Origin of the sequence: Enterococcus raffinosus, from assembly GCF_018917525.1 — a bacterium.
GTDB lineage: Bacteria > Bacillota > Bacilli > Lactobacillales > Enterococcaceae > Enterococcus_A > Enterococcus_A raffinosus_A.
In genome coordinates this window covers 1-82,489 of record NZ_JAHLOS010000017.1, presented here as the reverse complement: position 1 = coordinate 82,489, position 82,489 = coordinate 1, and the positions used below count along the sequence as shown (strand labels likewise).

Here is an 82,489-nt window from a genome sequence, read left to right as displayed (position 1 = left end):
ATATTGGGTTTCATCTCTCTAGTTTAATAGGAAAAAGACCAGATGAAAAGCGGTCAAAAGATTGATGTATCAATCCTTTGACCGCTTAAAATGTTATACTTCCTTTAATGTTAAAAAAAGGAATCTCAACTATTCCTTTGAGATTCCTCGCTAATAAGCAGATGTCCACCTATAATTCTCGATTTTGAACAAATAGATTCATCGGATCATATTTTTCTTTTACTTCTTTTATTTTCTTTCCTGTTGCTCCTGGCCAAACTCGCGTATTCTCTGCCTGTCTCGTGTCGCTTGAATAAGCACCGTACACACCTTGCCCAAATTCTTGGATTGGTTGAAATAATGGGATTGCTTCATCGCTATATTCCTTATTAACAAAATAGACAATCATTATCTCGGCCTCTCTAAAGGGCCACGCATTAAAATCAGCAGTTTTTTCATTAACTGCACCACCAAGCGCTCGTAATTCTACACCATAAACAAATGACGGCTCCAACAGTTTTTCTATTTCTGCCGCAATCTCTTGCGGGATATGTGTCACTAATGTATTTTTCCCAAATGCCGGATTTTTTCCTTCAATGCGAGCATGCTCGTCAGGAAAGAAATCAGAGTAGTTCATCAAAATTTCAGTCGTTGTTGAAACCTCAGCCAGTTGAAGGGCTTGTTCCAGTACACTCTTCGCCTCACTGGTTTCCTCTCCATACCAAAAATTTCTCGTTTGCACCGTGATTTTTTGATCAGGCCCCTTATTTAAAAATAACGTGCTTGTTAATTTATTTGAAGCAGTTTTGAACCAATGATGCCAGCCTTGAATAAAACTAAACAGATCGCTGACTGCATAATTGATTGTTTGTACGATCATAGGGTTGGAAATTTTTGAATCCTTTGCTATCGTCTTGTCTGCCTGGAAAAGAAATTCGGTCACTACGCCAAACTGCCCGCCACCTCCTCGTATTGCCCAAAAAAGCTCTGGCTCATGTGCTTCGTCAATCACCCGTCGTTTTCCATCTGCGGTGATGATCGTTGCACCGATCACTTTATCAATGGTGAGTCCAAAGGAACGTAAAATAGTCCCCATACCACCCGATACGGCTAAGCCGCCAACGCCGGTGTCACCATGATCCCCACTAGAAATGACTAATTGATCAGAATGCAGTTTGACTGCCACATCTCCCCAGAGGGCACCCGCCTGAACTTTGACGATTCCTTGTTCTTTATCAATCACACTTATCTGATTCATCCGCGAAAGATCCAAGATGATGCCACGATCGTTTACTGAAGTTGCGGATAAGCCATGTCCACCACTTCTAACTGAAAATGGAAATTCCTGATCCTGCTTGATGCTTGCGGTATAGTTGATCGTGTCTATCACCTGTTCTTCTGTCTCGGCTAAAATGACAATTTTTGGCTGACCTATTTTAAAATCATTTGAGCGAACGCTGTCATAACGAGGGTCTTCTGGAAACACTGCGACTTTCTTCAAAGATTGCGGCAATTCTTTCTCCATACTTAAAATCCTCCATTTCGCTAAAATTGTTAGTAGACAAAGTCTCTCACGTCACATTTAATTAGTAAAAAGATATACTCCTAACTTGAGAAAGCGCTATTATTTCTTAACAATTTGATGGCTGGCTAAACAAAAAAGAACCATTTCACTGGTTCTTTTACAAGTAATTTAGTTAGCACCATTTTCTGGATAAAACAGATGCTGCATTCGCTGCAATACCAACTCGTCACCAACAAAAAACAGCGTATCACCAGCACAAATTTTCGCATACGGTCCAGGGGATAATAACAACTCATCCTTTTGTTGGATCGCAATAATCGTAGCACCAGTCTCGTGCCAAATATTTAGGTCATTGACCGTACTATCCAAATGGATTGCCTGATCGGTCAACGTCAATTCATAAGGAACGAAAGGGGCAACATTATGAACCCGTTTAGTCTGAGCTAACAGCTGATTCAAGAGCTGGCTCACATGCTCTAATTCTTTTTTCTGTTTTTCAACACTATCCTGAAGCTCATTTTTGATTTCTTGAACTGATTGAACATCTTGATATTTTTCAAAATAGACTTTGGCTTTTTCCCGTGATAGGACATATGCGCCGCTGCCATGCCGCACTTCCATAATTCCAAGATCCACCAATACATTAATCGCCTTGCGCGCCGTCTCAGGAGAAACATTAAAATTACTTGCTAGCGTTGATCGTGCGTGAATTTTTTCTCCCACCTGGTACCGCTGGTCAGCGATCCGTTCAGCGATCTCTACTGCCACTTGCTGATAGCGCGGCAGTAAGACCCGCTTCTTGTTTTCCCCATCCATTTCGATCCCTCATTTTTCTGCAGAATTCTGTTCAAGCATAGCATATTTTTTTAGGAAAAGCTGTAATCATCACAAAGTAGCGAAAATGAGGTTGTTAGTGCTTTCGTTTTTAGAATTTGTTCATAGAGGCTTTTTTTGAGAGGCTATCTTTCGCAAAAATTTTAAAAATAAGCTAAGCTGTGTCAGATTATTTTTGATTTAGGAGTGATTTTTTGCATTTTATTATGGGTATTATTGGGTTGGTTCTTGTTTTAGCATTGAGCTTCGTGATTAGCAGTGATCGGAAAAAGATTCGTTATTCTCCGATTGTGATCATGCTGATCCTGCAATTTTTACTAGGTTTTATTTTATTGCGAACAACTGCAGGAACAACGATTGTTAGTAGTTTAGCCGGTGTGTTTGATGCACTGCTGCAGTTTGCTGGCTCTGGGGTTGATTTTGTTTTTGGCGGAATCGCCAACAAAGGCAGCTTCCCTTTCTTCCTAAATGTCTTGATGCCGATCGTCTTCATTTCTGCGATCATCGGGATTTTGCGATACGTGAAGATTTTGCCGCTGTTTATGAGAGGAATCGGTTTAGCTCTTAGCAAAATCAATGGCATGGGTAAACTGGAATCCTACAACGGAATTGCTTCAGCGATTTTAGGTCAGTCAGAAGTCTTTATTTCCATTAAAAAGGAACTGCCTTCTTTGTCTGAACAGCGTTTGACGTCCATGAGTATCTCAGCGATGTCTACGGTTTCGATGTCGATCGTTGGCTCCTACATGGCCTTGATCCAGCCGCGTTATGTAATCACTGCGCTTGTATTGAATTTATTCGGCGGCTTCATCATCGCATCGATCATTAACCCCTATCAATTGGCAGATGACGAATTGGTGATTGAAGAGGATAAGGAGCAAACCTTCTTTCAAATGTTGGGAGAATATATCTTGGACGGATTCCATGTAGCAATCACTGTGGCAGCGATGTTGATCGGCTTTGTGGCGTTGATCGCAATGATCAATTTTATTTTCTCTAAGCTCACAGGTTTAACCTTCCAAGAAATTTTAGGCTATGTCTTCGCTCCATTAGCGTTCATTACTGGAATTCCTTGGAATGAAGCAGTCGATGCAGGAAGCTTGATGGCTACGAAACTGGTGACAAATGAGTTTGTTGCCATGACAGAATTAGCCAAAGGCAGCTGGGACTTCTCCCCTCGCACAACCGCGATCATCTCTGTTTTCTTAGTTTCCTTCGCCAACTTCTCATCCATTGGAATCATTTCCGGGGCCATGAAGGGCTTGAATGAAGAAAAAGGCAATTTAGTTGCTAAACATGGGTTGAAAATCTTGCTAAGCGCCAGTCTGGTCAGCTTCTTGAGCGCCATTATTACAGGTTTGATCTTTTAACTAAAACAACCGTCAAGCTCCAGTATAAATGGGTCCTGACGGTTGTTTTTCAATTTGGGCAAAGCTCCATAAAATCTCGAAACGTGGTTTGCTTCGCCAGTTTTTTCACCTGAGAAGCATCGCTCAACATCTGTACGAGTTCTTCAAACAGCTGTTCAAAGGAATTATCCCGTTCCTCCTTAAGCGCCAACAGCAAAACCAGCTTAACCTTCTTTTCCTTCCACTGCACTGGTTTTGCCAATGAGCAGATCGCTACCGCATTTTTCTTCGCTTCACGTTTGATAGCATGGGGCAGCGCGTAAAAATCGCCAAACGCCGTACTAGATAGTGCCTCGCGCTTTAAGACCTTTTCCACATAATCCTTCTCGCAGTAATCTTTTTGGTATAATTCCTGACAAAGAAATTGAATCACTTCTTCTCTATTGGCAAACTCTTTTTGCGGGAAAAATAACTCTTCCTTGAGAAATGTCGCTAAAACAGAGGGCGTTTGATTTTCTGCGATCAAGATCTGCTGGATTTTTTCCAAATCAGCCTCTGTCAAAAAGGCTTCATAACGATAGATCGGAATGGTTGTTTTCAGCTCCAAAGGCTCCGTTGTTAAAATCATCGATTTGTCTTCAGTTATTTCACTTGTCACAGCAAAAATCGATTCGGCAACAGACAACTCGATATCGAAGTCTTGGATCTTATTCAACTGATTCCTTACGACTCGTTGATTTCCTACGCCATAAGGTGAGACTAGTAAAATTCGCTTTTTCTTATGGGCACGAATATTTTCCAAAGCTGAAAGAAAATGCAAGGAAAGATAGGCCACTTCGTCTTCTGGAAATTGAATGTCTAGCTTCTCTTGAAGAAATCCCGACGCATACACACTTACGTTATACACGAAAGGAAACTTGCTTTTGATTTCATCCAATAATGGATTCACTAAATATTGCTGATGGGCAGAACGCTTGTATAAAGCCGAAACATGCGTCAATAGGTAGTCATTGATTTTCTCGTCTTGAGTAAAATCAATCAAAAAAATCGAATCAATACTGGCCAGTAAGCTTTCAATAACCGTTTTTAACTCCTTGTCGGCTAAATCCTCGTCAGAAACAATCGAACCAGAATAGAGACGATAAATATAGGCATATTCTTTTTCCGGGATCTCAACATCAAAGCTCTCTTCTAAGCGTTTGACCATCGCCAGCGTCAACTGCCAGCTCTGGTTCTTTTCCAATACGCTCTGAGAAGCATTCAAATAGCTTTTTTTGCTCACTCGCTCTAACAATACCGCGAGATGCAAAATAAATGAAATCGTCGAAAAATCATTGATGGCAAAGCCCTCTTCTTGATGAACTTGAACAACCGTTTTAGATAATTTCGCTAAATCAATTTCCTCAAAGTAATCCGAATAATTGTCTAAACTTAACTTGTTCGTCTCGATTTCCTGATTTAAAAATAACGTAAAAATCCGACGTTTAGCAGCTTCATCGCCTTCGATAAATAATTGATTTTGCTTTCGCTTAATCAAAAGCCGCTGATCATTTTTAGCGATCAAAGCATTCAATTCTTTGACCATTCGATCAAGGGTGGATTCACTGATAAAAAACTCATCTGCTAATTCGTAAAAGTCACAAGCCTTTTGATCCAACAATCGTGCCAGCAATTCAAAAGAAATATTAGCGGGTTGTTTTTCCAGTTTTACTTGTTGAAACAAGGTATTCTCAGGATTTAAAAAAAAACCTGCTCCCGCCTTTGAAAGAACAAGCGGCAGCTCCGAAAGTTGGTTTAGTTGTTGAATATCATTCCGTATCGTCTTCGAAGAAACACCCAGCTCTTTTGACAACTGTCCCGCAGTAGAAGGTTGTTGATTTAGGGACAATTTCTCTAGAATTTTTTCTTGCCTGTGAGAAATATTCACTAGGGATCCCTCCTGTAAAATAAGTGGCTTTTGCTTTATTAATTACCCCAATAAAAGCATAGAAGACTCAACCCTCTACGCTTTATTATAACATCATGCTGATTCTGACTCGCTCTCTTTTTCTAGTTGAACGAGATTTTTCTCGTAGACTTTCAGGAATGGATAGTACATGATCCCATCAAGAACAATTAAAATCAAAACTAGAACAACTGCTCGCCAATCCATCGTAGATAAAAATGCCCCAATCGGTGACGGCATTTGCCAAGAAAAGACGGCGAAGGTTTTTCCAACGATTCCCCAGGACATACATAGATAGGTGACAACCGCATTAAAAACCGAAGTAAAGATGAACGGGAAGAAGAAAATCGGGTTTAGCATTAACGGCGTCCCAAAAATCATTGGTTCAGAAATCCCAAAGAAGGAAGGAATCAAACCGATTTTCCCAACCGTGCTCAACTGCTTAGACTTCGAACGCATCATTAAAAAGGCTAAGGCTAACACAGAACCTGAACCGCCGATAATGACGAAATAAGTCCAAAAAGGTGTCGTGAAAATATTGCTTAGATCAGCACCCGCCATTTTTTCCGCCGCATTAATCGATAGATTGCCATCGCGGATCGGTCCTAAAATTCCGGCCAAGGCCGCATCGTGAATACCAAAGAACCAGAACAAATGAATCAAAAAGACACTGATGATGGTAAACGGTAAGCTGTCGGCAGCCTTGAAGCTCGGCGCCATAATATTATACAAGAATTGAACGGCTGTCGTATCAAAGGCATGGAAAATGATGAAGATCACTGAAAAGAACGTCATTAGAATCAACCCAGGAACTAAGGCAGCAAACGTCTCTGAAAGGGACGCAGGAACACTATCCGGCATCTTGATCCGTCCTATATTTCTTTTGCGCATCCAGTGATAACCTTCTACTGTAACGATCGCCACAAACAGTGACAGCAAGATTCCTCGGCCATCCAAAAAGCTGATTTCAACTTCTTTGCCGTCCCAGCCCATTTTCAATGGCGTCAATACTAGCATTAGGAAACCAACTAGAGCAAACATCATTGGTCGCAAAACATCTTCTTTATAGTGGCGACACAAGAAATACGTCACTCCTACGCAGATAAACAACGCCATGGCACTCAAGGTCACACCGCTGATCCAGTTCAAAACCAAGCCGTTTTTCTCAGCAAAGCTTGCCCAAGCCAGCAGAAACCCATTTTTCGTATCTTCAGTCACTGGCGGTGCATTCAAAATAATCGGAATCGATCCAAACAAGGTGATCGGCAGCATAGACATAAAGGCATCTCGGGTAGCCTTTAAGTGGCGTTGCTGACTCAATTTATTTGCTAATGGTGAGATGTATTTATCCATCGTATCGCTAAATGTACTAAATCCCATGACTACTTATCCTCCAATCAATTTCTTGATATCCTCATACACGCCTTTGCCATCCATGATTCCGTATTTCATTGGTGAGATCGCCTCAACCGGTACATCAACCGCTGCTTCAATCTGAGGCTTTAAGAAGCGAATTTGCGGACCGATCAATACAAGATCCACCCCCTCTAGAAAATCTTGATATTCCGATTCACTATAGGCACTGACTTCTAAAGTATGATCTGACGCTGCTTCAATTTTTTTCGCTAACATCCCGGTTGACATTCCCGCGTTACAAACCAACATGATTTTTTTCATTTTCTCGTCTCTCCTTATTCAGATTAATGGATTTATTTTCCTTCAGAAAATAAGTCTGATTTTCATGCCGTATACCATCCAACTATGTTGTTCCATGCTTTTTGTTGATTTTGATGCTATTTTTTATCACTAGCTAAACAGACTGGGAAAAGTTGGACTGGCATCCTTTTTCAGATTAATGGATTTATTTTCCTTTTAGAAAATAAATCTGATTTTCATGCCGTATACCATCCAACTATGTTGTTCCATGCTTTTTGTTGATTTTGATGCTATTTTTTTATCACTAGCTAAACAGACTGGGAAAAGTTGGACTGGCATCCTTTTTCAAATTGCAGTATTCTATTCAAACGCTCTTCTTTGGATTTTCTCACCATTGCTTTCAATGATGTCCTTGAACCAATAATAGGAAGCTTTTGGTTTTCTGATTTGTTCCTTTTCAAAATCAACTGCAACTAAGCCATAGCGTTTCTCTACACCATTTTTCCATGAGTATAAGTCAAACGACGCCCACGCATAGTAGCCGCGAATATCCACGCCTTGATCCATCGCATTCATAATAGCGTTAATGTGATCATTCATAAATGAAATTCGATAATCATCGTTTACTTGATCGACGGTCACATCTTCTCTGACACCAACTCCATTTTCAGTCACATAGATCGGCAAGTGATAGCGATCCCATGCTTCAAGCAAGCCATCCTGTAAGCCTTTTGGATAGATTTCAGTATCCCATGCAGTAAATTCACTGTTAGGGTCCTTCACCTGTTCAAACCAACCTTTAATAACAACTTTACTCTCACCTTTTTTCCCGGAATGATTGAACACCAACTGTGTTTCGCCTCCGGTATATGGTTTCACTAATGTGCGTGCATAATAGTTTAATCCGATAAAATCGACGGTATTTTCTTTGATGATTCTCAGTTCTTCGGTTTTCATGAAGCTGATATCATAATCTTCCGCCAGCTTAGCTACTAGATCAATCGGGAACTCACCTAGAGCAGCCGTATCTAAAATCCAGTTATTGCAATAATTATCCGCATAGCGCATCGCGACCCTTGTTTCGATCGTATCATCGACCCCATTAACTGGTGTATAGCTATGAACGATTCCGATTTGCCCTTGATAATTTCCTTCTCTGAACGCTCGTACACCTAAGGCACTAGCTAGCATGACATTGTATGCTCCGACCATTGTTTTCTGGACATCCTGAAGTCCCGGAGGATAGTTGCCGATAAAGTAGCCATTTGCGATAAACCATTTCGGTTCATTAAAGGTTGTCCAGTTGCGTACCTTATCTCCAAAATGCTCGAAGCAAACCTGTGCAAGATGCTCAAAAGCGTAAGCCACTTTATTATTCAGCCAGCCGCCTTCTTCTTCCCAATATTGAGGAAGATCCCAATGATAGATCGTCACGAATGGTTCGATATCGTATTTATGACAAGCATCTAATAATCGTTGATAGAAGGCGATTCCCTTTTCGTTGATTTCGCCTTCTTTATTTTTAATGATACGCGGCCACGAAAGTGAAAAGCGATACGAATTCTGTCCGCCTTCCTTCATCATCCGAATATCCTCTTCAAAACGATGGTAATGGTCACTGGCAACATCGCCATTTTCCAGATCGTTCTCATGTAAATAGCGATCCCACATTGATTCGACCTTTCCATCTACATCCCATGCACCCTCGCATTGATAAGAAGCTGTCGCGCCGCCCCATAAAAAGTTTTTATCCATTAATAGTCTCCTTCCACTTATATAGCTCACCAAATTCACCGATCATATCCACTGCGATGTCTGTTGATGTCAAATGCCCTTCTGCATGCACCAGCAGCAAATCAACCTCATCCATCCGCTCTTCAGCAGAAAGCCTACGAAGCATCTCCGCATGCGCCTTATGAGCCATTCGAATTTCAGTTTTAGCTGATTGATATTTTTCTTCAAAGGTCTGAAAATCTCCTTGTTTAACTGCCTGCAGCGCTTCGTATGAATCACTTTTTGCATTGCCGGCATGTAAAATGATGGCCATCGAATCCATTTCTGTTCCCATTTGTGCTTCTTCCAAGTAAACTCCCTCCTCGTTTTCTATAATCCAACTATAAAGCGTTTTCTAAACGAGTTAAATTTTTTATTTTCCACATTGAAGTGGAAATTCTCTTCAAAATCCGTACTAGTATAATTTCCAATAAAAAAAGAGCCGCACAGCTGTGCGACTACTTTTAAATGGTTTTTATTACATTTAACTTGATAAAATACCCTGCGGCAGATTCGACGACTTGTTCTATTTTATGATGCGGAACAAATGTTGGTTCAGCTACTTCTAATAGCGTGACTTCTTTCCCAAATCCGGGAACACCTACGACTAAATTCTCCGTCTCTAAATGTAGCTGCATCACATGCTGAAGCTGCTCAGATAGCTCTAGCAATGCCCTTTTTTCCTTGTTTTGGCACCAAGACTGTTGTTGCAAAAGTCGTAATCCACTTCGTAAAATCGTATTTTGGACCGTCTTTTGGTGAATCACTTCTTTCCACATGTCTAATTTCCTAAGCAGCCTTCGCTTCCACCGTAACCGTTACTCTAACGCCTAAAGCACGTCCGGCTTCGATGAGCTGTTCTGCGACTTCATTTGGACAGTCTACGTAAAAGACAAAAGCAGAATAATCCTTTGAGAATTTATCTAAAAATCATTTTCCTTCTTCTACCAACGATCGTCCAGTCAAACTTTCATAAAAAATAACTTGCTTGTTTCGTAAGAAGGTCTGGGGCAATTGCTTCTCGACTCCAACAACTGCTACTTTCTCCCCCTGATAGTGACGTTTGATGTGTGTCCATATTTGTTGCGCTGGTTTCGCTTTCTTTTCAAGAATAAACAATTCATTAACTTCCTTTCAGTTTTAATTCATTGCTTGCAGGAAATAGCCCTGCTGCTAGTCGATCATGCAAGACCATCACCTCCCATTCTTGCTAAAAAATAACAAACCATATTGTATCTATCATACCAGCTTCTACTTTTAAAGCAAGTCAAAAAAAGACCTTCAAGCGTTTAAACTTGAAAGCCTTGTGTATTAGCGTTGTTCTTCTTCTAAAACTTCGTATTCGTACGGTGATCCTTCATAGAAAAATTGCGTTGAAACTGTTGCATCTTCATCCATTGCGATCAATTCTTTTCGGAAGGGAAATCGGACTGCTTGCCCGTTAGCCGTTTTTTCACCAGGTAAAATGTAATAAAGCCGGTCGTCCGGTGTTGGCTTGTTCAATTGTTCCATTACCTCATCGACTACTTGTTGCTGGTCAATCGTTGCTGTCTTAGCAACTTTTTGATAATCCTCTAAGAATGCTGCTTGTCCTTCAAAATATGTGAGTTCCATTTTCTTCATCCTTTCAATTTAACTTTAACATCTCTAGCTGCTTTGCTAAAGTTACACGCTTACTCTGCTAAATCTAATTGACCGGCTTCTGTTTGATAGACCGGCCAACTTCCTGCAAGCTCGACGCGAATCAGCTTGAGTTCTGGTTGCTTTTGAATTGCTGCGATCACTGAATCAATCAATTTTGCTTGATTCGTCAAATGCTCCTGTGGTGTTAATAGCCGATCCTGATCCAAAGCATCCGAATACTCCCGATTTACTTCCACAATCTCATGAAAAGCCGCTTTGAATGAACGTTCGACCTTGCGCGCGAATTTCGCCTCATTCTCCGTTGTATAAGCCACTTGAGCTTTTTCTGCTAAAAAAGTCGCATAAATCAGCGGAACAGTCGATACAGGTTTGACCGGCGAAACATAATAGAATTCTTTTTCTAAAAGATCTAACGAGACTGTCAGCTTCATATTCTTCCTTCTTTCTGCTGCACGTATCTTTTACGAATGGATTAAGAAAATCGTGCTTTCTTCCACTTTTGATTATAGCATTCGCATAAGAATTTCTTATTTTATTTATCTCGTGAGATATTTTTAAACCCAGATTTAGCAAAAAAATAGGCTGTAAGCTAAAATTTCATAGCTTGCAACCTACTTTTTACACCATTTGAAAATGTTTTTTAAATCATTACCGTCATCGCAGCAGCAGCCAAGATCAGTATCAATCCAATGATCGTAATGGTCATTTCTTTTTTGGTTTTCTTTTGACCTAAGAACCAGATACCCGTCAACGTTGCTAAAACAACAGATGTCTGAGACAAGATGAACCCTGTTGCTAACCCATTCATATTCGGTTGTGCAGAGATCAAATAGGTCAATGCGGCAAAGGCGAAAAAGAAACCGGAAAAAATGTGCTTATAGGATACTGCTTCTGTAAGTGCTGATTTTTCTTTATCCTTCATACTTAACATCACTGAATAGACAAGCGCGACTAAAAGCATACCAATCGCTTGCGGTAGGAATGCATGCATCCCATCAATATTTGTTGCTTGCGGAGCAGCAGAATAAGCCCAGTAGCCGATCTCACCGACAGCTAATAAGAGAACTGCTTTCTTTAGGACATTGGCTTTTTCCTGTGTTTTTTCTTCTGTCCAAACCGTCATCCATGCACCTAAGATAATCAGGATCAAAGCAAAACCGCCTAATAATTTGGCGTTCATTCCTGGCCAATCGCCTAATGCGAAGACACCCCATAATGATGCTCCTAAGAGTTGAAAGGCCGTTGTGATCGGCATCGCCCGTGAAGAGCCGATCAGTGTAAAGGACTGAAAGGTAATGATTTGAGCAATCGCCCAACCAACACCTGAAAGGATCGAAAAGACTAGATCCATTCCAGTTGGAAAGCTTATTCCGTTAACTAATGCAAAAACGAAGGCAAAAATCAACGTTCCTAAAGTTGAACCCAATATTTGATTCACTGGACGGCCGCCGATTTTTGATGCGATGGTTGGGTAAAGCCCCCAACCAAGCAACGGTCCTAGTCCGATTAAGATTGCTGTTGTATTCATGGTTATTCCTCCTTGTGACAATTTTTAAAATACGACGCCGCTCTCCAATAGGATATTCGCATAAGGAGTCATTTCCCCAGTTCGAATAAACGCATGGCTATCATGCAGCGCTGCCTTCATCTCGCTATGAGGAATAAATGTCACAGGGGTTTCAGGTAAACGTTCTTGAATTTTTTTCAACATGTCAGGATTTTCCGTTTTGATTTCCTCGGCTAAATAAATACGTTGAACTTCCAATTCTTCCAGTACATTGTTCAAGACATCCATAAAGCTTGGAATGCCGTTATCGACTGCTAAATCGATTTTTTCAGTTGTCATGGGAACCGGCATACCCGCATCGCCAATACTTAATTGATCAAAGTGACCCATTTGTGCGATCACACGTGAAATATCTGAGTTGATAACTTTACTTTTTTTCATGCTAAAGATCCTTTCATTACTTTAATTCATTTTTGTAGGGAATCGATGGTTGTGCACCGAAGCGTTGAACGGTTAGCGAAGAAGCTTGATTGCCGTATTCGATCGCTTGCTCCAAGTTGCTGAAATCCTTCTTTAAAACACTGCTCATCGCGCCAATGAAGGTATCGCCGGCCGCCGTCGTATCCACTGCATTGACTTTGAATGCAGGTACGATGCCGCTGCGATCTTGCACATCATAAAGGGCGCCTTTGCTACCGATAGTAATGATCACTGCTTCAATTCCTAGCTGATGCAAATGATCGGCTGCGGCTTTTAGGCTGGCTTCATCCGTCACTTTGATTCCCGTTAAAATTTCAGTTTCCGTTTCATTTGGGATAATCATGTCGGTAACCTTCAATAATTCCTCAGGAACATTTTCTAAAGCTGGAGCCGGATTTAGAATCGTTTTTACCCCAGCCTCCCGAGCAATCGTAAAGGCTCCGATCGTGCTTTCTAAAGTGCTTTCAAATTGTGCAACAACGAAATCACTGGCTTTGATTAGATCAGCATGCGCCTGAACTTGTTCTGGTGTGAAAGCATTATTGGCACCTGAATGGATCATGATGCTGTTTTCACCCTGGTCATCCACAATGATGTAGGCTTGCCCGGTTGCTTGCTTTTCCAAGGTTTGTACGCCAGCTAATTCGATACCCTCTTCTGATAAAAGCTCCCGCATCATTTCGCCAGCTTCATCGTTGCCGATTGCTCCGATAAAATTCGTTACTGCTTCGGAACGTTTTGCTGCAACGGCTTGATTAGCGCCCTTACCTCCGCCAGCAGAAAAAATTTCCTTCGTATGCATCGTTTCACCAGGCTTTGGCATTTGTTTTACACGAATCGTGCGGTCAAGATTGATACTCCCAATAACTGTAATCGTATTCATTTTATTCACTCCACTTCTTATTTGTTAGACTCATTCATTTGTTTTGAAATTAAAACGTTTTATTAAAACGTTTTAATTCGACACCAAAAATATAGCACAGCTTGAAAGCTATTTCAAGTGTGCTGCTGAAAAACGTTCAATTAGTTGAACCGGTAAGGTCTTTTCTTCCCAATGCTTCTCAGGCTTTTCGATTCTTTCCAGTAACAATTCTGCCGTTGTTTGACCTAATTCATAGATTGGCTGCGCGATTGTCGTCAGCTGCGGCGTCACATATTCGCACATATCGATATTATCGTATCCGATGACACTGTAATCTTCTGGAATTTTTTTCCCCAGATCAGCCAGACCTAAATAAAGACCAAAAGCCAATTCATCATTGATCGCAAAAATTGCAGTTGCTTCTGTCTTGATGATTTCTTTGGCCGCTTGGCGTCCGCCATTTTTTGACAACTCGCCATGGATCAGGATAGTATCCGGATAAATTTCGCGAAAGCCTGTCAACCGCGTTTGGATGTTTTCTGTTGCACCTTCCGGCAAGACAACCGCTACTCTTCGATGACCTAACTGACTTAGATGTTCACCCGCGAGTTTGCCGCCATAAAAGTCATCGGTTAGGACCGCATCACTAAAGCCCTCCGCTTTCTTTTGATCCAAAACGATATAAGGCAGGTTCTTTTTCCGCAGGGAATCATTGATGGCCTGATTGGATATTGCTGAACTGGCGATGATATAGCCATCGACTCCGCGGCGGCTCAGCTCTTCCAGATAATCCGTTTCTTTTTTTGTATCCAAATCCGCATTACACAACATGGTCACGAAATTCTCACGATATAAAACACCTTCGATGCCTCGCACCAAGGTGCTAAAAAAAGGGTTGGTGATATCAGGAACCAAAACCCCGATTGTTTTGCTTTTTTTCATGATCATGCGGCGGGCAAAATAATCTGGTTCATAATTCAGTGCTGTCTTAGCTGCCTGTACTTTTTCGACCGTTTTAGGACTGAATTTTTGATCGTTGCCATTTAAAATCTGGGAAACCGTTGCGATTGAGACACCAGATTGCTTAGCAACGTCTTTAATCGTAATTTTTTTATTTTTCATTTGATTTCTCCTCGCTCATAGTAAGGTAATGATTTTTTATAAAAATCACTTTTTTCGCTCCGTATATCATTCTGCTAAACTGCTCGGGCTTAATAGCATTAATAATTCAGGTATATCGCTCGTGCGTTATTAGCTGGGAAAAGCAGAACTGACATCCTCGTAGTAAGGTGATTATTTTTACATAAATCACTTTTAGGTTTGCTTTGTATATCAGCCTGCTCTAAACTCTGCTACATTTTCTCATGAATGCATAGCCCTGTAAATACGACAGTTTGTGAACTTGCTATGAGCCGGAAATTTTTTTATACTGCTTATGATGCATTTGTAGGAGGAAAAAATGAATAAAATCACAAAAATCATTTTAGTAATTGTTCTGATCTTAGGAATCGGGCTGATCGCGGCGGGAAATTATTTCTATTCGTATGCTGTTGTTCCAGCAGAAAAAGATTTCCTAGCTGAGGGTTCAGATAAAAAGTCGGCGGAATTGATTGCCGCTGAAGACTGGTTTAACAATAAAAATAATCGCACAGACTGGAAGCTGACTTCAACGGATGGGCTGAAACTGTCTGCTTATTATCTACCGGCTGAAAAAGAGCAGCACAAAACAGTCATCATTGCCCACGGCTATATGGGACAAGCTTCCGATATGCCGCAATATGCCAAAATTTATCATGACCTCGGCTACAACGTATTGATGCCGGATGCTCGCGGTCACGGCAGAAGCGAAGGCGATTATATCGGCTTTGGCTGGGCGGAACGAAAGGACTATCTGCAATGGATCAATCGCATCGTCAAGCAAGACCCTCAATCTGAAATTGTCCTGCACGGCGTCAGTATGGGGGCTGCCACTGTTATGATGACTAGCGGAGAAAAGCTGCCAGACAATGTCAAAGCTTTCGTGGAGGATTGCGGTTATAGCTCTGCTAATGGAGAATTGAGCTATCAGTTGAAGCAAATGTTCAATTTGCCAGCATTCCCATTGATTCCAGTAACGAGTTTAGTGACGAAAGTTCGCGCAGGCTACTTCTTCGGCGAGGCAGATACTATCAAGCAGTTGAACAAGAATAAGCGCCCAATGCTGTTCATTCACGGAGATAAGGATGATTTTGTTCCTTATTCGATGCTGGATGAAGTCTATAATGCAACTAAAGGTCCAAAGGAAAAATATGTCGTTCATGGCGCTAAACATGCAGAAGCTCTAAGCAGTGATCCTGCCATGTATCAGCAAAAGGTCACGGCATTTCTGCAAAAATACGTGCACTAAAATACCGCAAAAAAGAGGTTCTACGCTCGAAAAAATCGAGTTTAGAACCTCTTTTTTCTCCAATCTGAAGTGAGACACTCAAGGCGTCTCGTTTTTTGCTCGCTCTAGTAAGTATTCAGCCAAGCTGTCCGTCACCGTAATATGGGTAAAAATCTTTGTTTTCGTCCCGACGTACAGCACTTCCCTTTTACTTTTCTCATAACAGGCAACAGCGACATTCGAAATTTTCCGTACATCCTCAACACCTAATCCAATAACATTTTCATTGATCTCGCAAGTAACTTCCTGACCATTCTGATCAATGAATTTTGAATTGACATCTCCGATTACCGCTAATTTCTCTAACTCGTCGATGTCCTGCTGATCGACGTAACCGATCTCCGTCATCGTATTATTTTTAGAAAACGGACTGGCGATTCCAACTAGTGCAAAGTCAACATTTTTCCCGGCTTCTAGCACATCGCGGATGCCGTCATTTTCAATCAAACTCTTTTTGATAAAAGCATTGTCCACCAGTGCCGGTGCGTAAAGATATTTACATTTCGCTCGAAGCTTTTTCGCTAGATCATAGGCCAATTGATTGGAATGAACATCCACCATCTCTGACCCTAGTCCGCCGATTAATGGAATAATCGTGGTATCTGCTTGATTCTCATAAGGGTACTCATCAACGATTCCCCGCAGCATTTTTCCCCAAGAAAGACCGATCGTTTGGGCTTTCGTGATCTCCTTTTGAAAAGCCGTAATTGCTGTTTGAACCAGCAGGCGCTCGATCTCGTCTTTTCGCAAGCTGCTGGTATCTAAGACTGCGGCTTTTTTCAACCCGAATGTTTCCTCTAAAGCCAGCTCCAGTTCGATGGAATAGGCGCTCTCGCTTTTAATAAAAATATCAACGATACCTTCATTCTTTGCATCATTCAAATATTTTGAAACCAGTGAACGTGAGATACCCAAATATTTAGCGATCTCTGACTGCTTCAAATTCTTTTTGTAATACATCGTAGCCACTTTTACGATGTCCCGATTGTGCTTTATAGCCATTTTGATCCCACCCTCTGAACAACTTTGATCCCATCCACTATACGGTTGATCCTACTCCCCTGCAAGTACCAGAATCATGAAACATATCGCTCCATTTATACGTACAAACTGTAAAAAAGCCGAGGATGTCCCTTGTTCGGCACATCCTCGACCTTTTTTAACTAAATAATTTCGATCACGCCGCCGACTTCAAAGCTTGGGAAAGTCCCTGGGCTGACAATAATTGCCCCGGGTAGAATTTCTCCAATTGCGTTACGAAAATAAATCGAAATATGTCCTAATTCTTCAAAATTTGCATTTGCTTGCGAACCTACCTCTTCGATCGTAAACTCTTGATCACCAAATTTGATTTTCCCACCGACCTTTAGGGCATCTTTAGGGCGATCCTCAAATTCATGAATCACACAAATATCTCTTAATTCTGCCGTTGCAGAAGGACCAAACAAAATAACTAAGCGTTCTTCCTCAAATGCTGGCACCATACTGCCAATTTCAATAATTTTGGTTTTTACCATCAATCCATTCGCTCCATTCAAACAAGTTTTTAATACATTCCGAAACTAGCCAACCATGCCAATATTACCGCAGTAAAACCAGTCAACATCCGACCGTATAAAATCGCTGGCACTCCGATTGCAACCGTTTCCGGTTTTGCCTCTCCTAATGATAACCCTACCGGAATAAAGTCACAACCTACATGTGCATTAATTGCGAACAATGCCGGCAATGCATACTGTACAGGAATCGAACCATTGGCGATTTGTGTACCAATCAATACTCCGATAACTTGTGAAATTACCGCTCCTGGTCCTAAGATCGGCGACAGGATCGGAATACTACAGATTAATGCTAGAGCAATCATCCCTGGTAATGAACCTGCTAATGGTGAAAGGACTTTAGCCAACCAGTCACCAACACCCGTGTAGTTGATGATCCCAACAATCATACTAATAAATGCCATGAAAGGAATAATATTTTTCAGCAGCATATCTAACGCGTCGCGACCAGATTGGTAGAAGGTACTCATCACTCCGCCGATAACACGGGAGAAACGAACTAAGAAGCTGTCCTTTTTCGCTTGTTCTTCTTTATGCTCTTCTTTGATTTTTGAATATCTTTCTCTGAACTCTTCTTCAGACTCACGACCTTCGTCTTGTTTTGTCACAATTTTTTCTGTCACGGCTGCTGATTCTGCATCCTGTGCATGAGCGTGATTAATCGCTGCCATTTGTTTTTCTTCTAAATTCGCCTCTTCTAAGATAGTTACATCTTCTGGACGGACCCCTGAAACAAAAATATCTTCCGTGATATGTTTAGATAATGGACCCGAAGGAGAAGACGGTAAAACATCCACTGTCGGAATGCGCTTCATCGGATATACACCGATTCGAGCCGTGCCGCCACAGTCAATTACGGCACATAGAGTTTCATCTTCTGGAATTTGATTCTTAAAGCCATCACAAGCCTCACAACCGGTTAAATCAGCAATTTGCTGCGCCACCGGATGAATACCGCCACCTGTAACAGAAACAACTTTATTTTTTTGCTCCGATGGAACTAATGTCAGACCAACTCCCCAACCTTTACTTCTAGGTTTTACAAATACTGTTTTGTACATTACGATTCCTCCTTTACGCAGTCGCTTTCTTCGCTTCTCTAGCCATCATGAATTTCGTTAGTCTCTCTGTTACAATTCCACGAATCAGGATAACTACAATCCCAACTAGGAAGTAACGCACAGCTAAACTTGATTGACTGAACCCAGCCTTCGTTACACCATTGGCAATTCCTAAGTAAACAAAAAGTTCTCCGGCATTCGCATACGGGAACAACCCAGTAACAGGATGGACAAAAGAAACGGCCGCATCGTAGAACGCTGGTTTTTCTTCTTCTTTAACGAATTTACCAAAGGTATATGCCATCGGATTCGTTAGCATTAAAACCGCCAAAATCGGCATCAAAGAGTAACGTAGAATCATGTACTTCGAACAATAGCGGATCGCTCTATCTACACGTTCTTCACCAATAAATGCAATAACGGAATAAGTAAATGTTAAAAGTACAATCAATAGTGGGACGATCCCAGTCATGTAGCCCATGAACTGTTCACCGCCGGCTTCAAACATACCAATAAAGTTTTTCCCTGCCCATTCGATATATTTCATTATAAAATCCTCCTCTTTTTAGGTAACCGCTTCCAATTTCCGTGTGTAAATCTGCGATAATGCTTTTTCCGTTTGGGATGCGCCTTTTTCTTTTGCGACATTACTGTAATTAACCAATTGCGTTCCTTTATACGATTGGTCCTCTTTAAAGCGAGCAAATATCGTTAATCCTTTACAGACATAACATTGAATAACTCTGCCGTCTGCATCCACGACTACCGCGACGATCGCACGTAAAAGTCTTCCCTTTACCACCTCGGTATAAAACTCATATTCCGTGCCTGCCTGTTCTGTCGTGATCTTCTTAATAAACCGCTGATAATATTTCACCTGAACAATGCTTAACAGGCTTTGACTAAGCATCAAAACGATCAAAACAATTACTAAGCCACTCATAAGCTACATCCTCTCCAAAAGCAGACAAGGGTATCCCTCATCTGCTTTAAATTTGCCTTAATCACCAAACGTTGAATCTTGAAGTTTCCGTAAACGATAAACCGTAGTTGATTCATCAATCTCAATATCATCATAGGTTAAGAACGTTCCATCTTTAATGTCGCGCTTCGCAACAGAAGAGCCGCCAACTAAACCGATTGGTACATTGTTGTTTTTCACCAGATCCGCATGAGTTTCTAACACACCGCGTACGCAATAACCACCAATGCCATCGATTTTTTCACCCGCTTTGATATCTTTCTTCGCTACCGCAACAGTTTCTGAAATTGGAGCACCTAATGGTACGATTGCATGATCGTGATTCAAGACTGCTTTTGCAATCGTGATCGGTGTTTCTAAACTAGCTAGATGATATGGACGATACAAGATATGATGGTCACGATCACCCTTCTTCATCAAATAGCTTAACTCATGACGCGCCCCGTCATTTTGTCCTTTAACAATTACGAACACGCCTGGTGCTAATCCGTCAACATATTCAACGACGCCATATTTATCTAAGATACCGCCATTTTCCTTCAAGTCTAAATCCTTAATAACTGAATCTACATCTCCGCTGATCCCGTGCATTCCTACTTTGTCAGGAATAAAGCCAATTGCATTCGACAATAGGTTCATTTCAGCCATGGTCTTCGTACCATCTTGGAAGGCAGCCAACATGTGACTGGACATTTGTTTAGAATCCGCTTCTGCTTGCGCAGTATCTGGGTTTGCACCAACCTTCAACTTGTTGTTCTTGCCTTTACCAGCAACTAAGACTTCCATCCCCATGCTTTTTGCAAATTCAAATAATTCTGTCGTTGCAGCAGGTTCATCCCCATCAGAGCCTGTGTAAACTAAGTCTGCCGCATCATAAATTTTCTTCATCAATGGTCCAATTGTGATATCCACTTCCACATTCAGTAAAACGATGTGTTTTTTCGCTAATAACGTTTCCAGCGAAATTTGGGCACCAACTTCTGGGACACCTGTCGCATCAACAATAACTTCTACCTTGTCTGAATGAATGATTTCTTTAAAATCTGAGCTGACTAAGATATCCACTTTTTTCTCTGCACTTGCATTATAAGCATCCGCTGCTCGTTGCGCGGCATCCTTATTGATATCACTGATACCGGTCACTGCCATCCCTGGAATCGTTGAAATCTGAGCAATCATCCCAAAACCCATTTGACCTGCACCAATTACCCCAACTTTGATCGGTGCGCCATTTCTTTCTCTTTCCAAAAGCTTCCCATAAAGTGTCATTGTTACCCCTCCATACTTTTTTGACATATGACAACACATTTGACATATGCCTTAAATCACTTTTAGTATAACATCGACAAAAGGTATGTCAACGCTTTCTTTTCACAAACTATCATTTTCCATCAATTGGAACATATGTTACAAAAGTAGAAACTACCGTAAAAAACGTGATATACCAACATCAAAGAGATATCCTCTATTAGGTTGAAACAATTCAAAGAATATAAAAGTCACAAATGCACATTCTTAAAATAACTACAAATCAAATAGTGGGAAAACGTTAATTTAGAAACATAATAGATAAGGACATACTCATGAAGGTTTGTTCACAATCTAATCAAAAGATAAGTTCTACAAACCGGCAAGTCATTCAGCCATTTAAAAAAATTAGACCAATTAAAAATTCTCACAGACTATTTTAATTGTGAACGAGCGAACAACGAAATTTTTATATAACTCATTCTCATTTATTACTGCGAAAAACAAAAACCGCTACTCTGACTCGTGTCAAAGTAGCGGTTGCTTATTGTTGTCCATAGGTTTCAAACTTCTCTAGAACTTCTTTCATTTGTTCCTGATTTAGTAGTTTTGGTGTACCAATGCATCGCGCCCGGTAATCGAGCTTAGCAAGAAACTCAATATCCTTCGCCACACCAAAGGCGCTGGATAAGTCTGGACCAATGGTTAAAACGCCATGGTTGCCTAACAAGATCCCGTTGTCTTCATGAATAAAGTTGAAGGCTTCTTCAGCTAATTCCCGAGTACCAAACGTTTTATATTCGCAGCACCGAATTTTCTCACCGACAGAACCAATGATGTAATGCAACGGTTCAATTTCCTGCTGCAGACAGGCAAATGTCGTCGCGTATTCTGAATGAGTATGAACAACTGAGCGAACGTCTGGACGATTCGCATAAAAAATACTATGAAGATCATATTCGCTTGAAGGTTTACGATTGCCTTCCAACACATTACCATGAAGATCCATTAGTACAATGTCTTCCGGTACTGTTTCAAAATAAGGAATGCCGCTTGGGCTAATCAGCATCGCTTCTTCTTCAGGTAGATAAATGCTGATGTTGCCGCCAGTACCCGTCGTTAATTTTTCAGTAATAAGCTTCTTGCCATAGTCAACGATCAGCTCACGCTCTTTTAAATGCTTCATCTTCTTCTCCCAGCTCCTGTTGATGCTTCTATTTTCATCACGTAATCATTCAATCAATAAAAATTATTCTCCGGTTGCTCTTTGATATAGCGTTTCAAATCATAAGGTGAAAAAATTCCACGATCTGTCACGACTGCTCCAATTAATTCTGGCGGTGTGATATCAAAGGATGGATAAATGGCCTTAACCCCGGATAAAGTATGTTTGATCCCATTCAACTCCATCACTTGTTCAGGATCACGCATCTCGATTTTGATGCTTTCATGGCTTGTTTTATCTGTATCCGGAATGCCTGTAACAAAGTAAGGAATGCCAAATCGTTGTGCCAAAATCGCGATTTGATACGTACCAACTTTATTGGCGATATAGCCATCTTGAGCGATCGTATCCGCCGCCGAAGTGAATAGATCGATTTTTTCATGCGCCATTAAATAAGCGATCATATTATCAGAAACAACGGTTGTGTCAAAGCCCATTTCAGCACAGCAGCTGGCTGTCAGCCGCGCACCTTGTAAGTACGGACGCGTCTCTGCGCAATAGAAGCGCAGTGTTTTGTCTTGTTCGATCGCTTCTCGCAGCAACATGCCTATAATCGTTTCACCGAAGCATTGGGTCAAAACAGTCCCGTTATCCGGAATTTTTTCAATCAAGTATTTGGCTACCTGATCCATTGTATAATAACGGCGATTTAAGGAATCGATCGTATTTTGTTTGATCGCTTCGGTCGGATCTTCCCCTTTGTCCAATGCTTGCACAGCTACTTCTACACATTTTTCTGTGATTAATGTCATGCGATTTGCCGTTGTCGGACGAGCGTTAGCAATCGTGTGGGAGGCTTTTTTGAGATAAGCGACCTGATCTTCTAGTGCGAAATCGCGGCTCTCTTCCGCCGCTAATGCCATACCCATACCTGCCGCAGTATAAGGTCCGGCGCTTTGTGTAACCATGTCCGTGATTGCCTGCGCTACGGCTTGATGCGTTTCACACTCCACAAATTCGATCCGCGTCGGATAAATTCGCCGATCCAAAATACGGACTTTTCCGTTTTCATACCACGCGACATTCTCATATTGCAGTAATGTCGGCATCGTATAATCTTGTCTTTCCAAATTATTCACCTGCTTCTATTGAAGGAATCCTGTTCTAAAACCTTTTAGTGCTGAATGTGCCGCTAAATTTACAGCAGTTCCTCATCTTTCTTAATTCTGCATACTAGGAAAAGTCGAATTAACAGCTTCGTCAATTCCAGCAATCAGCTGACTGCCGCTGATAACATGTTGCCGATTAATAATTAATTGAATGCCTATTTTTAATAAAATCCGTTCAGCCGTGACCTTTTTATCAGAAGGAATCAAGGATAATTCCTTCACCTTTGAATCTCCTACCACACGACGAATGATCTCGGTTCCAGCATAACCGATCGCGTCTTCCATGATTTTTTGCAGCATCGTCTCTTTAAAGGCGTGATTACGATACAACGGAAAAGTCACCGCTTCATCGTAAACTGTCGCTAATTTTGCCTGGACCTGATCGTAAACAGCGGCAATCGTTTCCTTGCACCACTGGTGAAATTCTTGGTCGCTCGTCGAATCAAACAAATTTTTGATCATGGGAAAATAAAGATGGGCCAAAACATTGCCGATATCATAGCCTGCTGGACCATAAAAGGCAAACTCTGGATCGATCACCTTTAATCCTGTTTGATTAATAAAAATCGAGCCCGTATGCAGATCGCCATGCAGCAATGATTGGGCATTATTCATAAAATTATGGCGCAGCAATGCCACCTCTACTTGAAGTGGTTCATTTTCATAGAGGTTTTCTCTGATAAAATCTTCATTACCCGCAGTCACGATATTCCGGTGTTTATAATCATCATACGGCTCAGTAAACACCAGGTCTTCACTGATATCGCACATTTCAGGATTGATAAAGTCTTTGACGCGCTGCTTCTTCACGTCACGATCCAAGACCAAATCACTCGTTAAAAGCAGCGTACGTGCTAAATATTCCGCGATTTCTTCGCTAAAATCAGAAAAACTCTGCTTGTCAATCAATTCATAGCGCATGTTTCGATAGTCAGAAACATCCTCCATCGTCAAAGCATACATCTTTTGATCATAATAATAAACCTCTGGTACAAACTGCGGTGCCAACTCATTTTGCAGCCGCAAAATCTCCGCTTCGATCCGATTTCGTTCAATGTCTAATGGTCGACCAGAAGAACGTAACAAAACATCTGCTTGCTTGATGATCAGGCTTTCCTGTGTCGCCTGATTCACCACACGAAAAACATAGTTGATATTTCCATCACCAATCTCCGTTACTTCAATTGGTGTCTCTGAAGGGAAAGCGCCCAATCTTTCCACAACATATTGTTTGATTGCTTCCGTATCCATTAAAAAATGTTTTTGATACGCATCTGATTCCTTTGGTGTAAGCTTCATATTATCGCCTCATTCATTAAATTTCCCAGATAACTCCATGTAATTGTGTGTTTTTCTACCCTGCAAAGGCAAGAAAAACTGACAGCTAGCTCATTGCTGGTATATTCATTTTTCAAGAAGCGTGAAAAATGGTTTTATTTTCGTACGCATATCATTTTTCTAACCTGCTAAAGCAGGAAGAAAAACTGACAAAAACACTCATCTAAAAGTTTACATTTAAAATTGTTAAATGCAACTCTTAGATGAGTGTAAATTCACGCTTTTACTAATATTCGATTCATTTCTACTTGCAATAATTGTGGCGAACGGTCTATCGCGTCGATGGTGTCGCCTGCAATATGTGAAGTAATGACTACGTTGTCCAATGCTAGCAAGGGCTCATCAGAAGCGATTGGTTCTTCCCATAATACATCAAGACCCGCGCCCGCGATCTGCTTTTTGGTTAAACAGTCTAGTAAATCTGCTCGATTAATAATATCCGGTCGCGCGGTATTAATCAAATAGGCACTGGGCTTCATCAAACGCAATAACGAGTGATTAATCAGATTCTGCGTTTCTGGTACTACTCTCAAATGTAGAGATACTACATCTGAATCACTAAAAATCTCCTTTAAGCTTTTTAATTTGATTTGATAGCCTTCTTGATCTAGGATGGCTTGATCGATAAACGCATCATAAGCACTGACCTCCAACCCTAGAGCAGTCAGACGTTTAGCAACGATTTTTCCAATATGTCCTAATCCGACTAGCCCGACTTTTAGATTGGAAAAGGAGGTTTTGTATGCATCGTTGGAAAAATTCTGCGGCCAATTTCCCTGCTTTACTTGAATGGCAGAAGCGGCGATATTGCGAACAGTCGCATACATCAAACCAATCGTAAAATCCGCTACTGGTTCCGCATTACGAATGACATTGATTACTGAAAGACCGGGTATCTCCTTCACTGCTTCCAAATCAATATGCTCCAGTCCACCTCGACAGGTACCGATCATCTTTAGCTTTTTTGCTTGAGCCAATAACTTTCGTGAAACAGGCGCCAAATGTACGAGCAAATACTCGGCTTCCCTTACCGCTGCCAAAATCTCAGCAGGCCATTCAAAATCATTCGGTCCATCATGCTCCAGAATTTTGATAACTTCGCGAAATTCTGATCGCGTTTTTTCAGACTGCCATTCGAAACTTTGAATACTAATGGGCTCCTCAAGTAGCAACCCTTTTGCGGCATTCGCCAAATTTGCAGCCGAAACGAACGGATCACCGATCACAACTACCTTAGTCACCCTGCAAACCTTCTTCCAATAAAATCCCTGTTTTCGGTTTCACGTGAAACTTTTCTGCTAAATCCAAAAGCTGCTGGTCTGTGATCTGCTGCTTAATTTCTTGTTTGGCTGAGCAAATCTGCAGATAGATTTTAGCTGCCTTTTCTGCCGTTTCCACTAGACCGAAAGCATCGTCCATCGTTTGACCAGTGCCCATGATTCCATGATGCGGCCAAATCACAATTCTAGAATTCTGCATTTTTTCAGCTGAGGCTGCTCCGAGTTGACTCGTCCCTGCAACCATCCACGGGAGAACCGACACCCCATCTGGAAAAACGACTATACATTCTGTGATCATTTGCCATAGCGTCTTAGTGAATTTCTTTTCGTCTAGGTCGTGAATAAACGTCATCGCTGATATGGCTGTCGCATGAGTATGCAAAATAACCCGATGCTCTGGATCTTGTGCAAGACGAACTTCATGACATTGAAGATGCGACGCCAGCTCACTCGTTGGTAAATCGCCACCCTCTAGTCCCCACAGCAGTTCATACCTGTCGCCTTCTGCATTTATTCGAATAATCGCTAAACTATCAGCGGGATTCTTTTGAATATTTTTGAAATATTTACCTGAACCTGATACAAGAAATAGCTCACCTGCTAAGCTTTTTACAGTAAAATCTAGTGGGATCGTTCTTTTAACCTGATCACTATCGAAATAGTATTGAACCTCTTCTTGCGGTAAGCGATAGCTGATATTCCCGCCATTCCGTTCGGCCCAACCATACGCCCATAGTTGACTGGTTGCTTCACACATTTCTTTGATAAAAGGAGCTTGATTGATCTCATGAAGTTTCACTTTATCATCCCCTGTTAACTATAGATTAGAGGAGGATCGTAATTAGTCGTGCCACGATCATAAAGGCCACACCTAACGCCCCATGAATCAGATACGTTTTGCTCTTAACAACATCGCCATTCGCTCCAATCACGAGTTTTTTGGCGCCATCAAAAAAGATTTTGATAAAAAAGGCCAATCCAATCAAAACAAACAAATCGCTAATCATCGTAATCCTCCTCCCTAATTAATAACTACTTTTGCCCATAATAAGCATTTGCTCCATGCTTACGTAAATAATGCTTGTCCAACACCCTTTGCGGCAGCTCTTCCGCAAAAGAATTTAATTGCCGCGTCAGCAGGTTCATTTTACAAACCTCTTCCAAGACTACCGCATTCATCACGGCACTATGCGCATCCTTGCCCCATGTAAACGGCCCGTGACCATGAAGCAGTACCCCTGGTACCTCTAAGGGTTTGAGTTCACGCTGTTTGAAGGTCTCCACAATGACACAGCCCGTTTCGTGTTCATAGCCTTCATCGATTTCATATTGACTCAAAAATCGTGCACAGGGAACCGAGCCATAAAAGGTATCCGCATGGGTCGTCCCCATTGCCGGAACATCCAATCCCGACTGCGCCCAAGCAGCTGCCCACGTTGAATGAGTGTGAACGATCCCGCCGATTTCCGGAAATTCCTTATACAAGACTGCGTGAGTCGGTGTGTCGGAGGATGGATTCAAGCGCCCTTCGATCACATTATTTTCTAAATCGACAACGACCATATCCTCCGCCGTCATCTCTTCATAGCTGACACCACTAGGCTTGATCACAAAATACTTTGTTTCAGAATCATAGGCGCTGACATTGCCCCATGTGTATTTAATTAATCCCTGTTTAGGTAAGTCTAAATTCGCTTGAAATACTTCTTCTTTTAATTGTTCTAACATTCATTCGGCCCTCTCTTACTCTGGATTGACAGCAACAACGATTTTGTTATAGGCAAGCTCGCGCTTAAACATCTTTGGCAGCACTTCTGGCAGATCGGTTAAGGTGATTTCATTACTCACCATTTCCTTGAACTTGATTCGGCGTTTAGACATTTCTTCTAACGTCGCCTCCCACGCCCGACCGGGATAAGGAGCTGTATAGGAATTCCATGAACCCGTGATCGTCAGCTCTGCCCGCATGATGCGTTCCGCTTCTTGTTCAGACAATGGCAAATCTTGATGTGAGATTCCGACAAGTACGACTGTTCCATGTTTTCGAGTGATCAGTAACGCCTGCTTTTGCGTAAATTTACTTCCAGCTGTTTCAATTACGACATGGACGCCTAAACCTGTTTCTGCCTTGATCGCTGCTTCTAAATCCTGCTCTTTGCTGTTAATGGTCACATCCGCTCCAAGTTCTTTTGCCAAGGCTAGCTTTTCGTCAAAAATATCGACAGCGATCACTTTTTTCGCACCAAATATTTTTGCGATTTGGATGGCAAATTGACCAATTGGTCCGCAGCCAAGCACCGCTACAGTGTCGCCAACCTTCATATTCGAACGCTGCATCGCATGCCAGCTGATCGTCGCCGGCTCTACCCCAGCCGCTGACAATAAATCCAAATCCTCCGGCATCACGACACAATGCTCTTCTGGAACTTTCACGTATTCTGCAAAGGCGCCATTACTGCCGGTACCGATTATGTTATAATTATCACTGAGTCCATAAGATCCTTCTTTCGTGTATTCGGAATTAGGATCTGGAATCAGCGGTGCAACAGCGATCTTGTCTCCGACTTGAACTTTAGTGACCTGTGATCCTACCCGATCTACAGTTCCACTAAATTCATGTCCTAAAATGAGCGGATACATTCTTGCACCATCTTCTAAGTTTGCGCGGGGCACATCTGAGCCACAGATCCCCGCGTAAGCGACTTTAACTAATACTTCATCTTCACCAATATCGGGAACATCCACCTCTTGAACTTCCAACACACCAGGTTTTATCAGCACACTTGCTTTCATCTTTTTTGTCATGATCTTTTCATCCTTCTCTATTAAGCTACCTTTGTTTTGCCTTCAGGGATTTCACCGCTATTTTTCGCCGCAGCGCGTTCAACATAGCCATAAAAAGCTTCTTTATTTTTACGGAATAAGAAGTAGACAACAAAGTACGCGACGATCGTTAAGCCGATCAACAATGGATTCTGGCTTAAAAATGCTAAGAAGATCAACCCAAAAATCGGTTTCCCTAAAATATTGAAGCTGGTTACCATCAACGCACCGGCTGGTAAAGTAACGCCGACTGTTTGGGCAATCTCGGTAAACATTGGTGCAGTATAAGAACACATATATAGCCCTAAGCTGAACCAGATCACACCATTTAACAATGTCTTCGCAATATTTCCATTCGATAAGCAGACCAGCGCTTGAACCATGTATGGAATCGCTAACAAGTCAACGACCGGCAATGTTTGGTTACCCGGTAAGATCATTGCGATAAAGACCATGATCGGGATCAACAAAATCCCTGAGATCAATGTTGCTGGTTCACCATAACCAGTCGCGTCATTTACACCCAAGTACCATTCACGACCTTCGTTGTTGCCGCGAACATTTTTACTAGCTGCCTGTGAGATCGGATTGAAGGCTTGTGAGAAGATTCCCGCTACTTTCGGGAAGATCGCCATGACCGCACTGGTTGCGATCGCTACTTCGGTGATTTGTCCCCATGCAGATAATTCCGCTAAATTACTGATATTTCCCAAAATCCCTAAAAACAGACCTAAGAATAAGCCCAATGAGATTGGTTCGCCCAAGAAGCCTAATTTTTTCTGCAGCCCTTGAGGATTCAATCGAACCTTATGCAGACCAAGCATATTCCAAATCGGGTCCATCAGTAGTGCAAAGATTCCTGGCTCGATATTGTGCATCGCGATGATCGTACAATTTGGATAATGATAATAGCTGGACCATCTTCTGGCTAACATTTCTGACAACAATAGACTGTACATGTTCAACAAGCACATTAAGACAACGGCTAAAATCATATTTTTCGTAGCCAAATACACCATCGAGCCCCAAACCATGTAGGAATAGTTATTCCACAAATCAGAAGGCTGGAACACATTCGTCCATTTGACTAAGAAAAGGACCGTTTGTAAAACTAAGGCAATCACTAAATAAATCATGCCCGCTTCTGTCGAATAGGCAACTAACGCCGTCGCCTGCCAACCCACATCGAATGCCGGCAGATTGATCCCTGTTTGATCGACCATCTGTTGCACAACCTTAGAAATAATCGGAGTGTAGGAATTCAAAATCAAGGTAAAACCCATTAATCCTACACCGGCATATAATCCAGATAAAAATGCCTTTTGAGTCTTCACTTTTAATACTTTGGCAACCACAAAAATCATTACCGGAACAAAAACCGCCGACCCAAACGTATCAAAAACACTCTTTAAAGTATCTAACATCTCACTACTCCTTTTTCGTTTTAATGTATTTATTTTTCTTTCTGAAAAATAAGTCTGATTCTCAAGCCGTATACTATTCCTCTAATGCGCTGAAGCGCAAAGGGAACTAGCATCCTTTATATTGTTTTCCAGCTTTACCAATAATTTCAGTAAAGCTTTGTTATTCCTATTCTTTCGCAAGAAACCAAATACAACCTTTTCTTAAAAGCTTACTTTTCTAATGCCAGCAAGACACCATCTACTTCTTCCAAAAATTCATCTTCGCCAAAACCGGTTAAAAAGCCAATCGCATTCACCACTGGAATCCCATAATCCCCATCAGGTAGCGGACTCGTATAGGTAATAAAGTCAAACTTGCCTGTTTTCGCTAACGACAATGCCTCGTTGGGATTCGCCTCTGTCGTATCAACGATATAGCCCTTTTCCTCTAATGTTTCTCTTAATTTTTCCGCCACCATTGATGATGTCACTGTTCCTGATCCACAAACTGATAATACATTGTATCTTTTCATTACTGCTTCCTCCTTTTCGCCTTATGCGATTTCTAACTCCATTTTTGCCACAATGTTATACATTTCTTCTACAGACGATGCTCGCTCTAAACGCTTTAACGTTTGGACATCTTGGAAAAGCCCCATCAATTTGCTGAGCATCTTCACCTGTCCATCCGGGTCCTCTACCGCCATTAAGATGACCAATGATACACAGACTTTTTCTTCCGGATTGATCATCGAACAAACCTCGATAGGTTCCGCCAAGGTTGCGATGGCTAAAGCTGACTGGTACACATGCTCACGATCCGTATGGGGAATAGCAATCCCGTAGTCTCCCATCTGCAATCCTGTTGGGAACCCCTTCTCTCTTTCCAATACTGCGGGAACATAGGTTGGTTTGACATATCCCAGCTCCTCCATTCTTTTCCCCAAGAATGTAATCATCTCTTCATAATCCTGCGGCTTCATTTTGCTAAAAAGCAACTCTCGTTTGATCACTCGATCCCTCCTATTCATTCTTTTTTGCTTCTTGCTTACTCAAAAGATAGCACGGAACCGCTTTCTTTTATATTTGTTTTGAAATCATTTTTTACTGAACCTATTCCGGAATATTTGTATGACTTGCTGAAAACATTGATTTCACAAGCGTTTAATCTTCCTTATCTTCACAAGCTAGCTCAATTTTTAGGTACTCATTTTTCCAAAAATTGGAAAAATAATTTTATCTTCGTACGCATATCATCACGCTAAACAGCTTGACCAATATACCTGTTAAATATTTATTATTACGTCTCCTGCTTTTACAAACTGCGAAAAGCGTGACTGACAAAAAAGGCCCACTCAACCTGCGAGTGGGCGGACATCATATTTTTTTGAAATCACTGATGATGGATAAAATCGCTGCTTTATCCTCTGCCTGATCTAGTCGGGCGATGGCTTTTTGATCACTGGCAATTTTCAGCAGCTGCATCATAGGTTGGATGTGCAATTTTTTATCGACGGCTGAGATGACTACGACATAACGATACGTTTGATCATTACTGGTAAATCCTTGTTTAACCTTTGCAAAGCACATTCCTAAGCTGCGTGTTCCGTTTTCTGGTACGGTATGAGGAATAACGATTTGATTGCCTAACAGAATACTAGGAGTGACTTCTGGAAATTGCTGTTCCAAATGCGTTAAATAGCTCGGCTCCACAATCTCACGATCAATCAGGTTCTGGGTCGACCTTCTTAAAATATCAAGCCACTCCAACTCCTCTTCCAAAATCAGGATACTCTCCTCTGTGATCACATCGATCAGATTCAATTTCGTTTCGTTAGTCAAAATCTCCTGATCCTGAATTTGAAAAATCGAATTATAAGAGATCGTCAATTCTTTTCTAATCTTGTTTTCCGTTTCCGCATTCATTGGGAGATGCTTTTTGATGATCGATAAAATATTATCCGGCTGCAGCTTATAGCTATCGATTTTGTAAATCAGCTGGATCACTTCATTAACAATCAACGTTTTATTCATGGTGGACAGATCATTTCCGACAACGATCACAGGCAGGTTGGTCGTCAATGGATTCGTTGAAAAAATCAATTGAACATCCAGCACCGCTTCCTTTTCATAAAATTCACGGATAGAAAAGGAATTGACAAAATGAATCATCGGAAACCAGTTATCCAACGTATTTTCCAGCAGCTTTGAACTAATGATTCCATTCGGACAGACCACCGCGGCTTTCACGATCGTATTGTCCAGATTGATCGGCTTTTCTTTTTGCATATAGGCGCCGATAAACATCGTGATCAAATAGATCTCGTCATTCGGAAGTCGCTCTTCAAAGAAATCTTCTAGCGGGGCGATCGAGGATTTCACGATAAAAAATAGCGGGTCTAATTGATTTTTGACAATATCAGTAAGTGTATAATCCGAGGTTAGTCCATAACGAATACGATAATAAGCTGGGGTTAAATGGAGTACCAGATTTTCGATTAATTGTGCTTTATCATTCAGCTGAATGATCGTATTTTTTTCTAGTACGGTAATAAAGGTTTCAATATGCTTTCGCAGCGCCTCTTTGTTCAGAGAAAAAGTATTGCTCAAATCAGTAATTTTTAAAGAAAGGATATAAAGACACAGATAGAGATGCTCTGTATAGGATTTTGGCAGCATTCGCTGTCCGGCAAGTACTTTAACGATTGCCGCATACTCATTGGTATCCATTATTTCCTTGGCCAGTAATCCAAAACGCTGCTCCATGGTATGCTCATTTTTTACCCTGCGATTCAGCAGAACCAGAAAATATGGTGCCGTTTGTATACGATTATCCGTATACTGAACATGTAATTCCTCTTCAACCAGCCGCAGCATTTCTCGTTGGGCATCAATCTCCGCTGATTGAATGAGCAAATATTTATCAAAAATAAGTCGATTGTAAATGGAATCCATGACCTGATCTGTCACAACTAAGATCAACCCGCGAATCACTTCCTCATCCCCGCGAAAATAATACCCATTTTTTCTAGAGTAATCGATCGTCAGCTTATATTTTTGTATCTGCTGCTTCAATTTCTTGATATCCGACACAATCGTATTCTTACTGACTTCAAGGCTCTCCGAAAAATGATAGAGAGAAAGATAATCAGCCGAGAAGATCAATAATAAAATAACTAACAGTCGATGATCCTCATCTAGGAAGCTGTTTTCGTCAGCCTTTAGTTTGCTTTCACTGTTCATGATTCCGGAGAAAGCATCGACCACCTTTGTATCCACAACAAAACTACCATTACGCGATCGAATGATTTTACGATAGTTGTGCTCTTGCAAATAATCATTGATCTTCTTTATCGCATAATCCAGTTGATTACGGGTTAAGTCATACTTTTCCATGATCTCTTTAGATGAAATCTTCACAGTTGATGCGACCGCCTGTAAAATCTGGACACTCCGATTATCTAGATCCATTCGATTCCCTCCTGCTTGTATTTTTTTCCTTTAGTCTAGCTCGAACAGGAGAGATAGTAAACGTTTTCTTTTTCGAACAGACAATAAAATAACGCTTTTACATATAAAAAGCTGTACCATAATTCTGGCACAGCTTTTTTGATTCCATTAAAATTCGCCTGGATTCGACTCGATCATCACCTTGATCTCATTACCTTCCATCACCTTATCGAAGGCTTCGCGCCATTCTGTCAACGGGTATTTTTTTGTGATCATCTCGTCGATATTGATTGCACCTTTCGCTAATAAATGGATCGCAATCGGCCAATCGTATGGATTTTGTGAGCGGCTGCCGATGTATTCGATCTCGCGTTGGATGATTGATTCTGTGTCTAAACCCACCATTTTATTGGCGAACAAGCCGACTTGGACAAATTGTCCTTGTTTGCGGATCAATGGCAGACTGGCATTAACAGCGGGAACTGCTCCTGAGGCATCATACACCTTATCCACGCCATAGCCATCCGTGATCTCATTGACGACTTTCGCTAGATCTTCCTTCATCGTATCAACGATAACATCTGCACCAAGTTTCTTTGCTAGTGCTAAACGATGAGCATCTTTTGTGATCCCCGTCATAATGACGAAGGCTCCGATTTCCTTGGCAATCTGCAAGAGATACAGTCCGATTGGTCCAGGGCCCATGATAATGATCGTATCTTTTAATTCCAAGTGACTCTTTTGATACATCGCGTGTACACAGCACGCTAATGGTTCGCTCATCGCTGCACCTTCGTAGCTTAAATGATCCGGCAACAAATGAATACTTTCTTCTCGTGCCAATACATAGTTCGCCATGGAACCATTTTGCTGCGTGCCGATTCCTTTTCGATGGGGACACAAATTATACTGCTTTTCCTTACAATAATCGCATTCGCCGCAGACATAAAAGGTCGTCTCACTGGTTACCCGATCGCCCACTTTGACTTTTGTTACATTGGCTCCGACTTCAACCACCTGCCCAGAAAATTCATGCCCTAGGACGACGGGGGTGGTGGGATTTTTGTATTCACCTTTAAACGTATGGATGTCTGATCCGCAAATACCTGTATAAGCCACTTTAATCAAGACCTTGTCATCTGTTGCTTCTGGTACAGGTAAATCGATAAATGCCATTTGGTCATAACCGGGTGCTTGTTTGGAAACACCCTTCATTGTTTTACTCATTTATATAAGCCTCCTACATCACTGTTGCTACTAATTCTGAGAGTTTCAAGAAGATCCATTTTAAAAAGTTTCCGCCGGTATCCAGATTGGTGATCTCTGCCGCACCTTCAGGAAATTTCACGATTCCTTGCGCCATTTCGGTAATGACTGGCGCAAAGTTCGTTGCCATCAATAGCGCTGCCGCCATTACAACTGTCAGTGAAATCACTGAGTGTAAAATGTTCCCTTTACGACTAGGAACTACTAAGGCTGCGAAGAATGGGATTGTCGCTAAGTCACCAAACGGCAGTACACGATTTCCTGGTAAAATGACCGCTAAGAACAAGGTGATAGGTACCATCAAAAGACCGGTAGACAAAGCAGCCGGTGAGCCTGTCGCTAACGCTGCGTCCATTCCTAGATAAATTTCGCGGTCGCCATAACGGCTTTGCAGTAATTTTTGCGCACCCTCTTGAATCGGGATCAGCCCTTCCATCAGAATTTTTACCATCCGCGGCATCAAGAACATCACACCACCCATGTTCATTCCAATTTGCAGAATACCGATGAAATCATAGCCTCCTAATAGACCAAGGAACATCCCGATGATGATCCCCATGATCATTGGTTCGCCAAAAATACCAAAACGTTTTTGGATCGTTTCAGGTTTAACATCTAATTTATTGATACCAGGAATCTTATCGACTAACCAGCCAACCGGCAGTGCCAAAACCGCATAGCCTTGCGCTGATCCCGTTGTGATACTAATTCCCTCTAAACCATAGTATTCTTGAACTTTCGGCGCAGTCTTATCAGCGATAATTTGAATAATGATCGTAAATAAAATTCCGCACAGGATGCCAAAGAAAAAACTTTTTGTTACAATGTAACCAGTTGCTGCCACAGAACTAACATGCCAGTAGTTCCAGATGTCAATGTTCAGTGTTTTCGTTCGATTTAATGCCAGCATAATTAAATTCACGATCAAGATCACTGGAATCATCACAGCCGCGATTGGTTGCGCCCAAGTCCCGGCTGAGACTGCTGGCCAGCCCGCATCAATGATCGTCAAATTCAACCCGAACCGTTCGACCATCGCTTGTGCTGCTGGACCAACGTTTGTAGTTAATACCGTAATCACCAAGTTGATCCCGATCATTCCGATCCCTACAGTTATTCCTGAAATAATTGCTTTTTTTACTGGAACTCTAAAAATAATTCCAACAATGAAAATAATGATCGGCAGCATGACGCTCGGGCCCGCACCTAAAATACTCTGTACTACATCCATTAAGCCATCCATTCACTTATTCCTCCTAATTTGTTTTGATCTTATTTCTCAACACATATATCATTCCGCGAAACTTCTAAAGCCAAATAATCTGTGAATCGCGGAACGGATATACATGAATGATCTGTTATTGGATTCCTTTTGCCGCCTCAATGATTTGATTTTCAACTTTTTCTGTTCCGATCCCTGTTAAAAAGGCCATAGCTGAAATCGCAGGAATTTTGTATTGAGTTGGAAGCATCGTCGTAGAGATCAGCATGTCCGCTTCATCCTGTTTTCCAGCCGCTTCCGCAATCTTAATTTGGGTGATTTCCACTGGCAGATTATTTCTGGCAAATAAATCCTCGACCTTTTTCATAACGACCGTTGATGTTGCGATTCCTGCTCCACATGCTACTAATACACGAATTGTTTTCATAATGATTTTCTCCTTTTAATGTTTTTTGACTACTTGCCCTGTCCTATCTGCAAAAGATAGAACGCGCTTCTTTTTTTATAGCTGATTTTTTTTAATGGTCATCACTAACTCATTTTCAGTAGTGGCTAACAATAGTTCTGATAAAACCGAATCATTTTGTAAAAGCCCCATCAACGATTGCAGCATTTCTAACTGCGCATGAGGCTGATTCAACCCTAAAACAAAGACGATCTGTGCTTTGACCTGCTGAGTATTATCTTCCATACTGTAAAAAGTCACAGGCTCCTGCATTGTAATCACTGCAACAAATTCCTCTCGTACACATTCAGCATCTGTATGCGGGATCGCCGCACCAAAGCTCATTAATTGAATCCCCGTTGGAAATTCCTTTTCCCGCTTCATGATCCGTTCGAAAAAGTCCTCTCGTACCCAGCCAAGATCGAATGCTTTCTGATATACCTGTTCAAATAGTTCCTCCTGTGACGTAAAGTTCTCTTGCGCGAAAACTAATGGTTCTTTCACATAGGAACTTAGTGTCGTTTCTGCCATCAATTTGCCCTCCAATATTCCTCGTTGAAACGCATCAACGCTTCTTGAATCTCATCCTTCGTTTTTGCTTTTTCTAATTGTGTTAATTCCTCTGCACCCGCCAAACTCATCATTTCAAAAATCAGATCCAAGTGCTCCTCTTTATCGTTGGAGCCTAATAATATAACTGTATGAATTCTTCTGCCGTCCTCAGATAGAATGCCTTTTTTCACCAGGCCTAGACTGATTCCAACACCGATTGCTCCCGCTTCTGTCACTGTATGGGGCAAAGCGATCTTATGTCGTAAAACGGTATAAGCTGGTAGATTAGGCATCTCTTTCTTCAAAGCCTTGATGTACTCTGGCGTGATTACCTGCTGACGTTCAAGTGGTCGCGCTAACGCCTCTAAAACCTCTGACCAACTGATCGCATCTTCAAAAATTTGAATCGTTTCACCTTTCAAAAGATCAATTAAATGCGGTCGTTTTCTTTCAAGAATCTTGGATTCTTTCGGAGCGAACAATCCTAACAGCTCCTCATAGAGACTTGTTTCATCCACGACCTCCGCATGTTTTTTAACTACTGCCAAAATTTTTTCTGGCGTTACAATCCCTGTCTGAATAATCGCCGTTGATCGTAAAACACGTTCTCTTAATTGCCGTTTTTCTTGTTCAGATAAAAAATTATTCACGACAAAGACTTTCTTTTCGGTTTTCAGCGGAACCGCCGAAAAAATGAAATCCACATCAACCTCTGTTCGGTAAAATTCCCGTGCCGACATCGACCTCACAAAATCAATTTCCGGAAGCAGGTTTTTTAAGGTGTTCTCCAATAAAACAGCAATTGAGATCCCGTTAGGACAAACAATAATCGCTCGCTTGCGGTTTTCCGGGTGAATAATTTCCGTGCTCTCAACGATGTGGCTGCCGATAAACAACGAAATAAAAAATAATTCGGCATCAGGAACTGGTTGTTCAAAGTACGTTTCCAATGGACCACTAGCTTCCTTAACTAAGTAAAATAGTGAAAACAAATTGGCATCCTTATTCTCTTGATAGAAACGCGTCTGCAGATTCAAATGGTATTTGATTCGATAATAGGCTGGCCGCATATGGACGAGCAACCGCTCTAATAACTTTTCCTTTTCCTCAAGGTTGACACCTGCGATACGTTCAAAATTCGCAATGACCTTCTCAAGCGCCTCTTTCATCTTATTGATCGCTTTGACCGACAAGATATCGCCTCGCGAGAGATTCGTTGTCAATAGCAGCATTGTTACATACACACGTTCGTTCTCACTTAAACCATCCACGTCCCAAATGACTCGATCCGCAGCGAGATACTCCTTCGTGTCGGCAAGCTCGCGATAATTGACCTTAAAACTATAAGAAATCAATTTACCCTTTTGCGCTCGGCGAATTATCAAAATGATTAATAGCGGCAACGTTTTTAATCGTTCGTCGGTAAATTGAACGTCCAATTCTTCTTCTACCAGCTCCACCCGTTTGCGAAACACTTCGATTTGTTCAGGATCGATATTGGCGAATTGAATAATCACGTTGATACCGTTGTACATGGCCGCGAGATTATTCAATAAATCAGACAGAAGGTTTCGTTTATTCCACTCATCGCCTTGGATGAAATACCCCTTTTGCCTGGTATACTTCAAAGCCAGTTCATGTTTCTGAAGCGCGTGATCCACTTCCTTTAAGTCCCTCAGCACCGTATTTCGACTGACTTTTAGATCCTCAATGAAATGATTCAAGGATAAATACTCTTCTTTGCTTAGCAACATCAATTCAATTATGTCCGCCCGTTCTTTACCGGAGAACACATAGCTTTCTGTCGATTCTCCGAATTGCTCATCACCACCCTTATAATTTGAAAGAATCTCATTTGCGATCAGAAAGTGGCCATTTTTTGTTCGTTTGATCTCACTCAACTTCTCATCTACTAAAGAATCATTAATCTTTTTCAACGCATAATTCAATTGTCCCCGCGTCAAATCAAATTTCTCACATAACGCTTTACTAGTGATTTGCGGATTGTTGACTAATTCAACAAAAATCTGATTCGTTCGTTCTTCTAAATTCATTCTCATCCCTCTTTACATCTTCAATTTAGACGAAAAACGCTTACATTTCCATCTTCTTTGTTCCCAAATAGTTCGGTGTTCTTTATGCAGCTTGGTACTCACAAATGCCTTTTTTCACAAAAAAAAATGAGCAAAAACCAGAAATCCCCAATTAAAGGGGTACGATCGTTCCAGCGTTCCTGTTTTTTGCTACATATTATGCAGCTTGGTACTCTTATTCATCTTTCATTTTAACAAGAGTCTCATTAGTTGTCTGTTTTTTATGTAAGTTAGCTTTTGCAAATAAAACGAAAGATGGACTCTAATTTATACAAAAAAGGACTGAAATGAATACGTTCACTTAAGTCCTTTCGTTAATTGGTTATTTAAAACTCGTTTTTGATCCGCTTAAAAAGGGTACTGACCGTTTCCTGATTTCGTCGTTACCCATTGAACTCGCGTAAATTCCTCCAAGACCCACTCACCATTAAAGCGTCCGATCCCCGAATTTTTCTCTCCGCCAAAGGGGGCATTCGGTTGGTCATCGACAGTCAGACCATTAATATGACACATTCCGGCTTCGATTCTATTTGCCAGAGCACGCCCTTTGTCTAAATCTTTGGTAAATAAGGCGCTCGACAAACCATATTCTGTATCATTCGCTGCATTGATCGCCGCTTCCGTATCCTTCACCTTCAGAATCGGCAGCACGGGTCCAAAGATTTCTTGATGGAAAATTTCTAAAGCAGGGTCTTCGGAGACTAAAACAACTGGCTCAACGACTTGTCCTTTGATAGAACCCTCCACTAAGAAAGTGGCTCCTGCTTCTTTCGCCTGCTGAATGATCTCTTGAATTTGATCCGTCTGTTTTTGATTGATGATTGGCCCAACGACCGTCTTTTCATCAGATGGATCACCGGAAACCAACTCTTTTACTCGTTCCACTACTTTATGAACAAATTCATCAAATACAGCCTCCACCACGATTGCTCGATTTGCTGCCATGCAGATTTGTCCGGAATGCATGAACTTGCTGACGATCAAAGCGTGTGCGGCTTCTTCAATGTCTGCATCATCAAGTACGATAAATGGGGAATTTCCCCCTAATTCTAATGCCACCTGTTTGATCTTTTTGCCGCTCATTGCTTGACTCGCGATATTTTTCCCTACTGGAGTGGAGCCAGTAAAGGAAATGAACCCTGGTATTGGATGAGCAACAAAATAATCTCCGATCTCACTGCCGCTGCCGACAGTGACATTAACTAAGCCTTTAGGAACGCCTGCTTCTTCGAATATCCTTGCAGGTAAAAGACCTCCAGTCACTGGACTATCACTGGCTGGTTTAATCACAACGCCATTTCCTGCAGCAATGGCAGGAGCTAAAGAGCGCATCGTCAAATGAAAGGGGAAATTCCACGGGCTGATAATGCCAATTACTCCTACAGGTCTGTGGGTCACAAAACTTTCTTCTTCAACTGTGTTCGTTGGTAAAAGCTTCCCCTCTGTTCGCATCGGAAAGCTGGCTGCTTCTTCAGTAATCCCTTTTGCCAGATTAACTTCGAGTCCCGCCTTTATTTGGGTGGCTCCCCCTTCTTTGATCAGCCATTCAACGATCTCTGCTTGCTTTTCTTCCATTAGCAAGGCTGCCTTTTTCACAACCTCACTTCGCTCTTGAGGTGTTTTAGCCATCCATTCTTTTTGGGCTCTTTGAGCTGCTTGATAGGCTTCATCGACATCTTCTGTATTCGCACCTTGAATCTTCAAGAGCGTTTCTTGCGTATAAGGGTTTTTATCCTCATTCACATGCTCTGAGTCATTGCCTAATTTCCATTCTCCGCCAATAAATTGTTTTTCGAACTGTTTTACCATATTCTCCACCTCTCCTATCCTTCCATATTAGAATACGCTTTCAGTAAAAAGCAAAAATCCGGCTCAAAAAGATAAGCCTCTGAATCTATCTGCCTTTTTAAAGGCTATCTTTCCTTTATTCAATAAAAATAGGAGTTGCGACAAAAATCTTGTCACAGCTCCTGTTTTCGAACAAATGTTATTTCAGAAGTAGCTTCTTCGGAAATAAACCGAAAATTCTTGAAGCTGACCACTTCTGTCACAACCGCTTTACTCAACGGCTATCCTTATCTCATAAGGTTCAAGTTTAAACAGTTGTACCAAAATACGATTTACCTGTTCAAATAATTCGTTGTTATCGTCGAATCGTTGTTTTGTCTGGATTCGCTGATTCCCTGTCTGATAACTAATTTGATCGCCAAAATAGTTTGGTTTGATTACCTCATTTGCTTTTTGCAAAACAATCTCCTCTTCGCCGATCCCTACAGAAATGGCCTTCTCTTTCCACCCGTTCTTTTGAGCAATCGTTTGAACAAGGGATGGGACATCAAAATGATCTAGTACAGCGGATCGATGATCTTCAAAATGAATGGTGAAGGTCTCCGTATTTTGCAGTCCGCAAGCATTACAACCACCCTCGATTAGAAATGCTTTACTGGATATCGCTGCTTTAGGCATGCGATTCCCTCACTTTCTGGTAGATTTTCGTTAGTGAATCCGCATCTAAATCAGCAAAAGACGAAACTACCATATCCGCGAATGCCAAATCTTGCTTTGGAAATACCGGATTGGCAAAGCCAACACAAACCATTCCCGCATTGTGAACAGCTCCCGTACCATTTTTTGTATCTTCAATACCTAAGCAATTTTCAGGCATTACACCTATCCGCTCTGCCGCAGCCAAATAAACGTCTGGGGCCGGCTTCGAATTCTCCACCTCTTCAGTACTAACGACTTCTGAAAAATATTCAGACAAGCCAATTTCTGCTAGATTCACTTTGATTTCTGCTAATGACGACGAGGATGCTACTGCCAGTTTCAAGCCTGACTGAGACAATCCTTTAACAAACTCCTGAACATGAGGAATTACTCTAATGCCGTCTCGCTTGATCATTGCCTGCCGCAAAGCTGTCATTTGCTGAACATAATCCGAAACGGATAAGGGCAATGAAAATTCCTGCTTCATTTTTTCCCACATATAGTCACTAGTCGTACCCATGAATTGAAAATGATAACTGTCTTCTACCTCATGGCCAGCTTCTCTTAAAATCTGTGATTTACTTTGAAAATACGTATACTCTGAATCGACTAAGACCCCATCCATATCAAAAATAATCGCTTCTAACATTGGTCCCCTCCATTAAAACGTTTGTTTAAACTCTACCATAGTTAAATGACTGAGTGTAGCTATTATAGGAAAAAGGCCAGCTAAATTGAGATTACCTAAACTTTCATTTACTCTTGCTTCAGTCAAAAAATTAATATTTAGTCTTAAACACAATTTTTTTCAAAAAAAAATGTAACAATCAACGAAAATTTAATAACGCTGTAGATTTAAAAGTATTAAACAAATCTCTTTAATGCTCCTATGGTAAATCCTATTTTTCGTTAAGTTATTTAAAACTCGATTATTTCAATTGACTATCTATCAAAAAAACACCAAAAACCTTATTATTCAAAAGGTTAATTTTTTTTAATAGAAAAAGGTATTTGCAAAACCTATTTACTTTTCCGTTATCTAATATTATCATTTTTGTGAAAAGTATTACTTGATAATGAATAAAAATAGACAATTGGAGGATGACATTGATGGATACAGTGAAGCTTGGACAAAGGCAGATTTTTGGTATGAAGAATACAAATCTTATGAAACGGGTAGCGAAGTATTTTGAACAAACCAAGAATGCCGCGCAAGTCGTTGAGTATTTGGTTGCGATTCTTTTGCGATATGCTTTATGCGCGAGTGATTATTCACTAGAGCCATTGACAGGGCTTATCCATCAGATTTTTCTTACCACAACACCGAATGATACGTTGCGGAAGCACTGTGTCTTCTTTGAGTCGTTCTTTTCAACGGATGAATGGCAAAAAGTCGTGAATCGTCTATTTAAAAATGAAAGCGAATACCAAGAATTTACTAAGGAAACGAGTTTCTATAAAACCTACTTGGAGAAAAAGAACCGTGAACAGCCGGAACCTTCTGAATACCAGTACACGTTGATATCGAGCTTCAAGGACTCAAATGGAAAAAAACATACATGGACACTGCGTAATACAAAACGAGTCTCTGAACACTTAGAAAATGAAACCGCTAACGTCTTAAAACTCTTAACGAGCTTAACGGTTTTTCAGACCGACTCTGCTCGTCGCTTTGCTGTATATTTGAATTTTTCTAGCCATGAAGGCCGGATCGATGCCCAGCATAAAGAGGTTCAAGAAGAAGTTGTTCCAACCGAGACGATGGAAGAGCAAACGACACCTAGAGCTTCGATTGAAAATAAAAAGCCGCAAAAGCAACCTGCAGCTGTGTCCACGGCTACGTCTAAACCGCCTTATTATGATGAAGTCGCTGCAAAAGTAGAAGCAAAATATCCACTGCCGGGAGAAAAAACGCCAACGGAGCTGGAGCTGTCTGGTCTGGAATCTGCTTCCGCCATTGAATCCGCCGAGAATTCGCATGAACTGGATATCAACTACTTACGCTATGGAAAAACCAAAGAACAAATCAAGGAAGGTCGGAAAAAGAAAGAACTAGACATGAGGGCTGCTAAAGCTTCAGGAAAAAGTGGGAAGAAGAAACCTAGAGGAAATCAAAAGAAGAAAAAGGGGAAAAACAAGAAAAATAAGAAGCAGAAATGATCGTAGGGAATTATTTCGGTAGCCTATGGAACGGAAGCTTCTTTAATATGCCCAAATATGCCCGAAAATCATTCTGATTGAGCCTGTTCGATAACTATTTTCCGTTGTAGTTAAGAGATTGTAACAAAAAAAGCGCAACACTTGGCTGCACTTTTACAAGGTTCTCTCAATAGACTTCTCTGGAATAAACCACATCAATAAAATTAAGACATTAACAACTAATACAGCAATTGGAGCAATTAATTTTCCTAAGATTAAAGCTACGATTGCCAAGCCAATAGATAGGTATAATTTGGGGTAGTGCCTAAATAATTGCCCAATTTTAGAATCTTTTCCGTTTGCGCGAACTAATGCTCGAATCAACAAATAGTAGGCAAAATCTGTTCCTAATGTTACTAACCCGTACAATGCTTGCGGCGCCCAAGAAAAAGGATAGTCGCCGACCCAAGCAGTGACATAGGGAAAAAGTGTCATCATCAAAATCAAAAAATTATTGGCCCATAATACCCAGCCATCTACTTTTCGAACTAGCTGAAAAAGATGATGGTGGTTGTTCCAGTAAATTGCTAAGCTGACAAAACTGATTAAATAGACGATAAATTTATGCTCCATATGTAAAAAGGCGGACCACGTAGAACCATTCGGCTCATGTAATTCTAACACTAACAAGGTCATGATAATGGCGATGACCGCATCTGTAAAAGCTTCAATTCGTGACTTTGGCATTTTCTCTTAACTCCATTCGTTACTTACTAAACTATAGTTTCTCCTCCTATTAAACAAAAAAATCGATTGATTTGCCAATAAATACGTCTTAAGTTGGACGTAAGTGAGAAAATTGTTTGCTAAACTAGGTTTAAGTTAAAACAAATGGAAAGAAGGAATTTAAAATGATGAAAGATTACCCTATGGTTGTACGAATTTTAGCTGTTGTCGGCTTTTTCTTAGTTGCTAGTTTGATTTTAAGTATTGTTGGTCCGCTTATTTCAGGCCTGATCGGATTATTCTTTAGAATTGCTATTCCGTTAGCCATTGCTTACTTCTTGGTCAACTGGTTGACCAAACGTCGTGGACGGACCTATTAAAATAAAAAATGACGAAAGCTGATTGAGCTTTCGTCATTTTTTTGATTTACCCCAACGCAACATCCAAAATCATCATAATAATAAACCCCAGCATCGCACCAAAAACACCAAAATGATGTTTGCTGTCTGTTGTCGCCTGAGCTTCCGGGATTAATTCCTCCACTACAACGTAGATCATCGCCCCAGCCGCAAAAGAAAGAGCGTATGGCAGCAACGGTTGGACACTTGTTACCAATAGCGCTCCGATTACCGCTGCGATCGGTTCGACAAGTCCTGATGCTTGTCCATAAATAAAGGATTTCGTCCGACTCAGCCCTTCTTGACGTAACGGAATTGAGACCGCCGCACCTTCTGGAAAATTTTGAATTCCGATCCCTAAGGATACCGAAATTGCGGCCAAAACTGCGGCAGTAGGATTTGCTGCTTCACTGGCTGCACCAAAAGCAACGCCGACTGCCAAGCCTTCCGGAATATTATGCAGCGTAATAGAAAACACCAACAAAATCGTCCGTTTTAAATGGCTGGGAAATCCTTCTTTTTCCTTATTGGGTCCAAAATGCATATGAGGAATTGTCTTATCTGCTATATAAAGAAACAGTCCGCCAAGACCAAAACCAATACTAACCACTAACCAAGGAATCGATCCATTCTCCTCAGCTGCAGCAATCGCCGGATCTAACAATGACCAAAAACTCGCCGCGATCATCACACCAGAGGCAAAACCCAACATCAAATTCAGTACGTTGCGGTTGATATTTTTAAAGAAAAAGACCAATGCAGCTCCCAAAGCAGTCATTCCCCAAGTAAATAGCGTTCCTACTAATGCTTGTTGCCAGGCTGCTAGGCCTAATAACCATTCAATCATACAAACCTCCATACTAGTTATTCTGGTAGTTATCTTTCTTATGGATCGCCCATTTGCTGATCCATTAAAAATTTTTTTCTTGCATCCGATTTCATTCAACTATTAAACTAACTTAATGAAACCGACAAAACATAGACTGGTATCCTGAAAACGTTTATTCGTATACACCTTATCATATTTTAGGCATACCTGTAAACTTCTTGTGAGACACTTTCTTTGCTGGTTTTTTTTAGACGCGTTATACTTTTTAGGTAGGAAACTTACAAAATGAAAGTGAGTGAAGAAGATGACAAAAATTAATGCAGGCGTAGCAATGGTCAATGTTTTAGAAGCTTGGGGAATCGACCATATCTACGGGATTCCCGGCGGTTCATTCAACTCAACCATGGATGCATTGTATCATGAACGCGAGGCGGTAAAATATATTCAGGTCCGTCATGAAGAAGCTGGCGCTTTAGCCGCTGCGGCCGATGCAAAACTAACTGGTAAAGTAGGTGCAGTCTTTGGTTCAGCTGGCCCTGGTGCTAGTCACTTAATCAACGGACTTTACGACGCTCAAATGGATCATGTTCCAGTCTTGGCTTTATTAGGGCAAGTTGCCTCTACTGCCATGAATTACAATTCATTCCAAGAATTAAATGAGAATCCAATGTTTGCGGATGTCAGTGTCTATAACCGGACAGTGATGACACCAGAAAGCTTACCTCACGTGATCGACGAAGCAATCAAAGCTGCGTATCAGCAAAAAGGTGTTGCAGTAGTTACGATTCCCGTTGATTTTGGCTTTGCAGAAATCGAAGAAACAGAAATCGCGACGGCAAAAAATCATAAAACAGGCGTTGTTTTACCTGATGAAGCAGATTTGAAGGCCGCACTACCGTTAATCGAAGCAGCGAAACAACCGGTGCTTTACATCGGGCAAGGCGTTCGCGGCGGCTTTGATGCGATCAAAGCCTTCTCTGAGCATTTCTCAATGCCCGTTGCAGCTGCTGTTTTAGCTAAAGGGATTATTCCTGATTTATATGAAAACTTCTTAGGTTTTGCTGCTCGTGTGGCAACTAAACCGGCAAATGAAGCGTTGGCTGATGCTGACTTGATCGTCTTTGTCGGCAGTGATTTCCCATTTGGCCGATATTTCTTCAATCCAGCTGCGAAATTTATCCAAGTCGATATCGACGCCTCAAAATTTGGGCGCCGCCACAATGTTGACCAATCAGTATTAGGTGATGGTGCAACAGCTCTTCGTCGTTGGGTCGAACTTGGAACACCCCGCCCTGCTGATGCCTGGTTGAAAGCCAACCAAGAAAATATCCGCAATTGGCACGCTTGGCGCAAGAGCTTCTATAATGATGAATCAACACCGTTACGGGCAGAACCCGTTTTTAAAGAAATCAATCGCATTGCTGAACAGGATGCCGTTTATGTTGCTGACGTTGGGAATGTTACCTTGAATGCGATCCGTCATTTAGAAATGAATGGGGAACAACAATTCACGACTTCTGGTTGGTTTGCTACGATGGGCAATGGTGTTCCAGGCGGAATCGCTGCACAATTGACTTATCCAGACAAACAAGTCTTTACCTTCAGCGGCGACGGCGGCTTTGCTATGCAAATGCAAGACATCATTACACAAGTAAAATACAATTTGCCAATTATTAACGTGGTCTTTTCAAATGATGCCTTTGGTTTCATCGAAGCCGAACAAGAAGATACAGAACAACAAAAATTCGGAGTCTTTTTAGAAGGCGCTGACTTCGGTAAAGTTGGAGAAGCGCTTGGTGCTGATGGCTTCACGATTACTGAATATAGTCAATTAGAGCCTGCCTTCACTGCGGCAAAAGCCTGCAAACGTCCCGTCGTGATCGATGTTAAAATCAAAGACGAACGTCCACTACCTGTGGAAGCTCTAGAATTAGAACCAGAAAAATTCTCAGCCGAACAAATCAATGCCTTTAAAGAAAAATATCAAGTTCATGATATGCCAACACTGCGTGAACTCTTAAAATAGTAAAAAAGGTAGTGCCAAAAATTTTTGGCACTACCTTTTTTACATTCTGCGAATCGTTTGTTTCGCTTCTATTTCTAATTGCTTCGTCAATTCCGCTGCGGACAACTCTCGGTTTACCAAAGCCTGCAGAACCATTGGCAAATTGACTCCCGTCACTAAGGACTGGCGCGAATCATCCATCACACAATAGCTGGCATAGCGAAATGGCGTTCCCCCAAACATATCTACCAGCCAAACGAGCTCATCAACTTTCGTCAATAAATCGTCAGCGTAGTCTTCAATTTTTTCTTGTAGTCCTGTTGCTCCTGGTTCAATATTTAATGTTTCCACACAGCTCTGTTCGCCCAAAATAGATTCAGCCGTTTGTAACAGGCTGTCCGCTAAATGGTCGTGGGTCGCGATAATGATCCCGATCATACTGACACATCCCTTCACAGCCAAGTCTATCCTATTTTAAATCCCAAGTAAATTCTTAACGGTTGACTTGAAACTTCAGATGTTCCCCGATATAATGCAAAGAGGCCTTGCGCCAATACTGATAAAGCGAGGAAAAGCATTGATTACAGTAAGTGACGTTAGTTTACAGTTTCCTGATCGTAAACTTTTTGATGACGTAAATATTAAATTCACTCCCGGCAATTGTTACGGATTGATCGGCGCGAATGGTGCCGGCAAATCAACCTTTCTGAAGATTTTAGCAGGCGATATCCAGCCTTCTACTGGCTCTGTTACTTTAGGTCCGAACGAACGGATGGCTGTATTAAAACAGAACCATTTTGATTTTGAAGAATATACGGTTCTTGAAACAGTTATTATGGGTCATGAACGTTTATACCAAGTCATGCAGGAAAAAGACGCCGTTTATATGAAGGAAGATTTTTCTGACGAAGACGGTATTCGTGCAGCAGAACTTGAAGGCGAATTCGCTGAGCTAGATGGCTGGGAAGCCGAACCTGAAGCCGCGGTCCTCTTACAAGGACTGAACATTCCAGAAGAATTGCATCAGCAAAAAATGAGCGAATTAACGGCTGGACAAAAAATCAAAGTCCTATTAGCTCAATCACTTTTCGGCAAACCCGATGTTCTTTTACTAGATGAGCCAACGAATGGCTTAGATATCCAATCAATCAACTGGTTAGAAGAATTTCTAATTAATTTTGATAATACCGTGATCGTCGTATCCCATGACCGCCACTTCTTGAACAAAGTGTGTACTCATATGGCCGACCTAGATTTCGGGAAGATTAAATTGTATGTCGGAAACTATGACTTCTGGCTAGAATCCAGCCAGTTAGCCGCAAAATTACAATCTCAACAAAATGCGAAAAAAGAAGAACAAATCAAAGAATTGCAAGAATTTATTGCTCGTTTCAGTGCCAACGCATCGAAATCAAAACAAGCGACTTCTCGTAAGAAAATGTTGGATAAGATCACCTTAGACGATATCCAGCCTTCTTCACGCCGTTACCCATTTGTACAGTTCAAGCCAGAACGGGAAATCGGGAATGACTTGCTGCAAGTCGACAATGTCAGTGTGACAATCGATGGCAAAAAAATCTTAGATAATATCTCTTTCACCTTGAATCGTGACGATAAGGTCGCCTTCATCGCTGAAAACGACTTAGTCACAACAACGCTATTCAAAGTGATCATGGGGGACTTAGAACCCGATACAGGGACGGTTCGTTGGGGTGTAACAACCAGCCAGGCTTACTTGCCTAAAGATACGACGAAGGAATTCGACAGTGATATGCCGATCCTTGATTGGCTGCGTCAATACGCTAGCAAAGAAGAAGACGATAACACCTTCTTGCGCAGCTTCCTAGGCCGTATGCTGTTTTCTGGTGATGAAGTGATGAAGCCTGTCAATGTCTTATCTGGTGGTGAAAAGGTTCGCTGCATGCTATCGAAATTGATGCTGTCAAAATCAAACGTCTTAGTTTTGGATGATCCAACCAATCACCTAGACTTAGAATCCATCTCAGCATTGAATGAAGGTCTGATTGCGTATAAAGGTTCCCTTCTATTCGCCTCTCATGACCATCAGTTCATTCAAACGATCGCGAACCGCATTATTGCGATTTCCGAAAATGGTGTAGTTGATCGTGCAGAGACAACGTACGATGAATTCTTAGAAAATCCAGAAGTACAAAAACAATTGAGTCACCTGTATTAAAAAAAAGCATTCGCGAAATCGCGGATGCTTTTTCTATTAAGGAAGCAAATTAAATGAATTGAACGAGTTCCATCAGGATCGGAACAACGATCACAAATAATACGGTACTAGTTGTCACTAGATTTGTTGCATATTTAACATCACCGTGTGCTTCATTCGCTAAGATTGGCAAGACAGCCAACATTGGTGTTGCAGATTGCACGATCAAGGTTTGCTTCAACAATGGTGCTAGACTGGCGCCAAAAACATTTGAGCCGAGAGCGATCAAACCGATTAATACAGCAGGGGCTAAAACGAAGCGTCCCAGTAATGCTACCACCGTGTCACGATCAAAGCGGATACTCTTCAAACCAGCATCGTACAAAACGATCCCGATGTAAAGCAGTGACAGCGGAGTAACGATACTGCCGACATAGCCAAGCGTTGCATTGATAAAGCTTGGTACAGGAATCCCTATTAATAGGAAGACGATCGCTACGATAAAGCCAAGTAAAGGCGGGGGTAACAATTTCTTCCAGTTCAATTTGGCTTTATTTTCACCTTTGACTTTGGTTGGATCATCGTTGGAGATCAAGAATACCCCAAAGGCCCAAGTTGAAACGGTATTCGTCACATAATACACCAAGAAATATGGCAATGCCTTTTCACCGAACAAGGCAATATTCAAAGGCAACCCAATGAAGATCGTATTGGCATTCACCACAGCATTCATGAATATCCCGCGGCGCCCTGGCTGAATCTTCAAAATTTTAACTAGCGCATAGGCTAAGATGTAAGAAATAATGACCGCTCCAACAGGATAGATCAGACTACCGGATAGTTGGAACAAGCTTTCTTTAGTTAAGTTCTTTAATACTGATACAAAGATAGACGCTGGCAACGCCACCCGCGTAATCAATGACGAAATACTTTTGCCAAAACTATCATCAAACCAGCCTTGACGTTTCAATATATGTCCTAATGCAATCATAATAATGATGCTTAAAACACTTTGGATCGATTGAAAGAAAATCATCTTTCTTCCTTCTTTCTCTTATTAAAATTCAATCTATTGCTCTCCCACGTGTTTCCTACTCAAAGGAAACACGCAGAACAGCTCTTATTCATTACTCACTTATTCAACGTCAAGCGGTTGATATTCTGGGTACCATTTCATCTCTTCGACTGCTTGTTTGATATCTGTAATCTCTTCTTTATTCAATTGTTGATCTACGACACTTTTCACAACAACTTCAGCAATCGTTTGAGAAAATTCCGTTAATTTTGAAACTGGCGGCAATACTGCTGCACCTAGTTTGCTTGTATCAACAATTCCACCTAAAGCATGGCTCGCTTGTGACAACATTTCGCCATTGACGCGAGTTGCAGTAGAAGCAATGATACCTAGACCTAGACCTGGATACATCAAGGCATTATTTGCTTGACCGATTTGATACGTCACGCCGTTGTACTTCACGTCAGCAGCTGGAATTCCTGTCCCGATCAACGCCTTACCATCCGTCCATTTAATTAGATCTTCAGCTGTCGCTTCTGCTAATTTCGTAGGATTAGACAATGGGAAAATGATTGGCCGTTCGGTGTTAGCTGCTATTTCTCGCACGATTTCCTCAGTAAAGGCTCCCGGTTGTGTGGAAGTCCCAATAATGATCGTAGGATGAATGGCTTTAACAGCTGCGGTCAAATTCGTTAATTCGTCCGCGTTTGAAAATTCGCTGCGTTGACGAACAAAGTCTTTTTGACCAGAGGTTAAGTCCTCTGTGTCTTCAAATAGCACCCCTTGTTTGTCTACCATGTAAAAATGTTTACGAGCTTCTTCTTCTGATAACCCTTGACGTTTCATTTCATCTAACAATTGGTTGGCGATTCCAACACCAGCTGTTCCAGCACCAAAGGTCATAACTGTTTGTTTCGTCAGTTCCTCTTGCGAAATGTTTAAAGCGCCTAAAACACCGGCTAAAACAACGATCCCTGTCCCTTGAATATCATCATTGAAGGTCGTAATCTTATCTTGGTATTTTTCCAAAATAGTTGCGGCATTCGAACGACCAAAATCTTCCCAGTGCAGCAATACTTCAGGAAATAATTCTTCAACCGCTTCTACGAATTGATCAATCATTTCATAATAGTTATCGCCATAAACACGTTCATGTTTATTCCCTAGATACATTGGGTCGCTTAACAATTCTTGATTATTGGTCCCCGCATCAATCGAGACTGGCAACACTTGGGTCGGATTGATCCCTGCCGCAGCAGTGTAGACCATCAATTTGCCGATGGCGATGTCTACTCCGTTCACGCCCCAGTCGCCAATTCCTAAGATTCCCTCTGCATCTGTCACTACGATCAAGCGAATATCACGACCATTCGCAGCGTTTTTCAAACTATCTTTGATACTTTCAGGATCATCAATCGACAAGAATGCTGCATCTTGCGGTTCAACAAACAATTCGTTATATTGTTCGATTGAATCAGCCACGGTTGGATCATAAACGATCGGCATAAACTCAACAACATGCTGACCCATCAATTTATAGAAGAGAGTCCGATTAGTATTGAATATTTCCATCAAAAATAGACGCTTTTCTAAATTTGTGGTTTTGCTTTGATATTGACCGTACGTTTGTTCCGCTTGTTCTTCCAAAGTTTGAACTTTAGATGGCAACATTCCGGTCAAGCCAAATTGTTGCCGTTCTTCTTTTGTAAAAGCCGTTCCTTTATTTAAAAATGGGTTATTTAAAATTTCGTTTCCTCTCATTTGTGTTTCCCCCTTAGTTGTTTACAGTTAGGACGATACACGCTTTGATAAACTATAGTCAAAACAAAAGCTTAGAATAAATTTTATTTATATGATAGTCTAATTTCACAAGAGGAGATTATTATGAACTTTAAAGACCTAGAATATTTCCAACGCTTAGTACGCGAAAAGAGTTTTACAAAGGTTGCAAATGCCTTTCATGTCAGTCAACCAACCATTACTTACGCAGTGAAACGATTAGAAGATGAATTAGGAGCTGAACTCGTCTATCGTGACCAATCGCACAAGCAACTGATTATCACCCAATCTGGGCTGATCTTATCCCGTCACATTTCAAATATTTTAAAAGAGATTACGATCGCTGTTACCGAGATTGATCGTTTGAAGGAAGAAACCTTAGATTTTGGCTTGCCGCCGATCATCGGGAATTTTTATTTCCCAAAGCTTTCTTCCTATCTTTTCAAAAATAATTTGATGCAACACATTCACTTAGTCGATGGCGGTTCTCGGGATCTTTATGGATTATTGCGCCGCGGGAAAATTGATCTTGCCCTTCTAGGATCAACACAACCGATTCGTGACGATGAACTGACCAGTGAACTATTGATCGAAAAAAGATTTATGATCGTTGTCAGCCCGAACCACCCTTTAGCTAAACGCAAAGAGGTAACCTTCTCTGAGCTGAAGGACGAACCTTTTGTGCTATTGAATGAGCATTACGTTCATCCGACAGCCTTTAAAAAAATGGCGCAGCAGGCGCATTTCGAACCGCAAATCATCTATCAAAATAGCAACTTAAATATTTTGAAAGGCATGATCCGCGAACAGATTGGTATCGGCTTTCTAGCTGAATTGGCGGTTTCATCTGACGACCATTTAGTGATGATCCCGATTACTGACGAACCACAGCCAACGTTTATGATTTCATTGGTTCAGCGGGAACAAATTTTAGATTCAACGATTCGTGGGCAATTAATCGAATTAATCCGCGACTTCAGTCAACAAAGAGAGCAGTAGCTAGCTCACAAGTAAGGGAGAATTTTTCTGACGTAAAAATTCTGGGGAGTTTCGTACGCTCACGATTCTGCTAAACTACCTGTCCTTTATATTCCCAAAAAGAAATGATTATCTACTCATGTTTACTAAACTGAGAAAAGCATAACTCGCAAAAAAAACGAGGAAATCTGATAGATTTCCTCGTTTTTCATTAATTTAAGTTCGTTTTTCGCCGCGAGTAAAGACTGCGATACAGCCAAGCCCCGTATGACTGGCGATTGTTGTCCCTAATGGAAAGATTCGAACCTCTTTCGGTTGAATACTTTCCTCTAAATGACGTTTTACTTCTTCTGCGCCTTCTTGGTCAGCGCTGGTTGTGATAAAGATTGTTTGATTCGCTGGATCTGTCGTTGCCGCACTAATTTTATCGGCGACTAGCTGCAACGCTTTTTTACGTCCGCGAATTTTTTCAACATTTTGTAACTTGCCCTCTACATCCACTGTGATGATTGGCTTGATATTCATTAACCCACCAATTGCAGCACTGGTTTTTGAGATGCGTCCGCCACGTTGTAAGTGATTTAAATCATCAACCGTCACCCAATGATGATAGGTTAACTTATTTTCTTCCAACCACTGATGCAAGTCTTTTAGTGACATTCCAGCTTGTTGCTTCTGAGCAGCCTCATAGACCATTAGTCCTTCACCGCCACTTGCCGCTAAGGAATCCACTACGTAGACTTCCGCATCTGGTAGGTCTTCTTTTAAGAGCTCAACAGCCTGCATCGCACTTTGATACGAACCGCTCATTCCAGAAGAAAAGCAGATATATAAAATTGGAATATTTTTCTCCGCATAGCCGCGGAAAAATTCTACATAACGACCAACATTTACTTGTGACGTTGTGGGCATCGCGCCATCTTTGATTCGTTGATAAAAATCATCGATCTTAAAACTGCGGCCCAAGTCATCAGCGAACTCTGTTCCATCTATTGAAACATACATTGAAATAAAATCCACGTTGTTTTCTTCTAGTATTTCATAAGGCACATCGCAACATGAATCTGTCAGAATCTGATACATTTTAAAATCCTCCAAACACCCGCTTAGTAGTAAATCCATTTTACTAGATAATTGGTTGCTTGTCTCACAATAAGTTAGATTTGCGCCCAAACACTTTCCATAATATTCGTTTGTGTCCGATCTGGTCCTACAGAGAACGTAGAAATACGTACACCGACAAGCTCTGAAACACGACGAACATAGTTCCGAGCATTTTCTGGCAAGTCTGCTAGATCCCGACAGCCAGTAATATCTTCACTCCAACCAGGTAGTTCTTCATAGACTGGTTTGCAGCGATTTAATTCCTTCAAGCTTGCTGGATAATGATAAATCAATTCTCCATCTAGCTCATAAGCCGTACAAATCTTGACCGTTTCCAATCCGCTCAACACATCGATTGAGTTCAAAGATAGATTGGTAATCCCAGAAACGCGTTTTGAGTGACGCATAACTACAGAGTCAAACCAGCCAACCCGACGTGGACGGCCAGTTGTTGTTCCATATTCACGACCAACTTCGCGGATCTGATCGCCTACTTCATCAAATAGTTCCGTTGGGAAAGGTCCATCACCAACGCGTGACGTATAAGCTTTACATACCCCTACGACTTTATCGATCTTAGATGGTCCAACACCGCTACCGATCGTGACACCGCCGGCAACCGGATTAGAAGAGGTAACAAATGGATAAGTTCCTTGATCAATATCCAGCATCACACCTTGCGCGCCTTCAAATAGGACACGTTTACCTTGATCCAACGCATCGTTTAAGATCACGGATGTATCCGTTACATATTGTTTAATTTGTTGACCATATTCATAATACTCTTCAAAAATATCATCAAAGCTCATCGCCTCGTCATCAAACATTTTGACGAATTGACGATTCTTTTCTTCCAAGTTGATCATCAAGCGTTCTTCAAAAATTTCTTTATCCAATAAATCAGCCACGCGAATACCGACACGAGCTGCCTTATCCATGTAAGCAGGTCCGATCCCTTTGATGGTCGTACCGATTTTATTTTCACCCTTTGCATCTTCCTGCAATTGGTCCAACTTGATATGGTATGGCAAGATGACATGTGCGCGATCAGAGATACGTAAGTTATCCGTCGTGACGCCGCGTTCATGTAAGTACGCCAACTCCGTAACCAATGACTTCGGATTGACTACCACACCATTTCCAATAACGCTGATTTTTTCTTTGTAGAAAATCCCAGAAGGAATCAAGTGTAATTTATATGTTTCATTGTCAAATTTGATTGTATGACCTGCATTGTCTCCACCTTGGTAACGAGCAATGACTTCCGCATTCTCACTTAAAAAATCTGTGATCTTTCCTTTACCTTCATCGCCCCACTGCGTCCCTACAACTACTACAGATGACATCTGAACACCTCATTTTATTTTATTTAATCCTGAACCATTGTAACAAGAATAGCGCTATACTTCAATGAAAATTCGAATATTAAAAAATAAAGATTATAAAAACACGGTAAATCACGAACATTATTTTTCAATAATCATAAAATCAATACAAATTTCGAATACTAAAAAAAACTCGCAAAAAAGCGCAAGTTCAAGACCTGCGCTAGAAATCTTCTCTCGGTGACAAGGAAGAGAATTTATTGTATTCCTTAATAAAGAGCAGTTCTACGGTTCCTCGTGCCCCGCTCCGGTTTTTCTCAATAATTACTTCGATCACGTTACGGTTGGCTAGTGATTCTTCCTCTTCTTCACCTTCACGATCATAATAATCATCACGATATAAGAAGGCGACAATATCAGCATCTTGCTCGATTGATCCTGATTCACGGATATCACTCAACACCGGACGCTTGTCTTGCCGTTGTTCAACTCCACGAGAAAGCTGTGACAAAGCAATGATTGGTACTTTTAACTCTTTTGCTAATTTTTTCAATTGTCGTGAAATTTCAGAAACCTCTTGTTGGCGATTTTCTCGTCCAGTCCCTTCGATCAATTGCAGATAGTCAATTAGGATCAAGCCAAGATTTCCTTTTTCCTTGGCTAATTTGTGACATTTTGCTCGAATCTCAGACACTTTGATTCCGGGAGTATCATCAATAAAGATATTCGCACGAGACAGGCTTCCCATTGCAACGATCAGGTTTTGCCATTCTTCTTCAGACAACTGCCCCGTTCGTAAGTGACTCGCTTCAATTGATCCTTCTGCACACAGCATCCGGTTTACTAAGGATTCAGCCCCCATTTCCAAACTGAAAATAGCGACTGATTTATCAGTTTTGGTTCCAACATTTTGGGCAATATTCAAAGCAAAAGCTGTTTTACCTACCGCCGGACGAGCGGCTAAGATGATCAATTCCTCTGATTGCAGGCCGGCAGTCATTTTATCTAATGCCGCATAGCCCGTTGGCAAACCAGTAATTTCTTCATCATTTCTAGCCAATTGGTCGATATTTTCAATCGCCGTATTCAAGACCTCACTGATGGTCAAAAAACCGCTCTTATTGCGTCGTTCTGATACTTCCATGATATTACGTTCGGCAGCATCTAAAATCGTCTGTACGTCGTCTCCTTGCTCAAAGCCTTCGGTCACGATGTTCGTAGCCGTTTGAATCAGATTTCGCAATAGAGACTTTTCTTCCACGATTTTGGCGTAATAGCCTACGTTAGCCGCTGTCGGAACGCTCAAAGCAAGTTCAGATAAGTAACTTAAACCGCCAGCATCTTCCAGCTGGTTTTGTTGTTCTAGTAATTCTTTGACCGTCACTACATCGATTGCTTCATTGCGATCGTTCAGTTGAATCATTGCTCGAAAAATCAGTTGATGACCGCGACGATAAAAGTCTTCTGGAACTATGTACTCCATGGCCGTAATCAAAGCATCAGTCTCCAAAAAAATAGAGCCTAAAGTCGCTTGTTCGGCTTCAATACTTTGGGGTGGCACACGATCTTGTAACATTTCGCTCATGTCTGTTTACGCTCCTCTTCGTCCATCTATTTTACAAAATCTGCTCACTAAATACAACAAAGAGTATGAGAGATCCTCTTAATTTCAAGAACTCCCATACTCTCTTGTCATTATTCCCTTTAAATAGCTTATTCTTCCACTACATGTACTTTAATGATTCCTTCAACCTCTGTATGAAGTTTTACCGGAACTTTCGTATAGCCCAAAGTCCGAATCGGATTCTCCAATTCGATCTTGCGTTTATCAATTTTCAAATCATATTGTTTTTTCAAACCCTCAGCGATTTGTTTAGAAGGAATCGAGCCAAACAAGCGCCCATCTTCGCCGCCCTTAGCTTTGATTTCTACCACCGTTTCTTCTTTTGCTAAAAAGTCCGCCAATTTTTTTGCTTCAGCTAAAACTTCTGCCGCCTTTTTATCCTGAGCCTTCTTTTGCCCACTTAATTCAGAGATACTGCTTTTAGTCGCTTCTTTTGCTAGGTTATTCTTTAATAAATAATTTTGTGCGTATCCTGTTGGGACTTCCTTGATATCGCCCTTTTTACCTTTGCCTTTAACATCTTGTAAAAAAATTACTTTCATTCTTCTGTCCCCTCCGTTAACTGTTTATTAATGGCATCCAATAATTGTTCTTTCGCTTCAGAAATCGTACTATTCGATAATTGAGTAGCAGCATTTGTAAAATGCCCACCACCGCCTAGTGCTTCCATTACTGTTTGGACATTAATCGTCCCAGAACTTCTGGCACTGATAGCAACTACGCCATCGGTTCTTTTGATAATTACGAAAGCCGCATTGATATCCACCATTGATAACAGAGTATCCGCGGTCTTGGCTGCCGTTACACTATCATACTCATGGTCATCAGTCCCAGTAGCGACAACGATATCATCTCTAACATAATCGCTCTCACCAACAAGCTTACTAATTTCCAAATAGGATTGGATATCGGTGCTCAATAGATATTGTACTAAAGAAGCATCCGCTCCACAAGTCTTTAAATAACTAGCAACATCGAAAGTTCGAGCCGTCGTTCGAACAGCAAAATTCTTAGTATCTACCGTAATACCAGCTAACAACAATGTCGCAGCCATCTTACTCATTCTTTGTCGTTCATTACTCTCAAATTGGATCAGCTCTGTAACTAACTCCGATGCTGAAGAAGCTGAAGATTCGATATATGTTAACAATGACTTCTCTGGAAATTCCTCGCCTCTTCGATGATGATCGATAATGACGATATTTTCAAACTGATCATATAAATCCTGATCAATCGACAATGATGGTCGATGGTAATCTACCATTACCAATAAATCACCAGCTTTGCGTTGCTTTTTAGCTGCATCTGGCGAAATCAGTAAACCTTCCAACTCGCCATTTTTGTGAATTTCTGTTAAACAACGTTCTACATCTGGAATTGTTTCATCCTCATTAATAACGATTTGAACTTTTTTATCATGATAGCGAGCTAAACAAGCAACACCAAACGCAGAACCGATCGCGTCCATATCTGGAAAGCGATGCCCCATTACAAATACATTGCCTGTTTGATTAAACACATTCTTCAAGGCCGTTGACATTGCTCGTGAACGCACGCGTGTCCGCTTCGCAGCACTTGCAGAGTTACCGCCATAAAAAACCGGCTTTTGGCCTTCTCCAGCATTTTTAACCACCACTTGATCCCCACCACGAACCAATGCAATATCCAAATTATTTTGAGCCTCATCACCAATAACTTCCAGTGATTCCGTGCCATAGCTGATTCCCATGCTGACAGTAATCAACATGTCTTGTTTTTCAGCCGAAACACGGATATGCTCTAGCAAATCAAAATTATTCTCGATCATTTTTTCTAAATCATCATAGCGAGCAAACAGAAAAAAGCGCTCTTCATTTACTCGTTTATAGAAAATCCGATAGGAATCCATCCAATCAGAAATAATCGTTGTAATGAAAGAATTCAGATTAGAAATTTCCTTATCATCCCGACGATCAATTACATCATCATAATTGTCTACGGAAAGAATTCCAACTACTGCTTGCTGTTGTTTTTCTTTATTCTCTAAGGCATATTCCTTTGTGATATCAATTAAATAAGCAATGTGTTTCTCTTGGTTTAAATCAAAATGATAGAGAATATTGTCTATTTTATAAATGCTCTTGCCTTTTTCAGCCCGCTGCAGCAATTCATTGACCATATCTTGCTGATCTTCTTTTGTTAAATGCTTAATTTTTTCTGTAATCGCTGGATTTGACCAAATGAAGGTATTGTCATTATCCCAAGTAATGATTCCTACAGGCATGTCATCAGATACATACTCTAACGCCTCTTCAGCATGTCTAGAGGCATCCTGAATCTTCTGTTGATTGGAAATCTCAGTCTGTTTACGCAGAGCAAGCATATAAACCCATAGTAAAAGATCGATTAATATAACAATTACTGCTGTCAAAACATTGAACGGTAATGCGAAAATTGCGGCTAACTGAATCAGTAGTAAACAGAACAAGAAAAAGGACCATTTTATTCTAGGATTCCTTTTCATTTAGAACCTCCTAATTCATTTTACCTATTCATTCTAAGTCCCAACAAGTAGAAATGAACAGTCTAACAGTATAATTTTATCACAATCCTCCTCGACAGGCGACTCTCCTGAATGTTTCACGTGAAACACAAAAAAGAGACTTCCAAAACGAAGTCTCTTTAAAATGACATTTTATTCTTCAGAAACGAATGCTAATAAGCCCATAATACGAGCGCGTTTAATAGCGATCGTTAATTTACGTTGGTTTTTAGCGCTTGTTCCAGTTACACGACGAGGTAAAATTTTACCACGTTCGCTGATGAAACGTTTAAGTAATTCGATATCTTTATAATCGATGTACTCGATATGATTAGCAGCAATATAGTCTACTTTACGACGTTTGCGACCTCTTCTTTGTTGTGCCATTCCGTTTCCCTCCTATTCAATTGTTAGAATGGTAAATCATCATCTGAAATGTCGATAGAGGATCCACTAAATGGATCTGAATCTCGATCGAAGTCAGGCATAGTGTTCTTAGCTGACTGAGAGGATTGATTATAATTGTTGTTAAAATTATTTCCCCCGCCTTGACCTTGGAAGCTATCATCAGAACCAGAACTTGGATTCTGTTGACGTTGTTCACTTGCAGTACGAGATTCCAGTAATTGGAAGTTCTCAGCAACAACCTCTGTCACATAGACACGTTGTCCTTGCTGATTTTCATAATTTCTTGTTTGGATACGGCCAGTCACACCTAAAAGAGTTCCCTTACGCGCATAATTTGCTAAAGTTTCTGCTGATTTCCGCCAGATCACACAATTGATAAAATCTGCTTCGCGATTCCCGCTTTGATTCGTAAAATTACGATTCACTGCTAAAGTAAACGTCGCAACACCTGTACCATTTGCGGTGTAGCGTAAATCAGGATCCTTTGTTAAACGACCAACTAGTACAACATTATTAATCAAAGTAAAGCCAGCTCCCTTCTCGTCAATTGTTTCACGTGAAACAATTATTCTTCAATCTTAACGATCATGTGACGAATAATATCGTCATTGATTTTTGCAAGACGATCGAATTCGTTAACTGCACTAGCTGTTGTTGGCGCAGTTGCATTGACGATATGGTAGATGCCTTCACGGAATCCGTTCATTTCGTAAGCGAAACGGCGTTTTTCCCAATCTTTTGAATCGATAATTTCAGCTCCATTATCTTTCAAGATTGTATCGAAACGTTCTACTAAAGCAGTTTTTGCTTCTTCATCAATGTTCGGACGAATGATGTATGTGATTTCATACTTCGTGTTTTGACTCATTGATTTTCACCTCCCTATGGACTATAAGGCTCTTAATTTTATTAAGAGCAAGGAGAGCGATCTAAATTTTATCTAGACTACTCACAAATATTCATTATACATAATCATCCTGCAAAAATCAAATGTTTCTTTACTTTAAGGTACGAAAAAAGACTGGAAATGCTTCCAGCCTTTATGCTTTTTTTATTCTTCTGTATCATTTTGTGTTTCTTCAGTAATTTCCGTTGTTTCTACAGTCTCGACTGTCTCAGTCTCTTCGACTTCTTCGTCTTCTTTATCAACGATGGCCATCGTCACAACTTTCGTGTTTTCTTCCATCTTCATCAAACGAACGCCTAAAGTAGCTCGACCTGTTTGTGAAATACTGCCTGCATTGAAACGAATGATTACACCCTTATCTGTAATCAAAAGAGTATCTTCATCGCCAGTAACCGTAGTCAATCCTGCTAGTGGACCATTCTTCTCTTTGACATTCGCGGTCTTGATCCCTTTACCACCACGACCTTTGATTGGATATTCAGAAGCTTTCGTCCGTTTACCATAACCTTTTTCGGTAATAACCAAAACTTCTTGATCTTCTTTCAGTACAGCTGAGCCGATCACGTAATCTTCGTCTCGTAAGCGAATCCCGCGAACTCCGCTGGCTGTCCGACCCATATCGCGAACAACTGCTTCCTTAAAGGTTACAGAATAGCCATCGTGAGTACCAATAATGATCGTTTCGTCACCTTCAGTGGACATTACATTTACTAGTTCATCACCTTCACGCAGTCCAATCGCAATCAATCCATTGGCACGAATATTTGAGAAAGCCGTAACAGTTGTACGTTTGACCGTTCCTTTCTTCGTAACAAAGAATAAGAAATGTCCATCTTCTGCTTGTCCATTTACCGAAATTACCGCTTGAATTGTTTCATTCGAATCAATTCCCAGTAGATTGATAATTGGTATCCCTTTAGCTGTCCGGCCATATTCAGGTACTTCATACCCCTTCGCCCGGTACACACGTCCGCTATTAGTAAAGAATAACAATGTATCGTGAGTCGAACATGAGATTAATGTTTTCACGAAATCATCATCGTGAATTCCCATCCCTTGAACTCCTCGTCCACCACGACGTTGTGATCGAAACTCAGTCGATGCTACACGTTTGATGTAGCCATTATTTGTTAGTGTAATGACAACATCTTCTTCTTCGATCAAATCTTCATCTTCAAGACTCAATACTTCACCGACTAATAATTCTGTTCGACGATCATCACCAAATTTAGCAGCAATTTCTGCTAATTCCGTACGAATAATTTCTTCCACACGTTCAGGACGCGCTAAAATGTCCTCTAAGTCGCTGATTGTCTTTAATAGCTCTTGGTATTCATTTTCGATTTTCTCGCGTTCTAAGCCCGTTAAACGGCGTAAACGCATATCTAAGATTGCTTGTGCTTGACGATCAGATAATTCAAATCGTTCCATCAATGTCGTTTTAGCGACATCATCTGAAGCCGAATTACGAATCGTTGCAATAATCTCGTCTATGTGATCTAACGCGATACGCAAACCTTCTAAGATATGAGCACGTGCTTCGGCTTTTTTCTTATCGAAGATTGTTCGACGAGTAATAACAATTTTTTGATGCTCGATATAATTTTCCAAGATTTGCTTCAAGTTCAAGATTCTTGGTACACCTTTTTCAATTGCTAGCATATTGAAACTAAAGGATGTTTGCAGTGATGTCATCTTGTATAAATTGTTCAAAATGACAGAAGCACTGACATCACGACGAACTTCGATGACAACCCGCATTCCTTCACGAGAAGACTCATCTCGTAAATCAGTAATGCCCTCTACTCGTTTATCTCGATGCAATTCAGAAATTCGTTCGATCAGTTTAGCTTTATTAACCATGTATGGCAATTCGGTAACAATAATTCGTTCCTTGCCATTCTTTTGTTCCTCGATCTCGATCTTCGCACGAACTGTAATTGAGCCCTTACCTGTTTCATATGCCCGACGAATTCCTGATTTTCCCATCACTAAACCGCCAGTTGGGAAATCTGGTCCTGGAATACACTCCATTAATTCTTGTGTCGTTGCTTCAGGATTTTCCATCAACAGTTCGATTCCGGCTGTCACTTCTCTTAAATTATGAGGTGGAATATTCGTTGCCATACCAACTGCGATCCCAGTTGCTCCATTAACTAATAAATTTGGGAAACGTGCTGGTAATACCACTGGCTCTTGTTCGCTGTCGTCATAGTTTCCTTGAAAATCAACGGTATCTTTATTGATATCCCGCAGCATTTCCATCGCGATCTTACTTAGACGTGCTTCGGTATAACGCATCGCCGCCGCGCCATCACCATCGACAGAACCAAAGTTTCCGTGTCCATCTACTAACATATTGCGGTAGCTGAATGATTGTGCCATCCGTACCATTGATTCATAAATCGCACTGTCACCGTGAGGATGATACTTACCCATTACATCCCCAACAATACGAGCAGATTTTTTATGCGGCTTATCAGGAGTGACTCCTAATTCATTCATTCCATATAAAATCCGACGATGAACGGGCTTTAAGCCATCCCGCACATCCGGTAAAGCACGTGCCACAATGACACTCATCGCATAATCAATGAAGGAGTCTTTCATTTCACTGGTTAGATTGACGGCCTGTATATTTTCTCTTCGATCTTCCAAATTGATCCTCCTCACTAAATATCCAAGTTTTTAACGTAATGCGCGTTTTCTTCGATAAACGCGCGACGTGGTTCTACTCGATCCCCCATCAGCATTTCAAAGACCTGATCGGCTTCAATCGCATCGTCAACACTGACCTGCAGCATCAAACGATTTTCTGGATCCATCGTTGTTTCCCACAATTGATGATCGTCCATTTCACCTAAACCTTTATATCGTTGAACATTTGGTTTTGGAGACGCTGGAAGTTCAGAAATTTTTTGAGCTAATTCTTCTTCCGCATTTTTACCTGGTTGGATATAAGTAATGTTCTTTCCTTGTTTGATCCCGTACAAAGGCGGTTGCGCGATATAAACATAGCCAGCTTCCACGATTGGACGCATATAACGATAGAAAAGAGTCAATAACAGTGTTCGAATATGTGCGCCATCAACATCGGCATCCGTCATGATAACCAATTTGTGATAACGTGCTTTCGATACGTCAAAATCTGCTCCAAATCCAGTTCCCATTGCAGTAAACAATGAACGGATTTCTTCGTTGGCTAAAATTTTATCCATCGATGCCTTTTCCACATTCAGAATTTTTCCGCGGATCGGTAAAATCGCTTGAAACTCACGACTACGTCCTTGTTTTGCTGATCCACCGGCAGAATCTCCTTCGACGATAAATAATTCGCATTTTTCTGGATCGTTACTTGAACAATCGGCCAATTTACCTGGTAAATTGCTGATTTCTAAAGCACCTTTACGACGGGTAACTTCACGAGCGCGTTTGGCAGCTAAACGTGCTTTAGCCGCTAATATCCCTTTTTCAACAATCCGACGACCAACCGAAGGATTTTCCATTAGAAATTTCATAAAATTCTCTGAAAATAGACGATCTGTAACCGTACGAACTTCAGAGTTTCCTAATTTTGTTTTGGTTTGACCTTCAAATTGCGGTTCTGGATGTTTAATCGAGATAACAGCTGTTAATCCTTCACGGACATCTTCACCAGAAAGATTTTCATCATTGTCTTTCATGATTTTTTGTTTGCGAGCATAGTCATTGATCACCCGAGTCAAAGCGGTTTTAAACCCAAATTCATGCGTTCCACCTTCATAAGTATGGATATTGTTCGCGAAACTCAAAATATTAGTATGATACCCATCTGTATATTGCATCGCGACCTCTACAGTAATATCCTGTTGCTCACCTTCTACAAAGACTGGTTCATCAAAAATAACAGCTTTATTGTGGTTTAAATGCTCCACATAGCTCTTGATTCCGCCTTCGTAATGGTATTCTCGTAGAACTGGTTTTTCTTCTCTTTTATCTTCAATCGATAGCTTCAGACCGCGATTCAAGAAAGCCAACTCCCGGACACGTGTCGCTAATTTTTCGAAGTTAAAAACTGTTGATTCAGTAAAAATCTCAGGATCTGGTATAAAATGGACCGTCGTCCCATGCTTTTCTGTCTCACCAATTACTTTTAGATCATCTACTACAGCACCACGTCTATAATCTTGGAAATAGATTTTACCTTCTTTGAAAACACGAACGTCTAAACTTGTAGACAGAGCGTTAACAACAGAAGCCCCTACACCGTGAAGTCCACCAGAAACTTTATATCCGCCACCGCCGAACTTTCCGCCGGCATGCAAGATTGTAAAAACTGTTTCAACGGCTGGACGACCTGTTTTCGCTTGAAGTCCCACAGGTATACCACGACCATCGTCACTAACGGTGATACTATTATCTTCTTCGATCACCACATGGATATGTGTTGCAAACCCAGCTAAAGCCTCATCAATGGAATTATCCACGATCTCCCAAACAAGGTGGTGCAAGCCTTCCGTGCTAGTTGAACCAATATACATTCCCGGACGTTTTCGAACAGCTTCTAAACCTTCTAAAACCTGGATTTGACTGGCATCGTACTCTTGAGCACGTTCTAGTAAACTCTTTTCCTCTTCTGTCATCTACGTTTCTTTCCTTTCTATCTGCCCTTGATAGACATAAAAAATATCCGGATGGACCGTCATTTTACCTTTAACATGATTCAACGTTGTTGTTGTTAAAAATGTCTGGACCTTATTTTCAATCGTCTCTAATAAATGAATCTGACGACTATCATCAAGTTCACTCATGACGTCGTCTAAAAGTAAAATCGGATATTCTCCTGTTTCTTCTTTCATCAAATCGATCTCTGCCAATTTGACACTTAAAGCAGTCGTTCGTTGTTGTCCCTGTGACCCATAAGTCTGAACATTTTGTTGATTAACCTTAAAGATCAAATCATCTCGATGAGGACCTAAAAAAGTGTTTCCTTTGAATATTTCCCGCTTGCGATTTTTCTGTAGTTCATTCAGAAAAATACTGCGAATTTTTTCAACTTCTTCACTTTCTAGCGGGAGACTGGCATCATATTCGATTGCCAACGTTTCTTTTTGATTAGTGATCTTACCGTGAAGATCATTAGACCAATACTCCAGCTTTTTAACAAACTTCAGACGGTTAGCTAAGACCTTACTACCAAAATCTACCAGCTGTTCCGTTAAAATATCGAGGTAAATCTCATCTGTTTGTTTCTTTTCAGATAATTGCTTGAGATAAAGATTACGCTGTTTCAAAGTCTTCTGATACTGAGCCAAGTCATAGAGATAGACCGGATTGATTTGCCCTAATTCCATATCTATGAACCGCCGTCTCATTTGAGGACTTCCCTTCACTAAGGAAAGATCCTCTGGGGCAAACAAAATGACATTCAACTGGCCGATATAACTGCTCAATTTCTTTTGTTCAATATGATTCACCTTAGATTTACGGCCTTTTTTCGTTAGTAATAACTCCAACTCTAACTCACTAGTCCCACGTTGGATACGACCTTTTATTTGAGCAAAATCATCTTCCCAACCAATTAATTCTTGCTCACTGCTAGTTCTATGACTACGGGTTAAAGCTAAAACATAGATGCTTTCTAAGAGATTGGTCTTTCCTTGGGCATTCTCACCTAAAAAAATATTTAATCGGTTTGGAAATTCCATAATAAGTTCTTGATAATTACGGTAATTTCTCAACTCAAGCCTATTCAGCTGCATCTTGTTCTTCCTTATTTTTGACCATAAAAAAAGTTCCTACCTCAGGAATCTCAATCATCATTCCCGGATAGAGCTTTCGGCCACGGCGGTTTTCCAACTCGCCATCTACAAATACTGTTTCTTCTGCAAGAAACCACTTGGCTTGTCCACCACTAGAGATTAAATTAATCTCTTTCAATAACTGACCAAGCGTCATGAACTCTGTTTCTAAAAAAATTTTTTGTTTCACATTCATCCCTCATTTTCATGCTAGAAACACCTCTTCATTATACCCTTTTTTAATAGATAAAACAAATTAACTCGTTGTATTTTTCGTTTTAAGAAGTTTTAACCCTTTTTAATTAATTCACTCAAAAAAAAGTAAAAGGTCTTAAAATCGATTTTAAGACCTTTTACTGGGAATGTATTTTTTACAATTTATTTTCATATTTTTCAAAAAACTTGTGAAACTCACTGTTTTTCCTTAATTAGTCCGTACGGGTGTGATCAATTGAATAAAGGAAACATCCCCTTCACTCGGTTCCAAAGTAAACGGACGAATCGCTGAAATAAATTGAATCTTGATACTCATATCACCGAAAGCACGTAAAGCATCTTTCATGTAATCAGGGTTAAAAGAAATTTCTAATGGGTCTCCACTAACTTTTTCATAAACCAGTTCTTCCTCTACTTTACCGATTTCTGGCGAATTTCCGTAAAGAATAACTGAATTATCAGCAATTGCTAAACGGACGATATTATTACGGCCTTCGTGGGAAAGTAAAGAAGCACGTTCGATAGCTGCCAAGAACGTTGGAACAGAGAAAGTAATCTCAGTATTGAAGCTAGTTGGGATTAAACGATTCGTATCAGGATAATTTCCTTCTAGTAAACGAGAATAGAAATACATCGTTGGCGTTTTGAATAAAACTTGGTTCTCCATGATGCTGATCTCTACTTCCGCTTCTTCATCTGACAATGAACGAGAAAGTTCAACTAAGCTTTTTCCGGGTATAACAATATCAAAATCAGTATTCGCATTTTCTACAGGCACAATCCGTTGACTCAAACGATGAGAGTCTGTCGCAACTGCTAATAATTGGCCGTTAGACATCGTGAAGTGAACCCCTGTCAAAATCGGGCGACTTTCATGTTGTGAAACTGAGAACACCGTTTCGCCGATTAATTTTGTCAACATGTGGACAGGTAATTTTAACTGATTTTGTTCTTCAACGACTGGCAAATGTGGATAATTATCTGCATCTAAACCATTAACTGTAAAATGAGCTGCTCCAGAAGTGATTAATACTTGATGATTTTCTTGGACTTCTAATGTAAAAGTCGCTTCTGGTAAGCGTCGAATAATTTCACTGAAAAAACGAGCTTGTAAAACAATTGTACCTACTTCAGCAATTTGTAATTCAGCTTTCTCATCATCGACAGCTAGAAAAGTTTCAATCGAAATATCGGCATTGCTACCTGTTAAATTTAATCCTTCATTATTCAGCTCAATTTTTACTCCTGTTAAGATCGGAATCGTTGTTTTAGTAGAGATTGCTCGTTGGACAGTTTGTAATTCTTGAATGAAGCGTGCACGATTAATCGTAAATTTCATAATGGAACTCCTTTTTTATTTTAATTAGTTTTATATAGAAAAATGAATTAGATAGTATGACTCAACTAGTTTAGCCTCAAAGGTTTTTAGCTGGAAGACGTTTTCTTTATTTATTTAATAAATTAAGTAATAAAAGTAGTAGGGCCTGTTAATCATGTGGAAAAAGTGAGTCAAAGCTTGAAATATCAAGTTTTCCACTTGTGGAAAAGGTGTGGATAAACAGAGTTTCTTTTTCTTTATTTTCCACAACCTAACCTAACAGTAGGTTTTTGATTTCTGCGATTTCTTGTTGAATACTGCTGTCATTTTTCATTAATTGGCTGATTTTTTCGTGTGCGTGAATGACAGTTGTATGATCTTTTCCACCAAATTCAGCACCAATTTTAGGTAAAGAACTTTCAGTCATTTCTCGAGCTAAATACATAGCGATTTGTCGCGGAACAACAATCGTTTTGACACGTTTCTTTCCTTTTAAATCCTTTAACTGGATATGATAAAACTTAGCGACTTCATCTTGGATTTTACTGATGGAAAGTTGTGAGTTGCTGGTCCCTTTCAAACTTTTTAAAGCATCTGCCGCGATACTAGTCGTGATATCAGCACTATTCATCGTGGCGAAAGCTTGTACTCGAACCAAAGCCCCTTCTAGTTCACGGATATTAGAATCAATTTGTCCTGCAATGTAACTCAGAGTATCATCTGGTATTTCAAGATTTTCTGCCTGCGCTTTTTTCCTTAAAATCGCAGTTCGTGTTTCTAGATCTGGCGGTGTGATATCTACCGATAAGCCCCAGGCAAAGCGAGAAACTAATCGTTCTTGTAACTTTGGTATTTCATTTGGTAGGCGATCACTAGTCAGGACGATTTGTTTATTATCATTATATAAATTTTCAAAAGTATGGAAAAACTCTTCTTGAGTTGCTTCTTTGTCGGCAAAAAATTGAATATCGTCTACTAGCAATAGGTCTACTTTGCGGTATTCCTGTCGAAATTCCTCTGAGGTTTTATTCTTGATTGAATTGATAAAGTCGTTTGCGAATGTCTCACTAGAAACATATTTGACTTTTGCCTGCGGATTTATTGCAAGCATTTGATGTCCAATAGCATGCATCAAATGGGTTTTACCTAAACCAACTCCCCCATAGAAGAAAAGTGGATTGTAGATTGATCCGGGTTCTTCAGCAACAACTAAAGCTGCCGCATGCGCCATTTGATTGCCCTTCCCGATTACGAAGGTGTCAAACGTATATTTAGGATTGAGCATTGCTCGCTTCGTTGTTTCAACTTTGGGTGGTTCCTCTTTTTCCACAATGCTAATGGGTGGTGCTTCATCTGGTGTAACAAATAATGGCATAATCTCATCGCCGGTTACTTTAAAACCGATCTCAACGATTTTCGCCGCCAAATGTTTTTCCCAATAGCGCTTATGTAAGTCACTTGTAACTTCGATCGTCAATTGATTATGAGCTAAAGATAAGGGTTTAGCTGTACCTACCCAAGCATCATAACTGGCAGGATTGAGGTCATTTTTGTAACTGTCCTTCAATTCCTGCCAGAAATTGTCCAATGAGGTCAAATAATCGCCTCCTAATTAATAAATTCAGATAGACATACTTTATCATTTTTTTAAAAAGTTTTCCACAACCAGAAACAAAATAGGACGATAATTCTCTTTTTCCACAGAATGTATAAAAATACAAAAGTACTATCCACGAATATGTAAAAAAATATGCACAACTAGATTGTAAATTGTGGATAATTCTCTTTTTCCACTGAACAATGCACAAAAATAAAAAATTAAAGGGCACGAGAGACAAAGAACGAACGAACTTGTTCACATAAGTTATCCACCTTGTGGACAAGTTATCAAAAAGATAAAATCTTGGGGAAAAGGCGTTTGAAAATTCTATGCAAATTTTTTTGTGGATAAATGTTTTGCACAATTACTAGCATTTTATCCCCAGATTTTGTGGATAAAATTTTCTTTGAGGTTATCAAATAGTTTTTCAGATAAACACGATTTTTCAAAAAATGAGAGAACGATTTTCCAAATTATCGTTAAAAAAATACAGGAGGAAGCATGGAAATATCCGAATTTCAACAGCCTTTTTCATTTCGTGATTGACAAAGTAGGGGATGAGTCGTTATAATATTCGGGTATGTCTATGTAAAGTTAGCTATGGAGGTGTATTTTAATGAAAAGAACTTATCAACCCAATAAACGTAAACGTCAAAAAGTTCATGGATTCCGTAAACGCATGAGCACTAAAAACGGCCGTCGCGTATTAGCAAGCCGTCGTCGTAAAGGAAGAAAAGTACTTGCTGCTTAAGCCACTGCCGGTCAGTGGTTTTTTTTGTACCCAAAATGCGATTCTTAAGGAATTTTTCTGATAAATAAAGATGATTCCTTAATTTGAAGTATGGTATTATTGTCAGGTATAGATTTAAAAGAAACGAAGGAAACTAGATGCAGAAAAAATATCGGGTCAAAAAAGAACGAGAGTTTCAAAAAGTGTTTGAAGAAGGTGCTTCTTTTGCGAATCGAAAATTCGTAGTTTACCGTCTAGAACCTTCTGGTCAAAAACATTTTCGAGTAGGCTTGTCAGTCGGTAAAAAAGTTGGGAATGCTGTAGCACGAAATCAAGTAAAACGTCAAATTCGAGCAGTTCTGCAAGAATTGAAAACTGAATTACCACCTATAGACTTTATCGTGATTGCACGCCCAGCTACGAAAGATCTGCCTCATGATGAAATGCGTTCGAATCTTATACATGTCTTAAAATTAGCAAAAATATTAAGTTAGGAAGGAAACAGATGTAAGTGAAGAACTATAAAAAAATACTATTAATGACAGGATTACTGAGTCTCGTCTTCTTGTTATCCGCCTGTGGTACTGGAGAAGTTAGTGCAAGCAGCAGCGGCGTGTGGGATCGTTATGTCGTCTATTATTTCGGGCAAGCGATTAAGGGACTATCATTTGGCAATGTCGGAATCGGGATCATTTTATTTACGATCATTATTCGGATCATTTTGATGCCGCTTATGCATTTCCAAACAAAAAGTATGCGTAAAACGCAGGAATTACAGCCTAAAATCAAAGCACTCCAACAAAAATACAATACTCGTGACCAAGAGACACAACAGAAACTGCAAGAGGAAACGAAAAAACTTTATGCAGAAAATAATGTGAGCCCTTACGCAGGTTGTTTACCACTGTTAGTTCAAATGCCAGTAATGATGGCTTTGTATCAAGCGATTTTACGGATTCCTGAGTTGCGATCTGGGCATTTTCTATGGTTGAACTTAAGTCAATCCGACCCATACTTTATTTTACCGATACTTGCAGCCATCTTTACTTTTGCAAGCAGTTATCTATCTAGTATGAGCCAGCTAGAATCCAATGCTTCATTGAAAATCATGAATTTTGCGATGCCAGTGATGATCTTTGTTATGGCATTAAATTTGGCAAGTGGTTTGTCATTGTACTGGGTAATTTCGAATGCTTTCCAAGTAGTTCAAACACTATTAATTAATAATCCTTTCAAGATTCGTCGCGAAAGAGAAGAAGCTGCTCGTCAAATTCGTGAAAGAGAACGTGCGCTTCAAAAAGCCAAGCATCCGAAGAAAAAACGAAAAAAATAAGCATGATAAAAAACTACAAATAAGGAGGTTTAGAAAATGCCTGTTTATGAAGGTCCAACGATCGATGAAGCAATTTCAAAAGGATTGCACGCTTTAGGGTTGAAGAAAGAAGCCGTCGATATTGAAATTTTAGCAGATGCGAAAAAAGGTTTCCTAGGAATGGGAAAAAAAGATGCTCGTGTATCAATCGAGCCAGTTATTGTTGCTGAAACTGCTGTTACTTCCGAACCGGTGAAAGAATCAACAGAAGAACAGCCTGTTGAGTCAATAATGGAAGAAGTACAGGAGCCTGTAAAAACAGCAGACACGACCGGTCAATTAGTTGAACTAGATGAGGACGAGGCTGTCAAAGAATTGGCACTTTACTTAACGAATATTACGAATGACATGGGAGTACCAGCGTTGGTTAAGATTCAACATGAAACAAGTGGTTTGATTGTCATGAATCTAGAAACTAGCAAGCAAGGGATGCTGATTGGTAAACACGGTAAGATTTTGAATGCTCTACAGTATTTAGCTCAAGTCTTTCTGCACCGCGTAGCGAAAGAAAAATTATCAGTCGTTGTAAATGTCGGAAATTATCGTCAAAAACGCGAAGAAGTTTTAACTCGCTTAGCTCAGCGAACCGCTGAAAAGGTTAAGGAAACAGGTCGTCCAGTATTTTTAGAACCAATGCCTGCTTTTGAACGAAAAATGATTCATTCAGCGTTGAGTAAAGATGAGTACATCAAAACCCATTCTGAAGGTGAAGATCCTTATCGTTATCTGGTGGTTGAACCAGCGAAAAAATATTTCTAATTCTGTTTAAAATGAAAAGTGCGGAGCAGTTGACCTGCTCCGCACTTTTTTGTTATCTATTTTAGTTATGGAAGTTCTTAAACAAAATTTGAAAAAGCAGGTATTTTGGTAAGAAAACTTGAATTGTTGAAAGATCTATGCTAATCTAACACCAGAATTTTGTAGAAAAAGCAGTCAAAGTGCTCAATCTACTCCTTTTCAAGGGGTGGAGTAGGCACTTTTTTTATGTTCTTAATTAATAGGAGGAAAACAAGTGGCAGAGATCACCTTAGAATTTGATACGATTGCAGCGATTTCAACTCCGCCAGGTGAAGGCGCGATCAGTATCGTGCGATTGAGCGGCGATCAAGCAGTAGCAATCGCAGATAGTGTTTATCGCAGTGGGAAAAAAAGTTTGTTAGAAGTTCCGTCACATACAATCCATTATGGACATATCATCGATCCAGAAGACCAACAGATAGTTGATGAAGTCATGGTGAGCGTGATGCGTGCACCGAAGACCTTTACGCGTGAAGACATAGTGGAAATTAACTGTCACGGCGGTATTGTGGTAGTAAATCAATTGTTACAATTGATTTTGCGCTCTGGCGCACGTTTAGCTGAGCCAGGTGAATTTACTAAACGAGCATTCTTGAATGGACGTGTTGATTTATCACAAGCAGAGGCTGTTATGGATCTGATTCGCGCAAAAACGGATCGAGCGATGAGTGTTGCGATCAATCAGTTAGATGGAAATTTGTCTCATTTAATTCGGCAATTACGTCAGGAAATTTTAGAAACACTCGCGCAAGTCGAAGTGAATATTGATTATCCAGAATATGATGATGTTGAGGAATTGACGACTCAATTATTACTAGAAAAAGCTAAACAGGTAGGTCAACAGATTGATGCATTATTGTTAAATGCTAAGCAAGGAAAAATCTTACGCGAAGGCTTAAGTACAGCAATTATTGGTCGTCCAAATGTGGGAAAATCAAGCCTGCTCAATTATTTATTACATGAAGAAAAAGCAATCGTAACAGAAATTGCTGGAACTACACGTGATGTCATCGAAGAGTATGTGAATGTTCGTGGGGTTCCATTGAAACTGATTGATACAGCAGGAATTCGTGAAACCGATGACGTGGTAGAACGCATTGGAGTAGAACGCAGCCGTAAAACATTAGGAGAGGCAGATTTGATTTTGTTAGTCCTAAATCAAAGCGAAGCCCTAACTGCGGAAGATAGAGAACTATTGGAGGCAACACAAGGATTAAAACGCATTATTTTATTGAATAAAACCGATTTGCCAAGCCATCTATCAGCAACGGATATTGCTACATATCTGAGTGAGGATGAAGTATTTTCAATCTCCGTTTTAGAAAAGGCTGGATTGGATCAATTGGAAGAAGCTATCGCCAAACTCTTTTTTGGAGGTCAAACTGGCGAAAAGGATGCTACTTATGTATCAAACACTCGTCATATTGCATTGCTAGAGAAGGCGGGACAATCATTAAGTGAGGTTCAAAATGGTATTATGGCAGGTATGCCTGTGGATCTTGTTCAAATTGATATGACGCGCTGTTGGGATTATTTAGGTGAAATCGTTGGAGATAGCGTGCAAGACGAATTAATCACGCAATTATTCAGTCAATTTTGTTTAGGAAAATAGTGAAGGAGCAACTATATGGAATATCAAGCAGGAAATTATGATGTGATTGTTGTTGGTGCAGGGCATGCGGGTTCTGAAGCGGCTTTAGCAACAGCACGCATGGGGCAAAAAACCTTGTTGATAACAATCAATTTAGATATGGTAGCGTTCATGCCATGTAATCCATCTATTGGTGGACCGGCTAAAGGAGTGGTCGTACGAGAAATCGATGCACTTGGTGGTGAGATGGGACGTAACATAGACAAGACATATATCCAAATGCGGATGTTAAATACAGGGAAAGGTCCAGCAGTACGTGCATTGCGTGCTCAAGCGGACAAGCATGCATATGCAGAAGAAATGAAACACACGATCGAAAAAGAAGAAAAATTAACTTTGAAGCAGGGAGTTGTTGATCGTTTAGTTGTTGAAGAGGATATTTGCAAAGGTGTTGTGACTTCAACAGGCGCAGTTTATTCAGCGAAGGCTGTAATTATTACAGCAGGGACGGCTTTGCGCGGAGAGATTATTATCGGCGAATTAAAATATTCTTCTGGTCCCAATAACTCCCAGCCATCAATCAAATTAGCTGATCATTTACAAGAATTAGGATTAGAAATCCATCGTTTTAAAACAGGAACACCGCCGCGAGTGAAATCTGGTTCGATCGATTACAAAAAAACAGAGATTCAACCTGGCGATGAAAAACCTAATCACTTTAGTTATCAAACGCCAGATAGTCAGTATTTAACGGAACAAATTCCTTGCTGGTTGACCTATACGAATCCAAAAAGTCATGAGATCATTCAAAATAACTTGCATCGTGCACCGATGTTTACAGGCATCGTGGACGGAGTTGGGGCTCGTTATTGTCCATCAATTGAGGATAAGATTGTACGCTTCGCAGACAAAGAACGTCATCAACTATTCTTAGAACCAGAAGGACGTAATACAGAAGAAGTATATGTCCAAGGATTATCAACTTCACTACCAGAAGATGTCCAGAATGACGTTTTACATTCGATTGAAGGGTTAGAAAATGCAGAAATGATGCGGACAGGTTATGCCATCGAATATGACATGGTAGCTCCTCACCAATTACGCCCAACCTTAGAGACGAAAGTGATCGAAAATCTTTATACTGCTGGACAAACCAATGGAACTAGCGGATATGAAGAAGCTGCTGGTCAAGGCTTAATGGCCGGAATTAATGCGGCCTTGAAGATTCAGGGAAAAGAACCATTTATCATGAAACGTAGTGATGGATATATTGGTGTTATGATTGATGATTTGGTGACTAAAGGAACTAATGAACCTTATCGTTTATTGACTTCACGAGCAGAATATCGTTTGATTTTACGACATGATAATGCTGATTTACGTTTAACAGAAATTGGATACAGGATCGGTTTAGTAGAAGAAGCAAACTATCAAGCATACCTAGTTAAAAAAGCGCATATCGAAGCAGAGATAGCTCGTTTACAATCAATTCGCATAAAACCTCATGATAATGTTCAGAGCTTTCTGAGAGCTAAAAACAGCGCAGAATTGAAAGATGGTGTTTTAGCGAGTGATTTCTTGAAACGCCCAGAAATTACCTACCAAGAATTGTTGCAATTTATTCCAGCAAATGATGAATTGACAGAAAAAGAAGTGGAACAAGTTGAGATCCAGATTAAGTATGAAGGCTATATTAAAAAAGCAATGGAAAAAGTCGAAAAGTTGAAACGGATGGAAGCTAAACGTATTCCAGAACGAATTGATTATGAAGCAATCAACGGATTAGCGACAGAAGCAAAACAAAAATTACAAAAAATTCAACCTGAAACGATCGCTCAGGCCAGCCGGATTAGTGGCGTAAACCCTGCTGATATCAGTATCCTAATGGTATACGTGGAACAAGGGAAGATTGCGAAGGTTGGTAACAAAACGGTTTAATAGGATAGCTTACAAAAATAGGTCAAGACCATAATATGTATGGTCTGGCTTATTTTTGTAAGTTGAAGTTAATCGGTTAAATAAAATCTATCTTACTTTTTTTCTTTTATAATCCTACAAAAACCGTTTAGTCTGTAATAGGCCAGATATACTTAAAAAGCTCTCTCATAAATAATTCTTATTCTAAAAAAACAAATATCCTTTTCTTCTGATAAAAATCATTTCAAGTTATTTTGGTGTTCCATGTGAAACACTCAGACCATTTTTTGAAATTAATAGGTAAATCTGCCGTAAATAACAATTAGAAGTTAAAAAATTTTTCTAAAAAAGATTGCTCGATATTTATCAAGCTAAGCGTTTTCTAAAAATCGTCATTGTGATAGAAAACACATATTTTCGACTGTTTTACGGAATTTTATTCGATGGGCAATTTTTAAATTTTAGAAGATGAGTTGAAGAACCAAATGTTGCTGATAGTTAGTCATTTCAACTGACTAGTTTTTTCAAAAAAATAGTCATCATATAGACTCCAATGATCTAGAATTTAGTGAAGAGGAAATAAAAAAATCAAACTAAAAAAGGCCAATGCCAACAAACTAAAAGCTAATGAAAAAGGAGGATAAAGCTTTCTTAATCTCTGTGTGAAACATACGTAAACCATTGCATGTAAAGCAATAATGCGTTAAAGTAGAGGATAGTCTGTGAAACATTTTCCTGTTTCACGAAAATGAAAGGATTTCTTATGACACCAGAAGAATTTCAAGCGGAATTAGGTAAGCTGGGAATCGAACTATCTGAAAAGCAGATGGATCAGTTTGCGACCTATTTTCACTTATTAGTTGAATGGAACCAAAAGATGAATCTCACTGCGATTACTGAACATGAAGAAGTCTACTTAAAACATTTTTATGATTCTATTACACTAGCTTTTTCTGAAACGTTCGTTGCGAAAGGAAAGTTATGCGATGTTGGTTCAGGTGCTGGTTTTCCTAGTTTACCATTAAAAATTGTTTTTCCGGAGTTAGAGATTACCATCGTGGATTCCTTGAATAAGCGAATCACATTTTTGACAACGTTGGTAGAGGCTTTACAATTAGACGGTGTGCATCTTTATCATGATAGGGCGGAGTCTTTTGGACAAAATTTCGAGTTTCGAGAAACGTTTGACTTTGTGACTGCACGGGCAGTGGCACGTCTGAATATTTTGACAGAATTATGCTTGCCATTAGTTAAAAAGAATGGCTACTTTTTTGCTTTAAAGGCAGCGAAGAGTGAAGAGGAATTGGTAGAAGCAAAACCGGCGATTGCTCTATTAGGCGGTAAACTGATCCAAGCCGAAGATGTTTCATTACCCAATGGTGATACGCGCCACATTATTATAGTGCAGAAAAAGAAAGAAACACCGAAAAAATATCCACGTAAACCAGGCCAACCAAACAAACAGCCATTAAAGTAGTTTTAATGGATAAACATAGCTTATTTTCTTATGGAAAATAAATTCTTTAATATGAACTAGGAGGAAATTAGATGGCACGGATCATATCTGTTGCAAACCAAAAAGGCGGAGTCGGAAAAACAACTACGACTGTCAATTTGGGTGCGTGCTTAGCTCAAGACGGTAAGAAAGTTTTATTGATTGACAGTGATGCACAAGGGAATGCTACAAGTGGTTTAGGTGTGCGCAAACCTGATGTAAAACAAGATATTTATGACGTTTTAGTCAATGAGGTTTCCATTAAAGAGACGATCATTAAGACACCGCGAGAAAATCTATCAATTGTTCCTGCAACTTTGCAATTAGCTGGAGCAGAGATCGAATTAACTTCTATGATGGCTCGTGAATCACGCTTAAAAAGCGCTTTAGCAGAAGTAAGTGATGAATACGACTTTATTTTAGTAGATTGTCCACCCTCATTAGGGCATTTAACAATTAATGCTTTTACAGCAAGTGATGCGATTTTGATCCCAGTTCAATGCGAATATTATGCGTTAGAAGGGTTAAGTCAATTGTTGAACACGGTTCGTTTAGTTCAAAAACATTTCAATCCTGGATTAGAGATTGAAGGAGTACTATTGACAATGTATGATGCTCGAACAAATCTTGGTGCGGAAGTGGTCGAAGAGGTTCGTCGTTATTTCCAAGAGAAAGTCTACGATACAATTATTCCGAGAAATGTCCGTTTATCTGAGGCACCTAGCCATGGCAAACCGATCATTGATTATGATCCACGCTCAAAAGGTGCTGAAGTTTATCAAGCTCTAGCAAAGGAAGTGTTAGTTCGTGAGCAAAAATAAAGGATTAGGTCGAGGAATCGATGCTTTATTTCAAGATCTTTCTGAGATTGAAGAAGTCGATATAAAGAACGACCAAGTAATTGAGATACCTTTGAGTGATTTACGTCCCAACCCTTATCAACCGCGAAAATCATTTGACGAAACGTCTTTGCAAGAGTTAGCCAATTCAATTGAGCAATCTGGTGTCTTCCAACCGATTATTGTGAGAAAATCAGCCGTAAAAGGTTACGAACTGATTGCTGGTGAACGTCGTTTTCGCGCTTCAAAGTTGGCAGGTAAAGAAACAATTCCTGCAATTATTCGTGAGTTTGATGAAGAAGCAATGATGCAGATCGCCGTATTGGAAAACTTACAACGAGAAGATTTGAATCCATTGGAAGAAGCCGAAGCTTATGAAATGCTGATGAAAAATTTAAAATTGACGCAAGCGGATGTAGCTAACCGATTAGGGAAAAGCCGCCCGTATATCGCCAATTATTTGCGTTTGTTGACCTTACCTAAACTGGTAAAAGAAATGGTACAGGATGAACGTTTATCAATGGGACAAGCTCGGACCTTGCTAGGATTAAAGAAAAAAGATCAGATCTTGAAACTAGCGAATCGCGCAGTAAAAGAGAATCTGACAGTGCGTCAATTAGAACAGATTGTTACTGAATATAACGAAGGAAAAGCGAAAGATAAGAAAAAAGGTCCTCGTTTAACCAAGGAAAAGCCTTACTATTTAAGAGAAAGCGAAGATCGTTTGATGGATAAATTTGGGACGGGCGTTGAAATCGTTGAGAAGGATGGTAAAGGTAAAATTTCGATTGAGTATCTATCGCCATCAGATTTGACGCGTATCTTAGATATTTTGAATATCCATTTTGATGAATCTTAGACAATATATATGAATACGAAATGGGAGGTTTGCCAGATGTATGATTTAGGTGATATCGTTGAGATGAAAAAACCGCATGCTTGCCAGACAAATCGCTGGGAAATCATTCGTATGGGTGCGGATATTAAAATTAGGTGTGTCAATTGTGGTCATATCGTCATGATGACAAGACGCGATTTTGAGAAGAAAATGAAAAAAATCCTTGAGAAGAAAGCTGATACAACTCAGAAATAATTCTTAGTAGAGAAAGAGTGAAGTAGAACATGGCCTTAACAGCCGGAATCGTAGGATTGCCAAACGTTGGTAAATCTACCTTATTTAATGCAATTACGAAAGCAGGGGCGGAAGCTGCTAATTATCCTTTCGCAACAATTGATCCAAATGTAGGAATGGTAGAAGTGCCTGATTGGCGCTTGGAACGTTTAACAGAATTAGTTCATCCGAAGAAAACTGTTCCAACAACATTTGAATTTACAGACATCGCTGGAATTGTGAAAGGCGCTAGTAAAGGTGAAGGATTGGGAAACCAATTCCTAAGCCATATTCGTCAGGTAGATGCTATTTGTCACGTAGTTCGTTGTTTTGATAATGAAAATATTACGCACGTTGAAGGGCGAGTAGATCCATTAGAAGATATTGAGACAATCAATTTAGAATTAGTTTTAGCTGATTTGGATTCTGTAAACAAACGTTATGCACGTGTGGCAAAAGTAGCTAAAACGAAAGAAAAAAATGCGGTGGCAGAGTTAGCAGTCCTAGATAAATTAAAGCCCATTTTAGAAGAAGGACAATCTGCTCGAACAATTGAATTTACTGAAGAAGAGCAAAAAATTGTTAAAGGACTATTTTTATTAACAAGTAAACCAGTACTTTATGTAGCAAATGTTGATGAAGATACTGTTGCTGAGCCTGACAGTAATGAATACGTGCAAACCGTGCGGAATTTCGCTGCTAGTGAACATTCAGAGGTAATCGTTGTTTGTGCTGAAGCGGAGGAAGAAATTGCTGAGTTGGATGATGAAGACAAAGTGGAGTTCTTAGAAGCAATGGGAATTGAGGAGTCTGGATTAGATCAACTGATCCGAACGGCTTATGACTTATTAGGGTTAGCAACGTACTTCACTGCAGGTGAGCAGGAGGTTCGTGCATGGACGTTCCGAAAAGGCACCAAAGCTCCTCAAGCAGCAGGTATCATTCATACTGACTTCGAACGTGGTTTTATTCGTGCTGAAACAGTGTCTTTTGATGATTTAGATAAGTATGGCAGTATGCATGCGGCGAAAGAAGCTGGACGTGTTCGATTAGAAGGAAAAGATTATGTTGTACAAGACGGCGATGTCATGTTGTTCCGTTTCAACGTTTAGGGAGGAAAGAAACAATGGAACCAGAAAAGTTACAAACGTTGCAAGCAGAAAACAATCAACTTGAAGCAAAGTTGACTAAACGTAACGAACAATACATTTTTGACTTAAAAAAGGCTTTAAAAGCAGCGAACTTAACAGATGAACAAACTATTGTAGCTTTAAATGAGATGCTGCCAACTTTAGTCGAGGAACAAAAAACTGGGAAAACTGCACGTCAATTATTTGGAACAGTTTCAGAGCGTCTGGATGCAATTGTTAACAAACCAGCTGAACAGAAAAAATCGACTACCGCATCACTGATGTGGCTTGATAATTTCCTATTGTTATTTGGCCTATTAGGGGTTGTTGCAGGGATCATGGGATTGTTTGTTTCACGTGGAACACAAACCGTTACTTACGGTTTAACAACGTTAATCGTGGCTTCTGCTGTCGGTGGTTTAGTATTCTATATGATGTATTTATTTGTTTATCAGTTCGAGCAACCTGGAGCAGATAAATCGAAAAAACCAAAGACATGGAAGACGATTCTTATGTTGGCCTCAGTTACAATCGTCTGGTTCTTAGTCTTTAACGGGGCAGCATTGTTGCCTCCAACGTTAAATCCAATCCTTGATCCAATGGTTATGATTGTACTATCGGGGTTAGCGTTAGCATTACGCTATTACTTGAAAAAACGTTTCGGCATTATTAGTAGTCTAGCAACAGCACCAAGAAGATAGCAAAAAAGAAGCAAAGTTCCTAGGAACTTTGCTTCTTTTTATTTTGTCACCTCATCGACTAGCTTTGCCATTTCTTGTTGCTGATAAACAGCAGTAGCTTGTTGAATAATTTTCTGTTGTGCTGCTTGATCCATGGTAGGATTTTGCATCATCGCTGCTTTAACTTTATTTTGAACGAACGTTTTTGCCTCAGATTGCATAGTGGCTTTGTTGTCTTGAACTAATTTCGCTAGTTTTTTTGCTTGTTCAGTACTTAAAACTAACCAATCTTTTTGAACATTGAAAATATTTTTTTCTTTAATCAGTTGATGATTTTTACTAGGACGTGTCTGAAAACTCGTTACTGAGTCAGTTTGAAGATAGCAGCCACATAAACAAATGATAAAAACGACTTTGCCAATTTGTCATACCGTGTAGCGACACGACGAAAGTGTT

The 82,489-nt window shown here is 40.4% G+C and carries 80 protein-coding genes and 1 pseudogene; 19 read left to right on the top strand and 62 right to left on the bottom strand.

The features are described 5' to 3' along the window. Nucleotides 1-169 precede the first annotated feature (169 nt). On the bottom strand, nt 170-1,504 hold the full coding sequence (locus KQI58_RS12205) for an FAD-binding oxidoreductase (protein ID WP_216409368.1): 1,335 nt from the start codon (nt 1,502-1,504) through the stop codon (nt 170-172). A 168-nt stretch (nt 1,505-1,672) separates the two neighbouring features. Further along, nucleotides 1,673-2,320: a GntR family transcriptional regulator gene (locus tag KQI58_RS12200; protein ID WP_216409367.1), complete on the bottom strand. Its 648-nt coding sequence runs from the start codon at nt 2,318-2,320 to the stop codon at nt 1,673-1,675. Nucleotides 2,321-2,544: 224 nt separating this feature from the next. Between KQI58_RS12200 and KQI58_RS12195 the strand changes: the two genes are divergently transcribed. After that, nucleotides 2,545-3,708, top strand: coding sequence for a NupC/NupG family nucleoside CNT transporter (locus KQI58_RS12195; protein WP_437177525.1), 1,164 nt, complete (start codon nt 2,545-2,547; stop codon nt 3,706-3,708). Between the two features lie 49 nt (nt 3,709-3,757). On the opposite strand, the gene KQI58_RS23155 is transcribed toward KQI58_RS12195, so the two are convergent. The 13 genes from KQI58_RS23155 to rbsR form a co-directional block, all read right to left on the bottom strand. Further along, complete coding sequence (locus tag KQI58_RS23155; protein WP_216409365.1) at nt 3,758-5,614, bottom strand: BglG family transcription antiterminator; 1,857 nt, start codon at nt 5,612-5,614, stop codon at nt 3,758-3,760. 93 nt (nt 5,615-5,707) lie between these two features. Next, complete coding sequence (locus tag KQI58_RS12185; RefSeq protein ID WP_216409364.1) at nt 5,708-7,012, bottom strand: PTS sugar transporter subunit IIC; 1,305 nt, start codon at nt 7,010-7,012, stop codon at nt 5,708-5,710. Nucleotides 7,013-7,018: 6 nt separating this feature from the next. Beyond that, nucleotides 7,019-7,309, bottom strand: coding sequence for a PTS sugar transporter subunit IIB (locus tag KQI58_RS12180; protein ID WP_102872034.1), 291 nt, complete (start codon nt 7,307-7,309; stop codon nt 7,019-7,021). A 339-nt stretch (nt 7,310-7,648) separates the two neighbouring features. Next, complete coding sequence (locus tag KQI58_RS12175; RefSeq protein ID WP_216409363.1) at nt 7,649-9,043, bottom strand: glycoside hydrolase family 1 protein; 1,395 nt, start codon at nt 9,041-9,043, stop codon at nt 7,649-7,651. Beyond that, complete coding sequence (locus tag KQI58_RS12170) at nt 9,036-9,371, bottom strand: PTS lactose/cellobiose transporter subunit IIA (RefSeq protein ID WP_016179342.1); 336 nt, start codon at nt 9,369-9,371, stop codon at nt 9,036-9,038. The genes KQI58_RS12175 and KQI58_RS12170 overlap by 8 nt, the downstream gene beginning before the upstream one ends. A 154-nt stretch (nt 9,372-9,525) precedes the next feature. Continuing rightward, nucleotides 9,526-9,840, bottom strand: coding sequence for a hypothetical protein (locus KQI58_RS12165; protein WP_216409362.1), 315 nt, complete (start codon nt 9,838-9,840; stop codon nt 9,526-9,528). Nucleotides 9,841-9,991: 151 nt separating this feature from the next. Further along, nucleotides 9,992-10,180: a hypothetical protein gene (locus KQI58_RS22735; protein WP_253295920.1), complete on the bottom strand. Its 189-nt coding sequence runs from the start codon at nt 10,178-10,180 to the stop codon at nt 9,992-9,994. 192 nt (nt 10,181-10,372) lie between these two features. Further along, entirely contained in the window at nt 10,373-10,675 is a 303-nt protein-coding gene (locus KQI58_RS12155; RefSeq protein WP_216409361.1) for a DUF5960 family protein, read from the bottom strand. A 59-nt stretch (nt 10,676-10,734) separates the two neighbouring features. Next, a complete protein-coding gene (locus KQI58_RS12150) occupies nt 10,735-11,136 on the bottom strand; it encodes a hypothetical protein (RefSeq protein ID WP_216409360.1) in 402 nt (133 codons plus the stop codon). 209 nt (nt 11,137-11,345) lie between these two features. Further along, on the bottom strand, nt 11,346-12,233 hold the full coding sequence (gene rbsU, locus KQI58_RS12145) for a ribose/proton symporter RbsU (protein WP_216409359.1): 888 nt from the start codon (nt 12,231-12,233) through the stop codon (nt 11,346-11,348). A 24-nt stretch (nt 12,234-12,257) separates the two neighbouring features. Beyond that, nucleotides 12,258-12,653, bottom strand: a complete 396-nt coding sequence (gene rbsD / locus KQI58_RS12140; protein WP_216409358.1) for a D-ribose pyranase — start codon at nt 12,651-12,653, stop codon at nt 12,258-12,260. Between the two features lie 16 nt (nt 12,654-12,669). After that, nucleotides 12,670-13,575, bottom strand: a complete 906-nt coding sequence (gene rbsK / locus KQI58_RS12135; RefSeq protein WP_216409357.1) for a ribokinase — start codon at nt 13,573-13,575, stop codon at nt 12,670-12,672. 108 nt (nt 13,576-13,683) lie between these two features. After that, entirely contained in the window at nt 13,684-14,676 is a 993-nt protein-coding gene (gene rbsR, locus KQI58_RS12130; RefSeq protein WP_216409356.1) for a ribose utilization transcriptional repressor RbsR, read from the bottom strand. Between the two features lie 337 nt (nt 14,677-15,013). Between rbsR and KQI58_RS12125 the strand changes: the two genes are divergently transcribed. After that, nucleotides 15,014-15,940 (top strand): alpha/beta hydrolase, encoded by a 927-nt coding sequence (locus tag KQI58_RS12125; protein ID WP_216409355.1) that lies wholly within the window; start codon nt 15,014-15,016, stop codon nt 15,938-15,940. A 78-nt stretch (nt 15,941-16,018) separates the two neighbouring features. On the opposite strand, the gene KQI58_RS12120 is transcribed toward KQI58_RS12125, so the two are convergent. From KQI58_RS12120 to KQI58_RS11995, 26 genes are all read right to left on the bottom strand, one after another. After that, the gene (locus tag KQI58_RS12120; protein WP_216409354.1) at nt 16,019-16,981 is read right to left on the bottom strand and encodes a sugar-binding transcriptional regulator; all 963 of its coding nucleotides are present in this window, start codon (nt 16,979-16,981) and stop codon (nt 16,019-16,021) included. Nucleotides 16,982-17,142: 161 nt separating this feature from the next. Then, a complete protein-coding gene (locus KQI58_RS12115; RefSeq protein WP_216409353.1) occupies nt 17,143-17,496 on the bottom strand; it encodes a PTS glucitol/sorbitol transporter subunit IIA in 354 nt (117 codons plus the stop codon). Between the two features lie 29 nt (nt 17,497-17,525). Continuing rightward, nucleotides 17,526-18,599, bottom strand: coding sequence for a PTS glucitol/sorbitol transporter subunit IIB (gene srlE / locus KQI58_RS12110; RefSeq protein ID WP_216409352.1), 1,074 nt, complete (start codon nt 18,597-18,599; stop codon nt 17,526-17,528). Nucleotides 18,600-18,612: 13 nt separating this feature from the next. Continuing rightward, on the bottom strand, nt 18,613-19,146 hold the full coding sequence (gene srlA / locus KQI58_RS12105; protein ID WP_016179328.1) for a PTS glucitol/sorbitol transporter subunit IIC: 534 nt from the start codon (nt 19,144-19,146) through the stop codon (nt 18,613-18,615). 18 nt (nt 19,147-19,164) lie between these two features. Beyond that, entirely contained in the window at nt 19,165-19,542 is a 378-nt protein-coding gene (locus KQI58_RS12100; protein WP_216409351.1) for a transcriptional regulator GutM, read from the bottom strand. A 57-nt stretch (nt 19,543-19,599) separates the two neighbouring features. Further along, a complete protein-coding gene (locus KQI58_RS12095; protein WP_216409350.1) occupies nt 19,600-20,850 on the bottom strand; it encodes an NAD(P)H-dependent oxidoreductase in 1,251 nt (416 codons plus the stop codon). Nucleotides 20,851-21,373: 523 nt separating this feature from the next. Continuing rightward, nucleotides 21,374-22,015 (bottom strand): L-fuculose-phosphate aldolase, encoded by a 642-nt coding sequence (locus KQI58_RS12090; RefSeq protein ID WP_216409349.1) that lies wholly within the window; start codon nt 22,013-22,015, stop codon nt 21,374-21,376. A gap of 53 nt (nt 22,016-22,068) precedes the next feature. Beyond that, nucleotides 22,069-23,124 carry a s-methyl-5-thioribose-1-phosphate isomerase gene (locus tag KQI58_RS12085; protein WP_216409348.1) on the bottom strand — a complete coding sequence of 352 codons (1,056 nt, stop codon included), beginning with the start codon at nt 23,122-23,124 and terminating at the stop codon, nt 22,069-22,071. A 90-nt stretch (nt 23,125-23,214) separates the two neighbouring features. Continuing rightward, nucleotides 23,215-24,462 carry an S-methyl-5-thioribose kinase gene (gene mtnK, locus KQI58_RS12080; protein ID WP_216409347.1) on the bottom strand — a complete coding sequence of 416 codons (1,248 nt, stop codon included), beginning with the start codon at nt 24,460-24,462 and terminating at the stop codon, nt 23,215-23,217. A gap of 254 nt (nt 24,463-24,716) precedes the next feature. Then, nucleotides 24,717-25,742, bottom strand: a complete 1,026-nt coding sequence (locus KQI58_RS12075; RefSeq protein ID WP_216409346.1) for an NAD(P)-dependent oxidoreductase — start codon at nt 25,740-25,742, stop codon at nt 24,717-24,719. Further along, entirely contained in the window at nt 25,735-26,580 is an 846-nt protein-coding gene (rhaD, locus tag KQI58_RS12070) for a rhamnulose-1-phosphate aldolase (RefSeq protein ID WP_216409345.1), read from the bottom strand. Before rhaD ends, KQI58_RS12075 begins: the two co-directional genes overlap by 8 nt. 25 nt (nt 26,581-26,605) lie before the next feature. Then, nucleotides 26,606-26,788: a hypothetical protein gene (locus tag KQI58_RS12065; RefSeq protein WP_216409344.1), complete on the bottom strand. Its 183-nt coding sequence runs from the start codon at nt 26,786-26,788 to the stop codon at nt 26,606-26,608. A 25-nt stretch (nt 26,789-26,813) separates the two neighbouring features. After that, nucleotides 26,814-27,509, bottom strand: a complete 696-nt coding sequence (locus KQI58_RS12060) for an L-ribulose-5-phosphate 4-epimerase (RefSeq protein WP_216409343.1) — start codon at nt 27,507-27,509, stop codon at nt 26,814-26,816. A 15-nt stretch (nt 27,510-27,524) separates the two neighbouring features. Continuing rightward, a complete protein-coding gene (locus tag KQI58_RS12055) occupies nt 27,525-28,586 on the bottom strand; it encodes a galactitol-1-phosphate 5-dehydrogenase (RefSeq protein WP_216409342.1) in 1,062 nt (353 codons plus the stop codon). A 20-nt stretch (nt 28,587-28,606) separates the two neighbouring features. Next, nucleotides 28,607-30,028, bottom strand: a complete 1,422-nt coding sequence (locus tag KQI58_RS12050) for a PTS galactitol transporter subunit IIC (protein ID WP_216409341.1) — start codon at nt 30,026-30,028, stop codon at nt 28,607-28,609. A 209-nt stretch (nt 30,029-30,237) separates the two neighbouring features. Further along, nucleotides 30,238-30,540 (bottom strand): PTS sugar transporter subunit IIB, encoded by a 303-nt coding sequence (locus KQI58_RS12045; RefSeq protein ID WP_010742587.1) that lies wholly within the window; start codon nt 30,538-30,540, stop codon nt 30,238-30,240. Between the two features lie 21 nt (nt 30,541-30,561). Beyond that, nucleotides 30,562-31,020: a PTS sugar transporter subunit IIA gene (locus KQI58_RS12040; RefSeq protein WP_216409340.1), complete on the bottom strand. Its 459-nt coding sequence runs from the start codon at nt 31,018-31,020 to the stop codon at nt 30,562-30,564. Nucleotides 31,021-31,384: 364 nt separating this feature from the next. Next, nucleotides 31,385-33,478, bottom strand: a complete 2,094-nt coding sequence (locus KQI58_RS12035; protein WP_216409339.1) for a BglG family transcription antiterminator — start codon at nt 33,476-33,478, stop codon at nt 31,385-31,387. A 147-nt stretch (nt 33,479-33,625) separates the two neighbouring features. After that, the gene (locus tag KQI58_RS12030; RefSeq protein WP_216409338.1) at nt 33,626-34,684 is read right to left on the bottom strand and encodes a zinc-binding dehydrogenase; all 1,059 of its coding nucleotides are present in this window, start codon (nt 34,682-34,684) and stop codon (nt 33,626-33,628) included. Nucleotides 34,685-34,697: 13 nt separating this feature from the next. Then, nucleotides 34,698-35,966 (bottom strand): PTS galactitol transporter subunit IIC, encoded by a 1,269-nt coding sequence (locus tag KQI58_RS12025; RefSeq protein WP_216409337.1) that lies wholly within the window; start codon nt 35,964-35,966, stop codon nt 34,698-34,700. A 115-nt stretch (nt 35,967-36,081) separates the two neighbouring features. Then, nucleotides 36,082-36,372 (bottom strand): PTS sugar transporter subunit IIB, encoded by a 291-nt coding sequence (locus KQI58_RS12020; RefSeq protein WP_216409336.1) that lies wholly within the window; start codon nt 36,370-36,372, stop codon nt 36,082-36,084. A 75-nt stretch (nt 36,373-36,447) separates the two neighbouring features. Then, the gene (locus KQI58_RS12015) at nt 36,448-36,921 is read right to left on the bottom strand and encodes a PTS sugar transporter subunit IIA (protein WP_216409335.1); all 474 of its coding nucleotides are present in this window, start codon (nt 36,919-36,921) and stop codon (nt 36,448-36,450) included. Further along, nucleotides 36,921-38,996 (bottom strand): BglG family transcription antiterminator, encoded by a 2,076-nt coding sequence (locus KQI58_RS12010; RefSeq protein ID WP_216409334.1) that lies wholly within the window; start codon nt 38,994-38,996, stop codon nt 36,921-36,923. Before KQI58_RS12010 ends, KQI58_RS12015 begins: the two co-directional genes overlap by 1 nt. A 387-nt stretch (nt 38,997-39,383) precedes the next feature. Further along, complete coding sequence (locus tag KQI58_RS12005; RefSeq protein WP_216409333.1) at nt 39,384-40,844, bottom strand: aldehyde dehydrogenase family protein; 1,461 nt, start codon at nt 40,842-40,844, stop codon at nt 39,384-39,386. A gap of 249 nt (nt 40,845-41,093) precedes the next feature. Next, nucleotides 41,094-41,501, bottom strand: a complete 408-nt coding sequence (locus KQI58_RS12000) for a DUF4809 family protein (protein ID WP_216409332.1) — start codon at nt 41,499-41,501, stop codon at nt 41,094-41,096. Beyond that, nucleotides 41,494-42,171 (bottom strand): HAD family hydrolase, encoded by a 678-nt coding sequence (locus KQI58_RS11995; RefSeq protein ID WP_216409331.1) that lies wholly within the window; start codon nt 42,169-42,171, stop codon nt 41,494-41,496. Before KQI58_RS11995 ends, KQI58_RS12000 begins: the two co-directional genes overlap by 8 nt. A gap of 461 nt (nt 42,172-42,632) precedes the next feature. On the opposite strand from KQI58_RS11995, the gene KQI58_RS11990 reads away from it, so the two are divergent. Next, on the top strand, nt 42,633-43,682 hold the full coding sequence (locus KQI58_RS11990; RefSeq protein WP_216409330.1) for a hypothetical protein: 1,050 nt from the start codon (nt 42,633-42,635) through the stop codon (nt 43,680-43,682). A gap of 153 nt (nt 43,683-43,835) precedes the next feature. Here KQI58_RS11990 and KQI58_RS11985 read toward each other — a convergent pair whose 3' ends face one another. Further along, a complete protein-coding gene (locus KQI58_RS11985; protein ID WP_216409329.1) occupies nt 43,836-44,408 on the bottom strand; it encodes a TMEM175 family protein in 573 nt (190 codons plus the stop codon). Between the two features lie 164 nt (nt 44,409-44,572). On the opposite strand from KQI58_RS11985, the gene KQI58_RS11980 reads away from it, so the two are divergent. Then, on the top strand, nt 44,573-44,767 hold the full coding sequence (locus KQI58_RS11980) for a hypothetical protein (protein ID WP_016179303.1): 195 nt from the start codon (nt 44,573-44,575) through the stop codon (nt 44,765-44,767). A 46-nt stretch (nt 44,768-44,813) separates the two neighbouring features. Here the strand turns inward: KQI58_RS11980 and KQI58_RS11975 are convergent, their stop codons facing one another. After that, complete coding sequence (locus KQI58_RS11975) at nt 44,814-45,632, bottom strand: ZIP family metal transporter (protein WP_216409328.1); 819 nt, start codon at nt 45,630-45,632, stop codon at nt 44,814-44,816. Nucleotides 45,633-45,918: 286 nt separating this feature from the next. On the opposite strand from KQI58_RS11975, the gene spxB reads away from it, so the two are divergent. Then, nucleotides 45,919-47,640 carry a pyruvate oxidase gene (gene spxB, locus KQI58_RS11970; protein WP_216409327.1) on the top strand — a complete coding sequence of 574 codons (1,722 nt, stop codon included), beginning with the start codon at nt 45,919-45,921 and terminating at the stop codon, nt 47,638-47,640. A gap of 39 nt (nt 47,641-47,679) precedes the next feature. On the opposite strand, the gene KQI58_RS11965 is transcribed toward spxB, so the two are convergent. Further along, nucleotides 47,680-48,057 carry a PTS sugar transporter subunit IIA gene (locus tag KQI58_RS11965; RefSeq protein WP_253295919.1) on the bottom strand — a complete coding sequence of 126 codons (378 nt, stop codon included), beginning with the start codon at nt 48,055-48,057 and terminating at the stop codon, nt 47,680-47,682. A gap of 139 nt (nt 48,058-48,196) precedes the next feature. Between KQI58_RS11965 and KQI58_RS11960 the strand changes: the two genes are divergently transcribed. After that, the gene (locus tag KQI58_RS11960) at nt 48,197-49,816 is read left to right on the top strand and encodes an ABC-F family ATP-binding cassette domain-containing protein (RefSeq protein WP_216409325.1); all 1,620 of its coding nucleotides are present in this window, start codon (nt 48,197-48,199) and stop codon (nt 49,814-49,816) included. Between the two features lie 49 nt (nt 49,817-49,865). Here the strand turns inward: KQI58_RS11960 and KQI58_RS11955 are convergent, their stop codons facing one another. Then, the gene (locus tag KQI58_RS11955; RefSeq protein WP_216409324.1) at nt 49,866-50,831 is read right to left on the bottom strand and encodes an AEC family transporter; all 966 of its coding nucleotides are present in this window, start codon (nt 50,829-50,831) and stop codon (nt 49,866-49,868) included. 99 nt (nt 50,832-50,930) lie between these two features. After that, entirely contained in the window at nt 50,931-52,571 is a 1,641-nt protein-coding gene (locus KQI58_RS11950; protein WP_216409323.1) for a malolactic enzyme, read from the bottom strand. A 123-nt stretch (nt 52,572-52,694) separates the two neighbouring features. On the opposite strand from KQI58_RS11950, the gene KQI58_RS11945 reads away from it, so the two are divergent. Beyond that, nucleotides 52,695-53,588 (top strand): LysR family transcriptional regulator, encoded by an 894-nt coding sequence (locus KQI58_RS11945; RefSeq protein WP_216409322.1) that lies wholly within the window; start codon nt 52,695-52,697, stop codon nt 53,586-53,588. Between the two features lie 195 nt (nt 53,589-53,783). Here KQI58_RS11945 and KQI58_RS11940 read toward each other — a convergent pair whose 3' ends face one another. The 14 genes from KQI58_RS11940 to dnaA form a co-directional block, all read right to left on the bottom strand. Beyond that, nucleotides 53,784-54,650, bottom strand: coding sequence for a DegV family protein (locus KQI58_RS11940; protein WP_216409321.1), 867 nt, complete (start codon nt 54,648-54,650; stop codon nt 53,784-53,786). 74 nt (nt 54,651-54,724) lie between these two features. Beyond that, the gene (locus KQI58_RS11935) at nt 54,725-56,017 is read right to left on the bottom strand and encodes an adenylosuccinate synthase (RefSeq protein WP_216409320.1); all 1,293 of its coding nucleotides are present in this window, start codon (nt 56,015-56,017) and stop codon (nt 54,725-54,727) included. Between the two features lie 202 nt (nt 56,018-56,219). Next, the gene (dnaB, locus tag KQI58_RS11930) at nt 56,220-57,581 is read right to left on the bottom strand and encodes a replicative DNA helicase (RefSeq protein ID WP_216409319.1); all 1,362 of its coding nucleotides are present in this window, start codon (nt 57,579-57,581) and stop codon (nt 56,220-56,222) included. A gap of 128 nt (nt 57,582-57,709) precedes the next feature. Continuing rightward, on the bottom strand, nt 57,710-58,162 hold the full coding sequence (rplI, locus tag KQI58_RS11925; protein ID WP_216409318.1) for a 50S ribosomal protein L9: 453 nt from the start codon (nt 58,160-58,162) through the stop codon (nt 57,710-57,712). Continuing rightward, nucleotides 58,159-60,123 (bottom strand): DHH family phosphoesterase, encoded by a 1,965-nt coding sequence (locus KQI58_RS11920; protein WP_216409317.1) that lies wholly within the window; start codon nt 60,121-60,123, stop codon nt 58,159-58,161. The genes rplI and KQI58_RS11920 overlap by 4 nt, the downstream gene beginning before the upstream one ends. 171 nt (nt 60,124-60,294) lie before the next feature. Continuing rightward, nucleotides 60,295-60,528: a 30S ribosomal protein S18 gene (gene rpsR / locus KQI58_RS11915; RefSeq protein ID WP_010742563.1), complete on the bottom strand. Its 234-nt coding sequence runs from the start codon at nt 60,526-60,528 to the stop codon at nt 60,295-60,297. Between the two features lie 23 nt (nt 60,529-60,551). After that, on the bottom strand, nt 60,552-61,070 hold the full coding sequence (gene ssb, locus KQI58_RS11910; protein ID WP_216409316.1) for a single-stranded DNA-binding protein: 519 nt from the start codon (nt 61,068-61,070) through the stop codon (nt 60,552-60,554). Between the two features lie 44 nt (nt 61,071-61,114). Further along, a complete protein-coding gene (rpsF, locus tag KQI58_RS11905; RefSeq protein WP_010742561.1) occupies nt 61,115-61,417 on the bottom strand; it encodes a 30S ribosomal protein S6 in 303 nt (100 codons plus the stop codon). A gap of 183 nt (nt 61,418-61,600) precedes the next feature. Continuing rightward, nucleotides 61,601-64,114, bottom strand: a complete 2,514-nt coding sequence (gene gyrA / locus KQI58_RS11900; protein ID WP_216409315.1) for a DNA gyrase subunit A — start codon at nt 64,112-64,114, stop codon at nt 61,601-61,603. A gap of 14 nt (nt 64,115-64,128) precedes the next feature. Next, complete coding sequence (gene gyrB, locus KQI58_RS11895) at nt 64,129-66,078, bottom strand: DNA topoisomerase (ATP-hydrolyzing) subunit B (protein WP_216409314.1); 1,950 nt, start codon at nt 66,076-66,078, stop codon at nt 64,129-64,131. After that, nucleotides 66,079-67,197 (bottom strand): DNA replication/repair protein RecF, encoded by a 1,119-nt coding sequence (gene recF, locus KQI58_RS11890; protein WP_216409313.1) that lies wholly within the window; start codon nt 67,195-67,197, stop codon nt 66,079-66,081. Beyond that, nucleotides 67,184-67,426: a S4 domain-containing protein YaaA gene (gene yaaA / locus KQI58_RS11885; protein WP_010747417.1), complete on the bottom strand. Its 243-nt coding sequence runs from the start codon at nt 67,424-67,426 to the stop codon at nt 67,184-67,186. Before yaaA ends, recF begins: the two co-directional genes overlap by 14 nt. Nucleotides 67,427-67,660: 234 nt before the next feature. Further along, a complete protein-coding gene (dnaN, locus tag KQI58_RS11880; RefSeq protein WP_216409312.1) occupies nt 67,661-68,791 on the bottom strand; it encodes a DNA polymerase III subunit beta in 1,131 nt (376 codons plus the stop codon). Between the two features lie 250 nt (nt 68,792-69,041). Further along, entirely contained in the window at nt 69,042-70,367 is a 1,326-nt protein-coding gene (gene dnaA, locus KQI58_RS11875; protein ID WP_216409311.1) for a chromosomal replication initiator protein DnaA, read from the bottom strand. A gap of 619 nt (nt 70,368-70,986) precedes the next feature. On the opposite strand from dnaA, the gene rpmH reads away from it, so the two are divergent. From rpmH to KQI58_RS11815, 12 genes are all read left to right on the top strand, one after another. Next, nucleotides 70,987-71,121 carry a 50S ribosomal protein L34 gene (gene rpmH / locus KQI58_RS11870; protein ID WP_006703104.1) on the top strand — a complete coding sequence of 45 codons (135 nt, stop codon included), beginning with the start codon at nt 70,987-70,989 and terminating at the stop codon, nt 71,119-71,121. A gap of 137 nt (nt 71,122-71,258) precedes the next feature. Then, on the top strand, nt 71,259-71,594 hold the full coding sequence (gene rnpA, locus KQI58_RS11865; RefSeq protein WP_048721468.1) for a ribonuclease P protein component: 336 nt from the start codon (nt 71,259-71,261) through the stop codon (nt 71,592-71,594). A gap of 17 nt (nt 71,595-71,611) precedes the next feature. Further along, on the top strand, nt 71,612-72,433 hold the full coding sequence (locus KQI58_RS11860) for a YidC/Oxa1 family membrane protein insertase (RefSeq protein ID WP_216409310.1): 822 nt from the start codon (nt 71,612-71,614) through the stop codon (nt 72,431-72,433). Between the two features lie 36 nt (nt 72,434-72,469). Continuing rightward, nucleotides 72,470-73,231, top strand: coding sequence for an RNA-binding cell elongation regulator Jag/EloR (gene jag, locus KQI58_RS11855; RefSeq protein WP_216409309.1), 762 nt, complete (start codon nt 72,470-72,472; stop codon nt 73,229-73,231). Nucleotides 73,232-73,484: 253 nt separating this feature from the next. Beyond that, complete coding sequence (gene mnmE, locus KQI58_RS11850) at nt 73,485-74,882, top strand: tRNA uridine-5-carboxymethylaminomethyl(34) synthesis GTPase MnmE (protein WP_216409308.1); 1,398 nt, start codon at nt 73,485-73,487, stop codon at nt 74,880-74,882. Between the two features lie 15 nt (nt 74,883-74,897). Beyond that, nucleotides 74,898-76,799, top strand: a complete 1,902-nt coding sequence (gene mnmG / locus KQI58_RS11845; RefSeq protein WP_216409307.1) for a tRNA uridine-5-carboxymethylaminomethyl(34) synthesis enzyme MnmG — start codon at nt 74,898-74,900, stop codon at nt 76,797-76,799. A 742-nt stretch (nt 76,800-77,541) separates the two neighbouring features. After that, complete coding sequence (gene rsmG, locus KQI58_RS11840; protein ID WP_216409306.1) at nt 77,542-78,255, top strand: 16S rRNA (guanine(527)-N(7))-methyltransferase RsmG; 714 nt, start codon at nt 77,542-77,544, stop codon at nt 78,253-78,255. Nucleotides 78,256-78,326: 71 nt separating this feature from the next. Beyond that, on the top strand, nt 78,327-79,094 hold the full coding sequence (locus KQI58_RS11835; protein WP_216409305.1) for a ParA family protein: 768 nt from the start codon (nt 78,327-78,329) through the stop codon (nt 79,092-79,094). Beyond that, entirely contained in the window at nt 79,081-79,971 is an 891-nt protein-coding gene (locus KQI58_RS11830; protein ID WP_216409304.1) for a ParB/RepB/Spo0J family partition protein, read from the top strand. The genes KQI58_RS11835 and KQI58_RS11830 overlap by 14 nt, the downstream gene beginning before the upstream one ends. A 36-nt stretch (nt 79,972-80,007) precedes the next feature. Further along, on the top strand, nt 80,008-80,205 hold the full coding sequence (locus tag KQI58_RS11825; protein WP_216409303.1) for a DUF951 domain-containing protein: 198 nt from the start codon (nt 80,008-80,010) through the stop codon (nt 80,203-80,205). Nucleotides 80,206-80,234: 29 nt separating this feature from the next. Beyond that, nucleotides 80,235-81,335, top strand: coding sequence for a redox-regulated ATPase YchF (gene ychF, locus KQI58_RS11820; RefSeq protein WP_216409302.1), 1,101 nt, complete (start codon nt 80,235-80,237; stop codon nt 81,333-81,335). Between the two features lie 14 nt (nt 81,336-81,349). Beyond that, the gene (locus tag KQI58_RS11815) at nt 81,350-82,054 is read left to right on the top strand and encodes a DUF1129 domain-containing protein (RefSeq protein WP_216409301.1); all 705 of its coding nucleotides are present in this window, start codon (nt 81,350-81,352) and stop codon (nt 82,052-82,054) included. Nucleotides 82,055-82,092: 38 nt separating this feature from the next. On the opposite strand, the gene KQI58_RS22730 is transcribed toward KQI58_RS11815, so the two are convergent. Then, on the bottom strand, nt 82,093-82,254 hold the full coding sequence (locus KQI58_RS22730; protein ID WP_253295918.1) for a hypothetical protein: 162 nt from the start codon (nt 82,252-82,254) through the stop codon (nt 82,093-82,095). Nucleotides 82,255-82,296: 42 nt separating this feature from the next. Continuing rightward, nucleotides 82,297-82,359: pseudogene (locus KQI58_RS23290) on the bottom strand (hypothetical protein); the annotation flags it as partial. Nucleotides 82,360-82,489: the final 130 nt, after the last annotated feature.

What these genes read in the sequence shown, in the direction of transcription:
- KQI58_RS12205 (WP_216409368.1), bottom strand. Translation starts at nt 1,504, where the DNA reads ATGGAGAAAGAATTGCCGCAATCTTTGAAGAAAGTCGCAGTGTTTCCA.
- KQI58_RS12200 (WP_216409367.1), bottom strand. Translation starts at nt 2,320, where the DNA reads ATGGATGGGGAAAACAAGAAGCGGGTCTTACTGCCGCGCTATCAGCAA.
- KQI58_RS12195 (WP_437177525.1), top strand. Translation starts at nt 2,545, where the DNA reads ATGGGTATTATTGGGTTGGTTCTTGTTTTAGCATTGAGCTTCGTGATT.
- KQI58_RS12185 (WP_216409364.1), bottom strand. Translation starts at nt 7,012, where the DNA reads ATGGGATTTAGTACATTTAGCGATACGATGGATAAATACATCTCACCA.
- KQI58_RS12180 (WP_102872034.1), bottom strand. Translation starts at nt 7,309, where the DNA reads ATGAAAAAAATCATGTTGGTTTGTAACGCGGGAATGTCAACCGGGATG.
- KQI58_RS12175 (WP_216409363.1), bottom strand. Translation starts at nt 9,043, where the DNA reads ATGGATAAAAACTTTTTATGGGGCGGCGCGACAGCTTCTTATCAATGC.
- KQI58_RS12165 (WP_216409362.1), bottom strand. Translation starts at nt 9,840, where the DNA reads ATGTGGAAAGAAGTGATTCACCAAAAGACGGTCCAAAATACGATTTTA.
- KQI58_RS12155 (WP_216409361.1), bottom strand. Translation starts at nt 10,675, where the DNA reads ATGGAACTCACATATTTTGAAGGACAAGCAGCATTCTTAGAGGATTAT.
- KQI58_RS12150 (WP_216409360.1), bottom strand. Translation starts at nt 11,136, where the DNA reads ATGAAGCTGACAGTCTCGTTAGATCTTTTAGAAAAAGAATTCTATTAT.
- rbsU (WP_216409359.1), bottom strand. Translation starts at nt 12,233, where the DNA reads ATGAATACAACAGCAATCTTAATCGGACTAGGACCGTTGCTTGGTTGG.
- rbsD (WP_216409358.1), bottom strand. Translation starts at nt 12,653, where the DNA reads ATGAAAAAAAGTAAAGTTATCAACTCAGATATTTCACGTGTGATCGCA.
- rbsK (WP_216409357.1), bottom strand. Translation starts at nt 13,575, where the DNA reads ATGAATACGATTACAGTTATTGGGAGTATCAATCTTGACCGCACGATT.
- rbsR (WP_216409356.1), bottom strand. Translation starts at nt 14,676, where the DNA reads ATGAAAAATAAAAAAATTACGATTAAAGACGTTGCTAAGCAATCTGGT.
- KQI58_RS12125 (WP_216409355.1), top strand. Translation starts at nt 15,014, where the DNA reads ATGAATAAAATCACAAAAATCATTTTAGTAATTGTTCTGATCTTAGGA.
- KQI58_RS12120 (WP_216409354.1), bottom strand. Translation starts at nt 16,981, where the DNA reads ATGGCTATAAAGCACAATCGGGACATCGTAAAAGTGGCTACGATGTAT.
- KQI58_RS12115 (WP_216409353.1), bottom strand. Translation starts at nt 17,496, where the DNA reads ATGGTAAAAACCAAAATTATTGAAATTGGCAGTATGGTGCCAGCATTT.
- srlE (WP_216409352.1), bottom strand. Translation starts at nt 18,599, where the DNA reads ATGTACAAAACAGTATTTGTAAAACCTAGAAGTAAAGGTTGGGGAGTT.
- srlA (WP_016179328.1), bottom strand. Translation starts at nt 19,146, where the DNA reads ATGAAATATATCGAATGGGCAGGGAAAAACTTTATTGGTATGTTTGAA.
- KQI58_RS12100 (WP_216409351.1), bottom strand. Translation starts at nt 19,542, where the DNA reads ATGAGTGGCTTAGTAATTGTTTTGATCGTTTTGATGCTTAGTCAAAGC.
- KQI58_RS12095 (WP_216409350.1), bottom strand. Translation starts at nt 20,850, where the DNA reads ATGACACTTTATGGGAAGCTTTTGGAAAGAGAAAGAAATGGCGCACCG.
- KQI58_RS12090 (WP_216409349.1), bottom strand. Translation starts at nt 22,015, where the DNA reads ATGAAGCATTTAAAAGAGCGTGAGCTGATCGTTGACTATGGCAAGAAG.
- mtnK (WP_216409347.1), bottom strand. Translation starts at nt 24,462, where the DNA reads ATGAAGCTTACACCAAAGGAATCAGATGCGTATCAAAAACATTTTTTA.
- KQI58_RS12065 (WP_216409344.1), bottom strand. Translation starts at nt 26,788, where the DNA reads ATGATTAGCGATTTGTTTGTTTTGATTGGATTGGCCTTTTTTATCAAA.
- KQI58_RS12060 (WP_216409343.1), bottom strand. Translation starts at nt 27,509, where the DNA reads ATGTTAGAACAATTAAAAGAAGAAGTATTTCAAGCGAATTTAGACTTA.
- KQI58_RS12055 (WP_216409342.1), bottom strand. Translation starts at nt 28,586, where the DNA reads ATGACAAAAAAGATGAAAGCAAGTGTGCTGATAAAACCTGGTGTGTTG.
- KQI58_RS12050 (WP_216409341.1), bottom strand. Translation starts at nt 30,028, where the DNA reads ATGTTAGATACTTTAAAGAGTGTTTTTGATACGTTTGGGTCGGCGGTT.
- KQI58_RS12045 (WP_010742587.1), bottom strand. Translation starts at nt 30,540, where the DNA reads ATGAAAAGATACAATGTATTATCAGTTTGTGGATCAGGAACAGTGACA.
- KQI58_RS12035 (WP_216409339.1), bottom strand. Translation starts at nt 33,478, where the DNA reads ATGGATCTAGATAATCGGAGTGTCCAGATTTTACAGGCGGTCGCATCA.
- KQI58_RS12030 (WP_216409338.1), bottom strand. Translation starts at nt 34,684, where the DNA reads ATGAGTAAAACAATGAAGGGTGTTTCCAAACAAGCACCCGGTTATGAC.
- KQI58_RS12025 (WP_216409337.1), bottom strand. Translation starts at nt 35,966, where the DNA reads ATGGATGGCTTAATGGATGTAGTACAGAGTATTTTAGGTGCGGGCCCG.
- KQI58_RS12020 (WP_216409336.1), bottom strand. Translation starts at nt 36,372, where the DNA reads ATGAAAACAATTCGTGTATTAGTAGCATGTGGAGCAGGAATCGCAACA.
- KQI58_RS12015 (WP_216409335.1), bottom strand. Translation starts at nt 36,921, where the DNA reads ATGGCAGAAACGACACTAAGTTCCTATGTGAAAGAACCATTAGTTTTC.
- KQI58_RS12010 (WP_216409334.1), bottom strand. Translation starts at nt 38,996, where the DNA reads ATGAATTTAGAAGAACGAACGAATCAGATTTTTGTTGAATTAGTCAAC.
- KQI58_RS12005 (WP_216409333.1), bottom strand. Translation starts at nt 40,844, where the DNA reads ATGGTAAAACAGTTCGAAAAACAATTTATTGGCGGAGAATGGAAATTA.
- KQI58_RS12000 (WP_216409332.1), bottom strand. Translation starts at nt 41,501, where the DNA reads ATGCCTAAAGCAGCGATATCCAGTAAAGCATTTCTAATCGAGGGTGGT.
- KQI58_RS11995 (WP_216409331.1), bottom strand. Translation starts at nt 42,171, where the DNA reads ATGTTAGAAGCGATTATTTTTGATATGGATGGGGTCTTAGTCGATTCA.
- KQI58_RS11990 (WP_216409330.1), top strand. Translation starts at nt 42,633, where the DNA reads ATGGATACAGTGAAGCTTGGACAAAGGCAGATTTTTGGTATGAAGAAT.
- KQI58_RS11985 (WP_216409329.1), bottom strand. Translation starts at nt 44,408, where the DNA reads ATGCCAAAGTCACGAATTGAAGCTTTTACAGATGCGGTCATCGCCATT.
- KQI58_RS11980 (WP_016179303.1), top strand. Translation starts at nt 44,573, where the DNA reads ATGATGAAAGATTACCCTATGGTTGTACGAATTTTAGCTGTTGTCGGC.
- KQI58_RS11975 (WP_216409328.1), bottom strand. Translation starts at nt 45,632, where the DNA reads ATGATTGAATGGTTATTAGGCCTAGCAGCCTGGCAACAAGCATTAGTA.
- spxB (WP_216409327.1), top strand. Translation starts at nt 45,919, where the DNA reads ATGACAAAAATTAATGCAGGCGTAGCAATGGTCAATGTTTTAGAAGCT.
- KQI58_RS11965 (WP_253295919.1), bottom strand. Translation starts at nt 48,057, where the DNA reads ATGATCGGGATCATTATCGCGACCCACGACCATTTAGCGGACAGCCTG.
- KQI58_RS11955 (WP_216409324.1), bottom strand. Translation starts at nt 50,831, where the DNA reads ATGATTTTCTTTCAATCGATCCAAAGTGTTTTAAGCATCATTATTATG.
- KQI58_RS11950 (WP_216409323.1), bottom strand. Translation starts at nt 52,571, where the DNA reads ATGAGAGGAAACGAAATTTTAAATAACCCATTTTTAAATAAAGGAACG.
- KQI58_RS11945 (WP_216409322.1), top strand. Translation starts at nt 52,695, where the DNA reads ATGAACTTTAAAGACCTAGAATATTTCCAACGCTTAGTACGCGAAAAG.
- KQI58_RS11940 (WP_216409321.1), bottom strand. Translation starts at nt 54,650, where the DNA reads ATGTATCAGATTCTGACAGATTCATGTTGCGATGTGCCTTATGAAATA.
- KQI58_RS11935 (WP_216409320.1), bottom strand. Translation starts at nt 56,017, where the DNA reads ATGTCATCTGTAGTAGTTGTAGGGACGCAGTGGGGCGATGAAGGTAAA.
- dnaB (WP_216409319.1), bottom strand. Translation starts at nt 57,581, where the DNA reads ATGAGCGAAATGTTACAAGATCGTGTGCCACCCCAAAGTATTGAAGCC.
- rplI (WP_216409318.1), bottom strand. Translation starts at nt 58,162, where the DNA reads ATGAAAGTAATTTTTTTACAAGATGTTAAAGGCAAAGGTAAAAAGGGC.
- KQI58_RS11920 (WP_216409317.1), bottom strand. Translation starts at nt 60,123, where the DNA reads ATGAAAAGGAATCCTAGAATAAAATGGTCCTTTTTCTTGTTCTGTTTA.
- rpsR (WP_010742563.1), bottom strand. Translation starts at nt 60,528, where the DNA reads ATGGCACAACAAAGAAGAGGTCGCAAACGTCGTAAAGTAGACTATATT.
- rpsF (WP_010742561.1), bottom strand. Translation starts at nt 61,417, where the DNA reads ATGAGTCAAAACACGAAGTATGAAATCACATACATCATTCGTCCGAAC.
- gyrB (WP_216409314.1), bottom strand. Translation starts at nt 66,078, where the DNA reads ATGACAGAAGAGGAAAAGAGTTTACTAGAACGTGCTCAAGAGTACGAT.
- recF (WP_216409313.1), bottom strand. Translation starts at nt 67,197, where the DNA reads ATGCAGCTGAATAGGCTTGAGTTGAGAAATTACCGTAATTATCAAGAA.
- dnaN (WP_216409312.1), bottom strand. Translation starts at nt 68,791, where the DNA reads ATGAAATTTACGATTAATCGTGCACGCTTCATTCAAGAATTACAAACT.
- rpmH (WP_006703104.1), top strand. Translation starts at nt 70,987, where the DNA reads ATGAAAAGAACTTATCAACCCAATAAACGTAAACGTCAAAAAGTTCAT.
- rnpA (WP_048721468.1), top strand. Translation starts at nt 71,259, where the DNA reads ATGCAGAAAAAATATCGGGTCAAAAAAGAACGAGAGTTTCAAAAAGTG.
- jag (WP_216409309.1), top strand. Translation starts at nt 72,470, where the DNA reads ATGCCTGTTTATGAAGGTCCAACGATCGATGAAGCAATTTCAAAAGGA.
- mnmG (WP_216409307.1), top strand. Translation starts at nt 74,898, where the DNA reads ATGGAATATCAAGCAGGAAATTATGATGTGATTGTTGTTGGTGCAGGG.
- rsmG (WP_216409306.1), top strand. Translation starts at nt 77,542, where the DNA reads ATGACACCAGAAGAATTTCAAGCGGAATTAGGTAAGCTGGGAATCGAA.
- KQI58_RS11835 (WP_216409305.1), top strand. Translation starts at nt 78,327, where the DNA reads ATGGCACGGATCATATCTGTTGCAAACCAAAAAGGCGGAGTCGGAAAA.
- KQI58_RS11825 (WP_216409303.1), top strand. Translation starts at nt 80,008, where the DNA reads ATGTATGATTTAGGTGATATCGTTGAGATGAAAAAACCGCATGCTTGC.
- ychF (WP_216409302.1), top strand. Translation starts at nt 80,235, where the DNA reads ATGGCCTTAACAGCCGGAATCGTAGGATTGCCAAACGTTGGTAAATCT.
- KQI58_RS11815 (WP_216409301.1), top strand. Translation starts at nt 81,350, where the DNA reads ATGGAACCAGAAAAGTTACAAACGTTGCAAGCAGAAAACAATCAACTT.
- KQI58_RS22730 (WP_253295918.1), bottom strand. Translation starts at nt 82,254, where the DNA reads ATGCAATCTGAGGCAAAAACGTTCGTTCAAAATAAAGTTAAAGCAGCG.